At 29.1% G+C, this 115343-nt stretch carries 120 protein-coding genes, 4 tRNA genes, 10 pseudogenes and 1 CRISPR repeat array (2 of these 135 only partly in view); of the genes and pseudogenes, 15 read left to right on the forward strand and 119 right to left on the reverse strand.

All coding sequences use genetic code 11. The features are described from left to right. Together ptsP and VLK81_RS06595 are read right to left on the reverse strand one after the other, a co-directional pair. Nucleotides 1-495, reverse strand: the beginning of a protein-coding gene (gene ptsP, locus VLK81_RS06590; RefSeq protein WP_324619858.1) for a phosphoenolpyruvate--protein phosphotransferase. 1203 nt of this gene lie to the left of the window's left edge; only the first 495 of its 1698 coding nucleotides appear in the window; its start codon is at nucleotides 493-495; the stop codon falls past the left edge of the window. A 52-nt stretch (nucleotides 496-547) separates the two neighbouring features. Further along, nucleotides 548-808 (reverse strand): HPr family phosphocarrier protein, encoded by a 261-nt coding sequence (locus tag VLK81_RS06595; protein WP_324619859.1) that lies wholly within the window; start codon nucleotides 806-808, stop codon nucleotides 548-550. 139 nt (nucleotides 809-947) lie between these two features. Here VLK81_RS06595 and VLK81_RS06600 point away from each other — a divergent pair, with 139 nt between their 5' ends. Next, nucleotides 948-1850, forward strand: coding sequence for a selenium metabolism-associated LysR family transcriptional regulator (locus VLK81_RS06600; RefSeq protein ID WP_324619860.1), 903 nt, complete (start codon nucleotides 948-950; stop codon nucleotides 1848-1850). A 201-nt stretch (nucleotides 1851-2051) separates the two neighbouring features. On the opposite strand, the gene VLK81_RS06605 is transcribed toward VLK81_RS06600, so the two are convergent. The 4 genes from VLK81_RS06605 to VLK81_RS06620 form a co-directional block, all read right to left on the reverse strand. Beyond that, entirely contained in the window at nucleotides 2052-3062 is a 1011-nt protein-coding gene (locus VLK81_RS06605) for a LacI family DNA-binding transcriptional regulator (protein WP_324619861.1), read from the reverse strand. Between the two features lie 179 nt (nucleotides 3063-3241). Continuing rightward, on the reverse strand, nucleotides 3242-3691 hold the full coding sequence (locus VLK81_RS06610) for a hypothetical protein (protein ID WP_324619862.1): 450 nt from the start codon (nucleotides 3689-3691) through the stop codon (nucleotides 3242-3244). Nucleotides 3692-3699: 8 nt separating this feature from the next. Beyond that, nucleotides 3700-4218, reverse strand: a complete 519-nt coding sequence (locus tag VLK81_RS06615; RefSeq protein WP_324619863.1) for a YtxH domain-containing protein — start codon at nucleotides 4216-4218, stop codon at nucleotides 3700-3702. A 310-nt stretch (nucleotides 4219-4528) separates the two neighbouring features. Continuing rightward, complete coding sequence (locus tag VLK81_RS06620; protein WP_324619864.1) at nucleotides 4529-5395, reverse strand: RluA family pseudouridine synthase; 867 nt, start codon at nucleotides 5393-5395, stop codon at nucleotides 4529-4531. A gap of 56 nt (nucleotides 5396-5451) precedes the next feature. Here VLK81_RS06620 and VLK81_RS06625 point away from each other — a divergent pair, with 56 nt between their 5' ends. Next, a complete protein-coding gene (locus VLK81_RS06625) occupies nucleotides 5452-6249 on the forward strand; it encodes an NAD(+)/NADH kinase (RefSeq protein WP_324619865.1) in 798 nt (265 codons plus the stop codon). A gap of 2 nt (nucleotides 6250-6251) precedes the next feature. Here VLK81_RS06625 and VLK81_RS06630 read toward each other — a convergent pair whose 3' ends face one another. Genes VLK81_RS06630 through VLK81_RS06645 form a run of 4 tightly spaced genes read right to left on the reverse strand, consistent with a single transcriptional unit; the run spans nucleotide 6252 to nucleotide 9422 of the window. After that, on the reverse strand, nucleotides 6252-7649 hold the full coding sequence (locus VLK81_RS06630; protein WP_324619866.1) for a peptidoglycan D,D-transpeptidase FtsI family protein: 1398 nt from the start codon (nucleotides 7647-7649) through the stop codon (nucleotides 6252-6254). Beyond that, nucleotides 7636-8007 carry an FtsW/RodA/SpoVE family cell cycle protein gene (locus VLK81_RS06635; RefSeq protein WP_324619867.1) on the reverse strand — a complete coding sequence of 124 codons (372 nt, stop codon included), beginning with the start codon at nucleotides 8005-8007 and terminating at the stop codon, nucleotides 7636-7638. The genes VLK81_RS06630 and VLK81_RS06635 overlap by 14 nt, the downstream gene beginning before the upstream one ends. Then, complete coding sequence (locus tag VLK81_RS06640) at nucleotides 8000-8926, reverse strand: FtsW/RodA/SpoVE family cell cycle protein (RefSeq protein ID WP_324619868.1); 927 nt, start codon at nucleotides 8924-8926, stop codon at nucleotides 8000-8002. The genes VLK81_RS06635 and VLK81_RS06640 overlap by 8 nt, the downstream gene beginning before the upstream one ends. Then, nucleotides 8916-9422 carry an FHA domain-containing protein gene (locus VLK81_RS06645; protein ID WP_324619869.1) on the reverse strand — a complete coding sequence of 169 codons (507 nt, stop codon included), beginning with the start codon at nucleotides 9420-9422 and terminating at the stop codon, nucleotides 8916-8918. The genes VLK81_RS06640 and VLK81_RS06645 overlap by 11 nt, the downstream gene beginning before the upstream one ends. A 134-nt stretch (nucleotides 9423-9556) precedes the next feature. On the opposite strand from VLK81_RS06645, the gene VLK81_RS06650 reads away from it, so the two are divergent. The 4 genes from VLK81_RS06650 (at nucleotide 9557) to VLK81_RS06665 (ending at nucleotide 12046) form a co-directional block, all read left to right on the forward strand. Next, the gene (locus tag VLK81_RS06650; RefSeq protein ID WP_324619870.1) at nucleotides 9557-9871 is read left to right on the forward strand and encodes a PspC domain-containing protein; all 315 of its coding nucleotides are present in this window, start codon (nucleotides 9557-9559) and stop codon (nucleotides 9869-9871) included. 31 nt (nucleotides 9872-9902) lie between these two features. Beyond that, nucleotides 9903-10568, forward strand: coding sequence for an L-serine ammonia-lyase, iron-sulfur-dependent subunit beta (gene sdaAB, locus VLK81_RS06655; protein ID WP_324619871.1), 666 nt, complete (start codon nucleotides 9903-9905; stop codon nucleotides 10566-10568). Between the two features lie 15 nt (nucleotides 10569-10583). Then, nucleotides 10584-11468 (forward strand): L-serine ammonia-lyase, iron-sulfur-dependent, subunit alpha, encoded by an 885-nt coding sequence (gene sdaAA / locus VLK81_RS06660; protein WP_324619872.1) that lies wholly within the window; start codon nucleotides 10584-10586, stop codon nucleotides 11466-11468. An 86-nt stretch (nucleotides 11469-11554) separates the two neighbouring features. Then, complete coding sequence (locus VLK81_RS06665) at nucleotides 11555-12046, forward strand: hypothetical protein (protein WP_324619873.1); 492 nt, start codon at nucleotides 11555-11557, stop codon at nucleotides 12044-12046. Between the two features lie 332 nt (nucleotides 12047-12378). Here VLK81_RS06665 and wrbA read toward each other — a convergent pair whose 3' ends face one another. The 14 genes and pseudogenes from wrbA to VLK81_RS06735 all read right to left on the reverse strand — a co-directional run bounded on the left by wrbA (nucleotide 12379) and on the right by VLK81_RS06735 (nucleotide 19314). Continuing rightward, nucleotides 12379-12978: an NAD(P)H:quinone oxidoreductase gene (wrbA, locus tag VLK81_RS06670; RefSeq protein WP_324619874.1), complete on the reverse strand. Its 600-nt coding sequence runs from the start codon at nucleotides 12976-12978 to the stop codon at nucleotides 12379-12381. Nucleotides 12979-13083: 105 nt separating this feature from the next. Further along, the gene (locus VLK81_RS06675; protein WP_324619875.1) at nucleotides 13084-13236 is read right to left on the reverse strand and encodes a hypothetical protein; all 153 of its coding nucleotides are present in this window, start codon (nucleotides 13234-13236) and stop codon (nucleotides 13084-13086) included. A gap of 310 nt (nucleotides 13237-13546) precedes the next feature. Then, nucleotides 13547-13672: a hypothetical protein gene (locus tag VLK81_RS06680; protein WP_324619876.1), complete on the reverse strand. Its 126-nt coding sequence runs from the start codon at nucleotides 13670-13672 to the stop codon at nucleotides 13547-13549. Between the two features lie 36 nt (nucleotides 13673-13708). After that, entirely contained in the window at nucleotides 13709-14008 is a 300-nt protein-coding gene (locus VLK81_RS06685; protein WP_324619877.1) for a hypothetical protein, read from the reverse strand. Further along, a complete protein-coding gene (locus tag VLK81_RS06690) occupies nucleotides 14005-14355 on the reverse strand; it encodes a phage head-tail connector protein (RefSeq protein ID WP_324619878.1) in 351 nt (116 codons plus the stop codon). The genes VLK81_RS06685 and VLK81_RS06690 overlap by 4 nt, the downstream gene beginning before the upstream one ends. Before the next feature lie 9 nt (nucleotides 14356-14364). Further along, on the reverse strand, nucleotides 14365-14544 hold the full coding sequence (locus VLK81_RS06695) for a hypothetical protein (protein ID WP_324619879.1): 180 nt from the start codon (nucleotides 14542-14544) through the stop codon (nucleotides 14365-14367). 137 nt (nucleotides 14545-14681) lie between these two features. Further along, complete coding sequence (locus VLK81_RS06700) at nucleotides 14682-15413, reverse strand: hypothetical protein (RefSeq protein ID WP_324619880.1); 732 nt, start codon at nucleotides 15411-15413, stop codon at nucleotides 14682-14684. Between the two features lie 12 nt (nucleotides 15414-15425). Continuing rightward, nucleotides 15426-15836 (reverse strand): annotated as a pseudogene (locus VLK81_RS06705) (DUF4355 domain-containing protein); the annotation flags it as partial. A 12-nt stretch (nucleotides 15837-15848) separates the two neighbouring features. Next, nucleotides 15849-15980, reverse strand: coding sequence for a hypothetical protein (locus VLK81_RS06710; RefSeq protein ID WP_324619881.1), 132 nt, complete (start codon nucleotides 15978-15980; stop codon nucleotides 15849-15851). A 216-nt stretch (nucleotides 15981-16196) separates the two neighbouring features. Further along, nucleotides 16197-16586, reverse strand: coding sequence for a WDGH domain-containing protein (locus VLK81_RS06715; protein ID WP_324619882.1), 390 nt, complete (start codon nucleotides 16584-16586; stop codon nucleotides 16197-16199). Between the two features lie 53 nt (nucleotides 16587-16639). Then, nucleotides 16640-16834: a hypothetical protein gene (locus tag VLK81_RS06720; RefSeq protein ID WP_324619883.1), complete on the reverse strand. Its 195-nt coding sequence runs from the start codon at nucleotides 16832-16834 to the stop codon at nucleotides 16640-16642. Nucleotide 16835: 1 nt separating this feature from the next. Further along, entirely contained in the window at nucleotides 16836-17693 is an 858-nt protein-coding gene (locus tag VLK81_RS06725) for a polymorphic toxin type 50 domain-containing protein (RefSeq protein WP_324620488.1), read from the reverse strand. Nucleotides 17694-18023: 330 nt separating this feature from the next. Further along, nucleotides 18024-18317, reverse strand: coding sequence for a hypothetical protein (locus tag VLK81_RS06730; protein WP_324619884.1), 294 nt, complete (start codon nucleotides 18315-18317; stop codon nucleotides 18024-18026). Next, nucleotides 18289-19314: a hypothetical protein gene (locus tag VLK81_RS06735; protein WP_324619885.1), complete on the reverse strand. Its 1026-nt coding sequence runs from the start codon at nucleotides 19312-19314 to the stop codon at nucleotides 18289-18291. Before VLK81_RS06735 ends, VLK81_RS06730 begins: the two co-directional genes overlap by 29 nt. A gap of 140 nt (nucleotides 19315-19454) precedes the next feature. Here VLK81_RS06735 and VLK81_RS06740 point away from each other — a divergent pair, with 140 nt between their 5' ends. The 3 genes from VLK81_RS06740 (at nucleotide 19455) to VLK81_RS06750 (ending at nucleotide 21594) form a co-directional block, all read left to right on the forward strand. Beyond that, nucleotides 19455-19604, forward strand: coding sequence for a site-specific integrase (locus tag VLK81_RS06740; protein ID WP_324619886.1), 150 nt, complete (start codon nucleotides 19455-19457; stop codon nucleotides 19602-19604). A gap of 3 nt (nucleotides 19605-19607) precedes the next feature. Next, complete coding sequence (locus VLK81_RS06745) at nucleotides 19608-20015, forward strand: tyrosine-type recombinase/integrase (protein ID WP_324620490.1); 408 nt, start codon at nucleotides 19608-19610, stop codon at nucleotides 20013-20015. Between the two features lie 157 nt (nucleotides 20016-20172). Further along, nucleotides 20173-21594, forward strand: coding sequence for an IS3 family transposase (locus VLK81_RS06750; RefSeq protein WP_324618672.1), 1422 nt, complete (start codon nucleotides 20173-20175; stop codon nucleotides 21592-21594). A 205-nt stretch (nucleotides 21595-21799) separates the two neighbouring features. Here the strand turns inward: VLK81_RS06750 and tnpA are convergent, their stop codons facing one another. From tnpA to VLK81_RS06775, 5 genes are all read right to left on the reverse strand, one after another. Beyond that, nucleotides 21800-22273 (reverse strand): IS200/IS605 family transposase, encoded by a 474-nt coding sequence (tnpA, locus tag VLK81_RS06755; RefSeq protein WP_324618628.1) that lies wholly within the window; start codon nucleotides 22271-22273, stop codon nucleotides 21800-21802. Nucleotides 22274-22467: 194 nt separating this feature from the next. Beyond that, nucleotides 22468-22544 (reverse strand) — tRNA-Arg (locus VLK81_RS06760). Between the two features lie 39 nt (nucleotides 22545-22583). Next, a tRNA-Gly gene (locus VLK81_RS06765) sits at nucleotides 22584-22658 on the reverse strand. Nucleotides 22659-22669: 11 nt separating this feature from the next. Further along, nucleotides 22670-22745: transfer RNA gene (locus VLK81_RS06770), tRNA-Val, on the reverse strand. A 4-nt stretch (nucleotides 22746-22749) separates the two neighbouring features. Beyond that, nucleotides 22750-22826: transfer RNA gene (locus tag VLK81_RS06775), tRNA-Met, on the reverse strand. 164 nt (nucleotides 22827-22990) lie between these two features. Between VLK81_RS06775 and VLK81_RS06780 the strand changes: the two genes are divergently transcribed. The 3 genes from VLK81_RS06780 to VLK81_RS06790 are packed head-to-tail and all read left to right on the forward strand — an operon-like array spanning nucleotide 22991 to nucleotide 24420. Continuing rightward, nucleotides 22991-23449: an ATP-binding cassette domain-containing protein gene (locus VLK81_RS06780; RefSeq protein WP_324619887.1), complete on the forward strand. Its 459-nt coding sequence runs from the start codon at nucleotides 22991-22993 to the stop codon at nucleotides 23447-23449. Further along, on the forward strand, nucleotides 23412-23624 hold the full coding sequence (locus VLK81_RS06785; protein WP_324619888.1) for a hypothetical protein: 213 nt from the start codon (nucleotides 23412-23414) through the stop codon (nucleotides 23622-23624). Before VLK81_RS06780 ends, VLK81_RS06785 begins: the two co-directional genes overlap by 38 nt. Further along, nucleotides 23617-24420: an ABC transporter permease gene (locus VLK81_RS06790; RefSeq protein WP_324619889.1), complete on the forward strand. Its 804-nt coding sequence runs from the start codon at nucleotides 23617-23619 to the stop codon at nucleotides 24418-24420. The genes VLK81_RS06785 and VLK81_RS06790 overlap by 8 nt, the downstream gene beginning before the upstream one ends. Nucleotides 24421-24452: 32 nt before the next feature. On the opposite strand, the gene VLK81_RS06795 is transcribed toward VLK81_RS06790, so the two are convergent. The 31 genes from VLK81_RS06795 to topA all read right to left on the reverse strand — a co-directional run bounded on the left by VLK81_RS06795 (nucleotide 24453) and on the right by topA (nucleotide 57288). Continuing rightward, nucleotides 24453-25538 (reverse strand): tetratricopeptide repeat protein, encoded by a 1086-nt coding sequence (locus VLK81_RS06795; protein WP_324619890.1) that lies wholly within the window; start codon nucleotides 25536-25538, stop codon nucleotides 24453-24455. Beyond that, the gene (locus VLK81_RS06800) at nucleotides 25539-26297 is read right to left on the reverse strand and encodes a hypothetical protein (RefSeq protein ID WP_324619891.1); all 759 of its coding nucleotides are present in this window, start codon (nucleotides 26295-26297) and stop codon (nucleotides 25539-25541) included. Next, entirely contained in the window at nucleotides 26287-27942 is a 1656-nt protein-coding gene (locus tag VLK81_RS06805) for a B12-binding domain-containing radical SAM protein (protein ID WP_324619892.1), read from the reverse strand. Before VLK81_RS06805 ends, VLK81_RS06800 begins: the two co-directional genes overlap by 11 nt. Continuing rightward, nucleotides 27942-29630: an arginine--tRNA ligase gene (argS, locus tag VLK81_RS06810; RefSeq protein ID WP_324619893.1), complete on the reverse strand. Its 1689-nt coding sequence runs from the start codon at nucleotides 29628-29630 to the stop codon at nucleotides 27942-27944. The genes VLK81_RS06805 and argS overlap by 1 nt, the downstream gene beginning before the upstream one ends. Before the next feature lie 13 nt (nucleotides 29631-29643). Beyond that, on the reverse strand, nucleotides 29644-32007 hold the full coding sequence (locus VLK81_RS06815; RefSeq protein WP_324619894.1) for an endonuclease MutS2: 2364 nt from the start codon (nucleotides 32005-32007) through the stop codon (nucleotides 29644-29646). After that, nucleotides 32007-34271, reverse strand: a complete 2265-nt coding sequence (locus VLK81_RS06820; RefSeq protein WP_324619895.1) for a U32 family peptidase — start codon at nucleotides 34269-34271, stop codon at nucleotides 32007-32009. Before VLK81_RS06820 ends, VLK81_RS06815 begins: the two co-directional genes overlap by 1 nt. A gap of 3 nt (nucleotides 34272-34274) precedes the next feature. After that, nucleotides 34275-34814: a cell division protein ZapA gene (zapA, locus tag VLK81_RS06825; protein ID WP_324619896.1), complete on the reverse strand. Its 540-nt coding sequence runs from the start codon at nucleotides 34812-34814 to the stop codon at nucleotides 34275-34277. A gap of 9 nt (nucleotides 34815-34823) precedes the next feature. Then, complete coding sequence (locus VLK81_RS06830) at nucleotides 34824-35675, reverse strand: phenylalanine--tRNA ligase subunit beta-related protein (protein ID WP_324620492.1); 852 nt, start codon at nucleotides 35673-35675, stop codon at nucleotides 34824-34826. Beyond that, nucleotides 35659-37188 (reverse strand): phenylalanine--tRNA ligase subunit beta, encoded by a 1530-nt coding sequence (gene pheT, locus VLK81_RS06835; protein WP_324619897.1) that lies wholly within the window; start codon nucleotides 37186-37188, stop codon nucleotides 35659-35661. The genes VLK81_RS06830 and pheT overlap by 17 nt, the downstream gene beginning before the upstream one ends. A 13-nt stretch (nucleotides 37189-37201) precedes the next feature. After that, nucleotides 37202-38224 (reverse strand): phenylalanine--tRNA ligase subunit alpha, encoded by a 1023-nt coding sequence (gene pheS, locus VLK81_RS06840; protein WP_324619898.1) that lies wholly within the window; start codon nucleotides 38222-38224, stop codon nucleotides 37202-37204. A gap of 48 nt (nucleotides 38225-38272) precedes the next feature. Continuing rightward, nucleotides 38273-39043 carry a TrmH family RNA methyltransferase gene (locus VLK81_RS06845; RefSeq protein ID WP_324619899.1) on the reverse strand — a complete coding sequence of 257 codons (771 nt, stop codon included), beginning with the start codon at nucleotides 39041-39043 and terminating at the stop codon, nucleotides 38273-38275. Beyond that, on the reverse strand, nucleotides 39044-39694 hold the full coding sequence (locus VLK81_RS06850) for a potassium channel family protein (protein ID WP_324619900.1): 651 nt from the start codon (nucleotides 39692-39694) through the stop codon (nucleotides 39044-39046). It abuts the gene before it with no gap. A gap of 11 nt (nucleotides 39695-39705) precedes the next feature. Beyond that, a complete protein-coding gene (locus tag VLK81_RS06855; RefSeq protein WP_324619901.1) occupies nucleotides 39706-41001 on the reverse strand; it encodes a TrkH family potassium uptake protein in 1296 nt (431 codons plus the stop codon). A gap of 95 nt (nucleotides 41002-41096) precedes the next feature. Next, nucleotides 41097-41447, reverse strand: a complete 351-nt coding sequence (gene rplT, locus VLK81_RS06860) for a 50S ribosomal protein L20 (protein ID WP_324619902.1) — start codon at nucleotides 41445-41447, stop codon at nucleotides 41097-41099. 23 nt (nucleotides 41448-41470) lie between these two features. Continuing rightward, nucleotides 41471-41665: a 50S ribosomal protein L35 gene (rpmI, locus tag VLK81_RS06865; protein WP_324619903.1), complete on the reverse strand. Its 195-nt coding sequence runs from the start codon at nucleotides 41663-41665 to the stop codon at nucleotides 41471-41473. Nucleotides 41666-41675: 10 nt separating this feature from the next. Further along, complete coding sequence (gene infC / locus VLK81_RS06870) at nucleotides 41676-42215, reverse strand: translation initiation factor IF-3 (protein WP_324620493.1); 540 nt, start codon at nucleotides 42213-42215, stop codon at nucleotides 41676-41678. Nucleotides 42216-42350: 135 nt separating this feature from the next. After that, complete coding sequence (locus tag VLK81_RS06875) at nucleotides 42351-42974, reverse strand: MBL fold metallo-hydrolase (protein ID WP_324619904.1); 624 nt, start codon at nucleotides 42972-42974, stop codon at nucleotides 42351-42353. 15 nt (nucleotides 42975-42989) lie between these two features. Further along, nucleotides 42990-43439 carry a D-aminoacyl-tRNA deacylase gene (gene dtd, locus VLK81_RS06880; protein ID WP_324619905.1) on the reverse strand — a complete coding sequence of 150 codons (450 nt, stop codon included), beginning with the start codon at nucleotides 43437-43439 and terminating at the stop codon, nucleotides 42990-42992. Continuing rightward, on the reverse strand, nucleotides 43436-45601 hold the full coding sequence (locus VLK81_RS06885) for a RelA/SpoT family protein (protein ID WP_324619906.1): 2166 nt from the start codon (nucleotides 45599-45601) through the stop codon (nucleotides 43436-43438). Before VLK81_RS06885 ends, dtd begins: the two co-directional genes overlap by 4 nt. Nucleotides 45602-45670: 69 nt before the next feature. Next, nucleotides 45671-47401: a single-stranded-DNA-specific exonuclease RecJ gene (gene recJ / locus VLK81_RS06890; RefSeq protein ID WP_324619907.1), complete on the reverse strand. Its 1731-nt coding sequence runs from the start codon at nucleotides 47399-47401 to the stop codon at nucleotides 45671-45673. 12 nt (nucleotides 47402-47413) lie between these two features. Continuing rightward, the gene (scfB, locus tag VLK81_RS06895) at nucleotides 47414-48763 is read right to left on the reverse strand and encodes a thioether cross-link-forming SCIFF peptide maturase (protein ID WP_324619908.1); all 1350 of its coding nucleotides are present in this window, start codon (nucleotides 48761-48763) and stop codon (nucleotides 47414-47416) included. 54 nt (nucleotides 48764-48817) lie between these two features. Continuing rightward, nucleotides 48818-48964: a six-cysteine ranthipeptide SCIFF gene (gene scfA, locus VLK81_RS06900; protein WP_324619909.1), complete on the reverse strand. Its 147-nt coding sequence runs from the start codon at nucleotides 48962-48964 to the stop codon at nucleotides 48818-48820. Between the two features lie 85 nt (nucleotides 48965-49049). Then, nucleotides 49050-49322 carry a preprotein translocase subunit YajC gene (yajC, locus tag VLK81_RS06905; protein ID WP_324619910.1) on the reverse strand — a complete coding sequence of 91 codons (273 nt, stop codon included), beginning with the start codon at nucleotides 49320-49322 and terminating at the stop codon, nucleotides 49050-49052. A 50-nt stretch (nucleotides 49323-49372) separates the two neighbouring features. Further along, the gene (gene tgt / locus VLK81_RS06910; RefSeq protein WP_324619911.1) at nucleotides 49373-50479 is read right to left on the reverse strand and encodes a tRNA guanosine(34) transglycosylase Tgt; all 1107 of its coding nucleotides are present in this window, start codon (nucleotides 50477-50479) and stop codon (nucleotides 49373-49375) included. Nucleotides 50480-50483: 4 nt separating this feature from the next. After that, a complete protein-coding gene (gene queA / locus VLK81_RS06915; protein WP_324619912.1) occupies nucleotides 50484-51512 on the reverse strand; it encodes a tRNA preQ1(34) S-adenosylmethionine ribosyltransferase-isomerase QueA in 1029 nt (342 codons plus the stop codon). Nucleotides 51513-51518: 6 nt separating this feature from the next. Then, entirely contained in the window at nucleotides 51519-52523 is a 1005-nt protein-coding gene (gene ruvB, locus VLK81_RS06920; RefSeq protein ID WP_324619913.1) for a Holliday junction branch migration DNA helicase RuvB, read from the reverse strand. Nucleotides 52524-52529: 6 nt separating this feature from the next. Beyond that, on the reverse strand, nucleotides 52530-53114 hold the full coding sequence (ruvA, locus tag VLK81_RS06925) for a Holliday junction branch migration protein RuvA (RefSeq protein ID WP_324619914.1): 585 nt from the start codon (nucleotides 53112-53114) through the stop codon (nucleotides 52530-52532). A gap of 7 nt (nucleotides 53115-53121) precedes the next feature. After that, nucleotides 53122-53613, reverse strand: a complete 492-nt coding sequence (ruvC, locus tag VLK81_RS06930) for a crossover junction endodeoxyribonuclease RuvC (RefSeq protein ID WP_324619915.1) — start codon at nucleotides 53611-53613, stop codon at nucleotides 53122-53124. Nucleotides 53614-53653: 40 nt separating this feature from the next. Then, entirely contained in the window at nucleotides 53654-54376 is a 723-nt protein-coding gene (locus tag VLK81_RS06935; RefSeq protein WP_324619916.1) for a hypothetical protein, read from the reverse strand. A gap of 95 nt (nucleotides 54377-54471) precedes the next feature. Then, nucleotides 54472-55131 carry a zinc dependent phospholipase C family protein gene (locus VLK81_RS06940; protein WP_324619917.1) on the reverse strand — a complete coding sequence of 220 codons (660 nt, stop codon included), beginning with the start codon at nucleotides 55129-55131 and terminating at the stop codon, nucleotides 54472-54474. A 78-nt stretch (nucleotides 55132-55209) separates the two neighbouring features. Beyond that, the gene (gene topA, locus VLK81_RS06945; protein WP_324619918.1) at nucleotides 55210-57288 is read right to left on the reverse strand and encodes a type I DNA topoisomerase; all 2079 of its coding nucleotides are present in this window, start codon (nucleotides 57286-57288) and stop codon (nucleotides 55210-55212) included. A 207-nt stretch (nucleotides 57289-57495) separates the two neighbouring features. On the opposite strand from topA, the gene VLK81_RS06950 reads away from it, so the two are divergent. Continuing rightward, nucleotides 57496-58134 carry a formate/nitrite transporter family protein gene (locus VLK81_RS06950; RefSeq protein WP_324619919.1) on the forward strand — a complete coding sequence of 213 codons (639 nt, stop codon included), beginning with the start codon at nucleotides 57496-57498 and terminating at the stop codon, nucleotides 58132-58134. Nucleotides 58135-58272: 138 nt separating this feature from the next. Continuing rightward, nucleotides 58273-59613: an MATE family efflux transporter gene (locus VLK81_RS06955; RefSeq protein ID WP_324619920.1), complete on the forward strand. Its 1341-nt coding sequence runs from the start codon at nucleotides 58273-58275 to the stop codon at nucleotides 59611-59613. Between the two features lie 53 nt (nucleotides 59614-59666). Here VLK81_RS06955 and VLK81_RS06960 read toward each other — a convergent pair whose 3' ends face one another. The 26 genes and pseudogenes from VLK81_RS06960 to VLK81_RS07085 all read right to left on the reverse strand — a co-directional run bounded on the left by VLK81_RS06960 (nucleotide 59667) and on the right by VLK81_RS07085 (nucleotide 83282). Next, nucleotides 59667-60971: an ArsB/NhaD family transporter gene (locus tag VLK81_RS06960; RefSeq protein WP_324619921.1), complete on the reverse strand. Its 1305-nt coding sequence runs from the start codon at nucleotides 60969-60971 to the stop codon at nucleotides 59667-59669. Between the two features lie 87 nt (nucleotides 60972-61058). Then, entirely contained in the window at nucleotides 61059-61310 is a 252-nt protein-coding gene (locus tag VLK81_RS06965; protein ID WP_324619922.1) for a kinase to dihydroxyacetone kinase, read from the reverse strand. A gap of 296 nt (nucleotides 61311-61606) precedes the next feature. After that, nucleotides 61607-62062 carry a DIP1984 family protein gene (locus tag VLK81_RS06970; protein ID WP_324619923.1) on the reverse strand — a complete coding sequence of 152 codons (456 nt, stop codon included), beginning with the start codon at nucleotides 62060-62062 and terminating at the stop codon, nucleotides 61607-61609. A 17-nt stretch (nucleotides 62063-62079) separates the two neighbouring features. After that, nucleotides 62080-63552, reverse strand: coding sequence for a polysaccharide deacetylase family protein (locus VLK81_RS06975; protein WP_324619924.1), 1473 nt, complete (start codon nucleotides 63550-63552; stop codon nucleotides 62080-62082). 51 nt (nucleotides 63553-63603) lie between these two features. Then, nucleotides 63604-64515 (reverse strand): S24/S26 family peptidase, encoded by a 912-nt coding sequence (locus VLK81_RS06980; protein ID WP_324619925.1) that lies wholly within the window; start codon nucleotides 64513-64515, stop codon nucleotides 63604-63606. A 91-nt stretch (nucleotides 64516-64606) separates the two neighbouring features. Further along, the gene (gene ymfI / locus VLK81_RS06985) at nucleotides 64607-65335 is read right to left on the reverse strand and encodes an elongation factor P 5-aminopentanone reductase (protein WP_324619926.1); all 729 of its coding nucleotides are present in this window, start codon (nucleotides 65333-65335) and stop codon (nucleotides 64607-64609) included. Between the two features lie 375 nt (nucleotides 65336-65710). Then, a pseudogene (locus tag VLK81_RS06990) lies at nucleotides 65711-66337 on the reverse strand (hypothetical protein); the annotation flags it as partial. Nucleotides 66338-66429: 92 nt separating this feature from the next. Then, a complete protein-coding gene (locus VLK81_RS06995) occupies nucleotides 66430-68277 on the reverse strand; it encodes a MuF-C-terminal domain-containing protein (protein WP_324619927.1) in 1848 nt (615 codons plus the stop codon). 232 nt (nucleotides 68278-68509) lie between these two features. Next, nucleotides 68510-69199, reverse strand: a complete 690-nt coding sequence (locus tag VLK81_RS07000) for a Fic family protein (RefSeq protein WP_324619928.1) — start codon at nucleotides 69197-69199, stop codon at nucleotides 68510-68512. A gap of 56 nt (nucleotides 69200-69255) precedes the next feature. After that, on the reverse strand, nucleotides 69256-69381 hold the full coding sequence (locus tag VLK81_RS07005; protein ID WP_324619929.1) for a toprim domain-containing protein: 126 nt from the start codon (nucleotides 69379-69381) through the stop codon (nucleotides 69256-69258). 329 nt (nucleotides 69382-69710) lie between these two features. After that, nucleotides 69711-70199, reverse strand: coding sequence for a hypothetical protein (locus VLK81_RS07010; protein ID WP_324619930.1), 489 nt, complete (start codon nucleotides 70197-70199; stop codon nucleotides 69711-69713). Beyond that, nucleotides 70183-70731, reverse strand: coding sequence for a hypothetical protein (locus VLK81_RS07015; protein ID WP_324619931.1), 549 nt, complete (start codon nucleotides 70729-70731; stop codon nucleotides 70183-70185). The genes VLK81_RS07010 and VLK81_RS07015 overlap by 17 nt, the downstream gene beginning before the upstream one ends. A 29-nt stretch (nucleotides 70732-70760) precedes the next feature. Continuing rightward, a complete protein-coding gene (locus VLK81_RS07020) occupies nucleotides 70761-70919 on the reverse strand; it encodes a hypothetical protein (protein WP_324619932.1) in 159 nt (52 codons plus the stop codon). A 1-nt stretch (nucleotide 70920) separates the two neighbouring features. Further along, the gene (locus VLK81_RS07025; protein ID WP_324619933.1) at nucleotides 70921-71070 is read right to left on the reverse strand and encodes a hypothetical protein; all 150 of its coding nucleotides are present in this window, start codon (nucleotides 71068-71070) and stop codon (nucleotides 70921-70923) included. Nucleotides 71071-71588: 518 nt separating this feature from the next. Further along, nucleotides 71589-72119 carry an MATE family efflux transporter gene (locus VLK81_RS07030; protein ID WP_324620495.1) on the reverse strand — a complete coding sequence of 177 codons (531 nt, stop codon included), beginning with the start codon at nucleotides 72117-72119 and terminating at the stop codon, nucleotides 71589-71591. Nucleotides 72120-72178: 59 nt separating this feature from the next. Continuing rightward, nucleotides 72179-72545: direct repeats of the CRISPR family, unit length 36 nt; unit sequence GTTTTAGTCCTATATGAAATTACATAACTCTCAAAC. Nucleotides 72546-72585: 40 nt separating this feature from the next. Next, complete coding sequence (csn2, locus tag VLK81_RS07035) at nucleotides 72586-73254, reverse strand: type II-A CRISPR-associated protein Csn2 (protein ID WP_324619934.1); 669 nt, start codon at nucleotides 73252-73254, stop codon at nucleotides 72586-72588. Next, nucleotides 73251-73556: a CRISPR-associated endonuclease Cas2 gene (gene cas2 / locus VLK81_RS07040; RefSeq protein ID WP_324619935.1), complete on the reverse strand. Its 306-nt coding sequence runs from the start codon at nucleotides 73554-73556 to the stop codon at nucleotides 73251-73253. The genes csn2 and cas2 overlap by 4 nt, the downstream gene beginning before the upstream one ends. A gap of 4 nt (nucleotides 73557-73560) precedes the next feature. Next, nucleotides 73561-74439 carry a type II CRISPR-associated endonuclease Cas1 gene (gene cas1 / locus VLK81_RS07045; RefSeq protein ID WP_324619936.1) on the reverse strand — a complete coding sequence of 293 codons (879 nt, stop codon included), beginning with the start codon at nucleotides 74437-74439 and terminating at the stop codon, nucleotides 73561-73563. Continuing rightward, complete coding sequence (cas9, locus tag VLK81_RS07050) at nucleotides 74436-78569, reverse strand: type II CRISPR RNA-guided endonuclease Cas9 (RefSeq protein WP_324619937.1); 4134 nt, start codon at nucleotides 78567-78569, stop codon at nucleotides 74436-74438. Before cas9 ends, cas1 begins: the two co-directional genes overlap by 4 nt. A 514-nt stretch (nucleotides 78570-79083) precedes the next feature. Next, nucleotides 79084-79774, reverse strand: a pseudogene (locus VLK81_RS07055) (KilA-N domain-containing protein). Nucleotides 79775-80352: 578 nt separating this feature from the next. Continuing rightward, a complete protein-coding gene (locus tag VLK81_RS07060) occupies nucleotides 80353-81426 on the reverse strand; it encodes a hypothetical protein (RefSeq protein WP_324619938.1) in 1074 nt (357 codons plus the stop codon). Between the two features lie 174 nt (nucleotides 81427-81600). Beyond that, nucleotides 81601-82236 carry a hypothetical protein gene (locus VLK81_RS07065; RefSeq protein WP_324619939.1) on the reverse strand — a complete coding sequence of 212 codons (636 nt, stop codon included), beginning with the start codon at nucleotides 82234-82236 and terminating at the stop codon, nucleotides 81601-81603. A 144-nt stretch (nucleotides 82237-82380) separates the two neighbouring features. Beyond that, nucleotides 82381-82689, reverse strand: coding sequence for a hypothetical protein (locus VLK81_RS07070; protein ID WP_324619940.1), 309 nt, complete (start codon nucleotides 82687-82689; stop codon nucleotides 82381-82383). A gap of 9 nt (nucleotides 82690-82698) precedes the next feature. Next, a complete protein-coding gene (locus VLK81_RS07075; protein WP_324619941.1) occupies nucleotides 82699-82860 on the reverse strand; it encodes a hypothetical protein in 162 nt (53 codons plus the stop codon). Continuing rightward, nucleotides 82853-83008 (reverse strand): hypothetical protein, encoded by a 156-nt coding sequence (locus tag VLK81_RS07080; protein ID WP_324619942.1) that lies wholly within the window; start codon nucleotides 83006-83008, stop codon nucleotides 82853-82855. Before VLK81_RS07080 ends, VLK81_RS07075 begins: the two co-directional genes overlap by 8 nt. Before the next feature lie 64 nt (nucleotides 83009-83072). Next, a complete protein-coding gene (locus tag VLK81_RS07085) occupies nucleotides 83073-83282 on the reverse strand; it encodes a helix-turn-helix domain-containing protein (protein ID WP_324619943.1) in 210 nt (69 codons plus the stop codon). A 98-nt stretch (nucleotides 83283-83380) separates the two neighbouring features. Here VLK81_RS07085 and VLK81_RS07090 point away from each other — a divergent pair, with 98 nt between their 5' ends. After that, the gene (locus VLK81_RS07090; protein ID WP_324619944.1) at nucleotides 83381-83704 is read left to right on the forward strand and encodes a hypothetical protein; all 324 of its coding nucleotides are present in this window, start codon (nucleotides 83381-83383) and stop codon (nucleotides 83702-83704) included. Between the two features lie 507 nt (nucleotides 83705-84211). Here VLK81_RS07090 and VLK81_RS07095 read toward each other — a convergent pair. The 33 genes and pseudogenes from VLK81_RS07095 to VLK81_RS07255 all read right to left on the reverse strand — a co-directional run. After that, nucleotides 84212-84433, reverse strand: a pseudogene (locus tag VLK81_RS07095) (transposase); the annotation flags it as partial. A gap of 432 nt (nucleotides 84434-84865) precedes the next feature. Further along, nucleotides 84866-85877: pseudogene (gene argF, locus VLK81_RS07100) on the reverse strand (ornithine carbamoyltransferase). A 603-nt stretch (nucleotides 85878-86480) separates the two neighbouring features. Beyond that, nucleotides 86481-88130 (reverse strand): DUF4435 domain-containing protein, encoded by a 1650-nt coding sequence (locus VLK81_RS07105; RefSeq protein WP_324619945.1) that lies wholly within the window; start codon nucleotides 88128-88130, stop codon nucleotides 86481-86483. A gap of 23 nt (nucleotides 88131-88153) precedes the next feature. Continuing rightward, complete coding sequence (locus tag VLK81_RS07110) at nucleotides 88154-89575, reverse strand: IS3 family transposase (RefSeq protein WP_324618672.1); 1422 nt, start codon at nucleotides 89573-89575, stop codon at nucleotides 88154-88156. Nucleotides 89576-89722: 147 nt separating this feature from the next. Further along, nucleotides 89723-90805, reverse strand: coding sequence for an HpaII family restriction endonuclease (locus tag VLK81_RS07115; protein WP_156329427.1), 1083 nt, complete (start codon nucleotides 90803-90805; stop codon nucleotides 89723-89725). 3 nt (nucleotides 90806-90808) lie between these two features. Beyond that, nucleotides 90809-91852, reverse strand: a complete 1044-nt coding sequence (locus VLK81_RS07120) for a DNA cytosine methyltransferase (RefSeq protein ID WP_156329425.1) — start codon at nucleotides 91850-91852, stop codon at nucleotides 90809-90811. A 6-nt stretch (nucleotides 91853-91858) separates the two neighbouring features. Continuing rightward, on the reverse strand, nucleotides 91859-92074 hold the full coding sequence (locus VLK81_RS07125) for a helix-turn-helix domain-containing protein (RefSeq protein ID WP_156329423.1): 216 nt from the start codon (nucleotides 92072-92074) through the stop codon (nucleotides 91859-91861). A 103-nt stretch (nucleotides 92075-92177) separates the two neighbouring features. Then, nucleotides 92178-92510 carry a plasmid mobilization protein gene (locus VLK81_RS07130; RefSeq protein WP_324620497.1) on the reverse strand — a complete coding sequence of 111 codons (333 nt, stop codon included), beginning with the start codon at nucleotides 92508-92510 and terminating at the stop codon, nucleotides 92178-92180. 343 nt (nucleotides 92511-92853) lie between these two features. Further along, nucleotides 92854-93018 carry a transposon-encoded TnpW family protein gene (locus VLK81_RS07135; RefSeq protein ID WP_018659278.1) on the reverse strand — a complete coding sequence of 55 codons (165 nt, stop codon included), beginning with the start codon at nucleotides 93016-93018 and terminating at the stop codon, nucleotides 92854-92856. Between the two features lie 101 nt (nucleotides 93019-93119). Then, entirely contained in the window at nucleotides 93120-93911 is a 792-nt protein-coding gene (locus VLK81_RS07140) for a class I SAM-dependent methyltransferase (protein ID WP_324619946.1), read from the reverse strand. A gap of 140 nt (nucleotides 93912-94051) precedes the next feature. Further along, nucleotides 94052-95539, reverse strand: a pseudogene (gene mobQ, locus VLK81_RS07145) (MobQ family relaxase). Between the two features lie 241 nt (nucleotides 95540-95780). Further along, nucleotides 95781-96101, reverse strand: coding sequence for a DUF3847 domain-containing protein (locus VLK81_RS07150; RefSeq protein WP_324620499.1), 321 nt, complete (start codon nucleotides 96099-96101; stop codon nucleotides 95781-95783). A gap of 99 nt (nucleotides 96102-96200) precedes the next feature. Next, a complete protein-coding gene (locus VLK81_RS07155) occupies nucleotides 96201-97049 on the reverse strand; it encodes a MerR family transcriptional regulator (protein WP_324619947.1) in 849 nt (282 codons plus the stop codon). A gap of 99 nt (nucleotides 97050-97148) precedes the next feature. Further along, nucleotides 97149-98800 (reverse strand): annotated as a pseudogene (locus VLK81_RS07160) (DUF4368 domain-containing protein). 274 nt (nucleotides 98801-99074) lie between these two features. Then, entirely contained in the window at nucleotides 99075-99389 is a 315-nt protein-coding gene (locus VLK81_RS07165; protein WP_324619948.1) for a hypothetical protein, read from the reverse strand. Between the two features lie 176 nt (nucleotides 99390-99565). Further along, nucleotides 99566-100378: an AAA family ATPase gene (locus tag VLK81_RS07170; RefSeq protein ID WP_324620500.1), complete on the reverse strand. Its 813-nt coding sequence runs from the start codon at nucleotides 100376-100378 to the stop codon at nucleotides 99566-99568. Between the two features lie 323 nt (nucleotides 100379-100701). Further along, nucleotides 100702-101802, reverse strand: a pseudogene (locus VLK81_RS09795) (AAA family ATPase). Beyond that, nucleotides 101799-102701, reverse strand: coding sequence for a hypothetical protein (locus tag VLK81_RS07180; protein WP_324619950.1), 903 nt, complete (start codon nucleotides 102699-102701; stop codon nucleotides 101799-101801). Before VLK81_RS07180 ends, VLK81_RS09795 begins: the two are co-directional and overlap by 4 nt. After that, on the reverse strand, nucleotides 102667-103185 hold the full coding sequence (locus VLK81_RS07185) for a hypothetical protein (RefSeq protein WP_324619951.1): 519 nt from the start codon (nucleotides 103183-103185) through the stop codon (nucleotides 102667-102669). The genes VLK81_RS07180 and VLK81_RS07185 overlap by 35 nt, the downstream gene beginning before the upstream one ends. A 39-nt stretch (nucleotides 103186-103224) precedes the next feature. Then, nucleotides 103225-103440 carry a hypothetical protein gene (locus VLK81_RS07190; protein WP_324619952.1) on the reverse strand — a complete coding sequence of 72 codons (216 nt, stop codon included), beginning with the start codon at nucleotides 103438-103440 and terminating at the stop codon, nucleotides 103225-103227. Then, nucleotides 103437-104213: a DEAD/DEAH box helicase family protein gene (locus VLK81_RS07195; RefSeq protein ID WP_324619953.1), complete on the reverse strand. Its 777-nt coding sequence runs from the start codon at nucleotides 104211-104213 to the stop codon at nucleotides 103437-103439. Before VLK81_RS07195 ends, VLK81_RS07190 begins: the two co-directional genes overlap by 4 nt. Beyond that, entirely contained in the window at nucleotides 104180-104410 is a 231-nt protein-coding gene (locus tag VLK81_RS07200) for a hypothetical protein (RefSeq protein ID WP_324619954.1), read from the reverse strand. The genes VLK81_RS07195 and VLK81_RS07200 overlap by 34 nt, the downstream gene beginning before the upstream one ends. A gap of 4 nt (nucleotides 104411-104414) precedes the next feature. Then, nucleotides 104415-104645 carry a hypothetical protein gene (locus VLK81_RS07205; protein ID WP_324619955.1) on the reverse strand — a complete coding sequence of 77 codons (231 nt, stop codon included), beginning with the start codon at nucleotides 104643-104645 and terminating at the stop codon, nucleotides 104415-104417. Nucleotides 104646-104684: 39 nt separating this feature from the next. After that, nucleotides 104685-106001 carry a site-specific DNA-methyltransferase gene (locus VLK81_RS07210; protein ID WP_324619956.1) on the reverse strand — a complete coding sequence of 439 codons (1317 nt, stop codon included), beginning with the start codon at nucleotides 105999-106001 and terminating at the stop codon, nucleotides 104685-104687. A 673-nt stretch (nucleotides 106002-106674) separates the two neighbouring features. Beyond that, entirely contained in the window at nucleotides 106675-107079 is a 405-nt protein-coding gene (locus tag VLK81_RS07215; RefSeq protein ID WP_324619957.1) for a metal-dependent transcriptional regulator, read from the reverse strand. A gap of 117 nt (nucleotides 107080-107196) precedes the next feature. After that, entirely contained in the window at nucleotides 107197-108222 is a 1026-nt protein-coding gene (locus tag VLK81_RS07220) for a metal ABC transporter permease (protein WP_324619958.1), read from the reverse strand. After that, entirely contained in the window at nucleotides 108215-109084 is an 870-nt protein-coding gene (locus VLK81_RS07225) for a metal ABC transporter permease (protein WP_324619959.1), read from the reverse strand. The genes VLK81_RS07220 and VLK81_RS07225 overlap by 8 nt, the downstream gene beginning before the upstream one ends. A 4-nt stretch (nucleotides 109085-109088) precedes the next feature. Further along, nucleotides 109089-109799: a metal ABC transporter ATP-binding protein gene (locus VLK81_RS07230; protein ID WP_324619960.1), complete on the reverse strand. Its 711-nt coding sequence runs from the start codon at nucleotides 109797-109799 to the stop codon at nucleotides 109089-109091. Nucleotides 109800-109806: 7 nt separating this feature from the next. After that, nucleotides 109807-110748: a metal ABC transporter solute-binding protein, Zn/Mn family gene (locus VLK81_RS07235; RefSeq protein ID WP_324619961.1), complete on the reverse strand. Its 942-nt coding sequence runs from the start codon at nucleotides 110746-110748 to the stop codon at nucleotides 109807-109809. 750 nt (nucleotides 110749-111498) lie between these two features. Beyond that, nucleotides 111499-114033: pseudogene (mgtA, locus tag VLK81_RS07240) on the reverse strand (magnesium-translocating P-type ATPase). Between the two features lie 334 nt (nucleotides 114034-114367). After that, the gene (locus VLK81_RS07245; RefSeq protein WP_324619962.1) at nucleotides 114368-114790 is read right to left on the reverse strand and encodes a hypothetical protein; all 423 of its coding nucleotides are present in this window, start codon (nucleotides 114788-114790) and stop codon (nucleotides 114368-114370) included. A 105-nt stretch (nucleotides 114791-114895) separates the two neighbouring features. Further along, nucleotides 114896-115081 (reverse strand): annotated as a pseudogene (locus tag VLK81_RS07250) (MerR family transcriptional regulator); the annotation flags it as partial. A gap of 256 nt (nucleotides 115082-115337) precedes the next feature. Next, nucleotides 115338-115343, reverse strand: partial view of a hypothetical protein gene (locus tag VLK81_RS07255; protein ID WP_070815058.1) — the final stretch only. Its footprint extends 435 nt past the window's final position; 6 of the gene's 441 nt are visible here — the last part of the coding sequence; the start codon falls outside the window, past its right edge; the stop codon is at nucleotides 115338-115340.

Raw genomic sequence — 115343 nt, forward strand, 5'->3', positions numbered from 1 at the left:
AAGAACAGATGGAGAAATATCGTCTGAGACTAAAATTACTTCTTCATTAATATTTGAAAAATCTAAAAAATTCTCACCTTGTATTATATGAATCAATCTAGTTTTTATATCTTCATAATCAAGAGCTCTTAAAGAGATGTATTCATCATCAATTGAATTCATCGTAATTATAGCTTCATCTAAAGCCATTTTAATAGAATATTCTGCAGAATAATTATCTGTTACATATTTAATAGCATTTTTAATAATTACAGGATCATCTATCATTTGGAGATGAGCGTCTAATATTTCATTTTGCTCTTTATTATTCTTTTTAATTGATTTTAGATAAGATTTATAAGTATCGATTGATTTTTTAAGTAATTTAATTTCATTTAATATATTAGAATCCTCTATATGCTTTTTTTCTATTTTGATATCTCTATTTTCATATATAAAAGTTTTACCAATACCTATCCCCTCACAGCTGAGAACACCTCTTACAACTGTTTTCATAAAATCTCCTTATAAAAAAGAAATAGGATAAAATCCTATTTCTAATAATTAATTATTCTCCTAAATTTTCAATAAACTTAACTAAATCTTTTAAATTTTCCTCTTCATTTTCACCAGTGACTCTCACTAAAACTTCTGTCCCCTTTGAAACTCCAAGACTCATAACATTGAAAATACTTTTAGCATTGGCTACTTTCCCGTCTTTGATAAGTTCGACTGATCCAGGAAAATTCTTTACAAATTGAACTAATAATGCAGCTGGTCTAGCGTGTAAACCGGTTTCATTGTTAACAACTACTTTTTCTTCTACCATCTAAATGACCTCCTAGTCTTTATAAATCTAACTTAAATACATTTTAACATGATTTTAAAATTAAATCAATCGTTTACAATGACTATTAATTTGTATTTTATTTAATAGAGTTATATAATCTTTGTTAAGAGGTGATATTTTGGATTTCAGACAAATAGAAACATTTTTATATGTTTCTAAAACAAAGAATTTTACTAAAGCAGCGGAGGAGTTATATATTACTCAGCCAACCGTCTCTAATCATATAGCAACATTAGAAAAAGAACTTGATACCGCTCTTTTTATTAGAAGCAGAAAAAATGTTAGTTTAACAAAATCAGGTGAAATTTTTCTAAAATACGCTTTAGACTTATTTTCAATATATAAAAATATGACTAGTGATATTAAAAATTTTAATCAAAATTTCAATGGCTTAATTAATATTTATGCTTCATCAATTCCTAGAAAATATTTTTTACCGAGAATTCTATCGGAGTTTTCTTACAATTTTTCAGATGTAAAATACTCCCTCTTAGAAGATAATTCATCATCCGTTATAGAAAGTATAATTACGGGTCAAACAGATTTTGGTTTTGTAGGAAAAAAAATTGAGGATAACAGATTAGTTTATAAAAAAATTATGGAAGATGAGCTAGTAGTAGTTGATAGTAAAATTAAACCTAATATTAATATTTGTTCTGATATAATAAATCTCGATACACTTCTTAGTAATAAACTTTTATTAAGACCTGAGGGCTCTGGAACTCGGGATTTGTTTGAAAGTAGACTTAAGAATAAGAATATAGAACTAGATTTAGAAAAAGTTCTTATGGTTATTGAAGATCCTGCCTCTATTATAGAAATGGTAATAGAAGGAATCGGTACAACAGTTATTTCAATATGGGAGACAAAAAAAATTGAATCTCTTGGTTTAGTCAATATTTATAGAATTCCAGAACTTAATCTTAAAAGAGATTTTTATTTTGTATATAATAATGATTTTGATTATATTCCTTTAAATAATCTTTTTAAAAAATTTGTATTATCAAAAATTAATGTTTAAAAAAAATTCAATTATAATAACTTAACTTATAAATATTATTAATAGTATTATATAAAATAAACAGGAGCATAATTTTAAATTTATGCTCCTTTAATAATAAAAATGTTTAAGTTTTATTGTAACCAAAAAAAATTTTATTTTTATAAGTCTATATATAATAGCTAAAATAATTTCAACAATAATTCTTGAAAAAATCTCAAACTATTTATTTAAAAACCCTACCGACTCCTCCATTTTGCAATGTACAAGATGAGGGGTAACTGTATCTTTTGATAAACTTTTATTCTTTAAAATCTTTATAAGTTTACTCATAGCCCCAGCTCCAATATCATAATAATATATTTGGAAAGTTGCTAAAGTAGGTTTATATATTTCTGCAAATTTACTTCCACCAAATCCAGCTACAGAAATATCATCTGGAACCCTAATTTTTTGATCATAAAAATAATTTATTATACCGAATGCTAAATCATCTTCTGCTGCAAAAATACAACTAATTTTATCTTCCTTAACTCTTTTTAATAGCTTTGGTCCCAAATTATATCCATCTTCTATATGAACATCATCTGCATTTATATGAAAAATATTTAGACCATATTCTCTTATAGCGGATTTGTAACCTTCATATTTTAGTTTTTCTATTTTATAATCCTTGTCATCTTTAACAAATAAAATATTTTTGTGACCTCTTTTAATTATTTCTATGGTCATTTGATAGGCGGATTTTTCATAATCAATGAGATTACTAGAAAAGTCTCCATCATAAAATTTATCTATAAAAATATAAGGAATAGTATTTTCTTTTAGTTTGTAAATAACATCATTACTAATGTTTTCTCCAACTATTATAATACCTTCAGCTTGTTTACGAAACATAAAATCAACTATTTCCAATTCACTTTCAGTATTACCATAAGAAGAAGATAGAAATATATCATATTTTTTTTGTCTTCCAACTTCCTCTAATCCCCTTATTATTTCAGCCATATATGGTATTGCAATATCTTTAACTATAACTCCTATTATATTAGATCTTTTCATTACAAGACTTCTTGCTAGTTCATTTCTTTTAAAATCAAGTTTTTTGATCGCGTCTTCTACTTTTTTTCTAGAATCTTCGCTAACAGGTTTTGAATCATTCATTACCCTCGAAACAGTTGAGATTGAAACCCCAGCTAGTTTTGCAACATCTTTTATTGTTGGTTGTGACATTTAATCCTCCTATACATTTTTAATATATATAATTATATTTATAATATTAAAAACTTATTGTATAAAACGTTTACACTAGTATTAAAAAAAAATAAATTCAACTATAATTATTATACATCATATTTAAATATAATTACAAGTATAATAACTATAAAAAAAGGGGCTTATGCCCCTTAAGTTTATCTTTTAAATACTGATTTAATAACAGATATTACTTCGAAAATTAAAGCCAAATAATCTGATACTGAATTAATTCCTGTCTTTATATTGTCAGTGGTATCAACAACCTGATCAGAAATATATGAAACAGTCCCTGTAACATTTTTAGTTGTTTTTTCTGCACTGTCTACAATAGTAACAACTTTATCGGAAATGGTAGAAATATTAGGTCCTACATTTTCTAATAATGTATCTGTTTTCTTAGTTATACCACTAAGATTTTCTGTAACTGAAGAAATGTTTTCTGCAGTACTATTAAGTTTATCTTTGTTACTTTCAAGTGCTACATTTAGTTTCCTAACTGTCTCAGCTATACGCATCAATAATAGCCCTAATTGAATTAAAGCAAAAATACCAGCTATAACTAAGATAATTATAAATAGGTCACCAATATTAATCTCTGGTCCCATATTCCCTCCTATTTGTTCTTATGAGCTTCTTCTTTAACTTCCTTTGCTTTTTCTTCAACTTTTTCAGCCGCTTTTTCTGTTTTATCTAAAGCTTTATCTTTTACTTCTTCAGATTTTTTTTCTGCTTTATCTTTAACATCTTCAGCTTTTTCTTTAACTTTTTCTTCTATATCTTCAGCTTTTTCTTTAATATCAGTAATATCTATCATCTTTCTTTCAGCTAAAGATTCATATTTATCCTTTACAGTGTTTTTTAAATCAATAGATTTTGATTGGATTGTATCAACTGTATCTTCCGCAAATTTTCTTACTGTAACTCCTGCATCATTTATAGCATCTCCAGCTTTATTTAGTCCTAATTCAGCTGCATCTGCAATATCTTTTCTAGTATCTTTTCCAGATTTTGGAGCCAATAAAATACCAGCAGTAAGTCCCACTAGGGTTCCAACTATGGCACCAGCAGTATATTTTCTAGCAATTTCTCTTTCTCTTTCTTTTCTACCTAAATTAATTAATTCTCTAAACATATAATCACCTCTAATTTATTATAATAAACTCTTTAATATATATACCCATAAAATATTATATTAATCAATAAATATAAAAAAATATTCCCACATGACCTAACCCTACTGAATTAACGACCTTCTGTATGTGAAGGTGGGTTCGTTGCCTTTACTCTCTGAAGTCCACTCACAGGAGGCATTTCATCGAATATTGGACAATCACGATCCCTTATAATTAGCGTAGGTTTAATATTTCAGGTTAGGTTCTATATGAGAACAATATTATTATACATCAATTATAATATATTTGCAAGAGGGAAAACATTATATCTTAAAAATCATTCATAATAGGAATTTCTAATTTTACAATTCTCTTTTTTCGAAAGCTTCTAAAAGAAACCTTGTAATTAATTAGGTTAAATGTATTAATTTTACTTTTAGATCCATATAGTTTATCACCCAATAAAGGATATCCTAAATGGGAAAATGTTGCCCTAATTTGATGAGTCCTTCCAGTTTCAAGCTTTACTTCTACAATTGAATAATTTTCATAAGTTTCTAAAATTTTAAATTTAGTAATTGTTTTTTTATATCCGACTTTAAATTCTTCAGATATAATTTGCTTTTTCAATATATCATCATACTTGCTATATAAAGTCATGCAATTTTCTTCTTTGGCAAATATTTTATTTGAATTATTTATATTTCCCTCAATTATTGCTATATAATATTTTTCATAACAAGAATCTTCACTATCAAAATAATTTTGTATAATAGGGTTTTTAGCTACGAGAACTATTCCTCTAGTATCCATATCAAGTCTATTAATGAATCTTACCTTTCTTTTTAATCCTCTCTCTTTAAAAATATATGATATATAGTTGTCTAGATTTATGTCTATATTATATGAATGCATGCAAATACCTCTTGGTTTTATAACACATAATATGTCTTCATCTTCATAAAGAATTTCTAAATTACCATTTATTCCTCTAATATTATTTTCTTCATCATCGATTAATATTATTATTTTATCACCATTTTTTAGCTTTCTATTTTTCTTTAAAGTTTTTTCATCTAATAAAATATGCTTTTTAGCCATCAATTTATCAGTTAAATTTTTAGAAATATAATTATCCTTTAAAAAATTATATAAAGTAATTGAATCTTTAACATTTATAAGTTCTAATTTTTCCAACTTGTTTCACCTCTAAAATATAATATGTTATAATCAGCCTATAAGGAGTGATAATAATGAGTTTAGTTAATATATACGCAAATGATGATAATAGATCTCTTGAGATTAAGAATAAAGTAATAAATGAACTTCAAAAAAATAATTTTGAAATATCAGAGCATTTTTCTGATAAAGCAGTTTTAAATATATGCATAGGTGGAGATGGAACTTTTTTAAAAGCTGTTCACGAATCAAATTTGTCTCAAATACCTTTTGTTGGTGTAAATACTGGTCATCTTGGTTTCTATCAAGAAATTCTAGAGGAAAATATTGCTAGTTTTATAGAATCTTTTAAAAACGATAACTATATGGTTACAAATCTTTCACTCTTAACTTGTCAAATAGAAAATAATGAAGTTATGAATACTTATTATGCATTGAATGAATTTGTTTTAAAAACTAGAAATCACTCTATTATACACTTAGATGTAATGATAAACGGTTATAAACTAGAAAAATTTGCAGGTGATGGTGTTATTATTTCAACTCCATCAGGATCAACTGCATATAATTTTTCTGTTGGTGGTTCTATTCTTTTCCAAGAACTTGATGGGTATCAGCTTTCACCTATTGCCCCAATAAATTCTAGAGCATATAGATCTCTACCATCTTCAATAGTTCTTCCAAAAGATACTAAACTTAATATAGAACCATATTTTAGAAATATGAATCAAATTGATTTAATTATAGATGGTAATGTTCTAAATACTGGGAGCGTATCATCATATAAATTTACTTTTGGGGATAAAAAAATAAAGAAACTTGTCTTTAACTCCAATTGGTACTGGTATAATATTAAAGACAAGTTTCTATAAAATTATTTTATTACCTCATAACCTAAATCTAGCATCTTAGCACCAATTGGTGCTGCAGTAGTTCCTCCTAAAGATCCATCTTCTTCTAATATTACAGCTACAGCTAAGTAAGGGTCTTCTAATGGTGCAAAGCCCAAATACCAAGCATGAGTGAGTCCTGATCCTGTTTCTGCAGTTCCAGTTTTACCTCCAGAACTTACATTATAGGTTGTAGCTGTATCATAATTATTTACTACCTCCGCTAAATCATCTCTCAATTCTTTTGAAACTTCCTCACTGGTAGAATTTATTAGCACATTATCTTTAAATTCATTTACAAAATCTTTTTCTTTTCGATCTATTTTGTTAATCATCGTAGGAATTACCATTTTACCATTATTAGCAATAGCACCTATACTTAGTGCCATATTAAGCGGAGTAACTAGAGTTGTCCCTTGACCAAAAGCCGCTGCTGCTAAATCTAAGTTATTCATTCCCTCGACAAATGGATTTGTTGATGATTCTACTGGATAATCAAATGGTATTCCTTTTCCAAACATAAATCTAGAAAAAGTATCCTCCAAAATTTTTGGACCAAGCTGTAATGATTTATCAACAAAATATGTGTTTGAGCTATGAACTAATGCCCACATTAGATTAATTTGTCCATGTCCTTGATTCATATAGTTGTTTATTGTATAACCATCCACATTAATAGAGCCAGTATCATCATAAAGTAAATTAATACTATCTTTATTTTCTAAAATAGATGTGGCAGTTATAACTTTAATTATTGAACCAGGAGTATATAGTCCATTAACAGCTCTATTGAGCAGTGGTGATTGTTCATTTGTAATTAAGTTTTCCCAATCTTTAGATAGATTATTTGGATCAAAATCAGGTTTAGAAACCATAGCATAAATCTCTCCTGTTTTTGGATTTAGTAGAACTATGGATCCCTTATGACCTTGAAGAAGTTCATTAGCTTCTTTTTGAAGCTGCACATCTAAACTAGTGTAAATATCATTTCCTTTTTTTTCTTCAATTACTAAATCTTTAATATTGTCAATAGGCGTTTTTTTTGAAATATTAATTAGTTCATCGTTATATTCTCTTTCTAGTCCAGTTTTCCCATATTCTTTTGAAGAGTATCCAATTGCGTGAGAAAATAAACTTCCATAAGGATAGTATCTAAGTTTTTTCCCATCTTTTACTACATTATCTGCTATTATTTCACCATTTCTAGAATAAATCTTACCTCTAATATATTTGTCTTCATCAACCCAATTCCTTTGATTATATTCATTATCAACTATTTTTTTTGCCTCAACCAATTGAAAATAAGAAATATAAGCAATTAATGAAATTAATAAAATTGTTAAAAAAACCAGAACAAGTTTAATTTTTTTAATTCTTTCCATTTATTGCCTCGCTTTTACTATCTATGCTTGTATATTGTAAAACTCCAATTGAAATAAAGGAAGCTGTAATAGAAGATCCACCATAAGTTACAAATGGAGCAGTAATTCCCGTTAGTGGTATAAGTTTTGTTACCCCTCCAATAATAATAAATGTTTGAATGGCAAAGCTAACCCCTAAACAAAATGCTAAAATTGATTTAAATTTATCTTCTTGACTTAAAGAAATCTTAATTGCTCTATAAACTAAAAGAAGATATAGCATAATAAGTCCAACTCCAGCAAAGATCCCCATTTCTTCACATATTGCTGAGAAAATGAAATCCGTATAAGATCTTGGTATTAGATCAGGTCTACCCATACCGATTCCAGATCCAAAAAAGCCACCAGAACCTATAGCGAAAAAGAGATTGTGTAATTTGATATCCTGTATTATTTATGTCTTCCCATGGATTTAGCCAGATAGAAACTCTAATTTTTATATGATCAAATAAAATATAGGCTACTACCGCCCCAACTAGAGCTAAAATAAAGTTTGCAATTAACATCTTATAATCTTTGTCATATACAAATTGGGACAAAAATAATAGAGCAAAGAATATTATAGCTGTACCAAGTTCTGCTTGTAGAAATAAAAATCCTAAAAATATATAAACACTAGCCATTAGAAAATATTTTCCTATTTTTTTATTTTTAAACTCTATTTTAGAAATCTTATCATAATTACTATAGAAACTAGCTATTAAAAAGGCTAATAAAATCTTACTAAATTCAGTTGGTTGAATAGATATTGGACCAATAACAATCCAGTTTTGTGCCCCTCCATGAACACTACCAAATATTATCGTGATTAAAAAGAGGATAAAAGTTAGAGCAAAATAAAATTTTATCCTATTTTCCCAGCCAGATAGTTTTGTTAATATAATATAGGTTATAAAATAAGCAAAAGTTCCAACAATCATCCAAATAACTTGTTTAATAGCTAATGATGGTTCCAATCTATATATCATAATTGAACCAATAGAAAATAGCATATAGGAAATATATATCAAATAGACGTCCCCTTTTAAAACTCTAGGAACCAGAAAAAGAGTTAGAAAAGTTGCTATAGTTAAACCAAATAAAAATATCAATCTTGAAGTATAACTTATTTCTGGATATAGAAATATAACAATAAGTAGACCTAAAATTTGAAAAGTTAAAATAAGTTTTCTAAATGTAGCTAAATCTTTAATAGGATAAGCATTTAAAGGTTTAAAAGCTAAATTGTTATTTTTCATTATTACCACCATCTACAAATAAAAACTCTACTTGTCCTATATTTATTATATCTTTATCTTTTAACTCAATTGCATCAAAAATTTCTTTTCCATTAAGAAATGTACCATTTGCAGACTGTAGATCTTCAAGAAAAAATATTCCTTCATCTTTAATTATTTGAGCATGGGTTTTAGATATAAATCTATCTTTTAATACAATATCATTGGAATCATCTCTACCAATTCTAACAGATTTTGATAAATAATAGTTTTCTTTAACTTTAAATGGAAGCTGTTCTTTCCTATTTATAAGTTTAAGATAAGTATCTGACTCTACTTGTTTAATTTCATTAAAAGAAATGTCCAAATACATAAGTTTAATTATATTGTATATAAAATAAAAAATTATAAATACGAAAATATATTTAAATATAGTAGATAAAAGTTGATATAACTCAAATCCGCCAAAAACTTTCATCGTAAAAATATCTTCTAATGTCTTAAAAAATTTTTCCATTTACATTTCCTGCCTATATATTAGTTCAAGTCTAATCATATCATAAAAATAGATTATTTAAAATATCCAATAGAATTCTAATCTTATATATATTATAATATAAATATAATAATATAGAAAATTGAGGTGAGTTTATGAAAGAAGTTAATTATAATTACCCAAAAAAGAAACTTGCAAAATCTAGTGTTGATAAGAAAATATGCGGCGTTTGCGGTGGCATTGCTGAATATACAGGTATTGATTCATCAATTATTAGAATAATTACCCTACTGCTTATTTTTAGTGGTGTAGGATTTTTTTCATATTTTATAATTGCACTTATTCTACCAAGTGATTATGAGGTTTATAATGAATATCAAAATAGAAGCGAATCTTTTACTTCAAATGAAAACGCTCAAGAAAACATAAATGATAACAGTACAAATAACGATGATGATTGGATAGATTAAATAATTTTATAATTTATAAGGAGGCAATTTTTTGAAAAAGTATGATATTTTTGAAATTATGGGTCCAACAATGATTGGCCCATCTAGTTCACATACAGCTGGTGCAGCCAGAATTGGAATGATGGCTAGAAATATTTATGGAAAAGAATTCAATAATGTTACTTTTTACCTACATGGATCTTTTCAAACAACCTACCAAGGTCATGGAAGTGATAGAGCTTTAGTTGGCGGCGTTATGGGAATGATGCCTGATGATGAAAGATTAGTAGATTCTTTAAATATCGCTAAAGAAATAGGCCTTGATGTTAAATTCAAAATGATTGATTTAGGTTTTGTTCACCCAAATACCATTAAAGTAGTTTTTAATGATGATGATGTACTTAATAGATTCTATATAACAGCTTCTTCCATTGGCGGTGGAAAAATTGAAGTTCTTGATGTAAATGGAATTCAAATTAAATTTACTGGTGAATATCCAACAATAGTTGCTGAATATATGGATAGGTTTGGTATGATTGCTGATATATCTCAAATTTTAACTAGAAATAACATCTCGATAGCTAGTTTAAAAGTTTCAAGAAATGAAGATATTGCTCAGATGGTTATGGAGCTTGATCAACCTTTTAATGATGATGTAATAACATCAATAAGCTCTTTCAGTGAAATTATCAGACTTGTTGGCATAAAGCCTATGTAGAGAAAGGATTAAATTATGTATAGAAATGCAGAAGATTTACTTAGAGTTTGTAATGATAATAATATTACTATATCTGAAGCAACTCTTAGACATGAAATAGAAGAATCTGGAAAGCCAAAAAAGTATTTTATTGATAGATTTAAGGAAATTTATGAAGTTATGAAGTCTTCATCCTCTAAAGGACTTAGTGAATCTATTCATACTATGAGTGGTATAACCGGAGGAAATGCCAAAAGAATAGAGGACTATAGAAAAGAAGGCAAATCTCTTTGTGATGACTTTTTAATGGAGGCTATGGCAAGAGCTTTCTCTACCCTAGAAATTAATGGAGCTATGGGTAAAATAGTAGCTGCTCCTACAGCTGGAGCTTCAGGAATAATTCCAGCAGCGTTTACAAGCGTTCAAAACAAATTAAATCTAGATGATGATACTATGATTAAGGGTCTACTTACGGCTTCTCAAATAGGTGGAATAATAGCTATGAATGCTACAATATCTGGTGCTGAAGGTGGTTGTCAAGCAGAAACCGGTGCTGCTAGTGCAATGGCAGCTGCTGCACTTGTGGAAATAATGGGTGGAAGTGTGGAGCAGTCTTTACATGCTGCATCTTTTGCTATTATGAATGTTCTGGGTTTAGTTTGTGATCCAATAGCAGGACTTGTTGAATTTCCATGTGCTTTAAGAAATGCATCTGGAGTTACTAATTCTATAATTTCTTGTGATTTAGCTATGGCTGGTGTTAAATCAATTATTCCTTTTGATGAGGTTGTAATGTCAATGTTCGAAGTTGGAAATTCATTACCAGCCTCTTTAAGAGAAACTGCTCTTGGAGGACTAGCCAACACTCCAACAGGAAGAACATTTTGTGCTTCTTGTAATGGAGCATGCACAGGAATCTAAAATTATTTGAATTTTAATTAATTTATAGTATAATTAAATAGTAGGAAGATTTTTCTTCAATAAAAATAAATTTAGGAGGTAATTTTATGCACCCAATGTTACAAAAAAATGTAGATTCTAATTTCATTACAGAAGAACAAGCAAACTACATTGAAAAAGCAATCGAAAATAAAGAAAGTATTATTATTTCAGGACACAGATCAGCTGGAGTTAGAGTATTTATGGCTACTATTATGGCTATAGTAAAATCTAAATATAATACAAAACAAGTTAAAAATGAAGAATCAATCGAAGGTGGAGTTGATTATTATTTAATTCCTGGTATTGATGGAGACTTTGAAGCTATTGTACAAAAAGCTTTTAACGATGCAAACATTGTTACTTTAAAAGAACCTGAACATCCATATTCAATTCTTAAGATTATGAAAAAAGCTGCTAAAGAAGGCGGAGATACTAATAGAGTTGTAACACTTCTTGAATGTAGAAAAATTGATGGCGTTCCATTCCTAATCAATTTAAATAGACATATGTATGATAATGGAAAAGTTGTTAAAGAAGAAACTCCAAGAGAGTTTTAATTAATCTTTTTAAATTCATAATACCCTCTATACTAAATTTAGTATAGAGGGTATTTATTTTATTGAAAATTAGGTTAAATTGTTTTTGAAATTTAAACTTAAAATAAGAATTATATTTACTAGATTTCTTTTATATTTTAAATAATATTTTTTATAATATAATTTTATTTTGAGTATCTTATTTTATATAAATATAGATGAAATAATTATAACTGGATTAAATCTTTTACAGAAAAAAAGCTGTCAAGAAATTATTTTCTTTCTTGGCAGCTCTTTTAAGCAAATATATTTTTTATTTAAATATTTGTCTATTAATATAAAATGAATTATTTTTAATTTAATAATTTTTCTGTAATTTGAATTACTCTTTTTGCTTGATCTCTAACAGCATCTTCTAAATCGTTAGCAAAGCCATCATTTGTCGCAGTTCCACTAGTTCCATAAGGATTGCCGCCTGCTTTATAAATAGCATCACTAGTAAATCCTGGTGAAACTATTATTGCTCCCCAATGCATAGCAGTAGTATATATTGTCCTTATTGTTTCTTCTTGACCACCATTATTATTTTGTGCAGAAGTCATGGCTGAAACTACTTTATTAGCTAACTTTCCTTCTGCCCAAACTCCTCCCTGCAAATCTATATAATGCTTCATCTGGCTAGAAATATTACCAAATCTAGTAGGAGATGAGAATATTATGGCATCAGCCCATACTAAATCATCTGAATCAGCTTCTTTTATGTCTTTAGAATCCTCAAGATATTTTTCCCATGCTGGATTTTCTTTGGCCTCACTTATATCCCTAAGTTCTCTAACTTTTCTCAATCTTACTTCAGCACCTGATTTTTCTCCTGCTTCTTTTGCCCAATTAGCCATTTGAAAATTATGACCAGTCATTGAATAATAAACAATTAATAATTTTACTTTTTTCAATAATTTCCTCCTATATAATAATTTTCATGATAGTTAAATTAAATTTTTTAAATATTCCCATGATATATATCTTATACCCAAAATATTATTAACTATTTAAAATTATTATTTATTTTTATTTTTCTTTTTTATTTTTAAATTTTCCTCTTCAATATTTCTTTCTCTTTCTTCTCTTATTCTTCTATTATGTTTAATCTTTAAATAAATAACAGCTACAAAAATTAAAATTGCTAAAAGTAATCTTATAAAATCGTCCATATTCTCTCCTTTATTTTTGTGTCTTATTTATATTATACTAAAAATAATTATAAAAAAAAGACCTAAGAAAAGTCTTAAATCTATTGACAGATCAGTAAAAGAAAATATGTTACATTTTTACAAAGTTCTAATTTATAACATTATTCATGGCTTTTTTTCTTAGTTGGTAAAAAGTTGGCACGGGTTTTTTTACTAACAATAATATAACTTGTTTCATTTTTCTACAGCATTTTTGTTCCAGAATAAAGACCACAAGCCGATAAACCATAGCCGATACCTACTAGAATTTTATCTGAAGAAAATCCATTTTTTAGAAAAAAACCACTCCAATTAAGATACTTGCAAGTGGTATAAACTTCTTATCTATATCAAATTTTTTCACTACTTCTAAAATCCGAACAATAAGTGGAACGATTAAGGTATCAAAATTACTCATTATCTTCCCCTTTAATCTCATCAGTAAATTCTGCCACTATTTCTCACTTCCATATATCACATATTCGTCTCTGTGTGTAGATATAGACTTTACACGATAATCTTTTCCCCTATACCTAACATAGTCAAAGTCATCTTCAATAATCCCCTTAATCCTAAAAACCAAATTATCATTTCCTACAGTACCAAATATTAGCTTTTCATTCTCAAGGCCAACTCCATTTACATTTGCCATAAACTTACCAACTTCCACCAGTTTATCTACAGAATTACCAGTTTCATAATCAAATTGATTACTTTCAGTCTTCAGCAAAGTTATATTTTTGTCATATCTCATAGAAATCTAATCATCCTATCTTTTTCAAGCTCTTCAGCATTTTCCTTATCCAAAAACCTTTGAATATCGTCTAGGTATTCATCAAAATCATTTTTGTTATAAATAGCAGACCTACCTTCAACGGATTCCGATTGCATTCCCTCTGAGCCAATTCGATTAAATCTCTTAACCGATACTTCAACAACAATATAGTTTAGTTTTTTAGGCACTTCTTCATAACTACTTGGTAAATATCCCATCATTCTGTCATTGGTTATTTCAACAATCTTAGCAATTAGATCCCTTTGATTATCCGATTCATTTTTATCCGGGAAAACCAAAGCCAGTACATCATCAAGAATTGGCATATCTCACCCCTATTTCTTAGGTGTTTCTTCAACCTTTTTAACTTCTTCAATTACAGGAATAACCGCAACTCCTGCAGAAACAAGCTCTTTAGCCCTATCTTCATCTTCATAATCTAAAAGGGAGCCTGCATATACAAGCTTCCCTTTTCTTTCTTTGTCTTTAAAACCTATAATAACTTTTATAATCATTATACTGTTGGCACCTCAGCTTCAATAGTTACCTTAAAGACACCGTCAAGCCTTTCAGCATAAAGAGCAATAGCAGATAACGTAACAGTCTCTGCATTTAATCTTTGCTTATCCACATCCTTAGTAACTCCAATAATTCAAGTAGAATCAGTTACAAAATCAAAAGCCTTACCAAGTTCACCACCATTTACAACAGCATAAGATATACATAAATTATCAGAAGCAGTCGCATATAAAGTGCCTTTGTCTACAGATGAAGTAATTACTGCAATGTCAGCACCTAAGAAATTTTGAACATAATTAAGACCGAACTCCTTTTGAACCGTAATATTAGCCTTAGCTAAATAATCAGCTGCATCCATTGGGTTAATAAACACAATAGTATTTACACCATCATCTTCGAAAACCTTTTGAACAGATCCCCAGCCTTGAGCCATAGCCCCCTGAAGACCCTTACCCTTGGCAGTTCCAGTAGCAGTAGCAAGTTGAGCAAAAAGCTTAGTTCTAATATCTTTTTGTAGCTCCTTGATAAGTTCACCATCAGTTAAAGTAACGGCCCTATCAAAGCCATATTTTTGAATATCTTCAGCTGCAACAGCCTTTCTATGCTTTGAGAACTTAAGCTCAATAGGATCCCCATCTTCAAGTTCAACTTGAGATAGAGGAATTAAATCTCCCTTATCAACTTCACCACTTTTTAAAACAACCTTAGACTTATAAGTCTTAATCACAGAACCAACAGGCATAGGTAACTTTCTTTCAATCCCCAGCATTTGTTGTAAAGTGGTCATTTTCTTTCCAAACATTTCAGCAAAATCAATCGATTGAGCCTTATTTAATTTTTCAGTTAATCCTTCTAATTTAGCCATTATTATCACTCCTTAATCAAATAATTCAATATTATCAGCTATCATTCTTCTTCTTTCAATAGGATCCTTAATCTCTAAAATTTCAGCCTTAGATAAACCCTTAGACCCAGCCATCTTTTTTGGAGTAGTCCCCTTTAGCTTTTCCTTTACAGCCTTTTCAAGTTCAGTCTTAAAGTACATTATAAAGTTTGAAGAGTTTTTCTTAGTGTCTTCTGCGTTATTAGTTACAAGCATATCTACAAGCTCATCAGAAACAGAAATTCCCTCTTCCTTAAAAGAGTTTCTAACTTCTTTTGCAAGCTTGTTTCTTAAGTTTTCAGATTTGAGAGAATTTAATTCATCCTCAATCTTTTCTTTTTCATACTTAAGCTTTTCATTGGCATTCATATTTGCCAGCTTTTCTGCTTCAGAAATCTCTTCTTCCTTTTTCTTTTGCTACTTTGCAAACTTCTCCGAGATAATCCTATCCAAATCTTCATCAGAATATTTCTTTTCAGAAACCTCTTTTTCTTCCGTCTTTACTTCTTCAGTTTTCACTTCGTCTTTTGTTTCTAAATTTTCGTCCATATCTTCCTCCATAATTTATACTTACAATGCTTAAGTTTCCATATAGTTTTGAGTCGTAAATGCTTGGACATATAAAAATAGACAGTTTATAGACTTATCCAGGTCTTGTCTTCTTCCTAAAGACGCGAAATTCCTTATATCTTCACACGATTAACTCACGATTAATTCGTGTAGATATCAACTTTTGTTTTAGATTTTAACACGATTATTTCATGATTATTGTTTCAATATACTATTTAGTCTTGTAATATCTTCAGGCTTATGCCCATCATATTCTGGAGCATATTCCAATTCTTTTACCTTGAAATTATCCCAATAATCTAAATGATAATGATAAGTATATTGCCCTTCAGGAGTTTTTATTCCACATATAAAATAATTGTCATACATTGTTCCGTCACTATGATACTTTGATTTCCATGATATATCTTGATTTTGGTTAAGTATTATCGAAAAAAGTACCATTCTATGAAAATAGAGTTCGTCAAATGTATGGTACCCATCTGATATACCGCCTGTATCTTCTCCGTCATCTTTCATTTGCTTAAGGACCGAGTTTATAAATCCTTTCATAATATGGGCTGTTGGTTTTTTTACGTGTTTCATGATTTCCTCCAATAAAAAAGCACCTCTAACATTTATTTGTCAGTGTGCTTTATTTAATCTAATATTTCTATTTTTTTAATCTCAGATTGATTGATTAAAACATTCTCAAATTCAAGCATGTTTTCTTCATCGCCATCATCTTTTAAATAAAAATTAGTACATCTTATATTTTTCCAATTATCTCCATCTGTAAAATAAATATTAACAAACCTGTTCTTTGACTTTTTCATAACTTCTACATTAACCATCTTATCTTTCCTCCCTTGGAACTAAATGTACCCATTTATTATCTTTGTAGTGAATACTAAAGTATTTACTCTTGATACCATTAATGATTCCTACAAAATCACGATAATTTATAAACTCTTTCTTTGTCCAAATTCCACGCTTATCCCTTTTTAATTCTCCAGTTCCTGCTGTTTCATTAATAATATTTTGAATTTCTTTTTCAGAAGGAATAATAACACTTTTTCCTTTATCATATCTCTTACTATTAATATTATGTTCCTCATATTTTTCATGATTTAATATTTTCTCATGATGCTTAATCCAGTTTCTTATAGCTTCATCATCTTGTACCTCAATTGGCTTATCTATATTATACCCCAAATCTTCATCTTTATCCATATCATAATACGCAGCAACACTACATCTACAAAAGGGATGCATAGGTGGAAGAGTATTACCCATGCTGGCATCTTTCATATCGAAAACTTGATTATTAAAAGGTGCACATATATGACAAGCTCCAGGTTCAGCTATCCAAATATATTTATCATATCCGCCCTCTTTCATTAGCTTTAGTCCTGCCCAAACTTGTACCCTTGCAGTTTCAGTAACAGCTAGCCTAAAAGCATTAAAAAGAGCATTTTCTTTACCAGTATCTGACATATTCCTTTTCAAATGCTCATGCATTATTCCAGACCACTGCCTAGGATTTTCTCCAAGTATAAGAGACCTGTGAAGTCCATTTTCAAGGCTATTTTGTAATTCCTGGCCATTTACCCAGATCCTATTACTAAACGAAGTACCTTTGAAATCTCCATTTATTATAGCCTCTTGGTCTTTTAATACTTTCTTTAATGTCTCATCACCAAGACCAAGAATACCTGCTTGTCTTTTAGCTTCTTCTAAGTGCCATCTTTATTCATTGGTGGGAGTTTGATTTCCATATTTTTTCAATATTCCAAACTCCTTTGTATAATATTGCTATTTTACATTTGTCAAATTTTATTTCTCTTAATCATGTCTTTAATATCCTTTTCTATTTTATACTGCTCAAAAATTTCTTTCAAAGAAAAAAATCAATGCTATTATAAAAACACAAACCTTAACAGTTAAGATGAAGCCGATTAAAAATATCACATATCCTATTAAAGCTTTTATCATTTTTACCTCCAATAAAAAAGCACATCTAAAATATAATTGTTAGTGTGCTTATTCAAAAACAATATTCAATTTTTCATTAATAATATTTGGGATTACCCAAGCACAGTAATCATTCCATTTTGAAAGATTAATTTTATTAATGAACTCTTTATTAAATGTCTCAACTTCTTCTTTTGGTATCAACCAACCATATAAAGAATCGACTTCCATTCCATTAAATTGTACATCCTCACATTGACCAAAATCTAAGAAAAAAACTTTATTTAATTTATTAGCTTCAGCTTGAACTAATTCGAAAAATTTAATAAATTCATTATTTTCCTGTGTTCTTAATCCTAGCATTATTGACACCTCCTCTTAGAATTGTCACAAATTCATTGTTTTTATTAGCCAATACAACATCATCACCCTTAACATAAGCAATCAAAGGGTCTGTCTGTCCTCTCCAGTTTATATTTCTAATAATTCTATCATTGTTCTCAACTATATCATAGATTATAGCGATAAATTTTTTCCTGTCAGCTTCTAAACTTGCGTCTAATTTAAAGTCTCTCATATGTTTTCTAGATTTTTTACCAAACTGTTTATTATTTATCTTAAACTTATGTTTATTGGAAAAATCATTTCTTTCTTCTATTTTATCACTTTTATCAATATCAGTCCATTTTTTAGTCCAAACATCTTGTTTCTTGTTATTTCCAGGTAAATAATCAACTGTGCATCTACATCTTTGGTGCCTTCTATATACATCTTTTGGAACGTCCGGATATTCATATACTCCAACTGCATCCTTACACCACTTACAGCAATTACCAGCTTCTTTTCTAATTATTTTTGGTCTTAGTCCAGATTTGTACTGAAATTCAGCATTTGTTTTTATTGTGTCATCTACTATAGCTTGTGTGAAGTTTATTATCGGTTCTTCTAAGAGCCATTTTCCATCTTCAAATGTATTATACCCAGATATTTTATTTACTATTCCATCTATCCTATCTTGATTTAGGTCTGCTTTTATTGCTTTTAATGAAATATTGGATTTCTTATTTAATACTTCTTGAACATTCCTGGAATAATCTCCCACTATATCATAATTCCGCTTCAGATTTGGTTCTATTATTCTTTTTGCTATGTTGTAATAGATTCTATTGTCTGGTAGCAAATCTACTCTTATTTCGCCTGTAAATGCTTCTGAAAGTATTTTACCAATTTCAATGGCGAATTCGTTGGAGTCTATGTGGTTGGCATTTTTATTTTTTAGTTTTTGGATTTTTTCTTTGATTATTTTACTTTTTTTCAGTTTTATTTTTAAATAAGTCCTACTGCAACTACCTCTATACAAACGACTATATAGTAAAAAACTATTGTGCAAACATTGTCTTCCCTAGAGAAGAACTAGAACCAGTAGAAATAAAATACTTTACCAAAGAAAAACAGATAAAGCTACAAGAAAACCTAGACCTAGAAAAAGACACCGACCTAATGATACTTCTAGTGCTAAGCTCAGGTCTTAGATCAGGAGAAGCAAGAGGCTTAAAATGGGAAAACCTAAAAAATAACACCCTAACCATAGGCCATAAAATTCAGTTTGTAACGAGAGTAGAAAAAGATGGGACCAGAAACTCAAAATAAGAAATATCAGAACTAAAAACAGCATCATCATATAGAAAAATTCCACTCCCAGAATCCGTATCCAAAGTGCTAAAAAAGCACAAAATAAAAGAGGCAGAAATAAAACTACTACTAGGAAAAGAGTATCATGACGAGGGTTTCATATTCGCAAGAGGAGATGGAAAACTACTAGGCAGAAGAAGATTAGGAAGAAGATTAGAAAAACTAGAAGATAAGCTTAAACTTACAAAAGTTAATCCCCACGGCCTAATGCGCACCTACTGCACAAGACTTATAGAAGAAAACATACCAGTAAAACAATTCAGAGCCTACTGGGACACTCCGATAAAAACAACCCTAAACATCTACGCCCATTTTACAGGAGATGGTAAAGACGAAGCAGTAAAAATATTGAATATTTATTCGCCTTAAATTCATAGCATAGTTGGCAAAAAGTTGGCACACAGAATGAAAAGTTATAAAAACTTATGCTAAATTATATAAAAATAAAAATCATAACCACCGGCTAATGAACTGACCCCAAAAAGTTGGACCTAAAAAAACCAACTTTGAGGAGGTCAGTTTTTTCATGACAAAATATAGTACAGAATTTAAGATGAAAATAGTACAAGAATACTTAAATAAAGAAGGAGGATATAAATATTTAACTGATAAATATGGACTCAGTGATCATTCAGTAGTCAGAAGATGGGTAAATTCATACAAAACACAAGGATATGAAGGCTTAAAAATTTCTAGAAAAAATAATAGTTACTCTTTCGAATTTAAGAAGAATATAGTAAACTTGTACTTAACAGGAGAAATGTCCTATCAAGAACTTTCTAATCAATTTAAGATTAATAATCCAGCGATCATTGCTAGATGGGTAATTGATTTTAGAAATCAAGGACTTGATGGACTTAGACCTAAAAAGAGAGGAAGACCTTCAAGTATGACTAAAGATAAAAATAATGAAAAAGAAAAAGAACAAGTAAAGAAAGAATATTCTAAGGAAGGGATAGACGAAATTGCTGAACTTAAAGATAAGCTTTACTGGGCACAAATGGAAATAGATTTTCTAAAAAAAAAAGATGGAATTAGAGGACGAGGAAGATCAGAAAATGAGAGAATGGCTAGAATAATTCACTCATTAAGAGAAAAATATCCACTAAAAGATTTACTTAAACAATTTAATTTTCCAAAATCAACATACATGTATTGGCAAAAAAGATTTGATAGAAAAAATAAAGATGAAGCCTTTGAGAATCAAATCAAGAAAATGAGAAAAGATAATCCAAACTATGGATACAGAAGAATACATGCGATGCTTAGAAGACTTGGAATTTTAATAAACAAGAAAAAAGTTCAAAGGTTGGTACAGAAGCTGAAACTTCAGGTAACAAACTTTGCACGTAAATCAAGAAAATATTACTCATACAAGGGAACAGTAGGTAAAGTAGCACCAAATAGGATAAAAAGAAGATTTAAAACATCTGTAGTACATCAAAAAATCACAACAGATACAAGTGAATTCAAATACTATGAAACAGATAAGTATGGGAATATGCAAGTAAAAAAACTTTACTTAAATCCTTTCTTGGATATGTTTAATGGAGAAATCATTAGCTATTCAATAACAACTTCACCTACATTAGATGCAATAATAACATCACTTGAAGAAGCAATTTCAAAGACTTCAGATTGCAAGTTTAAAAGAATATTCCATTCAGATCAAGGATGGGCATATCAATTAAAACAATATACTGAAAAATTAGAATCTAATGGAATTTTACAGAGTATGTCAAGAAAAGGAAATTGCTTAGATAATTCTCCTATGGAGAATTTCTTCGGGATATTAAAACAAGAAATTTACTATGGTAGAACGTTTAAATCATTTAACGAACTAAAAAAGACAATAGAAGAATATATAAAATATTACAATGAAGATAGAATAAAAGAAAAACTTGGATATTTAAGTCCAGTTGAATATAGGAAATTGAATGCAGCTTAGCTGCGATTTCCCCTAGGGGAAATATGAGGACAAAAAAACCAGAGACAAATATTTCTAAATGTCTCTGGTATAAAGTCCAACTTTTTGGGGTCACCTTATAAGCCGGTGGTTTGTTTTGCCCCTATAAGGGGCTGTTACCGGCAGCATTTCATGCTTCGAACTTTCTTTCTCGTGCACCAATTTTCACAGCTGGTGCTAAAGCACCTTACTTTTTGCTTTTGTTTACTTGCTCTCCCGTAAACGGGTCTACAAATTCTTTAATGCTTATTTGGTCTGCCATGTAATCTTCTTTTAATTGATTTTTTATATATTCTTGTATTTTTTTCGCATTTTTTCCTGCTGTATCTACATAATATCCTCTGCACCAAAAATGTCTATTTCCGTATTTGTATTTTAAGTTTGCATGTCTATCAAATATTATCAAACTACTTTTTCCTTTTAAATAGCCCATTGTTTGAGATATGCTGTATTTCGGTGGAATTTCTAACAACATATGAATATGGTCTGGACAACATTCTGCTTCTATTATGCTTATTCCTTTTCTATCACATAAGTCCCTTAATATTTTTCCTATATCTTGTTTTAACCTTCCATATATTACTTGTCTTCTATATTTTGGAGCAAATACTATATGATACTTACAATTCCATGATGTATGTGATAAACTATTATTATCCATTTAGGATACCTCCCTTTTCTGTCTATGCTACTGCCAGTAACATAAATAGTTTATCATGGGAGGTTTTTTGCTTGAAGCTAAAGCTTATTTTTTCTACCACCAGCATAGCTGGTGGTTTATTCATGCTAAAGCGCACAAAAATAAGATTCCTAAAAATACACATTTTAGGAATCTATAAAAGAATATAAAACCAATGGCGCGTCATAAGAGATTCGAACTCCTGGTCTTTCGGTTCGTAGCCGAATGCTTTATCCAGCTAAGCTAATGACGCTTAGATATATAAAAAACTCAGAAAAAATCTGAGTTTTCATGGAGCGGAAGACGAGATTCGAACTCGCGACCCTCGCCTTGGCAAGGCGATGCTCTACCACTGAGCCACTTCCGCAAAAATATGAATGGTGGGCGCAATAGGGCTCGAACCTATGACCCCCTGCTTGTAAGGCAGATGCTCTCCCAACTGAGCTATGCGCCCAAAATGGTAGCGGAGAAGGGATTTGAACCCCTGACACCGCGGGTATGAACCGCGTGCTCTAGCCAACTGAGCTACTCCGCCATCAAATGCAACATGTATATTATATATAAGTTTTAGTATTATTTATATAAATATATTATGGTCTTTTTTAAAATTTTTACTTTAATTTTTCTTAGTCTTTACAAATTATATATTTTATACTGAAAAAATGATTTTATTTATGATAAAATATTTGTGGTGATATTATGTTTAGATTTAATAATGTTTATTTTAAAGATATTTTAAAAAATATTAATTTATCCATTGAAAATAATGAGATGATAGGTATTACTGGAGAATCTGGGTCTGGTAAATCAACTTTTCTTAAACTTTTTAATAAATTTAATATTCCCTCTAAAGGAAATATTTATTATGATGATAAAAATATTTTAAATATAAAGTCAAATATTTTAAGAAAAGAAGTTATTATGATGCCAGAGGCTCCCTATATTTATGGAAAAACTATTAATGACTTTTTATATACATCTCTATCATATAATTCAAAGGAAAATGTAAGTAAAGATAAAAAATATGAGCTTCTTAATCTTACTAATTTAAATAAAAATTTAAATGATAGCACATCTACATTATCTTCTGGAGAAGCAAAAAAGATTGGTTTTAGCCTCAATGATGCTTTTAAAACCAAAGTTTCTACTTTTAGATGAGCCAGTAAATTCATTAGACAAAGATCTTTCAGATAAAATTATGAAAAACTTGTACGAATATTTCAAGATTAATGACATAAGTATTATTTATATTTCACATAATAGGAGTCAATTAGAAAAATATTCAACTTCAATAATTGAAGTTTCTAATAAAGAGGTGAAAAAAATTGAGTAATGGAACTATTGATATACCTATAATTTATCTTTCAACTTTATATATTATTATTGGTGTTTTGTCTCTATATTTAAAAAGAAATAATATTTCATCTTATAAAGAACTTCTAGTGGCTGCTCTAAGAATGACGATTCAGCTTATTATAGCTGGTTTTGTACTAGACTATATCTTCAAAGATGCAAGTATAATTAAAAGTCTTGCTGGAATTATTATTATGCTAGCATTTACTATTTATACAATTTTTTCTAGATCTAGTTTTAATCTATCAAATGAGTTAAAATTCCTAATAGCTATTTCTATTATTTTTTCAAGTTTAATGGCTCTTAGTATTTTTATCATTTTAGTATTAAGAATAAAGCCTATTTATGATCCAAAATATGTACTCCCTCTTCTTGGAATGATTCTTGGCAATTCAATGACATCCATTATAATCTGTATTAATTCTATTTTTAATAAAATTGAAGATAGGAAAAATTTTATCCTTTCAGCAATGATGATCGGTTTAGATTCTAAAAATGTTTTAAAAAATATTTTAAATGAATCTTTTAAAGATGCTATTCTACCACAAATCAATTCTATGTTAGGGATGGGAATAGTATTTTTACCAGGTATGATGACAGGACAAATCCTTTCTGGCACTTCTCCTATTATAGCTATTAAATATCAGATTGGAATAATGTTATCTATATTTGTATCAGTTTGTATAGCAAATATTATAATAACTCAGTTCACTAGAAATATATTTTTTGATGAAAATGAAAATTTAAAACTAGAAATTAAGATGATAAAAAAATAAAGACTCAGCTGTATATTTCAGCTGGTCTTTATTTATTTAAAATTATCTTTTAAGGCTAACAAATTATCTAGAATTACTGGATTGATATCTATAAACTCTAAAAGTCTATCATAATCATCCTTTGCTTTTTCCTTATCATTATTTGCAAGATTTAATATCATCCTATTATATAATAACTGCTCATCATCTATATTCTTATCCAAGCCTTTATTTATAACGCTTAAAGCAGCGCTTATCTGTTTATTTTTAAAATAAAGGTTAGCAAGGTCAATATAGATTTCAGGATTAGTTAAACCATCTTCCAGAGCCTTTTCATAGAGTGGTTTTGCTTTATCTTCTTCTCCAGTTCTGTCTAAAATATAAGCTAAATAATAATTTACTATACCTTTTGGATTTAATGCCTTGCTTTTTTGAAACTCTATATATGCCCTATCTGTATTTGCCCTTTGTAAATACTCTACTCCCTTTTCAATTAGGGCTTTTGGCTCATTTTGATGTAGAATTTCCCTTATTTCATTTTTTGATGATTCATCACTAGTCTTATTTAAAGCCTTTTCTAAATATATCTTTGCCTTCAAATGCCTAGATTCATTAATATTTATTAGACCTAAAAGGTAATATGATAAAGGAAAATCTTCGTACTCGCTTGTAAGATTTTCCAAAATTTTATAAGCTTCAATATAAAGATTGTAATCATTATGTTTTTGGAACATACTATATAGACCCCTAGCATAATTATACTTGGCGTACTCTCCTAGTAAATTTCTATCAGAAAGGTATTTAAAATATAATATATTTAGATCGTCGTTATTTTTAAGAAGTTTAATAGCTTTATTAAAAATATATTTTTCAGAAATTCCACCGAGTTTTTTTAGAAATTTTTCATATTCTTTATTATATTTAAAACCTTCATCCAGATTTAAGATTAATATTGTCCCATCAATTATTTTATATAGGTCCAACTCATTCTTAAAATCTCCACTATTTATACCCTCTAATAAATCATCTGTAATAATAGGATAGAAAATATCTTTATTTAAATCACCTTCATAGGAATCCTTAAGTTCTATAAAACCGATCTTCTCTTTAAAATCTTTGAAATAATTTATAAGTTCCATTTATTTGTTATAACTCCTCTTCCTTCTATTTGAAAAAGCTAGTATTTTATAAAGCTCTCCCTTATAAACTAATAGAAAAGATAAGATAAATAAAATTATAACTGGCATTATCTTGTAATTAGCAAGTAAATTAAATATTTTAAAATTATATACTATTCCCAAATTTACTAATAAATAAGGAAAAATTAGAATTTGATTAAATAAGAAAAATAAAAATAAAAAAATTAAAGTATTTGGAAAAACCCAATTAATAAAATTATTTACTATGAAATTTATACCTTCATTTATTGAATCATAAGAGAACTTTTCTGAGATATATATACTTTCTAGGACAGCCGAAAATGTAATATATAATAAAAAAGTAATTATTAAATTTCCAATTAATCCAGAATTTGGAGATGTAACTAAAGAAATTAGTAACTCTATTATATAGTAGGTAAAAAACGCAGTAAATAATGGGCTTAAATATTTTTTCCCATTATCTAAAAAATCTTTTATTTCAAGAAGTTTTAGATTGTTACTCAAAACAATTCTCGCTAATACATATAAACTTGCTGAAGTAATAAAAACTTTTACTATATAAGCTAAAAATGACCCAACAAAATAACTAGCCCCTAAAATTCTAGAAATTAATATAGTCGCTAAATAGTACAAAATATTATAAGCAAGTAAATGCAAAGTAAGTATTGGAATATATTTAATTTTTTTAAAAGTATTTATAAATGCTTTCTTTTGTACAAAAATAAAATCACTTATCATTATCTTCCTCCTTTTCTAAAATTAAAAAATTTCCTTTTATAAACATATAAATTTTACCATCAATTTCCTCAAATTGAGAATATTTTAAAATATACTTTGAATCTATTCCACTAAATTCTTCAATTAATTCTTTATTTCTTTCAACAGTTTTTAAAACTTCATTTTTTTCTAAAATATTAAAATATTTACTAATGAGAGATTTTTGAGATCTATTATTATTCCTTAAATAGTCAATTCTTAGGCAGTCTAAAACATCTCTCTTATCAAGTTCCTTTTTTATTAAAAACTCAAGAAAAGCATCATAAAGTCCACTTTTAGAAATATTTTTTAGATAATATTTATCCTCCCAAAAACTAGCAAAATCTTCAAAAAAATCAAATGGACTATTATAAAATTCTTCCAATTGATTAATTGTATATTCAAAATTTTTTTCGTTATAAAATTTTTCTACCACATCCTCAATAACTTTCATTTTAAAAACATCATCTATACTAACCCACATATTTGATATAACTTCATAAGGGGGATCTTGTAAAAATCTATAATTATAAATCTTATAATCCTCTCTAAGTCTTGATCCTTTAAGAAGCTTTAAAAATCCTAGTTGTATTTTATCTATTTTAAGCGAGTAAAGATCATTAAATGATTTTTTAAAAATTTCATATGTTTCATATGGAAGTCCAAATATTAAATCCATGTGAATGTGTATTCCAGTTTCTTTAAGCTTCAAAACGCCTTCTTTTATATCATCAAAAGAGCCAACTCTATTTATTTCTTTTTCAGTTTGAAGATTGGTAGTTTGTAGACCAATTTCAAATTGAAACTGAGAGCTTCTAGCTTTTTTAAATAAACCTATAAATTCATCGCTTATTAAACTTGGATGAATTTCTAAATGAAATTTAGTTATATTATTGTCGTTGTCAATTAAAAATTTGATAAGATCATAGTGATAGGGTATAAAATTAAATGATCTATCAACAAATTTTACAATAGATACTTTACTATCAAGAATATTTTTTAATTCTTTAAAAACTATATCTTTATCCCTAACTCTAACTCCTTTATTTGTTGATGAAAGGCAAAATTTACAATTATAGGGACAGCCTCTTGAAACTTCATAATATAGATATTTGTTCTTATTAATATTTTCTTTCCTAAGATAAATACATGGAATATTATTTGTATTTTGAACAATATTATATCTACTATTTCCTTGTACTTCTCCATCTTTTTTATATAAAACACCATGTAAATTTATAATAGAATTGCTCTGAATCTTATCTAATAGACTTTCAATAACTTCTTCTCCCTCACCTATTATAAGAAAATCTATATCAGATTTTTTAAAAATTTCTTCATAATCAAATGAAACCTCTGGCCCACCAGCTACAATTTTTACATTTGAAATTTCTTTTAGGTAGGAGATTAAGTCTAGTGACATATTTATATTCCATATATATATTGAAAAAAGTACAAGATCATACCCACCTCTATAAATCTTATAAGCAATATTTTCAATTCTATCATTAATGGTATATTCTTCTAAACTTACATCGTATTTTTCTTTTAGAATATTATAAAAATAGTGAATTGCTAGGTTTTGGTGGGTATATCTTGAGTTTAAGCTCGTTAAAAGAAGCTTCATTACATTTTATCAGGAGAAGATATTCCCAAAAGTCCAAGTCCTGTTCTTAAAACTTTAACAGTAGCTTCTACAAGAAGTAGTCTTGGATATTTAATTTCATCTATCTCGCTTAGAATATGGCAAGTATTGTAGAATTTATTAAAACTTTTTGCAATCTTAACAAGATGTCTAGCAATAACACTTGGTTCTCTTTTTTCAAGTGCTAGCTTAACTTTTTCAGGAAAATCATATAAATCTTGAGCTAAGAATTTTTCTTCTTCATTACTTAGTTTAGAAAAATCTACGTCTTTTTTTATTTCTCCAGCTTTTTCTAATATAGACACTCCTCTTGCCTGAGAATATTGAACATAAGGACCTGTTTCACCTTCAAAGTTAAGAGTCTCTTCCCAATCAAATGTATAATCTTTTATTCTATTTGAGTATAAATCTTGGAAAATAACAGCTCCAATTCCAACCTGCCTACTTATTTCTTCCTTGTTTTCTAGATTTGGATCTCTTTGATTTATTATTTCCATTGTCTTATTAATAGCTTCATTTAGTACATCTTCTAGAAACACAACTTGACCTTTTCTTGTTGATAACCTCATATCTTTTAATAGTATAAGTCCAAAAGATATATGCTCGCAGTCTTTACTAAAGTCATAACCCATTTTTTGAAGTATAGCAAATAGCTGAGTGAAGTGAAGTTTTTGTTCTCCACCTACTACATAAATATTTTTAAAGAAATCATAATTTCTTTTTCTATAAAGTGCTGTAGCTATATCTCTAACAATATAAGTTGAGGTTCCATTTGATTTAACTATAATTACATTCGGAATATTATCGTCATCAAATTCTATAATTTCAGCACCATCACTTTTAACTAGAATATCCTTTTCTCTCAACTCTTTAATAACATCATCAACAAATTTTGAGCTAAAAGCTTCGCCATCAAAAGAATCAAACTCAATTCCAAGTAATTTATATACTCTATTAAATTCTTTTAGAGAAATTTCCTTAAACCAAGTCCATAATTCTACTGCTTCTTTATCTCCATCTTCTAGTTTTTTAAACCATGCTCTAGCATCATCTTTTTTTGATTCATCTTCTTCTTGAAGCTTAGTGTACTCAACATAAAGGTTTAGAAGTTCCTTGATTGGATTTTGAGATATTTTTTCCTTATCTCCAAATAGCTTATAAGCAGCAAGCATAACGCCAAATTGAGTACCATAATCTCCTAAATAATTGATAGCGACAGTATTATAGCCATTAAATTTGAAAATATTTCTTAAAGAATTACCTATTACAGTAGATCTTAAATGTCCAATATGAAATGGTTTAGCTATATTTGTAGAAGAAAAATCAAATGTAACAGTTTTCCCTTGGCCAATATTACTTGAACCATAATTTTCATTAGATAAAATTTCACTTACTACATTTTCTATTAAATCTTCAGACTTTACAAAAAAATTAAGATAAGGTCCCTTATTTTCTATTTTTGAAAATTCATTTGATTCTATTTTATTTTTAAGATCTTCAGCTATCATTACAGGAGATTTTTTTAAAGCTTTAGCTAGAAAAAAACAAGGTAGAGCATAGTCACCCATCGATTTTTCTGGAGGTATCTCAATAAGCTCATTAATTTCTTCGGCTGCTACGCCAGACTCCTTATTTAGAAGACTAGCGATTATTTGTTTATAATCTTTCATATTATTTTCTCCTTTACTTAAGTTTAATCTCTGTGACACCATCGCCACCTGCATTAAAATCAGCAAATTTTTTGCTCTTAATTAATTTATGTTTTTTAAGATAATCATTAACACCTTTTCTAAGTTGTCCTGTTCCCTTGCCATGAATAATTCTAGCATCTGTTACTCCTTGAATATACAAATTATCTAAAAACTTATCTATTTCTATCATTGCTTCTTCTATATTTAGACCTCTTATATCTAATTCAGTAGATGAAAAGTCTGATTTTTTTGCTTTAATAATATTTTTTATATTTACTCTTGATTCAATCTCTTCCCTACTTTTTGTTTTGACAACTGCATTTATATTAGAAGATATTTTTAAAATGCCAACCTCAACTAAAATACTTCCTTTGTTGTCAGGCCCTTCTACTACTGTACCTTCTTGATCTAAAGATAAAATTTTAACAGTATCTCCAAGCTCAATTGGGGAATTATCTTCTGCCATGATATTTAGAAAATCATAATTATCAGTTGAAGTTTCCCTATCTTTATTTGATAACCTATCCTTTAATTCATTGGCTCTTCTTACCTCATCTTTAGAAAAAGTATCCTTAGTTTTAATTTGGTTTATTTCATTTAATGCTTCTCTTGCTTCTTCTAGAGCTTCCTTAATAATTGAATTAGCTTCTTTCTTAGCCTTATCTATTATTTCTTTCTCTTTCTTTTCCTGCTTTTCAATTTCAATTTTTAGTCTTCTCTTTAAGGTTTCTATTTCTCTATTTGATTTTTCAGCTTCTAACTTAAATTCTCTTGTTTGAATTTTATTCTTTTCAATTTCTTCAAGAACATTTTCAAAGTCTATATTTTCTTTTGAAATAAGATCCCTAGCATATTCTATAACCTCTACATCTAAACCTAGTCTTTTTGATATTTCAAAAGCATTGGATTTACCTGGAACTCCTATTGAAAGTTTATAAGTTGGAGATAGGGTATTTAAATCAAACTCAACTGAAGCATTTTTTACACCTTTTGTTGTCAATCCATATACTTTAAGCTGAGAATAGTGGGTAGTTGCAAAGGTTATAACTCTTCTGTCTCTTAATTTATCTAAAATTGCCATTGCTAAAGCTGCGCCTTCAGTAGGATCAGTTCCTGCTCCCAACTCGTCAAATAAAGTAAGACTTTTATAATCAGCTTTTTCTAAGATTTTCACTATATTCGTCATGTGTGAAGAAAATGTAGAAAGTGATTGTTCAATACTTTGTTCGTCTCCAATATCAGCATAAACTTCTTCAAAAATAGCTACTTTCGATCCTTCATCACAAGGAATAAATAAACCTAATTGAGCCATCATTGTAATTAAACCAACAGTTTTTAAACTAACTGTTTTTCCTCCAGTATTAGGACCAGTTATTACAAGTGTTGTAAAGTTCTCACCATTATATATAGTAATTGGCACTACATTTTTGATATCCAGAAGAGGATGTTTAGCATTTTTTAAATGAATTATATTCTCATCATTTAATATTGGCTTAGTATATGAATAAAATTTAGCCATTTTTGCCCTGGCAAATATAATATCAAGATTTATTAGTGTAGTTTCGTTATATATTATTTCCCTAGAATATGCAGCTATTTCACTACTTAGAGCTTTTAAAATTCTATTAATTTCTTTAGTTTCCTCTATTTTTAACAGTGTAATTTCATTATTTAAATTTACAATTACTTCTGGCTCTATGAAAAAAGTAGATCCACTTGAAGATCTATCATGAATAATACCCTTGAATTTTGCTTTATACTCAGATTTTACAGGTAAAACATACCTACCATCTCTCATAGTTACTAGACTATCTTGAAGACTTGAATCTTTTTCTTTGTTAATAATTGAGTTTATTTTTTGCTTTATACTATCATTTTTATTTTTTAAGTCTAGTCTAATCTTATATAGCTCTCTAGAAGCATTATCAGCAATTTCATCATCCGAAATAATAATTCTATTAATTTCATCTTCAATATTTCTGAAAGTAAATAATGAGTTAAAGCTATTTACTATCATATCGTCAGCTTCTACACCGCGAACAAGATTTTTAAGTTCTCTTGAACATCTAAGTAATGAATCTATTTCTAATATTGAATGGGGAGTTAAAACTCCACCTTTTTTTGCAAAACTTAAACTCTCAGATACTTCATAAACTCCATAAAATCTAATATCATTTATCTTTTCAAGTAAATTTAAAGCAGTTGAAGTTTCTTCTTGTAATATAGATACTTCTTCTAAGGATGTCTTTATTTCGTAATCTCTAATTTTTTCTTTTGCTAAATTTGAGTCTGCAAAGCTTTCTAAATTGTCTATTATTTTATTTAATTCAAGTATTTTTTCTGATCTTTTATTCATTACATAATTTCCTTATCTAATTTACCTATAATAGAATTAATTTCTATTTTTTCTCCATCAATTAATCTTTTTATTTGGTAAGTAGAATCTACACTATCCAATTCAACTATATAGTAATCAATTCCAATTTTATCCAATTCTTTTTTAAAGTTAAAGTTGTTATATGGTTTGTCTCTATTTATAATAGTCATATTACCTTTCCTATAAAATGAATAGCTATCCATATCACCTTTTAAAGTTAAATCTTTACTAAATTTACAGTTTAAGCAGTTTTTATCACAGGAAGTAATTGACATAGGACAGTGCTTCATAACCATTTCTATATCTTTATATAAAAGATTTAAAGCTAATTTTTTATCAGTATTTTTTCTTATGTCAAATATTTCATCTATTGATAGTTCTGTAGATAAAGTTACAATATCATCTTTTACTAAATCACAAATAGCTGAATTAAATACATTTAAGCCCGCTAGATAAATTATAGGAAGATTGAACTTTTCTTTAATTAAATCTGCTTCCCAAATATTATAAACTGCAACTCCCTTTATTTTGTCTAGATTTTTTTCTATATACTTAATATCTCTATTTAAATCGTTAGTAGAATTTATAGGGGCTAATGAGTAAAAAATTCTATTATTTTTTATTTCAAATGAGCTATCAATTTCATCAGTTATAATAATATTATTTTTAAATACATCCAAAATGCTCCTATTTAATGACTTAGTTTTAATAATAAATTGAGTATCCTTTTCTAAATTTCTTTTAAATTCTTTTTCCCCAATCTCGATATTTTTATATTCTCTAATATACCTATTTGAAATTTCATTATATAAATTATTTAATGCTAATCTTCTTAGTTCATTCAAATCTTTTTTTGAAATAAAAGCCTTACTATCAAAATCAGCCTCAATATTTTCTAAGTAAAATTTACTATCACCAAGCTTTGATAAGCTGCTTTTAATAAATTCAAAATTTAGAGGTTTATTTAATGCTTCATCTATATTAAAATCTAATTTTACTTCAGTTTTAAATTCTCCAGACTTAGCTTCAATATATGGAGCTTGACCTAGTTTTATTTTAACAAAAAAGCGTACAGGCTTTTTGTAACTATTTTCTATTTTTTCATAATCTAGATTAATATGCCTACCACTACTTACCCTACTTACAGATTCCCCATGAATAGCATCTGAAAATTTATCTAAAAAAATAAGCTCTCCTTTTTTATAGTCTTTAGGAACTGTAATAGTATAATCTTTTGATTTCAATCTAATTCTTAAACCATCATTTTTGTATATATCTTTTGAAAGCTCAATAGTTTTTTTGTTTTTATAAGTTATAACTTTACCAACTATATTTCCAATCTTTTCATTGTCGATAAAAATATAGTCCCTACCTCTTTCGTTTAATAAATGTCCATTTGTAAAAGGTCTTTTCGATAGTTCACTTAATAGACTCTCATCTATTTTTTTACCTTCTAGTAAATTTTTGTAATATTCAACACTTCCATAAACATATTCGCTTTTTTTCATCCTACCTTCAATTTTAAATGAGTCTATTTTTAAATCTACTAGGCTTTTTACATTATTCATTAAAGCTGTATCTTTAGGAGATAAGATTGGAATATTCTCAAATAATAGCTCGTTATTTTTATTAAATACACTGTAAGTTTTTCTACAAGGCTGAGCACACCTTCCCCTGTTTCCACTTCTTTCTCCAATATTAGAACTCATTAAGCATTTTCCAGAGTAGCAAATACAATTAGAACCATGTATAAATACTTCAAGTTCGATATTAGTGCTTTTCCTAATTTCCTCAAGTTCACTTAAAGAAAGTTCTCTAGCCAATGTAACTCTTTTAAATCCAATTTTTTCTAAATATTTAGTAGCATATACATTATTAGCGGAAAGCTGAGTTGAAGCATGAAAATCAAGATCTTTAAATATTTTTGAAGCAAGATTAAAAAGTCCTAAATCTTGGATTATTACCCCATCAACTCCAATTTTATAAATAAAATTTATAAAATCTAGTGCACTTTTTAATTCCTTTTCTTTTATAACTGTATTTACTGTTATATATACATTCATATTATGAAAGTGAATTTCTTTTACAATTTTTTCAAGATCTTCTTTTGTAAAGTTTTCTGCATAGGCCCTTGCTCCAAAATTTGGACCAGCCAAATAAACAGCATTAGCTCCTGCCGAAATTGCTGCATAAAGCATATCAAAATTACCAACAGGAGCTAAAATCTCATATTTAAAACTCATTAATTAGAGTCCTTTTATTCTCTTAAGATTTTCCTCTAATTCCTTCTGGATTTCTACATTCTCATTTTGAAGATTCTTAAGACTTATATTTAATTCAGTTATTTGTTGAGACTTGCTTTCTAGTGAAATATTTTTCTTCTTGTTTTCTTCTTCTAAACTGCTAATTTTTGCGTTCATTTCGCCTATTTTATTAAGAGATTCAATTAAATCACTTTTTAACTTACTTAAACTATTCTCAAGCTCAGTTTTTTCTTTAGTAATCTTATCAACTTCTTTAGAAATAGTTTGAAACCTTTGAATTGGTTCCTTAGATTCTTCAACTAAAGTATTATATTTAGATTCTTTTTCAAATAATTCTCCAGTTACATTCATTAGAACTAAAGTGTACAGATTAACAGGATTTAGTTTATTATTTCCTTTCCTAATCTCACTAATTTTTGAGTCAACATATTCTGCTATTCTTATAGTTTTATCATTGTTTTCATCAGATGAAAATGTAAATTTCATTCCATCAATAGTTACAGTTGTTCCTGTCGCACTCATTTAATCCTCCTATTTTCTTAAACTGATATTTAATTTTTCCTCTAAACTTTTTAGTATTTTTTCCATTTCTTTATTTATCTCTTCCTCTGTTAGAGTTTTTAAAGCATTTTGGAAAACTATAGAGTAAGAAAGTGATTTTTTATCATCATCTATTTGGCTTCCCCTATATTCATCAATTAGACTTAATCCAACAATTTCTTTAGATGAGTCTAATATTATTTTTTCTATATTTACTGATTCTAGAGTATCTGAAACAACTAGAGAAATATCTCTCTTCATAATTGGTAATCTATTAATCACCTTATATTTTCTATCAGTTTTAGTAAGATCCATAATAGAAGTTAGATTAATTTCAGTTAAATACACTCTTGATCTAAAACCATATTTTTCCTTAAGTTTTGGATTTAACTCGCCAAATGTAGATATAAATTTATCTCCACAATATAAATCTGCACACCTAGTTTTATGGAACAACTTATTTTCTTCATTAGAAATAGCTTCTAAATCACTAAGTCCAATACTAGCTAATACTTCTAATATTTCAGCTTTAAATTTATAAAAATCAGTATCTCCATAACTAATTAATGATAAAGCTCTTGCTTGAATATAGTCATTTTCCTTCTTGAAGAAAATATTACCAAGCTCGTAAAGTTTAAATTTTTCAGCCCCATTTTTTTCATTATTTATAGCAATATCTAAAAGATTTGTAAGAATTGTTGTTCTCATCACAGAATATTCTTCTCCAAGAGGATTTATAATCTTTACTTCTTCTAGTCCATTTTCTATATTAGCAAACTCTCTCTTCTTAGGACTAATAAAAGAATAACTTAAACCCTCAAGATATCTATTTGCGAAAAAGATTTTGCTTTAAAATCCTCTCTATACTTCTTTCTTTACTCTCTTCAGATTTTATTACTGGTCCAACAAGTTTTTTAAGCTTAATCTTGCTAAAACTATATATTCTACCAACTTCTTCAGCTAGATCGCATTTTAAACTTACATCTTCTCTAAAAACAGGATTAATTGATTCAAATGTATCACCTAAATCTTTAGTTCTGAAATTTAAAGATTCCAATATGGAAAGAATCTTTTCTTTTGGTATATCAGTCCCTAAAAGATCATTAATAAACTTATAGCTTGTAACAATTTTAATTTCTTCTTCTTTTTTATCTTGCTTTATAGTCTTTTTAGATGAAACTTCCCCAATAGATAATTTATCTATTAAATGAAGTATTCTATCACTAACATTTTCAAGGTTACCCATAGGTACGCCCTTTTCAAATCTAGTTGAAGCTTCACTCCTTAAATTAAGTCTCCTAGCAGTAGATAAAATATTAGATTTATTAAAACTACAAACTTCAAAAAGAATATTCTTGCTATTTTCCGTAACTTCACTATCAAGTCCGCCCATAATTCCAGCAAGAGATATTATTTCATCTCCAGATCTAATAACAATATCTCCTTCTTTTAATGTACGCTCGTTTTTATCTAGAGTTATAAATTTTTCATTTTCTTTTGCCGAATCAATTTTTATTGATTTAGATTTTAATTTATCATAATCATAGGCATGAATAGGAGATGAATATTCAAGCATTACAAAATTTGTAATATCAACTATATTATTAATTGGTCTAATACCTGATTTCATAAGATAATTTTGTAACCATTGTGGTGATCTTTCAATTTTAACATTTTTAGCTAAGCTAAAAACAGCTTTGTTACATAGCTCTGGGTCTATTTCTAAACTTTCCAAAGGCTCATTAGATAATTTAGACTCAAAGTCTAGAGCTGGATAAATCATCTTAGAATTAAAAGTAGCTTGGGCTTCTCTTGCCATTCCCAAAACTGAAAGGCAGTCAGGTCTATTTGGTGTAATTTCAAAGTCTATTACTTTATCTGAAAAATCTAATACTTCTCCTATATCTATTCCAACTTTAGTATTTTTATCTAAAATCAAAACACCATCTAAAAATTCCTTTGGAATAACATTTTTATTAAATCCAAGTTCTTCATAAGAACAAAACATTCCATAACTAGTAATACCTCTAAAGTCGGTAGGAGAAATATTAAATCCACCACTAAGACTTGCGCCTACTTTTGCAACTGGTAGTACCGCTCCTTCAAATACATTTTTAGCAGCAGTTACAATTGTAAGTTTCTCACTATCTACATCCACTTGACACACTACAAGCTTATCAGCATTTGGATGCTTTTCTATATTTAAAATTTTACCAACAACGACGCCCTTAATACCTTGACCAAAAGAATTAATTGAGTCAACGTGTGAACCGGAATCAGTTAGTCCATCTGCAATATCTCTAATATCTTTATCTAAATTAATATAATTTTTTAATAAATTTACTGAAATTAACATATTATTACCTCAACTAAAACTGTTCTAAAAATCTTTTATCATTTTCGTACAATAGTCTAATATTATCAATTCCATATTTAACCATTGTTATTCTATCTATTCCCATTCCAAATGCAAATCCAGTATAAACCTCTGGATCAATTCCACAGTTCTTTAGTACATTTGGATGAACCATACCACATCCAAGAAGTTCCATACTCCATCCTGTGTAATTGCACTTTTCACATCCCTTACCTAAGCAGTTAAAGCAAGTAACATCTACTTCTGCACTAGGTTCAGTAAATGGAAAATGATGAGGTCTAAATCTAGTTTCAAAATTTTCACCCAATAAATATTTTACAAATGTATTCATTGTTTCAAGTAGATTTGCTAAGGAAACTCCCTTATCAACAACAAGCCCTTCTATTTGATGAAACATTGGTGAATGGGTATCGTCAACATCATCAAACCTAAATGTTCTACCTGCAGAAACCATTCTTATAGATGGCTTATGGGACTTCATATATCTTATTTGAACAGGAGAAGTGTGAGTTCTAAGTAAGTGCTTATCATCTAAGAAAAATGTATCTGATTTTGAAATTGAAGGGTGATCCATAGGAAAATTTAAATAAGTAAAGTTATTATCAAATTCTTCGATTTCAGGTCCATCTACGACAGTGTAACCCATTGTTCTAAATAAATCTTCTAGTTCATCGATTGTTTTATTGATAGGATTATAAGCTCCCTTTGATAAAATGATTTTATTTGCAGTTACATCTAATCTTTCTTTTTCTATTTTTTGTTCAATAGCAAGATCTTTAAGGTGATTAAATTTTTCTTCTAGCTTTTTTTCTATGCTTTCTCTAACTTCATTTGAAAGCTTTCCAATAACTGGTCTTTCTTCCTTTGATAGTTTTCCCATCTCTCTTAATATTAAAGTTAATTCTCCTTTTTTTCCAAGAATCTTAACTCTAATATCTTCAAGAATATTAATGCTATCAGCATTATCTATCTTATCTATAACTTTAGATTTTAGTTCCTTTAATTTTTCTTCCATAATATTCCTCCTTGTACAATTAATAATATTATATATTAAAAGTAACTTTTAAACAATTAAATTATTTTCATAAATATCATGCATTAAAATAGATGCCGCAACACCAGCATTTAATGAGTCTATACTTCCACACATTTTTATTTTTAAGAAAAAATCTGTAATATCATAAACTTCATCCGATACGCCATGAGATTCTGAGCCAATAGTAAGTATAATTTTTTTATCGAGTACAGGTTTTTGGCCCTTTTTATCTAAAGACGAAGAATAAAGACTATAACCTTTATCTTTAAGTTCTTTTATAAAATTAATATCGGCTTCTTTAATATTAACTCTAAAAATAGAACCCATGCTAGAACGAATAACTTTTGAATTATATGGATCACAACAATCGTTAATTAGAACAATATCCCTAAAATCAAATGCATCACATGATCTTATTATTGTACCAAGATTTCCAGGATCTTTAAGTCCATCAAGTAATAGTACTCTATCATTATTAACTTCTTTTTCATCATCTATTGAAACAAGTCCAAGCATGCCTTCTGGTGATTTCATCTCAGTTAAATTAAAAAACAAATCATCCTCAAAAACAAAATATTTATATTTAGATATTTTTTCAGTAATAAAAGAAGGATTCTTCTCTAAAAAAGAAGAATTAAAAGCAATAAGCTCTATATTCTTTTTATTTTTTATAGCCTCATCTATTAATTTTATCCCTTCTATTATAAAGAGTCCTTCTTGCTTCCTATATTTTTTTATCGAAAGTTTTTTTATTAAAGAAAAATACTTATTTGATTTCGATTTTATTATATTATTCATTTATAATTTTGATACCTTTTGAAGTTCTATATCTGTTCCTATAACAACCATGCTAGAATTTTTTTCAAGAATTTCTTCTGGTCTTGGATTAATATTAATTTGCTCATTATTATTTTTTATTGCTACAATATTTACTCCAAACTTTTCCCTTATTCTTAAATCTAAAATGGATAGTCCAATCCACTTATCAGGCGTCTTTATTTCAACAATAGAATAGTCTCTTGAAAGTTCTATAAAATCAACTATTCCATTATTACAAAGTAAGCTAGCTAGTCTTGTTCCCATCTCTTTTTCAGGAATAAAAACCTGATCAACCCCAGCTTTAGTAAGAACTCTGCCATGCATTTCATCTTTTGCTTTTGCTATTACTTGTTTTACACCAAGTTCCTTACAAGTCATGGCTGCAAGTACCAAGGCTTCAAAATTGTTACCAATACATACAATGCAGCAGTCAAAGTTAGATAATCCTAGTTCCATTAAGGCTCCTTCACTAGTTACATCACATACAACTGCATGAGACACATTTTCAGCAATTTTGTCTACTATCTCTTCATTTTTATCTATCGCTAATACTTCATTTCCAAGCCTTGAAAGCTCTATTGCTACAGAATATCCAAAAAGTCCTAAGCCAATTACAGCGTATTGTTTCATAAATTATTCTCCTATCCTACCATTATATTACCATTAGCTTCTTTATATGATCTAATCTTTTTATTTTTTGAAATTGCATACGCAAGTTCCATTGGGCCAAGTCTACCAATAAACATTGTAATGATTATCAGTGACTTCCCAATTGTAGAGAGTCTAGGTGTTATTCCCCTAGTTAATCCAACAGTTGCAAATGCAGATGTTGTTTCAAATAGCAAATCCACAATTCTTTTATTTTCTATTACAGATAAAATAAAAGTAACAAACAATATCCAAATTATAGAAATTGTAAAAATTGTTAAAGCTTTTCTTACAACGTTTGATTCAATCCTTCTATTAAAAATTTCAACATCTTTAAATCCTTTAATTTCACTTATGGAAAGCATAATTACAAGTGCAAAAGTTGTAGTTTTAATACCTCCAGCAGTACCAGATGGAGAACCACCTATAAACATTATTAAAATGCAAAATAATGATGTTGATTCTCTTAAAAGACTTTGATCAATTGAGAAAAAACCTGCTGTTCTAAGAGTGATTGATTGAAAAAAAGATGATAAACTTTTATATGATAAGCTCTTTCCCATGAATGTAGATGGATTATTAAATTCCAATAAAAATATTACAATCGCAGGAAAAACAATCAAAATTAAAGTCATTGTTAAAACTAACTTACTATGAAGCCTAAGTTTTTTATAATTTTTCTTTTTAAGTATATCAATAAATACATTAAAGCCTATTCCTCCAAGAATAATTAGGCTCGCTATCGGAAGAAGAACTAATATTGAATTTGAATACTTAGAAAGAGACTCTTCTCCGAGTATATCAAATCCAGCATTACAATATGCTGAAACTGAATGGAATATACTATAAAAAATTCCCTTCTTCAGTCCAAATTCAGGTATAAAAGTAAATGATAATAAAACTGCACCTATAGATTCTATTAAAAAAGTAGATTTTAAAACAAAAATAATAAGCCTAACCATTCCAGAAAATGATTCTTCATTCATCTGCTCATGAATTAGTATCCTATCATAAAAAGAGATCCTCTTTTTCATTAAAAGCTGCACTAAAACAGCCCAGGTCATAAAACCCAAACCACCAAATTGGATAAGTGACATAATAACTATATATCCAAAATTTGAAAAATTAGCTTTTGTTGTAACTGTAGTTAAGCCTGTAACGCAAACAGCAGATGTTGATGTAAATAAGCTATCAATAAATGGAGTATGATTTCCAGTTCTACTTGAAATAGGTAGGGAAAGAATAATTCCGCCCAATAAAATAACAGTTAAAAATCCTAGTGCCAACATTCTCGGAGGGGATTTTCTAAAAGATTCCCAAAAGCACTTTATTTTGCTAATCATATAAACCTCATATAAAAAAAGCATAAAGCTTCAATGAAACTTTATGCACCTTTAACAATATTTACTAATTGTTCAAATCCCTTTGGATCACTAATAGCCATTTCAGATAATACTTTTCTATTTACTTCAATGCCATTAGACTTTAAGCCATGCATAAATTTGCTGTAGCTAAGTCCATTAAGTCTAGCAGCGGCATTAATTCTTGAAATCCATAATTTTCTGAAATCTCTTTTTCTATGTTTACGACCAACAAAAGAATAAGTTAAAGATTTAGTAAGTGCTTGCTTACCTGTCTTAAATAACTTAGACTTTGATCCGTAATAACCCTTTACTTGTTTTAAAACTTTCTTATGTTTTCTATTTGTAGAAATACCTCTTTTAACTCTAGCCATCTATATTCACCTCTTCTTTCTAATTATCTAGGAATCATTCCATCAATTCTCTTTTGATCTGATGGACTAACTAAAGCTGATTTTCTTAAATTTCTGATTCTTTTTGGTGATTTTTTACCAGTAATATGGCTCTTATAAGCCTTAAATCTTTTTAATTTTCCGCTAGCTGTTCTTTTAAATCTTTTAGCAGAAGCTCTATGTGTTTTCATTTTTGGCATAATAATTCTCCTATTCTTCTATATTAGAGTTAACATACATTGTCATAAAACGTCCCTCTAATTTTGGTTTTTTATCTATTTCTCCATAGTCTTTTACAAGCTCATAGAAATCATCTAAAACTTCTTTTCCAGAATCTGTACGATCCATTTCTCTTCCTCTAAATCTAACGCTAATTTTTAATCTATCACCATTTTGCAAAAATTTTATGGCACTATTAGCTTTAGTTTGCAAATCATGTCTCTCAATATTTGGCGTCATTCTTATCTCTTTGATATTGATAATATTTTGTTTCTTCTTAGATTCTTTTTCTTTTTTTAGCATTTCATATTTATGCTTACCATAGTCAATGATTTTGCAAACTGGTGGTTTAGCATTAGGTGCTACCTCAACTAAATCTAATCCAGCATCTGCAGCTAGATCTAATGCTTTATTTATTGGAACAATTCCAACTTGTTCCCCATCTTTTCCAATTAATCTGACTTCGTTTGATCTAATTTCTTCATTGATTTGAAGTTCCTTAATTTTATTTACACCTCCAAAATAAAAAATAGCAGGTAAAAATACCCGCTACATTAACTTCAGAAAATTAATTTATAACCTTTCAGTAAATACCGATAAGGTGAGAGCGGATACCTCTACTTAAAACTTACTAATTAATTATATCATATAAATACATAATGTCAACTATAATTTAAGTAAAAATGGATTTGTTTTAAATTCATATGAAAGAGTAGTTTCTCTTCCATGTCCAGGATATACTTTAGTCTTTGGATCTAATGGCATTATTTTTTCTTTTAAAGAAAGCATTAGATCATCTGTACTTGAAGTTGGCAAATCACTTCTTCCAATACTTCCCATAAATAGTGTATCTCCAGTAAATAGATTATCTTCTGCTTTATAACATACAGAACCAGCAGTATGCCCAGGTGTCGCAAAAACTTCAATACTAAATCCAGAATTTTCTATAACATCTCCATCATTAACTTCTATATAATCAGTTATAGATATTTCTGCTGATGGCATCCTCTTTGTAAGATTTATTTCTGGATTTGCTAAAAGTTCTTTTTCTAAAGCTGATGCATATATAGGAATTTTATATTTTTCAATAAAAGGCTTAACGGCACCAATATGATCTCCATGCCCATGAGTTAATAAAATAAACTTAAGATGAACTCCTAAATCATTTAAACTAGCATCTATATCTGAAAAATCTCCACCAGGATCTACAATAAATCCATTCTTATTTTCATCATATACAATATAGCAATTCGCAGCATAAACACCAGCCATCATTCTATAAACTTCCATTTTATCCTCCAATTTTTAATAAATCTTTTCACTATCAATAATTATAGTTACAGGTCCGTCGTTAACTAATGAGACCTTCATGTCAGCTCCAAATGAACCTTCAGAAACTTTAATCCCAAGATCTCTCAATCTCTTTATAAATTCCATATAAGTATTATATGCATTTTCTCTTTTTTCGCTTCTTACATAACTAGGTCTATTACCCTTTCTAGTATCTGCATAAAGAGTAAATTGAGAGACTACTAAAATTTCTAAATCTAAATCCAAAATAGACAAATTCATTACAGAATTCTCATCATCAAAAATTCTTAATCCACTTATTTTTTTTACTAAATAGTCTAAATCTTCTTTCTTATCTCCAACTTTTACACCCAGGAATATTAATGCACCTTTAGATATTTCTGAAATTATTTCTCCATCTACACTCACGCTTGCTGATAATACTCTTTGAATTAATGCTCTCATGATGATTTTACCCTATATACTTTAATAGACCCATCAATTTCCATAATTTTTTTAAATAATATATCTAACTGACCCTTTTCCTTAACCTCAAGTAAAAGATCTATTAAAAAAGTATGATCCTTATTTATTTTTGCTGAAAGTGTTGAAATATTCATACCCATATCACCAATTATCTTTGAAATATTTGCTAGGTAACCCATCTTATCATAAGCTAGTATATGAAGATGAACATTATATTTAATGTCCTTAGTATCATCCCAAGCAACTTCTAAAAACCTTCCAGGATTTACACCCTTCATATTAGGACAATCTGCTCTATGAACACTAACTCCTCTGCCTCTAGTTACATATCCTACTATCTCATCACCAGGGACAGGGTTACAGCATTTAGCAAGTTTAACTTCAATATTATCAATTCCATCAAAAATAAGACCCATAGTAGATTTTTTATTTGATGTAGATTCTATAGCTTCTAAATCTTTTAAAGAAATATCATCAGGCTTGTAATATTCTTTATATTTTTCCTTTAGCTTTGGCATAATTTGACTTATAAGAGTTGTACCATATCCTACAGATGCATACATATCTTCTAAGGAATTAAAAGAAAGTTTCTTAGAAATATCTTCAAGCCACTCTTTTTTTAGAATTTGATTGTAATCATAGCCCCTTTTTTCAGCTTCTTTCTCAAGCATATCACGCCCTTTTATTAAATCCTCGTCCCTTTGAGATTTTCTAAACCATTGTTTAATTTTATTTTTTGCTTGAGGAGATTTTACAAATTTTAGCCAATCTTTTGAAGGGCCAGTTGAATTTGGAGATGTAAGTATTTCTACAATATTACCATTTTTAAGCTTAGTTGATAGAGGAACAATTCTTCCATCAACTTTCGCTCCAACACATTTATTACCAACAGCTGTATGAACTCTGTAGGCAAAATCAACAGGAGTAGACCCTTGAGGAAGTCCTATAACATCACCTTTTGGGGAGAAAATATATACTTCATCAGAGAAGAAATCACCCTTTAATGTTTCCATAAATTCAGTTGAATCGCTTAAATCTTTTTGCCAATCCATAAGTAGTCTTAACCATTGTAATTTTTCATCAAAATTAGATGATTTTGACTTGTTTTCTTTATATTTCCAGTGAGCAGCAATACCATATTCTGCAGTTTTATGCATTTCAAAGGTTCTTATTTGAACTTCAAATATTTCACCTTCAAGTGCGACTACAGTTGTATGAAGCGATTGATACATATTTGCCTTAGGCATAGCTATATAATCTTTGAATCTTCCTTGAATAGGTTTCCAAAGTGAATGTACAACACCCAAAACATTATAACAATCTCTTACTGTTTCAACAATAACTCTTACAGCTGTTAGGTCATAAATTTGCTCAAAAGTTTTCCCACCATTTTTAATTTTGTTATAGATGCTGTATATGCTCTTTGGCCTACCAGAAATCTCACATTTAATATTCATCTGATCAAGGTTTTCATGTAAGATATTTATGATTTTATTAATGTCCTCTTCCCTATCTTCTCTTTTCTTTTGAATTTTTTTTGCTAAATCATAATAAGTTTCAGGTTCTAAATACCTTAATGATAAATCTTCAAGTTCCCACTTAATAGTTGAAATCCCAAGTCTATGTGCTAGAGGAGCGTAGATTTCGATAGTCTCAGTTGCTATTCTAAACTGCTTAGCCTTAGTCATATATTCAAGAGTTCTCATATTATGAAGTCTATCGCAAAGCTTAATAATAATAACCCTTATATCATTGGCCATAGCCATAACCATTTTCCTAATATTTTCAGCTTGAGATTCTTGTTTTGTCTTATAATTAAGATTCTTTAGTTTAGTTACTCCATCTACAAGATTTGCAACCTCTTCAGAAAAAAGTTCTTTAATATCGTCATAAGTATACTCTGTATCTTCTATAACATCGTGCATCATGCCCGCCATTATAGTTGTATCATCCATATTAAGATCTATTAGAAGTAAGGCAACGTGTACAGGATGAATGAAATACTCTTCACCTGAATTTCTTTTTTGTCCTTCATGAGCTTTTTTAGTGAAAAGATAACACTTTTCTATTTGTTTAGGATCGTATGCAATTTTATTTTCATCCATTTTTTCATACATGTATTCTAATGAAATGTTATCCATATTCTCACCTCTTTTAATTAAATATAAATTTGTATAATATATTAATTATATCAGATTTTAAAAATTATTTCATCTAATATCTTTAATATTTAACTGAACTCTCCTATTTCCGTTAAATTCGTTTATTGTAGGGTAGTAAATAATATCAATTGGTAAATTATATTGATTTGAATAATTATTATATATCTTATTGCCAAATTTGTTTTCTAAATAAGACAAAATTTCATCACTTTTTGTGAAATTTATAGCTTCTAATACTCTATTATTTTTTAGTAAAGTGAGTTTAATGACATTTTTATTTTTACCAATAATTTTAACTGATAATAAATTTATATTCTTATCAGCAAGTACTGGTCTACTATTGCCCTCGCCAAAAGGTTCTAAATCACTAAGTTCATTAATAAAGTTCTCATCTATACTAGAAATATCTTTCTTAATATCTATATAATGTACCTCTACAAAATCTTTCTCAGATAGTCCACTATCTTCATTTAAAGCTTTGTTTAAATCATAAAATCTACTTCTTTCAATTGAAAATCCTGCAGCCATTTTATGTCCGCCAAACTTTAAAAAAAGATCTTTCTGATCTTCGAGTTTGCTTATCATATTATAAGGCTTTATACTTCTTCCAGATCCTTTTAAAGTATTCTCTTCGAGTCCATTTGTAAAAACTAAGGTTGGTTTATTAAATTTTTCTTTTATTCTTCCTGCTATTATCCCAACGATGCTTTCATGACAAGGCTCAATATTAACCATGATGACATTATTTAAATGGATAGATTGCTCTTTAATTATTTTTAATGCTCTAGTTAAGCCTTCGTTAGTTAGATTTTTTCTCTCGTTATTTAGTCTTACTAATTCATAAGCATAAGATTCACAATTATTTATATTATCTTCTAAAAATAGTTCTACTCCGAGTCTAGCAGTTGAAAGTCTACCTGAAGCATTTATAGAAGGGCCAATAACAAATCCAAGAGTAAATATATCAATATCTTTATTCCAATTATTTGCTTGAACTAAAGCTTTAAACCCTGGATTTTTAAGTTTATTTAGTTCTTTTAAACCCTCCTTCACAATTATTCTATTTTCATCCTTAAGTTCAACTACGTCGCACACAGTTCCCATTGCTGCGTAGGATATGAGAGGAATGAGTTTTTCATCCTCAATCCCTATCGAATTATATATAGCTTGGATAAGTTTAAAACTAACTCCAGCACCGCAAAGATTTTCGAAAGGATAAGTTTCATCTTCTCTATGAGGGTTTATAACAGCATTTGCATTTGGTAAAAAATCTTTCTCTCCATCTCTTTTTATAGTATGATGGTCAGTTACTATTATATCTATTCCAAGTTCTCTGGCACGATTTACTGCATCAAATTGAACTATACCATTGTCACATGTGATAATTAAATCTACATTTTCTTTTTTCATTTCTTCAACCATAGATGTATTTATTCCATAGCCGTCAACAGTCCTATCTGGAATTGAATATGTTACTTTTTTATGAATTTCTCCGAGGCCCTTCATCAAAATAACTGTAGAAGCTATTCCATCTTGGTCATAATCCCCACAAATATGAATATGAGAGTCTTTAGATATATGGTCTAAAATTAAATCAACAGCTATATCCATATCCTTCATTAAAAAAGGATCGTGCATATTTTCAAAATTTGCATTTAAATAATAATCTATTTTTTCTTTTGTATCTATTCCTCTATTTACTAAAATATAAAGAAACTCATCACTAAGCTTACCCTTAAGTGATGAGATGTCTCTATTATAAATTCTCCAAATACTCAAATTAACTCCTCTTTATATTTCCCCTTTATTAGCTAAGATTGAAATTGCACATTCCAATCTCTTTCTTTGCATTTCACAGCCAATTTTGTAAGGCTTATTTAATGAGTGATTGTTAAAATAAGCGTTAGCATGACAGCCTCCAGAGCAATAAAATTTCGCCCAACACTCTTTACAATCTTCCTTATTAAACACATTGGCCTTTTTAAATTTTTCAGTTATTTCTCTTTTATCTATACCAGTAAAAATATTGCCAAGTTTAAAGCTTGGATCAGATGCAAATTGATGGCAAGGATAAATATCACCATTTGGAGTTACAGATATATATTCACATCCAGCTCCGCACCCTATGGACCTTTTAGCTAAACAAGGGCCATTTGATAAATCTACCATAAAGTGAAAGAATAAAAGCTTATCTTCATCTTTATTAATATCTAAATATATTTTAGAAAATTTTTCATACTCTTCTAGTATTTGTTCAAGGTGTTCTTCCCTTATTGCATACTCTTCTTTTTCATCAGTTACCACAGGCTCTAAAGAAATCTTGTCAAATCCTTCTTTATAAAATTCTAGAGCATCCTTAGAAAAATCTAAATTGTGAGAAGTGAAAGTCCCTCTTATATAGTAGTCCTTATCTCCTCTTCCCTCTATCAATTTTTTGAATTTAGGAACTATAATATCGTAAGATCCCTTACCATTAATGGTTGGTCTCATATAATCATTGATTTCTTTTCTTCCATCTAATGATAGAACAACATTGTACATGTGCTTATTTATAAAATCAATTTTATCATCATCTAGGCCAACACCGTTTGTTGTAATAGTAAATCTTATATTTTTCCCAGTTTTTTTATTTAGTTCATCTCCATAAAGGGTAAGTTTTTTTACAACGTCAAAATTTAATAAAGGTTCTCCACCAAAGAAATCAACCTCTAGATTTTTTCTATTTCCAGAGTTTTCAATAAGAAAATCCAAGGCTCTTTTTCCTGTTTCAAAGTCCATCAAGGACCTTTCGCCGCAAAAATCTCCCTGAGATGCAAAACAGTACCTACATCTTAAATCACAGTCGTGTGATACATGAAGACACATTGCCTTTATTATATTATCTCTATTATATTCAATGTCTTCACTCTTTATTTCTTCAGAAAAAAGATATCCCTCTTCCTTTAAGTTTCTAAGTTCACTTAAACACTCATCAATTTCTTCTTTAGAATACTCACTAAAAAGCGAATAAACCTCATCATTAGTTTTATCAATTTCATCTACTATGTCATAAGTCATTTTATCTACTACAAATATACTTGATGAATAAACGTCTAAAATAATATATTTATTATTTAAATAAAATTTATGTATTTTCCCCATAATACCTCCAAAAAATATAGACAAATAAAAAAAAGGTGACCAGCACCAATTTTTTTATTTGTTTTCATTTTCGCACTTTTGATTTCCAACAGTGCAAGATGTTTTACAAGCTGATTGGCAAGATGTTTGACATTCGCCGCATCCTTTATGAGAGCAAGTATCTCTCAAACTTGATTTTTTAAGTACAGTTATATGTTTCATATTAAACCCCTCCTTGTACCTAAATATTATATCATAAAATAATTATTATGAAAAGAAAGCTAAAAAACTACTTAGAATAAACTAATTATTTTTCAATTACTTTATAGATGGCAGTTCTAGTAACTTCCATTTGGGCATCTTGAGACTTAATTGTTATATAATCTTCTCCAGTTTTAGTAACCTTTCCTTTAATTCCACCAACTGTAATTATATTATCTCCAACTTTTACTCCATCTCTTATAGCTTGAATTTCTTTTTCTCTCTTTTTTTGTGGTTTAATCATTAAAAAATAAATAATTACAAAAGCAATTATAAGTGAAAGAAATGTCGGCATTATTGAAGTAATTCCTTCAGGCATATTATCCCTCCTTTTTTAATACTATATTTTTATTATATCAATTATTATACCTAATATCCATAAGAATCGTAAAATTCTTTTTTATATTCTAAAAATCTATCTTCTTCTATAGAACTTCTTATATTTTTCATTAAATCTAGTAAAAAATAAAGATTATGAATTGTGAGTAGTCTTGCTGCTAAAATCTCATTTACAGAAATCAAATGTCTTATATATGCTCTTGAGTGATTCTTGCAAGCGTAGCATGAACAATTCTCGTCAATTGGTCTAAAATCTTTTCTATACTTAGCATTTTTAAGAACAAGTTTACCATTATAAGATATAGCAGTTCCATTTCTAGCAATTCTAGTTGGTAATACGCAATCAGCCATATCAACTCCAGCTTCAACTGCCTCAAATAGATAGTCTGGACTGCCAACCCCCATCAAATATCTAGGTTTATTAATTGGCATAAATTGTGTTGTATAATGTAAAAGCTCAACCATCATATCTTTAGGCTCTCCAACACTTAATCCTCCAATTGAAAAACCAGATAAATCAAATGCAGTAGTTTTTTCAGCACTATATTTTCTAAGATCCTTATACATTCCACCTTGAATAATTCCAAATAAGGCTTGATTGTCATTTTTGTTGTGCTTAATACACCTTTCAAGCCATCTCAAAGTTCTAAGCATAGAGTCCTTAGTATAGTCATAACTAGCTGGATATGGAACACATTCATCAAAAGCCATCATAATATCGGATCCAAGAAAATTTTGGATATCTATAGATTTTTCTGGAGAAATAAAGTGTTTAGAACCATCAATATGAGATCTAAAGTGAACTCCCTCTTCAGTTATCTTTCTTTGTCTAGAAAGACTAAAAACTTGAAATCCACCTGAGTCAGTTAATATTGGCTTATCCCAATTCATAAATTTATTTAAGCCGCCAGCTTCACGCATAATTTCTTCGCCAGGTCTTAAATAAAGGTGGTAGGTATTTCCAAGTATAATTTGTGAGCCTATTTCTTTTAATTCATCACATGTCATAGCTCTAACACTTGCCCTAGTCCCAACCGGCATAAAAATTGGAGTTTTTACTTCTCCATGATTTAATTTTAATGTACCAGTTCTTGCCTTGCATTCACTGGACGTTTTTTCAACTTTAAACTCTAACAATCAATTACTCCTTTATAAACATAGCATCTCCAAAACTGAAGAATCTGTATTTTTCCTTTATAGCTTCACTATAAGCATTTAAAATATTTTCTCTAGTAGACATGGCTGATACAAGCATCATAAGTGTAGATTTAGGAAGATGGAAATTTGTTATTAAACTTGTAACAACTTTAAATTCAAATCCTGGATAAATAAAAATATCTGTTGATTCAGATTTTGGAGTTAACTCATCTTCTCCTCTAATAGCAGATTCTAAAGTTCTAACAACAGTAGTTCCTACTGCTACAATTTTTTTGCCAAGTTTTTTTTGCCTATTAATAACATCTGCCGTTTCCCTAGATAAACTATAAACTTCCTTATGCATTATATGTTTTTCAATATCATTTACCTTGACAGGTCTAAAAGTTCCTAGTCCTACATGAAGTGTGACAAATTCTACATATACTCCCATATTCCTAATTTTATCTAAAAGTTCTTCAGTAAAATGTAGTCCTGCTGTTGGTGCAGCAGCTGATCCGTCATACTTTGCATATACAGTTTGATAATCATCTTTATTTTCAAGTTTTTCAGTAATATATGGAGGTAGTGGCATTTCTCCTAATTCATCTAGTCTTTCTTCAAAAATACCATCATAGAAAAATTCTATTATCCTAACCCCATCTTCTATAACATCCAAAACTTCACAGCTAAGTCTTCCATCTCCAAAAATTAGCTTGGAACCAACCCTCATTTTCTTACCAGGCTTTACCAAACATTCCCAAATATCGTCTTTAGTATTTTTTAGCATCAAGACCTCTACTTTTTCTTCCTTACCATCTCTATGGCCGTAGAGTCTTGCAGGGATTACCTTTGTATCATTTAATACAAGTACATCTCCATCTTCTAAATAATCCACGATATCATAAAACATCTTGTGGCAAACTTCACCTGTAGTTTTATCCATGACAAGAAGTCTTGCATGGTCCCTGTCTTTTAATGGATGCTGAGCAATTAAACTCTCATCTAATTCAAAATCAAAATCATCTGTTTTCAAAACTTATTATTCTCCAAACTTATATCCTAAATGATCATAGGCTTTTTTAGTTAAAATCCTACCCTTAGGTGTTCTATTTAAAAAACCAATTTGTAAAAGATATGGCTCATAGACATCTTCAATAGTAACCGATTCTTCTCCAGTACTAGCTGCAATTGTATCAATTCCAACCGGCCCGCCTGAAAAATTTTCAATAATAGCTTTTATTAACCTTCTATCTGTTGAATCTAATCCAAGCTCATCAATCTCTAAGAGTTCTAGCCCTCTTTTACTTACCTCATCTGTAATCTCTCCATCAGCTCTAACTTCAGCATAGTCCCTAACTCTCTTTAATAGTCTATTTGCAATTCTTGGTGTTCCCCTACTTCTTTTAGCTATTTCAATAGCTCCTTTTTCAGTAATATTTACTCCTAGAATATCAGCACTCCTAGTTACTATAGTTTTTAAAGATTCAGTATCATACATCTCAAGATTCAATATAACACCAAATCTATCTCTTAAAGGAGAAGAAATTTGCCCTGCTCTAGTAGTTGCGCCGATTAAAGTAAAATTTTCCAAATCAATTCTTAGACTTCTAGCACTGGGACCTTTTCCAACCATAATATCCAGTGCGTGGTCTTCCATTGCTGGATAGAGAACTTCTTCAACTGACCTACTAATTCTATGAATTTCATCAATAAACAAAATATCTCCATTTTGAAGATTTGTTAAAATACTAGCTAAATCAGATGGCCTTTCAATAGCAGGCCCTGATGTTATCTTAATATTAACTCCCATTTCATTGGCTATAATGCCAGCTAAGGTTGTCTTTCCAAGACCAGGAGGTCCATGCAATAAAACATGGTCCATAGCTTCTTTTCTATTTCTAGCAGCTTCAATAAAAATATTTAATTTTTCTTTAGCCTTTTTTTGACCAATATAATCTTTCATCCATCTAGGTCTAAGAGAAATTTCTAAACTTTCTTCCTCAAAATTCCTATTTGAACCGATTATTCTTCCTTCATTTTCCATAAAAACCTACCTTGAAAGTTTTATCATACTCTTCTTAATAATATCTTCTAAGTCTAAATCTTCTTTAGCAACTTCATTTATAACTTTAACGACGCTATCCCTAGGATAACCTAAAGAAGTTAGTGCAAAAATTGCATCTTCCAAATCTTCGTCTTTAATTATAAAGTCGTTTTCTTTAAAGTCATAATCAAACCCACTAATTTTATCTGATAATTCCAAAATAATCCTAGATGCAGTTTTCTTCCCTACTCCAGGAGCCTTTGTAAGTAAATTAATATCATTTGTCTTTATAGCTGAAATTATTTGGGAAGGCATTAGACTAGATAAAATAGCTAGTCCAACCTTTGGTCCAACAGATGAAACAGTAGTTAATTTTTTAAATAAATCTAACTCATCCTCGCTATAAAAACCGTAAAGGCTAAGAGAGTCTTCTCTAACAACCATTTCAATATGAATTGCAAAAGTTTCATCTATTACAAAATTTTTCATAGAGTTTAAAGATGTATAGACCTTATATCCTATTAAGTTATTTTCAATAACTACATAATCATTTTCTATTTTTTTTATTTCTCCAATAATATAATCAATCATTTAAAACCTACTTTATTAAAAACATTTCCTTGTTTCTTCCCTGAAAATAATGAGTCATAGCAACAGCAAGTGCATCGGAAGCATCATCAGGTTTTGGAATATCCTTTAAGGAAAGAATATTTTTAACTTGATTTTGCACCTGCAATTTTTCAGCTCTACCATATCCTGCAATAGATGATTTAATCTGTAGAGGTGTATATTCATAGATTGGAACTGAGTTTAGTTTTAAGCTAACCAGTATAACACCTCTTGCTTCTCCAACTGTAATAGCCGTCTTAACATTTTTATTAAAAAATAGTTCTTCTATAGCTACCTCATCTGGATTAAAATCTTTAATTAATAAATCTATGTTTTTAAAAATAATCTCCAATCTTTCAGGTAGAGTTGATGTTGGAAGAGTTTGAATAATTCCATATTCAACTAAACTTATACGGCTTTTAGCTTCAATAACTCCATATCCAATAGTTGCAAGACCAGGATCTATACCTAATATTATCATACTTTCTCCTATAAAAAAAACCCCTCCGACAAGGAGAGGCTTAGTATCTACTTAAAACCCTATCATTTACGCCATACCAGTAACTTGTAATATAAGTCTTAGTAAGACTTCTTAAATAAGAATAAATAATTTTTTGGTAGATATTTGTTAGCTCTGGAATAGTAAGAAACTCAGAACCCCTATCAATTCTACCATTATCTAAATTGATTTTAATTTGCTTATCTAAAAAATTATTTATTGTAAATATCTTAGTTTTGATAAATTTATTTACATAAGTAATAGTTACTGACCTAATTTTTTCTGTCAATTCTAAATCTTCTTGAATAGATTTTTCAATTAATTCATAAACTTCTAACTCTTTTTCAGAATTAATCTGATGAAATAAAATATCCCCTTTATAAAAACATTCTCTTCCGAAAATAGTTAGAGCAAGTTCTTCAATCATGTTTGCATAATAATCATCTTTATATCCACTTGAATATCCATCTAAATATGTGGAAAGCTCTAATCTATTTATATCATCATTAATAAGTTTATCAATAGTTCTTATTATATAATTTTTGTCATCCCTATAATAAAGACTCCTTGAAACTGACCTATTTATAGATTTCATACAATAGTATTTTGGCTTAAATTTTTTAAGCTTGACTTCATTTTCAAGCATCTGAAGTAGCAGATGCATAGAGTTTAAATCTTTATTATATAAAAAATTATACTCAAGAGACTGGTGTAATTTTTTTATATCCGTAATTGGTAATGCCATCTGCTCCTCCCCCTTGTTTATTTATTATACTCCAAAAAAAATTAAATTTCTTTTAAAAATCTAGGATGTTTTATAAAAAAATTCGCTAGAAAAATCTAGCGAGCTAAAAGACCTAATTTTGCTGTGCTTAAATTATTAGAGTAAACATTTATTATATCTATTACAAAATAAATAATATTTAAATTTATATTGTAAGCAAAGGTTAAATCTCTTTCTAGAGACTTCTCTTTTCTATAAAGTTTTAAAACTTCATCAATATTATTCCTTATATTTTTTCTTAAACTAAATATATCATCTAAATCAATCCTAAGATTAATAACTTCATTTCTCGTAAAGTCAAAATTTTCAGCAATGTGATTTAACTTTCTTTCATAACTCACGTGCTTAACCATAGAATCTTTAAAGCTCCAATTTTCATAATGAGCTAGTGTTACATAGTCGGTTAAATAATGAGAAATAATTCCGAGTTTTTTAGAAAATATCTTTTTAGTAACTCCAATATATGATGATTCTTCAAGATTTGTAAATCTGGCTAATACAATTAAAGAAATAATCTCACCAACAATATAGTCGATAGACTTATCATAGTAATGAGGAATCATTTTATGTTTCGGACTATAATCTGGAAGCTGAGAGCCCCAAATTAAAGATTTTTTATCTAGTTTTATATTATAAACCCTATATATTTCATTATAGAGTTCATTTGCAATAATTCTGTGGGTATTTGGAAATATAAAAATCACTTCCCTTTTCAAAAATTTAATATATCCAACTATTATATATATTCCCTACACATATATTTTATAAAATATTATACGCTTTGTAAATAGTATTTAATTTGATTTTTTTAAATTCTTTTCAAATTCACAATTTTCATTGGAACATTTAATAAATTCGCCATATCTATTTTTTACATGGGTAAGTAAACTTTGGCATTTTGGACATTTTTCATTGATTGGTTTATTCCAAAGTGCAAAATCACAGGAAGGGTAATTTGAACAACCATAAAATACTTTTCCCTTTTTAGAAACTTTTTCTATAATATCATGTCCGCACTTAGGACAGCTAACACCTGTTGATTTTACTAAAGGTTTTACAAACCTGCAATTTGGAAAATTAGAGCAGCCTATAAATTTTCCATGTCTTCCATTCTTTTCAACTAAAAGGTGACCGCATTCTGGGCACTTTTCATCTAAGACCTTGTCCTTAACCTTATAATCAGAGGAATCTTTCTTACAGTCCTCTAATAATTTCTCAAAAGGCCCATAAAATTCATTTAAAAGATTTATATAATTAACACCTTCATTTGCAACCCCATCAAGTCTATCTTCCATATTGGCTGTAAACTTTTCATTGACAATATCTTCAAAATGTTTTAAAAGTAAATCAATAACTTTAAAACCGATATCAGTTGGTACAAGCTGTTTATTGTCAATTACAACATAATTTCTGGAAATTAGAGAGGAAATTATACTCGCATAAGTTGAAGGCCTTCCTATTCCATTTTCCTCTAAAGCCTTAACAAGTGACGCTTCATTATATCTTGCTTTAGGTTTAGTGAAGTGTTTAATTTTTTCTAAAGAAGTTGTATTTAATATTTCTCCCTCTTTTAATAAAGGAAGTTCATTATCCTTTTCATTACTTGTCCAAACCTTCATAAAACCATCAAATATAATTATGTTACCGCTGGCTTTATATAAGTTTTTATTTGATGAAATGGTAACAGTTGTTATATCATAACAAGCTTTAGCCATTTGAGAAGCAAGTGTCCTTTGCCATATTAAATTATATAACTTATATTCATCATCTCTTAAATACTTGCTAATTGAATAGGGAGTTCTATATATTGATGATGGTCTAACAGCCTCGTGAGCATCCTGAGAGCCCTTTTTTACCTTAGAATAAGTGCTTCCACCGTTAGAATATTCCTTTCCAAAATTTTTCACTATATATGATTTTGCTTCAGCAACAATATTTGATGAGAGTCTTGTAGAATCTGTTCTCATATATGAAATAAGACCAACTGTTCCTTCCTCGCCAATATTTATTCCTTCATATAAACTTTGTGCTATTTTCATAGTTCTTGAAGTGGAATAACCTAGTCTCTTTGAAGCTTCCTGTTGCAAAGTAGAAGTTGTAAATGGCATAAATGGATGCTTGTTTCTTTTCTTTTTTTCTATTTTTTCTATTTTAAAATTTTTCTTATCTGAGCTTTTTAAGATTTCATCCGCTAAATTTTCATCTATATAATCATTTATCTTTTTTTCTTTTCCATTTTCGCTAAAAGCATAAAATTTACTTATAAAATCTTTTTCTTTTCTATGAGTAGCTTCAATAGTCCAATATTCAGTCTCAATAAAGCTTTGAATTTCTTTTTCTCTATCTATAATTAATTTAAGAGCAACTGACTGAACTCTACCAGCAGAAAGTCCATTTTTAATTTTTTTCCATAGTATAGGCGATAATTTATAACCTACAATCCTATCTAAAATTCTTCTAGCTTGCTGAGAGTCAACTAAGCCCATATCAATTTTTCTTGGATTTTTTATTGCTTCTTTTACATAATCTTTAGTTATCTCTGAAAATTCAACCCTGTTTTTTTCTTCTAAATCAAGGTCAAGCAAATTTGCTAAATGCCAAGATATAGCTTCTCCCTCTCTATCAGGGTCAGTTGCTAGATATATTTTTTCAGCTTCTTTAGCTAATTTTTTTAGCTCATTTATCTTATCGGCTTTTCCTCTAACATTTATATATTTTGGCTTAAAATCATTTTCAATATCAACACCAATTTGACTTTTAGGTAGATCTCTTAAATGTCCAATCGTTGCTACTACTTTATAATTTCTTCCTAGCATCTTACCAATTGTCTTAGCTTTAGTCGGGGATTCGACTATTACTAAATTTTTTACCATAATATAACCTCCCTTAAGATACAAAAAATAATATATATTATAGGCTGGTATTTGTCAAATTAAAAATCTATCAAGCGTTTTAATTATAAAAGATAATTATATCTTTTTAGATCAATAAATTTAAAAAATAAGCCAATCTATATTTTATGTTTTTAAATAATTTTGTGATATAATTCATATATAATATTATTTTTAGGAGGAAATTATTTGAAAAAATTTACAAATTTTTTATTGGCAATTATGGCAGGAGCTTTTATTGCAATTGGTGGAATTATATATTTATTATTAGAAAATAAAATTATTGGATCTTTACTATTTTCCACAGGTCTATATGCAGTTTTAACCCTCGGTTTAAATTTATTTACTGGTAAAGTTGGATATCTTTTTCAAAACAAAGCTAAAACTTATATTCCATTTTTAGTTATAGTTTATTTAGGAAATCTAGTTGGTTCTGTTTTAGTTGCAGAGCTTATTAAACTAACTAGAGCTAGCCAAGCTATAGTTGAAGCAGCTACAAAAACATCGCAGCTCAAAATTGGAGATAATTATTTAAGTTTATTTGTTTTAGGTATTTTTTGTAATCTTCTTGTTGTTCATGCGGTTTACCAATATAATAGTAATAAGCATGAAATAGGTAAATATATAGGAATAGTTTTATCTATTATGGTATTTATTCTTTGTGGATTTGAACATAGTATTGCAGATATGTTTTATTTCCATGCAGCTGGTATGCTCTTTACAGCTAAGGGTTTAACTTCACTACTAGTAATAACTTTAGGTAATATTGTTGGTGGTGTTATTATTCCATGCTTAATGGCTTTTAAAGAAAAGAATTTATCTAGGTAATAATTTTTTCGCTTTCTAAAGAATCTATCTTTGGAAAGCTTTTTTTTGAATATATCTATATATAGATTTATTAATTTTGTTATTATTTTATTCTTTGATATAATAAAAAAGAATATTAAATTAGAAGAAGTGATAAGAATGAAAAATAAAGAATATTGGCTAAAAGCTATAAAAATAGCTTGGCCATCAGTACTCGAAAGTTTTTTCCTAGCACTAGCTGTTATTATAGATACCATAATGGTTTCAAGGCTTGGTCCAAGTGCTGTAGCAGCCGTTGGTTTAACTAACCAGCCTAAGTTCATTGGTCTAACAGCTTTTTTCTCAATCAATGTTGCAATATCAGCAATTGTTGCAAGAAGAAAAGGACAAGGAAAAAGAAAAGAAGCACATGAAACTCTACTAACTGGATTTATTCTTTCAGTAATTTTATGTATTATAATTACCTCAATATTTTTATTTAAAAGCGATAAAATTTTAGAGCTTGCTGGAAGTAATCCCGATACTCATGTTAAAAGTAAAGAGTATTTAGATATAATAATGGGCTTTTCAATTTTTTCAGTTATTTCTATGTGCATCAATGCCGCTCAAAGAGGCTGTGGAAATACTAAAATAGCCTTCTATACAAATTTAATATCTTCACTTGTAAATGTTGTATTTAACTATCTACTTATAGAGGGTAATCTAGGAGCACCAAGACTTGAAATAAAAGGTGCTGCAATAGCAACGATACTCGGAACAGTTGTCGCATCAATAATTAGTTTTAGTTCTCTCTTTAGCAAAAAAAGTTACTTGAGTGCACATTTTATAATAGAAAAAAAGATAAAGGCTAAAGCTAGATCCTTAATAACTATTACGAAAATTGGGTTAAATATGTTTGTAGAAAATATATTCATGAGGGTTGGCTTTTTAGCTACAGCTCTTTTAGCTGCTGGACTTGGCACAGATGAATTTGCAGCCTATAATGTTGGACTTAATTATCTTTCTTTAGGTTTTGCCTTCGCTGATGGGATGCAAGTTGCATCAGTTGCTTTGACAGGAGAATCCTTAGGAGAAGGAAATAAAGAAAAAGCACTGCTCTACAGCTCAATTTGTCAAAGAATTGGACTTATAATATCTATAGTTCTTTCCACATTTTTATTTATATTTGGAAAAGACTTATTTAAATTATATTTTAAAGAAGAGCATATTATAGAATATGGTGTAATAATATGTAGATTTATCATGATTATAGTTCTTCTTCAAATCTCTCAAATCATCTATGGCGGAACACTTAGAGCTGCGGGAGATATAAAATATACTCTATTTTCAACAATTTTAGCAGTAACATTTATTAGAACCATCGTAACTTATATTTTAGTTAAAATAATGGGACTTGGGATAGTTGGAATTTGGTTAGGAATATTATCAGACCAATTCTCTAGATTTGTATTTCTATCATTAAGATATAGGTCTAAAAAATGGCTAGATATGAAAATATAAAATTACCTGTATGTAAAATTACATACAGGTTTTTTTGTAAAATTTATTAATTTCTACATTCCAAAAATTAACCAAATTAAAATATATCCAGTAAATACAGCAGATAAGGTATATGGAACGGAAATTTTCATAAAAGTTTTATTTAAATCCTCATATCCTTCCCTATAGAGAATTCCCATAGAAGTTATATTTGCACTTGCACCAATTGGAGTTAGATTACCACCTAAAGTTGCGCCAGATAAAAGTCCAAAGTAAAGAACAGTAGGATCAACTTGAAGTTTACTAGCGATTAGAGTAACAACAGGTAGCATGGTAGCAACATAAGGAATATTATCAATAAAAGCAGAAAATATTACAGATATAAAAGTGATGAAGGTGTACATAGCAAAAACAGAACTGCTTCCAACCTTTAAGAAAAGATTTGAAATAATATCTATTACCCCTTGCGCCTTAATTCCTCCAATAACTACAAAAAGTCCAGTAAGTAAGGCTAACGTGTTAAAATCTATGTCCTTCCAAATAACTCTAGCAGCATTTGGAAAACCAAATCTAAAACCTTGAACAATAAATCCTAAAAGTAACATTCCCATACATATATAACCAGATATATTTCTTTCAGTATCTGGAAGAAATTTAATTTCTGGAATATTTACCAGAGAAGCAATAATAAGTAGAACAATTACGCCAACAAGTAAAAATGTAGGAAAATAATCTCTAACTACTGTTTTTTCCTGACTAGTAACTTTTTCATTATCTTTCCTAAATATATAATAAAGGACTCCAGTTGCAACAATCATACTTATTTGAACTATAAAGAAAAGTCCCATTTTCCCATTGTAGAAAATAAAGTCCATAAAATTCATATCTGCATAACCGCCAAGTAAGATAGAAGTTGTATCACCAACTAAAGTTGCCGCTCCTTGTAGATTTGATGCTACAGAAATTGCAATTACCATCTTAACAGGAGATACATTTAATTTTTTAGATACCTCTATTGCAACTGGTACTATCATCAAAACAGTAGCCACATTGTCTACAAAAGCAGAAATAAATCCAGCAAATAAAGAAAGTGCCAATATAACCCATTTTAAGTTTGGCATCTTGTCAATAATAATATCAGATAATAGCTCTGGCATTTTAGACTGAATAAATAAGGCAACAATCCCCATAGTCCCAGCTATCATCATTATTACATTAAAATCTATTTCTTCTAAAACATTCTTAACAGGTAGAAGCCCTAAGATAACCATAAGAATAGCAGTTGTCATGACAACATAGACTCTCTTTTTTGGAATGGCTATCATCAAAACATAATTTATAATAAATAAAACTAGTGCTATTAGTGTCGTTTTTTCCAAATTATCTTCTCCTTAAACATTATTAATAAAGGCAAAAATTAAATATTTGATAAAAAGTAATATATAAATAATTAAAAAGGTTTAAAATTAACCTTTTAAACCTCTTGCCTGTCTATCCATATCTTCAACTACAATATCAAAAATTTCTCCAAGGCTACTGCAATATTCTAAAACCTCCCAAGGCTTATTGGTATGAAAATGAATTTTAATAAGATTTTCATCACCAACAGCTAAGAGACAATCTCCCTCAAGATTTTCTATAAAATATTTATTTATAGCTTCCTCGCTTAAATTTTCTCCCTCAATCAAAAGTTGAGTATCATATCTAAAATCTATCATTTATTTTCCTCCTTAACGATAATTCAACATTTATTATATATTAAACAAATATATTATACAATATAAAATTTTTAAAATTCAACATTTATAAAACTTAAAAAGCACTTAAATCAAAATGAAATAAGTGCTTTTAACCCACCCAACCAGATATAAAATCAATTCGTGGTAATTAATTGTATTATATAAATTGTGCTCATGTAAATTGTCAGCTTGTGAATTGTAGAAAGGATTCGAACCTTATATGCCAACTATAAAAAATTTTTTTGAATTCGCCTTTTATATCTTCCCACAAGTTTTTACTTTAACTCAGTTAACCAATTTATTTCTTGAATTTTAATATCCATAAGTCTTGCCTTTTCAGAGGTGCTATTTAGTCTATTCATACACTCATCATAATCTAGTGCAAGAAGCTGTCTTATCTCAGATGAAGAATACCTATCTGTCCTACTATTAGCCGCATCTAAATAACTCTTATAATAAGATGCAAGTTTAATTAGACTATTTCTTTTAACAATAGCATTAGCCAGAGAAATCTCATCATCAAATAAAGTTTCATGGTTAGTTTTATTGATCCTAAAAATTAGATCTTCTCTTTTATTAAATGCTTCCTCAAGATCATTTAAAAGTTTGTTAGGGTCTTCATTTAACTTTGTTCCCTCTTGGTAAAAAATATTTCCATTAATTCTTTGAGAAATATTATAAATATCTTCATCTAACTTACTTTTAATTAATAATGCTTCTGCAAGTTTCATAACTAGCCTCCTAACTTTTACTTTATAAATTTATTATCCCAAACCATCTCTAAAATACTTTCAGCTGTAGTATTATAAGGACTACCTATACCTAACCTTTGTATTTCCATTGGATCAAACTCTGGATCAAATGGAGATAAAGCTAACTTTTGTTTAACATATACTATAGCTCTATTTTTATAGCTATGGCCATCATAAGAGCCTTCTTCTAAAAGATGTAAAAATTCCTTTTTAGGTGGATCACCATAAGGAAGGGCTAAAACATCAGTAAAATATTCCTCTTTAGAGAACGACTTAATAACCTTATCTTCACTTGCTATAGCTTTTTGAACATCTTCAGCATTATCCATTTCTCCAAAATGTAAATGATTAAAAGTGTGATTTCCAACTTCCATTCCATTTTCATATAAAATATCTATCTTTTCTTCTGCAGAATTCTTATCATAAAAAGGAACATCTCTTATAACATAAAAAGAAGCCCTAGGTTTAAAAAGATCAAAATCTTTTGCAAATTGCAAAATAACTCCAACTCCGCATTTTTTGTCTATACTTCCATCTTTTTTTAAATCAAAATTATTTTTTTCTCCATCATCAAAAGTAATTATATATGGTGAAAACCCCTTAGGAATATTTATTTTTTTATTAATATAATCTTCCATAGATATAGGTAAAAATCCGCGTTTATAAAAATCTAAAAGATCCATATAAAGTTTTTCAGGTCTTACTATATACCTATCATCTTTTTCATAAATATTATGGTACATAAGAATCGGGATATTACCAAGGTGATTTTCTTCCCCCCTATCCCAATAAATCATATCAGAAGACCTTATAAAATTTGAGATAGTATCACTTGCAGCTTTCAAATAATTATTTAAAGAAAATCTTCTGTAAAGCTTTCTTAGCTCACTATAAAGCTCAATTTTGTCAAAATTCTCTAAGTCAAAATTTATAGAAACAACGTTTTTTCTAGCAAAATTACTTGTAGATGAAAGAGATAATATTGGTTTTTCAAAATTTAATTTATCTTCATTCTTACCAATATAAATAATGCCAGATATGTCAAAGTTTGAATCAATCTCGCCACTAAGCTCCCCAATTTTACTAGAAGAAGTTAAAATATAAGTTCTATGAAAATTAAATTCTGGATGAGCATTTTGAAAATCCTTATTAGAAAAGAGTCCAATCAATTCTTTTATATCATCATTATTTAAATCTTCTTCACTATTTTTTAAAGAAACATAAGCATAATTTTTATAGATAATTTGTTTCTTTAAAAAATCACTATCCTCTTTTTTAAAACCATCACCAGCATAAATAATAATAGGAAATTTCCCAACAATCTCTTCTTCTGGAATATCCTTTTTTTCATAATAAATGCAGTATCTATTTGAAATATCTATACTACTTTTAGCTTCAGATTTTGAAATAAGTATCAAAAAGCAAAAAAACAAAAGTAGCAAAATCTTAATATTTATTTTTTTTAACATGAAGTCCACCTTAATATTGAAATATATAAAAATAAGGGAAAAAATCAAAAACTAATATCTATTTCTATTTGCAGCATAACTAGCTATAAAATATATAACAAATCCAATAACTAGAACAAGTAAAATCCCAATTGGATGAGAGATAAAATCTACAATTGGACCAACATTTCTAACTCTTATATCAGAAACCCCAATAATAGCAGAGCTATCAATTTTAATAGGCTCTTTGTCATCAAGTTTTTTAGAAACCTCAACTTCATTTCCGTCTTTTTTAATAACCCAAGAAGTTATAGCATCCTTGCCATTCTTTGCCCTATAGAAAATAAGATCTCCCTCTTTAATATCTGTAATAGAACTATCTTTTACAAGAACAGCATCATTGATATCAAGATTTGGACTCATAGAACTTTCTCCAACGACAAACATCCTATGGCCAAAAATAGAAGGTTCTACCCCCTTGATAAAAGAGAAAGTATTTAAAAATATAACAAAAATCATACTAACAACAAATATAATAAAAATAAGATTACCTATAAAAGAAAATATTTTAAATAAAATTCCTCTTTTAGGCTCCTCATCTATATCTTCTTCATTTTCATCAATAGGTTTATCATCTTTAGAATAATCATAAGAGTGATTGTTCTCTTTCTCGCTTATAAAATCACTATCAGTATCCTTACTTAATTGAGCATTTTTTTCTTCAAAATCATTAAAATTTTTATCTAGCTTTATAGTCATATCCTCTTCAATTTCTTCAGAAGATTTATAATCGCTTATAATATTTTCACTCTCACTTGCTTCAGAGCTTAATGAATCGGCTTTTTCCAATTCCTTAGCTTTATCATCATTATCTATAGATAAATTTTTATTAGAATCATAAGAGGCAGTATCTCTTTCATAAACTTTTTCAACATTTGCATTGGAAAGTTCTTCTAAAATATTATCGTCTTGTTTTTTACTCATAAAATCACTTCCTCAACCTATATAATACACAATAAAAGGAGATTAGTAAAGTAAAATATCAAACTAAAGCAAAGAAAATAGAAAACAAAATCTAAAATAGACCACCATCCAAAGTTATAATCTGTCCAGTTAAATATTCTGGAGACTGGGAGATAAGTTTAACCATTTTGCCGCACTCACTAGGTAGTCCAAACCTACTTGCAGGTATTTCCTCGGTCAAAACTTTTTTTTCATCATCATTTAAAAAATTATTCATTTTACTATCGATAACCCCAAAAGAAATAGCATTAACCTGTATATTAGATGGGGCAAGCTCTTTGGCAAGAGCCTTAGAAAAAGAATTTATAGCACCCTTAGAAGCCGAATAGCAAACCTCACAAGACGCACCATAACTTCCCCAAATAGAAGAAATATTAATAATTTTTCCACTTTTATTTGCCACCATAGAAGGAATAACCTTTCTAGACATTAAAAAAATAGATCTTAAATTGGTATCTATTACCCTATCCCAATCTGAAATTTTCATATCCTGTAAAAGTCCAATATAAGAGATGCCAGCATTATTTACTAGAATATCAATACCCTTACTTATCTTGAAAATTTCTTCAAAAAGAGAATCAACCTCATCTTCTTTCGAAAGATCACATGAAAAAGTATAAACAGACGAATTACAACAAGACTCAATTTTCTCCTTCAAATCCCTTAAAAAATCCATAGATTTATGCCCAATTAAAAATAACCTAGATCCGTCTTCAGCTAAAGCCCTACTAATTTCAGAACCAATACAGCCCGATGCCCCAGTAACAATAATATTTTTCAAAACACCCTCCAAAAAAATAAATAAAAATAATTTCCTAAATACAAATATATTTTACTTTATAAATAAAAAGAATACAAAAAAGAGTATTTAGAAACATTATGATGAAATTTAGGATTTAAAAAATAAAAAAACTCATACTAACTTAAATTTAAAATTAAAAAAAATTAGTATAAGTTTTATATTTATAAATATAAAATTCATGTAAAACAAACGTTACAATTCTAGTCTTATCTTAGTTAAGAGATAAATTTGAAGAAAAATATTTTGAGATGATAATATAAATTATATTATATTTATTGTATATAAAAATAATCAACTCTATTACTCATATGTTGTGTACCCTCTTTACTGGATATCCAGTAAGAATGGTGCATATCATTTTGATTTTGAGTCTCTTACTTCCTTTTCTTTCTGCTCCGACAAAAATAGCTTAATCTGCCCTAAGATAGAAGTCTTCTCTTTCCTTGCGTGAAAGTTATCCTCTACGTCATAAGTTGATTCAAAGTAATCACTATCTTTAAAATCATTGTCATATCTATCTGGTATTCCGTCATTATCAAGATCTTTTGCATGTGGATCATAAAAGTTTCCATCATCATCTATTTCTAGTCCTAGAGCTTGTTTTAAATCTTATTCATCTACTGATACCAGATCATCAAAACTTGACATCTTTATGGCTTCAATCATATCTTTAAGAGCTTGTGAATTAGATATATCTTCTTCTACAAAAGTTTCTTATCTAATAGCAACATTATCTACATACTGAGTCCATGTTTTTTCTTCCAAATTTACCTCATATTGAATAGAGTGCTTACCATCAGGTGTTTCTGTATAGGCAGGTCCTATATGGCTTAAATCAGGGTATAGTTTGTCAAAGTCTTCATAGCTATTAGATTCTGAAAACTCATAGTTGGAATAATCAAATATAGCTCTTTTTAAATCTTCTAATAATGGCGACTCATTTTCTAATTCTTCAACTTCTCCCATATCATATAAACAGTTATACATGCTATCTATAACTGATTTAGGAGTATAAAAAGCAGTTAAGGTTGATTCTCTGGCACTTAAACACTCTTTTTCAGATAAATTCTCTTTTAAAAATGTTCTTGCTTAAAGCCATTATCCTCCTTTTCTTCATCAAAGACATCGGCAAGACCTCCCCAGCCAACATATTTTTCCAAGACTTGCTGAGCTGCTAAGTTAGATTTTATCTCTCCATTTTCAATTTTATTTAGCATTGATATAGCTTGAATATTGTTATTTAATCTTTCACTAGGTGTGAGTGATTGAGACATTAAATCTTCAGAAATAGCAAAATTTTTAATAGAATCAATTTCAGGATTTACCTTTATTTTTTCTTTATCGCCTGTATTATTAGAACTTTTTTCTTGCTGTATATTATCTTTAGAAGAGTTTTCAAATAAATCTGAATTTTGAATTGCTTTTTTATCGGTATTGACAATATTTCTACTTTGATGTATAATTTGTTTAGATTCAAAGTTAGAAAAGTTCCCAGACAATTGGAGTCTGGCAAAACGTTCTAAACTTTGAATTTTTTCTTTATCAAAATACAAAATTTTATTTTCTTTAATATTTCTATCTATAAATTTTTCAAAGTTATCTTTACCATAAATGGAAGTAATATAATTTGATTCTAATGTTTCTGCTTCATATATTCCTTTTCCATTAGGTTTTATCGTAATCATAATTGGTAGATTATCATTATCTAGCTGAGTAGTCACTAAAACAACACTATCATCTTTAGATAGGCTGTCCATAATAATAGATGGATCATTTAAAAAATTATTAATATTCACTAAAAAATCTTTTTTAATTTCATGCCAATGCGGATTTTTACCCTTTTCATGCATTGTAGATAAAATATGTTTTTGAGATATAAATATAGGTAAATCTTCAAGTCCTACCTTTTTTAGAATATCCAGAGTGCTAGAGCTTATTAAAATAGAATCATATCTATTAGTATTTTTATTAATTGTATCTTCTATGCTTTTATTTAATCTTAACTCATTTGAATTAGTAAGAATTTCATAATTATTAGTTTTAATACTGTCTGTATTTGAGTATTTAAAGTTAATTAAATCTTTATCCCAATAAGCTTCAAATCCATAAAGTACTTCACTCTCAGAAAAAATATCGCTATATAATTTAATTCTTTTTATCAACCAATACTCATGTTCATTTATTTTTACTACATCACCAACTTTTATAGGTTGTTTTTCTGAAGTTTTTGTTAGATTTTCAATGTTTTCGTCATTAAAAAAAGAAGCTTCATCAGCTTCCTTTTCTTGTTCTTTATCATTTTCTATGATTCTATTATTTCTTTTATCATTATCTCTGTTAATGCTGAAATCATTGTTTGATACTCTGGATCTTCCTCCGATTGTATTTTCCAGCTTTTCATCATTAATGGTTTCTCTTTTTTCATAAAGTCCATCGCTTGAATTTGTATTTTTTTCAAGTGTGGAATCAATGTTCTGTCCCAGTACATTTTTCTGACTTTGTCTAGATTCTCCTCTGTTGAATCCAGTAGATAGTCCAGTCTCATTTTTATCCAGTAAGTTGTCTGATATTTTTCCAGAAACTCTTGTTCCCTCTCCTCTATCCTGAGCATTGTTAGCTCTTCCATCAGATCCTTCTCCTCGTCTACTAGTGCTAGGTCGAATACTGTCTCCTCCAAGGTATGATAATATAGAAAGTTGTCTAGGATAGGATTGTCTGGAAGTGGGCCTTCCAGCTTCTCTGGAAATGGCCATTCCAGAATTGGATCTGCTTCCAGTTCGTCTAGCGAAACTAGGTCTCTCCAATTCTCTGTATCTATTTCTCTCAGTAGTCTTAACATTTTCTCTTCTTTTAACTTCATTTTCATTCCTCCTAGCTTTATCTTTAATGTTATAATACATTAAATCATTACTTTTTGTCAAGCTTATTTTCTTTTCAATTGTTTGTAGAAATGAAGCTGATATATCTCTTAGTAATTCCCCGAAATCTACTAAATTGCCAATATCAATTCCCTTTAAGTTTTTTTATAATTCTGAAATAGAAGCATTATTTAAATCAGATTCCAAATCTAGTCTTGAACAAATAGATAATCAATAAATTCTTTTAGTTCTTTAACAATTTCTTCATCTGGATTATTCTTAATATAATCTAATATTAATTTTCTAAGCCACTATCTTTTTTTATAATCCTTGAATCAATTCCAGTAATTGCTTTATCATATAACATATTCTTTAATTCAAAATCTTTATCATAAGAATAATAATCACTTAATAGATTGTTAAATTCTAATAGGTCTTTATCTTTAATAGATAATATTCCTTTTCCATTTGCAATTAAATCTTTATTAGCTATTATGAGTGCTGTTCTTTTATTGCCATCCCAAAAAAGTTGAGATTTCATCATCCAAAGCATTCTATCTAAGGATCTTTCTGTTACATTTATATTTTCATTAAATGAGATTAGTTTTTGCTGAACTTCTATCTTGTCTGGTATATGTGGAATGTAATCAGTGCCACTAATTCCTACATGACCACTTCTTAAAACTCCCCAAGCTAAAGCTTCATCTTTGGCAACCTCATAATGTACTTTTGAAATAAACTCTAAATCAATTTCCTTATCAATATTATTTAGAATATACCAACAAGCATGCTTAAGATTTAAAATTGTGCTTACTGTAGATATATCAGCATTTTGTAAATAACCCTTTTTTAAAATAACATCAGTTTCAGAAAATGTAATATTTAAATTATCAATTCTTGCTGCACTATAAATAGTGTCTACAATATTTCTTTTTGCTAATCTTATATTATCTAAGACATTCATTTTATACTTATCCTCAAACATATAATAACCACCTTATATATAATTATATCATTAGATAAATTTTATTAGCTAATTGACTACCTATCAAAAAAATCTATTTTAAAGTTACCCACTTCTACATAAGCATGGTGTTTTGAACATTTGCCAATAGGTCCTGCAACATTTCTTGCCAGATCAGGCTTTTCAGCAATGATTAATTTCAAAAATTGTACCTCCTTTTAAAGAAAATAAAAAAGAGTAGATAAAAATCTACTCTTTCTTGAGAAAAATATGCAAAATAAGCTTTTATATATACATGCATCTTAAATACTATTTTCACATTATTATAATAACATTTGTTTTTTAATATTTCGCCCTTATTTAGTTGGTACTTAGTTTGTTTTTAGTTTGGTTTTAGTACTTAATTAAAAATTTTCATCTAATATTAATTTTCTTTTGAAATTAATCTATATAGTTTTCCTGGAATCTTAAATAAAAATTTTATAAGTTTTGAAAATAAGTATGTTTCGTATGAATCTCACTTTAGTCTTCTTTAAAAATTATAGTAAATGTTATCCAAATCAAAGCCTTTTTCTATAGCAGGCTCTAAGGCAAATTTAAGTGTTTCGTATGGCATATTCCATTTTTTAGCATATATGACAAACTCATTCAATTTATTTTCATAAAACATTTTTTCTACTGCTTCATCTGTTCTAGAGGTATCTATTCCAGAATATATAGAATCAAATAAGGCATGGTTTAAAGTAACTAAATAAAAGCCATCTTTCTTTATATATTCTTCATCCATGCAGTTTGACCAGGTACATATAAACCAATCTCCATTAGACTTTAAATTTAATCTAACTTCTAATACTCCTAGATCATAGTCAGCACAATAGCCATACCTTGAAAGAGCAGAAAATCCAGTTAGAACATAATTATAATTATAATTTTTAATACATTCTCTAATTGAATAATTGTCAATTAATCTACATTGCTCATCTCTATTTAAAGATTTAATATTCTTATCTATTGTAATCATTATTAATAATCCTCTCTCTTTCTAATATAGACTCTCTTTCAAGTTTTAAGCTCTTTTCTAAGATTGTTGTAAGAATATAATCAGCTGAGTATTCTTTAATAGGATTAGGCTTATATTTTTCTAATGCTAGCTTTACCTTTTCTATCCTATCATTATTTTTAAACCAGTAAAAATTTCCTAATTTTCTACCTATTAATTTCATTTCCTTAAGGATTTCAGAATATGAGATTTTTTCTTCTATGTATTTATCTATTATAAATACATCAAAAATATCTTTTGTACGCCTAATAAGTTTATCTGAAGATATTGAAGCAAATTTATTGCATAGTATGTACTTTATAATAGCTTGTCTTTCATTTACACTCCTAATAATGCAATCATTTTTAGCTTTAGATTCATCTATTATCTTATATATTTCATCAATATAACTAATATTCATCATTATCACCTTATTTGAAAGTATATCATATTCTTCAAGGTATTTATATCTTTTATATTTAGTAATATCATTATCGATTTTTAAACTTGGCACAGATTTCCCTGCTTCTATTTTATTTATACTTATTCTTGATATTCTAATTTTTTACCTAATCTATATTGAAACAACCCCAAAGTTTTCCTATATTCTTCAATCTTGTTTCTCATAATCTTGCCCTTCCATTTGATTAATGCTAGTTTATCGTACTTCTCTATATAAATCAAAATTTTTGTGTTATTCATGCTAATTTTTCTTGTTTTCGTTTAATCTAATAACACCTATAAAGTTAAAGTACACTCCGACTTGTTGTTTTTTATCTTTTCCTTCATTCGTAGATATTCCTTCAATTGCATTTGATGATTTTGTTGATTGAATTTTCGAAACTTCTACCATTTTTTCAAGTATATCTTAAAAATTAGCTACATATAGTTCTTGTTTTCCCTTATACTCATATATTTTTGATATTAAATCATACATATTTGCTGGTATATTTAAACAAAGTAATTTTGAATAATTAAATTCTCTCATAAGCTTTCACTACCTTTCTCGCCATTATGCCATAATTGGCGTATATAAATCAATATTGGCGAGATTATTCTCGCCATTTATAAATATTTGGATATGATAAATCAAAAATGGCAAAAAAAATAACTAATCCTCTATAATATAAAAGCTCACTCTTGACTTTAATGTATTTTATTATCTTATAAATAACTTAAATTACAAATTGAATATATTTCAATTCTTAATATATATTTTTAAAAAATTATATTTAAAAAATTTTTTCAGCCTATTATCAATAAAAAATCTGTGTAATATGAATGAGATTACTTCTCTAATTCAACCTACACAGATTAAAAAAACTTTATATTTTTCTTAAATGAAAATAGTAATTCTACACTACATTTCATCTAATTTTTTATATTGTCTAAATATTTATTTGCAAAAAAAATTAATGTTAAAGTTTCAGTTATAAATATAGCAATTATTAACCCGATAAAAGATAATTTTAAAACAATTATTGTAATAAACATAATCAAAACTGCGAGTGCATCTATAAATATTGAAGTATATAAAACGAATTTTGATTGATTAATTGCTTGCAAGGCCAATTTATATGAATATGATATACAAGATATTGAATTCACGGCAATAAAAACTAAGATATATGTTTTCACAATTAATATAACATCTCTATTATCACTAAATAAAGCAACAATATTTTTATTAAATATAAGTATAAAAACTGCACCAATAAAATATAATGTTAATGCAAGTCCTGAAGAATACTTAGGATATTTTACCATATTTTCTTTATTTGAAGCTCCACTTTTAATGCTAATCATACTTAAAACTGCTGAACCATATACATATTTAAATAAAAATAACAATCCAATAATTGTATTTATTATTACATATCCAGCATAATCTATCGTCCCTATGCAGGGTTCATAATCCGTCCAGAATTATGAATAAACTGATTGAATATACAAATCAAGTTAGTTTAGTCCTATATGAAATTACATAACTCTCAAACCAGTTTACATCAGCTAACAACATTATTTTGGTTTTAGTCCTATATGAAATTACATAACTCTCAAACACTCCTCGTTGTATGTTTTTATTAATTTTTGGTTTTAGTCCTATATGAAATTACATAACTCTCAAACGGTAACAACATAAGTTGAAAATAAACCATGGTTTTAGTCCTATATGAAATTACATAACTCTCAAACCAAGCTTTCTTATAATCCTTTTCTCCAATTGTTTTAGTCCTATATGAAATTACATAACTCTCAAACAATGTAGTATCTCCAATCTTTGTTATTTAGGTTTTAGTCCTATATGAAATTACATAACTCTCAAACCTCAAATTCAAATTTGAGAGTTATATAGCCTTGACGATGGCTAAATTTCACATAGGTCTTGATCAATTATTCTTAAATGTTCACAAGTTCTGACTTGTCTTGTGATTTTATTTTGTAGGGCTAAAACTCTAATTTCATTGTAGCATAAGAATTTACTTAGTTCAACTATGTCTTCTTCAGTCAAAAAGCTATCTAGGTTTACTATTATAAATAATTTTTTATTCAATAGTTCTGAACTTACCTTTATATACTCGATTAGTCTGTCTAATATTGATGTTTTTTCATAATCAAATTCTACTGAGAGTGCTTTAAAGAAATTTTGGTAGTTTATTTCATCTGATTTTAGGGAAAATCTAGACCTATACGTTAATTCATCTACAATATTTGCGACAGCGCTTTCCATTTCTAGCTTTTTTATATACATGTCCTCTGAACATAAGTCTTCTTCAAGCTCTGTATAGAGTTTTTTCAATATAGGAGCTGCATTGGCTTCTATGTTAAATAGATCGAATATTATATCAGTTGTTTTAGATATATCTATCTTCTTGTAGTCGTCTATAAGTTCAATTTCTTCACTCTCTTTATTGCTAACTTCTATTAATGTCCTAAGAAAGTTAGCAAAGTGTTCTGTGTTTTCTATAACTAGGGTGTTTAAAGTTTTTGCCTTTATTTCATAGGAGTTTTCAAAGTATTGGCTCACAAGGTTCATAATATTATAAGTCTCCTATCATCCGTAATATATTCATCTGAAACTTCGCCTACTAATATTTCCATCCTTGAAAATTGTTTTTCAGTTATAATAAACATTTGAACAAGCCCTTTGGGCGGTTTGTTGTCCTTGACTTTGTTTGCTATCAATTGCGCCATGCTTTGGTTAAATGCAATCTTTGTGTAGACTGATTCTTGCATCATCATAAAACCATTTTTAATTAAAAATTTTCTAAAGTCTCTGTAGTTTCTCATGTCTGTTGCATTTAAAGTTGGGAGATCAAACATTACTATTAGTCTCATATATCTATAGCTCATACTTCGGGAACCTTAATAGTGATAGGTCTCTATTGTTTAGTGCATCAAAAATTGACCTAACATAAATATCTATTGCTTGATTTACTCGTGTTCTTTTATTATCTATTGTTATCTCCTTATTTAATAAATTAATTAACTCAAACTTTTGCTCTTGATCAAAGATCTTTTTAACGCTGTTGTACACATAGTCATCAACTATTGCCCTCCACGGCTCTATGAGATCGCTTGAGAGATTGAATTGGTTAAACATGTTGTCATGAAATATTCCAATTTGCGTTATATATCCATTAGATACAACCTGTCTATTTATTGATGAGAGTAGAATTGAGTATCCATAATTTAAGGCAGCGTTTAAATTAGAATCGTCACTTCTTGAAAAGTCCTTGCCAAATAGGGCGTTAAAATATACTTTTGCTGCGTGTCCTTCACGATTTGTGCTGTCATAAAATTCAACTTCATCTATATATTTTTCTAACAACTTGTATTCGTTTTTCCCACAGGATTTAAGTAGGATCATCTGATTTTTTATTTTTTGCCTGACTATTAGCTGCCAGACATCCCCTTTTATATAATCGTCCCACTTAATCTGTGATCGGATTTTCTCACTGGTATTGTAGGATGAATAAAATGGGGATACCTCTGCTGTGGGATTCCGCTTTTCATCGCAGAATATTAATTTGATTTTGTTTTTGACTATCTCATTTAATAGTGCAAATGTAATAGAGGCCTCGGTCGTATTTACAATAATATGAGATATGTCTTTTAAGTAAATTTTGTGAACTTTGTTGCCATCTTGCCTGACGACAAGATGGCTTAATTTTAATTCAAGTTTCGCCCTATTTTCTATTACAACAACTCTCCATGTCATAGCTTTATCAAATCCAATTCATTTTCAAATAGTCCAGTTATTGATTGATTAATCAATTTAAACTCATTATAATTAATCTTTTTTGATAGAAGTGTTTTCCCTGAAGCTTTTATTGGTTTTTTAGTTTTTTTGTTCACGTTCCCTATTAAACTTAAATCAACACCATTATTTATATTTTGGAAAAGTAACAACATTTCTTTTAAAACCAAAATTTGATCTTCTTTTTTTAAATTTATAAACAAGTCTCTTCCTGATGCTATTACTTCAGATAAATTCTTAATTCTATATTTAAAAATAGAGTTATTTAATTTATCAGATAAATTATCGTACAAGCTCAATAAATCTTTTGATTCAATACCATCTGATTTTAGTACTTTGGTATTTTTGTCTTTTAATTTTCTACTTAAGAACTTTTCTAGTTTTCTTATTGTTCTTTCATCTTTTTTATCAAGAATAAGCTGCACTGCAGAAGCTATTAAATAATAATCATTTGTTTTTCCTGTTATATTATAGAAAAATCCATCTAATTTTATTAATGAATTAATTTTAATCTTATCTACTAATAATTCTGGATTTTTCAATCCAAGATTTTTTGTTAAATAATTATAAATCGCATCTTTTTCCCCATTTTTAACTTTATTGTTCACTATTATAGGAATAGTCTCTAAAGTTTTTTCCCTTTCTTTTTTACCGTCTGACTCAACTAGCGCAAAATATGCTGATCCTGCTTTGTTATAACCACCATATTTATTTATATCGGATTTTTTCGAATTTTCTTTTTGTGGAAACTGACCATTTCCTTTTCTCTTCAAATTTTGATTGTAAAGTTCCCCTTTACCTATATAACTCATGCGAGTAAATCTATAGTTGGTCCCCTCAAGCTCTTTTCTGATTCTCTTGATGGTAGCATTTTTAACTGCGCCTTTTTCATCGTCTGCTATCCAAGCTGTATAGCCTCCACGCTTTACGTCATACTTAAACATATTCTCTAGGTTGTAACTTCTGGCTTTTTCTTGTTTTTTGACGAAGTTCATAGGGTCTTTGGTAAATTTTGTATTATAAACACTACCAACGACAATATTTATATAGGCGTCGTGCATGTGGTGGAGGTCATTTACTGTACGGCATTTTACAATATCAAATTCCTGTCTAAACCTGCTAGCATTTTCTGCCTTTGAGTAAACTATTTCTGAATTTTTGCAAATAGTTTTCAATAGATTTGCAGTTTCTTTAGTAGCCTGCCTGGTCTCAACAATTTGCCTAGATATAAACTGAACGAGTTCTTCATCAGTAAATGGCGTGCGGCGAGTCAGTCTGATGTATTTCTTTTGACCTATTAATCCCTTATCATAAAGTATTTTCCAATAAGCATAGCAATTTTTAGTCAAAACCTGGTCAGGGATCGGGTATAAATTACCTTTTTTGCTATTTAAATCTTTTTTTACCAAAACTCTGTTTTCAATTGAGTCATCATAAATTTTTGACTTGGGATAAATATGGTCTTGGTCATAGATGTTTTTAGATGAAAGTTCTGAAATATCAATTGGCTCTAAGCTGTACATACACCTGCCAAGTTGGGTGTAATAAAGATACAAGTTATCCCACCTGAATTTTGATTCTTCCTCTCTTTCAATTTCACTTAACAGATAATTGTACCTATCTTCTCCAAGTTCTGCTATAAAGGCTTTTTTGCCATCCTTATAAAATTTTAATAGCTGATTTTTTCTAGATTCTTTTCTAGCCTTGACTTCTTCTTTCCCCCTGGCCATTTCAATAAAGATTTTTTTGGGGTCATTGCCAATAATATTTTTAATTTCATCAACTATCCTTAGACTTTGCCATAACATTCTCTTAACTGAAGGTGATAAATAAAGCTCATCTACCATCTCATAAGAAAGTTTTCTATCGTCAGCTGGATTGAGCTTTTGAATTTCTTCTGTAAAGGTAAAGCTGGCACTCATTAATTCCATTAAATTTAAATTATACTCACGCATAAAATGGATTATAGATCCGCTTTCGCCTGTAATTTTATTGGCACCTTCTAGACCTACGAGTAGTTTTTTACTTAACCTGCCCCAGTCTTTATAATTTAGGCCCGCCATCTTTTTGATTTCTAAATCTGTAAAATACTTACCATATCTAGCCTTTATTTTCTTTTGCAAGTAAGATTTGTCATCTCCATAGAGTACGACTAGCTTGATAATTTCTTCGATTTTATCCCTATAGTCGTCGCTGTTAACCTTGTCCCCAACTATTGCTTTAAAATCATTATAAGAATTTAGCCCTTGTTTGAAATCTCCATCTGTGCCGGACAATAGGATCTCTCCGTTTATATTAAATTCTTTTTTTAGAAGATTAGCTATAGCCTTTAGAGTTACTTTTTTCCTAGTCTTAAAAAGTTGGCCATAGATTTTCTTCTTCATTTCTTCACTAATGGTTAGGTCATTTAATTTTAAATTGTTGAGTTCGTTTAAAACCATATACTCATTGTAGATAAGAGAGGCCTTTGGTAGAACTTTTTCATCTTTTAAATATGTGCATCTGCCAATTAGGCTGTCTATAAACTCTTCCCTTGAAGCATCCAAATCAACTACATCTTTAAAATTCCACGGAGTGATTTTGCTCTCCTTTTGCTTTTTAATCCAAGCATATTTTGACTCAGGATTTAATGGGCCAACATAATATGGAATCCTAAACTCCATAATTGAAGCAATCTTGTCACAGACGCTTCCATATTCATCGCTTGCATTTAAAAACTCATGATGTTTGGATTGATTTTCAAGGATCTTATTAAGTTCCATAAGTTTCAGTTGATAAGGAATAACTCCGTTATCAGATGATTTTATTTTTGGCATGAAATTTTTCAATTCTATGTCTCTTAACATTTCATCTATTAGTTCAAGGTCAGCTTTGCTTCCATTAGCTTCTATAATTTTATCCTTTATAGTTTTTTCTAGATGTTTTTTAGCAAAAATATAAAAAGTCTTCTGGTCAGCAAATTCACCTGCTTTTACCCTCTTATTATTAGAAATGCTTGACTTTGTATAAGCCACGTAGTTTTCTGTTGATTTTTCACTTCTAAATATATCTGTATAAGCAGCTTTATTATATTCCCTAACTAGTCGTTTAAACTCCTTGAGATCGGCTCCATGCTTGTTGTATCTTTTTACAAAGGCATTAGAAATATATTTATTGCCATCCTTTGATCTATCAGCTTCTTTTAATAAATTTTCAAGTATAGATGAGTCATAAATTTCCTTTAAAATATCTATAAGGGCAATTTTATCACCTAATGCCAATTCAAGCTTGCTATAGTTTTTATCGTAATCTGCCTTAGAAAACTCCACTGATTCTATTATAGAATCATCAAAGTCTTCTGGATTTTCAAATAAATCTGCCAAATTTTGTTTACTACCAATAATAATAGCAGATACAGCATTTAGAAATTTTGTATCCCCAATAATACTTTTTAACTCTTCCTTTTTTGTTTTCTTTCCGAGAGTTTTATCAGATAGAACTGTAATTAGCTTCTCCATATCTTCATTATTAATTTCAATATCAATATCATAATAATCATGCAAATGTATTAATAGTTTATTAATTGAATAATTGATTGAACCATTATTTTCAAATTTTTGCCCCTCAAAAATAAAATGACCACGATTTTTAAGTAAATAATGACAGGCTAAATAAACCAGTCTAATATCCTTTTTGCTATCATCTTCAATCAAATCCATAAGGAGATGGTGTATGGTTGGATATTTTTTGTGGAAGTCCTTATCTTTAAAATCCTTATCGTTGAATAAAGTGTACTTGGACTTTAACTTTTGATCTTTGTCTTCCATATAAAGGTCACTGTTATCTAGGCGCAAAAAGAAATTCGGATCTACTTTAGCAATTTCTTCAGCAAAAAAATCCTGCAATAAATTTATGCGTTCTTTTTTACGGTCGAGCCTACGCCTTGCACCTCTAAAAGTTCGCCTTTCTTCAGCGACTTTTGCCTCATCAAAAAGACGCACTCCCCACATCTTCTTGGAGTTAAATTTCAAAACATTGTAAGACTCATCTGTTACTGCCCAACCAACAGATGAAGTACCAATATCAAGCCCAACATAATAATCCTTAAACAATTTTATAAAACCTCCTTGAAAAATTTGACAAGCAAGTAATCTAATGTTACAATGTATATGAAATTACATGACGAGTTCAAATAAAAATTTATTCAAACCGCCTATTTAATTATAGGCCGCAGATGTTCTGCATTATGCTTGCTAGCTTGCAAGCTTTTTTATTGCCCAAAATTAATGCAGTAATTTCCTTCTTGTATTAAAAGCTTAAATCTGAAAAACTTCTATAACACATTTTTATTTTTATACTGATTAATCGCTTTACTCTATTATATCATACTTATGCTTTTCTTTCATAAATAGAAAGTGTTTTAATTTAATTTTTATAAGTAAAAATAAAAATTTTTTTGTCCATTGTGTTAATCGGTTTGCTGGTAATTCTCCTTAGGATTGTTGCAGACAAAAAGACAAAGTTTTGATCGGTTTTGTCCGCAATGAAGTCGCATTTGCAAGAGCGTCTCAAGTGCACAAAAAAGCAAGCACTTTTCATGCTTACTATAAAAATTTATTTCTTTCCCTATAATTTTTTAATATCACTATCACCAAGTTTTTTAAGTGACATCAATTGTGTCCTAGCAAGATTTCTTAGATCTACATTCTTTTTTTTAACCTATACCTTTACCAATAAGAATTACATTATAGCTTTCCATATTTGCAAGCACCAATAACTCATTTAAACTTGCATAGTCTCTCATATTACCTTTTAAATCCTGATTTTTTTCATACCACTCTTTAGCAGTTTTATTAAATATTATTACATTTAGAATATCCGCTTCCCTTGCATACTTGAATGATAATTGGTCATTGGTCAAATCTTTAAGAAGGTGTTCTTTTATTGAATCTGTATGAATTTTATAATTAATCTTTGATATTTCTCTATGAAGATTCCAAGTTAATGATAATTTTGAGTTTTCATCTACTTTTAGTCTTTTGTAATCTTGAATAATATATAGCTTAAATTTCGGAGAAAGCCAAGATGCAAATTTAAAAGCTATATCTTTATGAGCATATGTGCCACCATATCTGCCTGCTTTTGAAACTATACCTATAGCATCTGTAGATTCTATCCATTTTCCTGGGGTCATTGTGAATCTATTTAGTCCCACTTCACTTCTAAACGTACTAAATTGCACACGGTTAAAAATTGGATTATTTAAAATTTCCCATAATCCCATAAATTCAAGCGTGTTTCTATTTAAATTTAAAATATCATATTTTAAAAACTGATTACAGGTCTTAGATTTATTAAATTTGCTATCTAAACTAAAATTACAAATAATTAAAACTCACAAAAAAAACCGCAGCTTTAAACTACGGTCTGATTTTTTATCCTCATGTTAACCACTTAGAACTATTATTTAGTTTATTCTTTTTTACAAATGCACCCTATTCGGTGTTATCTTTTTGTTTTCCTTATTGAGATTCAAAATAATTTTTGAGGAAAAATGGATGAAATAGACGAAGTACAGGAAGTGCCGTAATGAGGCATACAACAAGTACGCCGCAATGAGGTGCTTTCGAAACGAGCCTAGTTCGCCATTTTTACCAAAAATTTATTCCCATTCTTCTTTTCCAAACGTACGATATATCCTAAGCACTCAAAATACTTGTTTTTATTTTTTCTAATACAACTAAATACATCTAATTATAGGACGTTTTCAGAATTTTAGTCCCGTCCCAGTACCAGTACCGGATAAATTTATAAATTATCATCGTTTGTCAAATCATCTTTTAAGCAAAACTCTTCATTAATTTTGATAACCATTAAAGCAAAAATCTTTAATAATTAATAATAATCACTTTCATGTTCTTCTATGCGTTGATTGTTATTACCATGTAAATACTTATTTCTAATAGCAGGTCCATTATCAAATTGCCTGTCATTAAGAATATAGTTTAAATAATCCTGCTCTGGTTTGGAAAAAAGTGTAGATTCAAATATAACTTTTTTATTAGTGATTAGCTCGTCTAATAAATCACTATTTTTATAATAGGATAAGCTTATCACATCATTATTATAAAAATCCTCTAAAATTCTCACTATTTCCATTCTAAAACGTATATATCCATATTTATCTTCATGAATAATATTTTTATCTTTTAGCCAGTTTAGGCTTAAAACCTGATACTCAAAGAAATCTGAAAATAACATATCCTCATTCTTTATTAAATCTGCAAAATTATTATAATCTTTCTTGCTTTCAACATAAGCTAGTTCGAATTGATCCGAAAACAATAAGTACGAAATATTTAATAATTCTGTATCGACTATGTATCCATATTTTTTTACAAAAAAACTTGGAATATCTTCTATTAATGGTGAGTTTCTTGATATTTCTAATAATTCCATATCTATCTCCCCATTATTAACAAAAAGCATAAATTGTCTTAAAATTGAATCCAACTCGGAACACATTGTTCTCATTTTTTCCAAAAAAGATGATTTCGAACTTGGTATTAATAGAGAAAAACCTTCTGCTTTGAACTCTTTATTAAGGTATTCTTCAAAAAACCACTTGAAAATATTTTCCAATCTTTTGTCTAATTTATGAAGTTCATAATAATATGATCTAATTTGCATACTAGATATCATTTCTTTAAGCATAAAGGATGCTCCAATCGCGTACTCTCTATTTCCTTTTACGCCAACTAATCTTTCAAGACTTCCAATGTGATTTTTATTTGATGGAAAAGTTGATCTGAAAAAACGATCTACATATCCAAAAAGATATATGAAATTATTTAGTAGTGTTGGATTATCTAAATTTTCTTCTAACCATAAACGACTATATATAATTTTGGGATTCAATTCATCTTCATAAGAAACATCAATCTCTTCTTTGTTATTAGAAAAGCCCACAATAGCTCCAAATGAAAATCCTGTGCCAGATTCAAAGCTTTTTTCAATAATTCTTTCATGTTGTCTTTTTGACTTTAATCGAATTTTATCACTAATAGGAAACTCTTTTGTCCCTCGAGATTTAGAAAGTAGAAATAAATAATTCGGGTTAGCATCTTCTCTATCAATATACTTTTATATTATTTCGATTCTCCGATTTGTTTGTAATGCACTTGGAATATAATATATCTTATGGTTTCTTTCTTTACTTGCTAGATGATGCGAAATCAAAATATCAGCACTAGACTTAGATTGCTTCATATAATCACTAATTTCATTATTATAATATTGAACTATGTCCTTATGCTCTAAGATTATATAAAGTGGAACATTAAATATTTCTAACAAACTTATAAATTCTTCAGGAGATATATTTTTATAAATTTTATATGTCTCAAACACATCCCAAAAAGAATCCCTATAGTGAATGCTAATTTCAGGATAAAAAGTTTTAATACATAAGTAATCAATGTCAGAAAAAAATCTTCCTATTATGGGTCTGAAACTATTTGCCACTGAGGTTAATTTCCTATAGTACTCTTCACTCCATGACTGCAACATAACCTTAGAATCAAATAATAAACAAATATTATACATTTCCAAAATATTGTTTGTTGTATATCCCGTATTGGTTTCATCAAAAACATTAATTATTTTTTCAGCTTTTTCCAAGTTCCATCCAATGCTCAAATCCGATTTGCTATAAAACTTCGCTCCAATATACTGTGAATCCATTGATTCAACCTCTTTTCTAACATTATTTGACCTCAACTACACTCATCTTTGATCTTAATTTTCTCTTATCATATCCTATTATTTTGCTTATCTCAAAACAAGTCGTATCATATCATTAAAATTACCAGAACAATTATATTTCTTTTTTGAAAAATTTTTATTATATAAATTTGCCATACTCTACCTCACTTTATTTACCAAACTATTAACTAAATCTTCATCTTCTATCTTTGTAATTCCAAAGCTCTTTTTACCAGCATCTTTGATAAAAGCTCCAATATGATAAACTTCTACTTTATCTATGATTAAAAATCTATCGTGAAAATCTGTTGTAGTTTTAACTGATAGCTTTGGATATTGAGCATTAAATTTCGTTATATCTTTTGTTGATAGATTTCCTTTTCCTGCTGTCATAATTACAACATCTACACTCTTATTCTTCTTGCAAAGAATATTTAAGGTGTTGACATCGACATAGTTGTCAATCAAAATTATTTCTTAATTAGCCTTTTTAACAAGTCCTACAATAAAGCTAAACGCATCATAAATTTGCCCATCGAAAAAGATATTTTGCTTAACCTCAGTATTGGTAGCTAAATAATTAAATACTTCTTCCAGATTCTTATCTGTTTCCAATTGCTTTAACTCAATCCTATCCAATCTTGAAAACAGCTCTTGATTGGAAATCAAAAATCTTCTCATCTCCACAAAAGCTATTCATAATTTTAATACTGACTTCGACTGCTACATCACTTTTAAGAACAGCAGAAAGCATGGCGATACCTTGTTCTGTAAATCCATATGGCATATATCTTCTGCCACCATAATTATTATTGGAACTTGAGCTTCCATTTTGTCACCTCAAGTTTTGTTTATTTCTTTTGCTCTATAATTGAAACCGTATCTCCAAAATCAACACCTAATTTGGTTCCGATACGATATAAAACATCCATGCTAACAAACTCTCCTCTGCCCATTTTGGATATAGTTGCAGGAGATAGTTCACAAGCATTTGCCAAAGCTTTTTTATTCATATTTTTGTCTATTAAAACTTTCCACAATCCATTATAACTGACTTTCATATTTTCACTCGTAAATTATAGGTTTATGAAGTTATTTTATATATTATAGCATTTTTTACTATATTTTTTAAGAGCTAAATTTTGAAAGAAGTTTATTTTTGTATCCAACAAATTACTTCTTCCGCTTCAGCAATAATGAAGTACATAAAGAATATCCAATATTAAACTCGATATCATCATTTGGAGCAAATTTGTTTTCTTTGATATTAGGAATTATTGCTTGTAGTTTAATAGATAAAAAATTAATTCAAAATAGAGTTAAAATATATGCAATAGCAATAGCAGTTTTAATACTTGTTTTCATTGTAATCGTAATAATAAAAATATATATTTACTTTAATATAAAAGATAAATATGCAAATCAAAATCGAAAATTAATTATAGAGTTGAAGCGAATAAAATTATTAAATAGAATCATATAAGTACAAAAGTAGGTATAAGTATGTTTCTAATGAATGCAAACTTAAAATAAAGTATTATTAATAATTCAATTTAACGGATAAGCAATAAATTCAATCGTTCTATGCTCAAAATTTGAAATAATAGTTGGGAATGAATGAAAAACATTGCTAAAAAACTATAAATGAACAATCACAATAGCAGTCTAAGTAATTGATATAACACTATTTCTTGATAAGACACTTGAATATATTATTCTGATAATAATGACCGTGTTTTGTACATCTAACCTAGTTTTAAAAAAGGGATTATGATAGTTGAAAATGTAGTATTGGTGTTAGGTACGATTATTCATTTTAATTTACAGACAATTTCAAGTTTATGGGTTATAGAATCATAACCACTGGCGTAGCTGGTGGTTTGCTCTATCCCTGCAAGGGGCTTTTACCTGCTGTGCACCTTGTGCACGTTGAAAGTCTACCTTTTGCACTACTTTCTCAACTGACGCTAAAGCGCCTCTTTACTTCTTTTTACTTATTTGTCTTTTCTCCAGTGAATGGATCTATATATTCTTTTAGATTTATTTGATCTTTTGTAAAATCTTCTTTAAGTTGATTGCATATATATTCTTGTATCTTTTTAGCATTTTTCCCTGCTGTATCTACGTAGTAGCCTCTGCACCAAAAATGTCTGTTGCCATATTTATACTTCAGACTCGCATGTCTATCAAATATCATCAAGCTACTTTTTCCTGTCTCGCTAGCCTTATTGATACAAGATGCTAGTAGGGTCATAGTCAACATTAATCCTAAAATTTTCTTAATTTTCATTATATCCTCCATAATTTCTGATAGACTTTTATCTAACAAAAAAACTCGCCCTGTATAGGACGAGTGTATTCGTGGTACCACCTAATTTCATAATCTAAAGATTACCTTGACAAGAGTCTATCAACTCCTTGCTTCTGATAACGGTAGTTTCCGTAATAGCTTACTAGATTCGGCTATTCTGCATACAGAGGGAATAAGTAGATAATCCTTACAAGACTTGCACCAACCGTCTTTTCTCTTAAGTAATTCATATAAACTATCTTTCTGTAATCACTTTTTCTCTTTAACTAGATAATACAGCCTTTCAAAATATTTGTCAAATATTTTTGATAAATTATTTGTTTAAGTATATAATTACTCGTTTTTCAAAGTAGAATACAAGATTGCCTTAACTGCTGGTATCCTATTTTCTGTCTGATCGAAAACCATGGACTTCTCTGATCTAAAGACTTCGTCGGTAACTTCCATCCCATCGAAGTCCATATCCTCAGGAAGTTTGGCTAAAACCTTTTGGGCAAGCTTTGATTTTGTGTCGTGTAAGGCCGGTAGGCAGTGCATAAATATCGTAGTATCCTTTGTCCTATCCATTACCTTCCTATCGACCCTGTAAGGGTAAAGCTTAATAATCCTATCGATAGGCACATCATCTGCCTCTGTTAGGTCAATCCACATATCGGTATAGATTATATCAGCTTTTCCTATAGCTTCATTCAAATCTTCTGTATAAATAATCTGAGATCCATGCTTTTTGGCAAAGTCCTTGGATAGCTTTATAAAATCTTCTTTTGGGAAATATTTCCTAGGACCTGCTGCAGTGAAGTTTATTCCAAGCTTGGCACAAGTTATAGATAGGGAGTTAGGCATAATATCTCCAGGATAGCCTAGATATAATAAATTAAGACCCTTAAGATATCCAAACTTTTCCTTTATGGTAAGCATATCGGAAATCATCTGGCTTGGATGAGTCTTTTCTGTCATGGCGTTATAGATTGGAACCTCTGTCATCTTTACTAGTTTTTCTAGCATATCTTGTTTGTTGCCACGATAAACTATTCCGTCATAATAGCGGTTGAATACATTTATGCTGTCTTCTATAGATTCCTTATCTCCGAGCTTTTTTGTCTCTGAATCTATCAGGCTAACTCCCATGCCCAAATCAAAGGCTGCTACTTCAAAGGATGTTCTGGTCCTTGTGGATGCTTCCTCGAAAAAGAAGGATCAAATTTTGTCCTTCTAAAAATTTATGAGGCTTCTTTTCTTTTTTCAACTTTTTAAAGTCACTTGCCAAATCTATTAAATAAAGAATCTCCTCCTCTGTAAAATCTTGCATAGCGAGCAGATTTCTATTTCTTAAGTCAATTTCCATCTCTTTCTCCTTTGTACTAATTTATATATTATATTATAGAAAAAGGGGTTAATGAATAAATCGTACCATTATCGTTAGAAGAACCTCCACGTCGATTTTGCCTCCTTCAGCTGGCAGGCACCACTGAAAATTTCCTTAGAGAACCTTCTAACGATGGTACGATGATTATTCATAGTTTTGCAACAACCCCCTCATTTTTTATCCAAATGTAAACCACTTGGAACTATTATTTAGTTTATTATTCCTTACAAATGCACCCTATTCGAAGTTATCTTTTTGTTTTCCTTATTGAGATTCAAAATAATTTTTGAGGAAAAATGGATGAAATAGACGAAGTACAGGAAGTGCCGTAATGCGGCGTACAACAAGTACGCCGCAATGATGTACTTTCGAAACGAGCCTAGTTCGCCATTTTTACCAAAAATTTATTCCCATTCTTCTTTTCCAAACGTCCAATATATCCCAAACCATTCAAAATACAAGATTCTATTTTTTCTAATATCACCAAATCCACCTAATTATAGGACATTTTCAAATTTTTAGTCCCGTCCCAGTCCCAGTACCAGATAATATTATTGTTTTGAGCTAAATTCATATTGTATTTTAATTTTGTAGTTCTGGTATATAATTTTTGAATATCTCTAATACTTCTGTTTGTTCCTTATTTCGCAAGATAGAAATAACTGTATTTAAGTAATCATTGTTTTGAAAACCAAGATAATGACCTATTGATTTAGCTAATCCCTTTTCATTAAACATTTCTAACACTTTTTTATAATCATTACTTAACAATGCTTGTTTATATGAATTTAATGTATCTTCATAAATATTATCAGTATTAATATTTCCAACAGCATTAGTTAAACTTTCTTTTGTATTAATCTCAGAGATTTCAGCCATTGATAATTCATATTTTATCTGAGATACTACATTTTTCCTAACCTGACTATGGATTTGATTACCAAATCTTTGCTTAATTATATAATTATTAATATCACTAAAAACATCACTAAAATTCTTACCTAAATGATTTGCTAAAAAACTGATCAGTTCTTCTATAACAAATAAATTTTCCACTTCTGAGACCTTTAATGTATAAATATTATCTTTTTCTAATTTATTTATTTCTTCTTCTGTTCGAAAGTCACGATCAATTATTCCATACACGTTATAATTATGAATCTTTTGGGTTGAATTAAAAGATTTTGTTCTCATAATAACCTGCATACAACTTCCACAAGGAATAATAAAAAAGTCAGGGTATAAAATTGAGTATAATTGAGTGTCAAAACTACTCTCTTCTCCTTCTACAAATAAAATATTTTTACGTGAACCTAAAATATCAAATAGCAACTTTTCTGGTAATTCATTAGAAATTATTTTTTCTAAATCCCAATTTTCCCCATCATAACTCTTTATCCATATCTTTTCTGAATTCTTATGAGAAGCAGCAAAATTTGTATCATGTGTTATATAAATAAACAAACAATCAGAGCGATATTCTTCTAGGGTTTCCCATAGTTTATTCATTATTGTTCCATGAAGATGTATTTCAGGCTCGTCGATTATAAGTGTTTTATTTTCAGGAATAGCTAAAACTTGTGAAGCCAAGTATAATACAGATCTTTCTCCATCACTCATTTGGTTTGCAGAATACTTTTCAGAACTTTTGTTTCTTTCTTGGGCATAAAACTTAGAATCTTCAAACAGAATATTTCTTTGTGGAAATATACTATTCCATATTTCCATTAGTATATCTATAACAGTCAAATTAGTATTCGGCTTAACAGAATTATTTTTTTCCGCATTTTGACAATTTTTAAAGTATGTTGATGTCTCATTGTTATATAACGCTATTAAAGCTGCTAAAACGTCATCAAAATCATCTATCAGCTTAGTTGTTTTTGATTTTCCCCAATCCCATCTATAGCATTTATCACGTCTTTTAACCGTGTCTTCATCATCTGTACCGTAAATTATTTTATTTTTGGCATCATTATAATTACTAAGTTGTAAATTAGGCTTAAAATTAAGATTTCTTTGGGCTCCAATCCTATGAACAATATCTGAATCTTGATCTTCTATCCACGCTCCTAATTTACTTTTTCCACTACCATTTGCCCCTATAATAATTATTGAATTATTATTTGTTGTATATTCTTTAAAACCACCATTAATTAAGGTGACCCCAAAAAGTTGGACTTTATACCAGAGACATTTAGAAATATTTGTCTCTGGTTTTTTTGTCCTCATATTTCCCCTAGGGGAAATCGCAGCTAAGCTGCATTCAATTTCCTATATTCAACTGGACTTAAATATCCAAGTTTTTCTTTTATTCTATCTTCATTGTAATATTTTATATATTCTTCTATTGTCTTTTTTAGTTCGTTAAATGATTTAAACGTTCTACCATAGTAAATTTCTTGTTTTAATATCCCGAAGAAATTCTCCATAGGAGAATTATCTAAGCAATTTCCTTTTCTTGACATACTCTGTAAAATTCCATTAGATTCTAATTTTTCAGTATATTGTTTTAATTGATATGCCCATCCTTGATCTGAATGGAATATTCTTTTAAACTTGCAATCTGAAGTCTTTGAAATTGCTTCTTCAAGTGATGTTATTATTGCATCTAATGTAGGTGAAGTTGTTATTGAATAGCTAATGATTTCTCCATTAAACATATCCAAGAAAGGATTTAAGTAAAGTTTTTTTACTTGCATATTCCCATACTTATCTGTTTCATAGTATTTGAATTCACTTGTATCTGTTGTGATTTTTTGATGTACTACAGATGTTTTAAATCTTCTTTTTATCCTATTTGGTGCTACTTTACCTACTGTTCCCTTGTATGAGTAATATTTTCTTGATTTACGTGCAAAGTTTGTTACCTGAAGTTTCAGCTTCTGTACCAACCTTTGAACTTTTTTCTTGTTTATTAAAATTCCAAGTCTTCTAAGCATCGCATGTATTCTTCTGTATCCATAGTTTGGATTATCTTTTCTCATTTTCTTGATTTGATTCTCAAAGGCTTCATCTTTATTTTTTCTATCAAATCTTTTTTGCCAATACATGTATGTTGATTTTGGAAAATTAAATTGTTTAAGTAAATCTTTTAGTGGATATTTTTCTCTTAATGAGTGAATTATTCTAGCCATTCTCTCATTTTCTGATCTTCCTCGTCCTCTAATTCCATCTTTTTTTTTTAGAAAATCTATTTCCATTTGTGCCCAGTAAAGCTTATCTTTAAGTTCAGCAATTTCGTCTATCCCTTCCTTAGAATATTCTTTCTTTACTTGTTCTTTTTCTTTTTCATTATTTTTATCTTTAGTCATACTTGAAGGTCTTCCTCTCTTTTTAGGTCTAAGTCCATCAAGTCCTTGATTTCTAAAATCAATTACCCATCTAGCAATGATCGCTGGATTATTAATCTTAAATTGATTAGAAAGTTCTTGATAGGACATTTCTCCTGTTAAGTACAAGTTTACTATATTCTTCTTAAATTCGAAAGAGTAACTATTATTTTTTCTAGAAATTTTTAAGCCTTCATATCCTTGTGTTTTGTATGAATTTACCCATCTTCTGACTACTGAATGATCACTGAGTCCATATTTATCAGTTAAATATTTATATCCTCCTTCTTTATTTAAGTATTCTTGTACTATTTTCATCTTAAATTCTGTACTATATTTTGTCATGAAAAAACTGACCTCCTCAAAGTTGGTTTTTTTAGGTCCAACTTTTTGGGGTCAGTTCAAATTGTAGGTAGTTTATAATTATAATTTTCCGCATTCTTCAATATATTACCTATCCTTTAAATTTATCTTCAAATTCATACAATCATTTTATCTAAACCTAATTTGAAGATTTAACTTAATAAAATCTTCTCCATCCTCACTATAAACTTCTCCAAAATCATGTCTTGATGTGGATGCTGTTTCATATTTTGTATTATTAAGTAAATACTCTTCAAAATAATTGCGATTATAAATATGATATACTAATACATCCCCTTGTTTGGTTACAATTATATATCCTCCATTAGCTTCATCAATGCCATCCCAAATTGTTGCTGGTTTCATACCTAGCGCTACTGCTGTTAAAAACTTTTTGAATTTATACCTATAGGCATTAACATTTCCATAGTTCATTGGATTTTCAAGTTCCAGTTTTTTTACCATATCTATACAATTATTAATCCCATCCCTGTAAAAATATAAAATAGTTTCTGAAATAATATTATCCATTGAACTGTCGATCAGCACTAAATTATCAGAAAAAGTTTGATTTTGAATCTCGATATATTCGAGTTGTCCATTGCCTTCAATTATGCTTTTAATTCTTCCCCTAACATCAGTGTGTCTTTTACCTTTTGAAACTTTGTATATTTCATTAATTTCTTTTACCAATAAGGGATTATTATGAATGATTTTATAAATAAAATTTGTTGTTTTTCCAGCATTCAATAAAGTAGGCGAAGAACCTAATTCTGATTTTATTGAAAATCCAACTATTGGAGAATATCCTGTATTTATATCAACTATTTTCATGGTAATATCACTTTTATCTCTTGCAGGTGCAGATAATTTATAACAAGATATTCCTTTCATAAAATTCTCAGTTTTTTCTATTTGAAATGCAGAACCTTTTGCATTACAAATTTCATCAAAAAGCTGCTCCGATTCTTTTTCAAACTCATTTCTATCAACTGATTTTATTTTTTTATCGTTAATATAAATATCTATTAATTTTCCTGTTATATATTCTTTTAATTCTCCAGATATTTCCTCTCTAATAATCTTTATGATAGGAAAATAAATATCATGTAGTTTATTTAGCTCACTATCAGCAGCGTATATTTTCCCGTCAGCTAGGAGTTTAAATAATACATATATTTCAGACCATTCTCCTTTATTTCCACTTATCACTTTTTACCTCCATGCAAACTCTAATTGTTCATAATATTCTTTATCTTGAACAGCATCTTCAATTACAACACCTTCTAATTGCTTTTTAATATTTTTCGCAATTGCTTTTATTACAGGAACGGTTACTGAATTTCCAAATTGTTTATAAAGATGAGTATCAGCAACAACTAGTTTAAAATCATCTGGGAAACCTTGTAGTCGTGCCCACTCTCTAGGTGTCATTTTCCTAATATATTCTCTATTTATTTTTCCTTTTATATGAGTTACAGGAGTAAAATCAGTTAATCTCTTGTCTATTATTAAATTTCTTTCTCTTCCCATTCCTCCACATACAATAGCTCCAGCAATAGAATTTAAATCTCTGATTTCATATCCAAAACCATTTCCCTTTGCTTTGTGTCTTTGCTTATGTTTCCTTAAAGATTCAAGATAAACATCAGACAGATAATATTTAGGAGAAGTCTCTTTTTCTTCCATAATATCAGTTATAACTTTAGTATCGTCAGTTTTTTCTGGAAATATAAATTTATTAGGGGATATATCTTCTCTAAATGCAACTATATATATTCTTTCTCTATTTTGTGGAACTCCAAAATCTTTACTGTTGATAACTTTGTAAAAAACTCTATAACCCAAATTATTTAATGTTTTTTTAATAATTTTAAATGTTTTACCCCTGTCATGATTTATCAAGTTTTTTACATTTTCACAAAAAACAACTTTAGGTTTATGAAACTCCACTATTCTTGCTACATCGAAAAATAAAGTACCTCTTGTATCTTCAAAACCTTTTTTTTGACCAGCTAACGAAAATGCTTGGCAAGGAAATCCAGCTAATAAAATATCATGGATAGGTATATCAATTTCATCGATTTTTGTTATATCCCCAAAAATTTTAGGTTTTTCTCCAAAATTAGCTATATATGTTTCTTGAGCTTTCTTATCCCATTCGGATACAAAAACTGTTTCTATATCATTACCAAATGCTTGATCAAAACCAAGCCTAATTCCGCCTATTCCTGCAAATAGGTCTATTGATTTATACATTGTTAATCACCTACAATACTCCACTATATCTTCAACCTTACACTCAAGAACACAACAAATTTTTGCTATAGTTTCTAAATCAATTCTTTTAACCTTGTTATTACAATAAGAATTAAGTTGCGTCCTTTGAAGATTTGCTTCTTTTTCTAATTTGTTTTTGCTTATATTTTTTTCTTCTAAAACCTGGTCTATTTTAAAAATAATTTTCCCAAAGTTTTGCATAAATTTCTCTCCCTTGTCATTTTAAAAATCGGCATTTCATTTGAATATATTATATCATATTTTAAATACTTCTTACAGGTCTAAGATTTGTTTTGGATAAATTTTATTTTGTTTTTCTTAATAACAGGGAATGTATATCCCATATTTCTTTTGACAATTTTTCTATTTTTTCTCTCATATAATCAATGTCTTTCTTGTAAATAACACCAGTTACATTAGTTGCTTTTGCAATCTGGTTTATATTATTTGTTGCATTTGAAAGTAGCCATTGAAGATCTCTAAATGGTTCTAAATCTACAACATAAATCTCTTTTTCCAACACACATTTTCTAATAAAGTGGGACATTGTTTTGCAATTTGCAAGTTTCATTTTCTTTTCAAAAATTTCTTTTTCTTCGTCTGTTAAATATATTTTAAGTTGATTTTTTAAATTTATTTTATACTAGATGTCGCTTTTAAGTGTACAACCTATAAAATAAAAAAGACCATAACACTTAAGTTATGATCTAATTTTTTGTCCAAATGTAAACCACTTGGAACTATTATTAAGTTTATTCTTTTTAACAAATGTTCCCATTTTAATCCCAGTTACAGTTTTTAATCTTCTGTAACCGTTGATTTTTGACGTCGTAATTTTATAGAAGTCATTGACTATAATATCCTCTCGAGGCCTTCAGCCTCTCGCTTAGTTTTTCGGACTCAGCTACGCTTCGTCTCGAAAATGACCGATGCTTTTGCGAAGATTTGTCAAGGACATAAACAAAATTTCTTTGATAAATTTATATCTTCTCTGTTTCTCTCTTGATTAACTTCAGTATTTTATCTTTGTATGTTTCGCCTGTGCCTTGCTTGAAATGTAGGTTTACAGTATATTTTGTCTTTCCAATATCCATTATTAGCTGTTTATGTTGTAGTTTTTTTATATCTCTTTTTTCTTCTTCCATGTGTCCTCCTTTCCATTTTTAGACAAAGAAAAAACAGTAAACCTTTTATGATTTACTGTTTCGTAAGTTGATATGTTATAGATTGCATTTAGTTGCTTGAGTTAAACAAACTCAATTTTATTTATAGCCATCTTCATCATATCATCGCCTATCTTTGCAAGTAAGCGATGAGAGAAACGAATCTTGGGGCTTTTCATGTCATAGTAGCCTAACATATAGCCTTTTGATGTAATTTTTATTTTGTCCGACCAGTTAAGCTCTTGCATTGGATTATTTGTATAGAATAATCCTTCTACATCGCTGATGCCCATATTCTTTAGTGTCTTTGACATCATTAGCTTTAAACCAAGCTTGCCTACACTATCAAAAATCAAGCAGCCTCCTACATATCTTTTAGAAAGCTCTAAAACCAAATCCTTTACTTCGTTTCTCTTAAAATAATGAAATACCCCTGCCGCAAAGAAAACAACTCCATTTGAACCGTCTACTTCGTTCATCCATGAATAATCTTTTAAATCACAGGCAACATTTTTTTCTCTTTCATAATTTGAAATAAGCTGATTACGAACTTCTATAACATCGGGGAAATCTACATTGACTATCTTACAACTTCCATTATCACAAGCTTTTCCTGTTTCGTCTAAGCCACAGCCAAGATTTACAACAGTTGCCTTCGGATAAGTCTTTAGATATTCTTTGACTTCCCACATAATATCTAACTGACGCATTGCTGCTTCAAGTGATCCAAACTCATATAAAAACGAATTATTTTTTCTATCTAATTCTGAAAAATCATAATCCAAACTATTGCATAAATTCTTTGCGAAAATGTCTGTATAAAGTTCAGGAAATTTTTCAGAACACATTTTTCTACCATATAGTGGTACAAGCAATGTTTCCTGAACGGTATTCTTTTCTATCTTTACTTTTTGTATTTCAACACACCTCCTTGAGTTAATTGAAATTTTATTTCACTCTATGTTTATATCATTATATCAATATTTTCAATTAGTTTCAATATTTTCAATTAGTTTTACAGCCTTAACTCCTGCTTCTTGACCTGTGTTAATTCTCTGTTTCCTTGTAGTAATTTCTCTATGCAGCTCCTAACACTCTCGGCTTGTTCAACCTCTTTTTCGCATATCTAAGATTTGAGAATATAGGCTATTTTTCTCTTTCTTCAAAGTGGTAACTTCTGATTTCCATTTTGATATAGCTAAGGTCTTGCTTTCTCCTAAATGTTCTTTTAGATATTTTCTTGCACTCTCAAATAAAATAATCTCTGCCGTATGTTCGTTATAAAAATCTTCTTGTTTGCTTTTCTTTAACCTGGTATAGGCTTTGTAGGTGTCTTTATGTTTCAAATATTTTTCTGCTTGGTCGATAAGCTCTACTTTGTCATTGGTTTTCTTTTTGGTATCTTTGATAGCTCTTGTAGTCTTGTAGTTCTTATCTCTTAATACTGATATACATTCTTTCAATTCGGGTATTGATGTAATATTTTTCTCTTTAAGAAATTGATAGCTTTCAATGTATTGTTCTAAATCTGTATTATGGTTATCTGCATTTTCTTTTATGAAATGAGAAAGTATATCTATTAGGTTATTTTGTTTTGGCAAGGTAGTGGATTGTACAGATATATCCTCTTGGTTCTCTGTTAGATTATCTTTGCTTTTGTCTATCGTCAAACTTCTTATCCATCTCATTAAGGCTTTTATTCTTCTTGCAATTTCTTTTAGTATTTTGTTTTGATGTTTTATTTCTCGGTTGATATTTCCTCTATCGGTGGCTATGCCTTTCTTCTCCATTTGACTTGCTGATACACCTAAGTGAATTGTCGGTATTTGTTCTATGCCCTGTCTTTGATAAGAGCGGTGGTCTACTTTTTCTTGTATGCTATTTTCTTCAAGATATTTGTTTGTAATGTCTGCCCACGACTTTCTCCACTCTTCTGCTTTGTCTTGTTCGTTCCAATCTACTGTATCTATTTTTCTTGTTTTGTAATTTCCGTTTTTGAGTTTTACTTTCTCGCCATTTTTATCAAGGATATATTCCTTTTTTGATTTTGCTCCCCATGTTGTATCTTCATTTAACGGTCGCATGGTAAGTAGGATATGTGCGTGTGGGTTTCCATCTCCTTTATCGTGCAAAGCAATATCGGCACACATACCGACTTTTACAAAATTTTCTTTTACATACTCTCTTACAAGCTCAATCTGTTTTTCCCTGTCTAATTCTTTGGGCAATGCAATTTCTATTTCTCTTGCAAGCTGTGAGTTTTTACTTTTTTCGATTTTCTCGACACTGTTCCATAAAATAGAACGATTTACAAATTCTTCAGGTGCATTTTGAGGTAATAGAATTTCGGTATAGGCTATTCCTCCTTTTCTTGTAAAGTCATGGACTATTCCGTCATATTCGTTTTTTATCTTTTTTCGCCACTACGATAAGCTGAAGCTGCTACTGCACTTTTATTTTTTCCTCTTGAGATAATCTTTATACTAAGATGATATATTGCCATAGTCAAAAACCTCCTTTCCATTTTCGATATTGATATGGTGGCGATGATAAAGACTTACTAAAAAAATCGGATTGCTTTTTATCCGATTTCTTTTGGTAAGTACACAAGGGGTAGGAAATTTATTTCCATAGGGGGGTGTAGCTCCCCTGTATCAGCGTTAGCTGATATGCCCTCTGCTAAGAGCCTTCGGAGAACGCACACACCCTTTAGGGTGTATAAGTGCGCCCTTGTAAACAAGGGACTATTCCTCTATTTCCATTACTCCCTCTTGTGTTTCTGTAATTTTATTTTCGCTTTGTCCTCGTTCTTCTACTATTTTTAAGATTTTTTGATTGACTATTTCTTTTATATTCGGAAATGTGATTAGCTGATAAAATTCGTCTTTGGTAAAATCCCTACTCTCGTTAAAGATACTTTCAAAAACTGCTCCTTTTTCATATATCCTTTTATCTCTCTTTTTTCTTTCTTCCTGTTTCTGCTGACTGATGGGCTTTTTTCTTTTGTTTTGTAACTGCTTAATCTCTTCTTCTGCCATTAAAATTTTTTCATCTATGTTTTTCATTTTCTGTTTTCCTTTCTTTCTAATTTTGAGCAAAGAAAAAAACAGTAAACCTTTTTGATTTACTGTTTTCATTCTTGATAATATTTTTAAGCAACTTTATTATTTTTTCATATCAAGATATATTTCATTTGCCTTAAGCAATTTCTCATAGTATTCGTCATAACTCGTACTGAATTTTCTAATTAGAGGAATTGCTATTTCATAATACTTGTTGTCTTTCATAAAGTTTTTCAACTTATCTTGAATTTGCTTCATTAAGCTGTTTTGATATTCTTCGCTATTTTTATATTGTTCATATTGAGAAATAGCATTATTATTTTCTTTTAGCCATTCTTCAACATTTTCAATAGCGTTAATTTTATCTTTATTGACTTTTTTTAATGTCTGCATATCAAAAGTAGAACTTATCTTTTCAATGTAATCTTGCTCATCCTTACTTAACTGAGGTGATGGTAAATTGTCTAAGTAATTTACATATTTTTCAAATGCTTCTTTCTCATCTTTTCCTAATGGTTCATTTAAGAATGGTTGATATGCTGCAAATAACATCTGTCCAAAATATCCGGGAAATAATCTCTCTAATCTTTCATAGATTGATTCTTCTGCTTCAATCAATTTAATTTTTTCATTTATAAGTTCCTGACTTTCACCTTTTACTACAAGTTCAAGGACTTCTTTTCTTTTCTCTTCAACTTCTAATTGATGTTGCTTTCTTCTTAAAACAGAAGATAATGAACTAATACCATTAGATAGATAATTTTTTATTTCAGTTACACTAATTCCAAGTTTTCTAAATAAAGATACTTTAATTAAAACCTCTAAATCATTCTCGCTATAATCTCTATAACCGTTTTCAGTTTTTTGAGGATTTATAAGTCCTTTCTCCTCATAATATTCAATTGCTTTTCTTGTTAAACCTGTTTTGTTTTGAATTTCATTTCTTAACATGGTTTGCCACCTCCTTTAATTAAAAGATAGCACTGCCCCCAACGGACAGGTCAATACATTTTAAAATTTTATTTTTGAAATTTCTAAAATAATACTGTCTTAATTATACAATTTTTGTGGTACTTGGCAGTTCCCTATAAAGTTAAAGCAAACATCAATTTGTTGTTTTCTGTTTTTTCCTTGTCTTCCTCCTGTTGCTTCATGGACTACAACTTTTTCTATATACTCGTTTATCATCGGCACTGTGAGTTCCTCAATATCTGTATATTTCTCTATCATTTTTAAGAATTTATCGGTGTCAACTTTTCTTTGATGATAGCTTTCAATTTCTTGTTCAAAATACTGTATTTGTTTTTCTAAGTCTTGTTGCTCTGTATCATAGGTATTAAATAATCTATCAAAGTGTTTTACAGGAATTTTTCCAAGTGTATGGTCTTCATATAGCTTTGTAATAAGGGTTGTCAGTTCTTCATTTCTTGAAGATAATTTTTCTAATTTCGTTTTATCATCTTGATACTTTTCTTCCCTTTTTTCATCGGATAATTTGTTCATCACTTTTAGAAATTCTTGCTTTTCTTCTTTGGCAAAGTCTGTGATTTCTTTGATTGATTTTAATAGAATTTCATTTACTGTTTTTACATTGATGTAGTGCATACTGCAAGTGCCTTTTCTGTGTCGGTAATGTTGACATACAAAAGAGTAATCACTATCATATTTCTTTTCCTTATGTTCTGCCGGCTCTCTGTAACTTAATTTTCCTCCACAATCTGCACAGATTAAAAGTCCTGTAAACGGGTGTGAGGTTGTACCATACTTTGGACTTCTTCTCACTGTTTTTCTTAATCGTTGAGCATTGTTCCATGTTTCTTCATCAATGATGGCTTCATGGGTGTTTTTGAATATAATGAGTTCATCTTCTTTCGCCTTTCTTCGCTTTTTGGTTTTATAATCAAGACATATTGTTTTACCAAGTACGGTGTGCCCCATATATTCTCTTTTTTCTAAGATATAACCTACTGTGGTCGGTGTCCAAAAATACGGGTCTTCAATTCCTCTTTTCTTTGAGCTATGATTATTTTCAGGGTAATGTATTTCTGCATAGGCTGACGGTATAAGGACTTTATCTTTGGTTAATATATCTGCTATCTGTGTTACTCCATATCCCTCTATAACAAGATGGTAAATGCGTTTTACGACCTTTGCACTCTCTTTATCGACAAGTAGCTCCTGTTTGTTCTTAGGGTTTCTAAAATAGCCGTATGGCACACTTGGGGATACTCTTTTACCCTCTTCCATTCTTGCTCTGAAGATAGATTGTATTTTTCTTGAGGTATCTCTCGCATACCATTCGTTCATAATATTTAGAAATGGGTTAAGTCGCTTTCTGCTTGTTTTTCACTATCTATTCCGTTATTGATGGCTATAAATCTTACTCCCTTTTCTTTGAAAAGTATTTCGGTGTAAAAGCCTACTTTGAGATAATCTCTGCCAAACCTACTCATATCTTTTACTATCACAGTAGATACTTTGTTTTCTTCTACTGCTTTTATCATCTTTTGAAATCCCTCTCTATCAAAGGTTGTTCCACTTACTCCATCATCGGTATAGTTATAGATATTTACAAAACCGTTTCTTTTGGCATAGCTCTCAAGTAGCTGTTTTTGATTGGTGATGGAATTGCTTTCTCCTTGCATTTCATCATCACGACTTAAACGCTCATAAAGGGCTGTTTGTCCTGTTCTTTTTCGTATTTGACATGAGAATTACCTCCTTTCCAAGTTTTTATTATTTTCTCTGTCCCTAAAAGATTAATCCTTTTGCATCGGTCACCCTTAGACGTTAGGACTATTCCCATTCTTCTTTTCCAAACGTCCGATATATCCCAAACCATTCAAAATACTATATTCTATTTTTTCTAGTATCACTAAATTCATCTAATTATAGGACATTTTAAAATTTTTAGTACTGTCCCAGTCCCAGTACCGGTTTATTTTTTAATCTGTGTATTTATAATTCTAATATTTCTCACTTAAAATGAACCTTATATTTACCTAAGTTGTCTCGAGCATCTGAATCATAGTCTATATAGTCATATCTCACATCATCTATAGATTTTATACCTAATTCAACATCTTCGGAATATGTCATTTTAGGCATAGGTGTGAAAATTGAAGTTTGTGAAATAATAAATTCCATCATTACAAAGTCAAATATAATAGCTTGGTCAATATTATAAATTTCATTTTTATCTTCATTATTATAATCAATAATAGTATATCTGACTATATTTATACCTACAAATTGCTTATTGATTTCTTCTATATAGAGCTCTTGTTCCATAAAAGAGGAATCAAGCTTATTATTTTTTTAACAATTAAGCATCACAGTCTGCCAATTCTTCTTCCGCACCATAATATGGTACTAAACAATAAATATTTTTTTATATTATCCCAATTAAATTAAATGTCCTAAAAATGACAACATTTAGGATAAAGTATTATATTTTTTAAATTAACCTATTCTGATATACCCATCATCATATTATAGTGTTCAATATGACCAGTTTTATCAAAAATATCCCTAAAAATCCTTTTAAATATATCGCTTATATCGGAGTTCATATCTATATTCAAATCATCATATATAGTATGAGAACCATCATTTATCCAATACAAAAGTGATTCACAAACATTTTTTTCTTCTTTAGTTTTAAACTTTGATAGTATGTAGTCATCTCGCTTTTTACCAATTATTTTAAAATAATTTTCAATAATTCTTCTCATAGTGTTTTGCATGGAAACAGCTGAAATGTTTTTGTCCTCTCTAAGCTCTTTCCATAATAATTCATATGTAGATGAAATCGGATTAACCATTTCATAACTTTGAATTTTTGATATACCATTATTTTTTCTTACAATCCAAAAATTAACATCTCTATCTTCCATTGTTCTTCCGTTTATAAATGATGCTTCTTTATGAAAATAAACATTATGAGTGAATATAAATAATTGTTCTACATCAGAATCACCATTTTTTATTTCAATTATTAATTCTTTGATCATAGCACTAACCAAATATAGTATATTACTATCTAAACTACTTATAGGATCGTCCATAATAATTATTTTCTTTTTATTAACAAATTCTTTATTCGTAGACTCTTTAGTCAATTGCATAAAATACAAAAAAGTAATAAAAGTCGATTCTCCTTCACTCAAAGTGTGATTAGCATCTGTCCCATCATTTCTAATTATACGATACTTATTTAATTGTTCTCCTTTAACTTCAGAGTATGGTTCAATTTTAAAATTCGTAAATCCATAGCTAATAAAGTTTTATTTATTTGATCTACTGCAGGTTGTACACTTGTTAAATTATTTGACTTATCACTTATTTCTTTTTTAATTTTCTCAATTTCATCAAAATTATTCACTTGTTTTTTTTCATACCTTTTAAAGCTTTATTGATTGAATTCATATTTTTCTCATATAGTTTTATCAAATTTGCTGAATCATAGATGCAATAACACCAAACATCATCCACTAGTTTTTTATATTCATTATTATATTCATTAACTAAATTATTATTCTTCTTAATCTTATCATTATAACTAAATAATAAATCATTAATCTCATTAAATGATTCTACTAGTTCAAAAAAAAATTTTATTTTCTGGAGCCTTAATCTTCTTTTCTATTTTATTATTAACACTTTCTAATTGTGCTTCTATTTTACCTATTAGTGCATTATATGTACTAATATTTAATTCAGCAATATTGCAAGATTCCTGCATTTCCAAATTATTACGGAGTCCATCTAATATTGAATATACTTCATTAAATAACTCTTTCTTCTTCAATTTCATATAGTCTAATTTTTCTATATACTCATTGTTAAAGAAATCATTTAATTTGTTTCTAAAAATCTCATCTATCGTATTATGTTGGCAAAAAGGACACACAGAGCTGTTTTCTTCAATGTATTCCATACCTTTGTGAACCCAAGATGAATTATCCATTTTTTAATCAGCTTAGCTATCTCTACATCATCACTACCAAAAATAACTTGATTCCAAATTGAATCTTCACTTATTTTTTTGACATTTTTTAATAAATACTCTGGTATTTCATACAAATTTTCAACACTAACTGGCTTTCTTTTGAATAGCACAGAAGATCTATCTATCAGATTTTTCCTTTCATTTAATTCTCCTTTATGATTTTTGATACGCCTTTGTAATTCTTCGATAAATTTATTTTTATTTCCTCTAAAGCCTTCAAAAGCATTACTGAAATCATTTTCATTACGTTTAAGAATTTGTTTCCATGCGTCTTCCTTATATTTTTTTTCTAATTCTTCTTTTTCATAATTTTTCTTTTCAATGGATTCTTTAGTCTTATTATATTTTTCTTCTTTTTTTCTTAAATCCTCTTTAAGTTTTTTAATAGCTTCTATATCTTCGATTGAGTCTTCTCCTAATGTAAATACACCGAATTCCTACTTCATTTTTAAAATTATTTTGTCGAAATTGACGATTGTAGACATATATCGGGGTTTTATTACTAGATTCCCACTTTATCTGACAAAATTTATATCTATCTGAATATATTTCATAGGTCCTTAAATACTCAATAATGGTAGTCTTTCCACTACCATTAGCTCCATAAATAAAGTTTACTTTTTTACAATTACTTATACTAGCTCCCAATTCATTATAAGGAGTAAAAGACTTTATACAAATTTCGTTAATCATTTTTCACTTCCCGTCTCAAACTTCAAATTTATATCAAATTCTTCCATCTTATATTCCCTATTAAAGAATGGAAGCCCTATAATCCTATACTTATTATCATCTACATAAGTTTTTGTTGGTATCCCTTGCTCTTCAATTTTTAGTAGGAAATTTTCTTTCCATTTATCTTTTCCTAATAAATGGCTCCCTTTAGGCTCAATGTAAATTTGTTCTTGCAAATATCCATCTGTGCCTTTCTTTTGTAAGAACAATAAGAAGTCTGGCTCAAATCTTTCACCTGTATCAAATTCATAAATAGCCAAGGCCGGAATCCTCTCATTTCTTACAAAATATATTTCATCATATTTACTTCTTAAATCCTTAAATATCCCTTTAAAATATTTTACAAAAGCTTTTTCTTCACCTGTTCCATAGTTATCATTATAGACATACCATGGTTCAAAGGCTAAATCCATGCTATCTTCACTAACTATCATAGCTTGAGACACTCCTACTCCATCTCCATGTGTATTATCTATATATGTTTTTTTATCTTTTAATACCTCGTGGATTCTCTTAGCATAGAACTCTTTAGTTCCTTCATACTCAGTCTCTATCTTTTGTATATATGATGCTATTTCTTTTAATATTTTCATAGTTCCATTATATAGACCTTTAGCTTGAAGTTTTTCATAAGGGCTTTCTATTTGTAGAGTTATATTTCCTAAACAATTATCTGAATGTAAAAACTCTCTTTTGGATTTTAAGTTAGGAAAATATGATTTTAGTGTATTAAATTTAAGTATTTCAAAGTTTGCCATCGCTGCTTCTGTGATATTTAGTGGTATTTTCTTAAATTTATATCGGGAAGTATTTATAAAACTATTAGTATTGATTTTTTTCTTCATCAAATAATCCATATATAAATGAACTACCACTTGATACCTTATATTGGTAAAATCCATTTCGCATTTTTTTGTCTATTCCCATAACTGACTTTTTTGACTTCTCAACTTTTCTATTTGAAAATACATAGGCTTCTCTAAAAAAATCACTTTGTTTAAATTCATCTTTTAAAATATAGTTTATTTCCATTGGAGCATCGGCCAATAAACCTGTTTGTTTTAATTCATATCTTAATTCACTAATATATCTTGAATCTTGCATTGAATGATATAAAAGAGTTTCTAATATTCTATTTTCATTTGTTACATCATAATCATATTTACGCTTATTTCTTGGCTGATCATCTTCAATTTTAAATGGACAATACCTAGCTCCACGTCCTATTAGTTGAGCTTCACTGATAGTTGTTTTCCCAGGCTTCCCATTTTTTCCATCTCTTGTTTCATACAACCTTACAATATCAAAAAGATTTAATACATCCCAACCCTCATTTAGCATATCAACTGTGAAGATTATTCTATATGGATTATCTTTTACTTAAAGAGAGTTTACGGCAACCTGTTTTTCCTTTTTTTCAGATTCACTCTTAGAATTTAATATTATAGAGTTTTCAGTTGCAAATCCTAATTTTATATCAGATACAAGAGCATTTAGACTTGGGTCTTTATTTAGAAAATAATCTATAGAATTTCTAAGGTATTCATTATCAGAATCCTTATATTTTAGAATTTCATCAGCCTTGAGATTATTCAATTTTTGGTAAAACCATCATAAAATGCTTTTGACTCTTTAATAGTTTTTGACTTTAATAAAACAACAGGTTTTATATTTTGGCCATTGTCTCCAAACAAATGTCTCCTATATTCACTTATTACAAGCGATAGCAGCGTTCTTGTCCACCTGTCATAATCACCTTGCATATTATTAAAATCTTTAGTATATCCACTTTCTCTAAATTTAGATAAGGTGTAATCATATACAATTTTATCCAAATATTTCTTCTCAACATTAGGGTCTTTCAAGTCAGCAGTTGCTGTAAATTCTAACAAGGCATTATCTCTATTTGCTCTAAATATTTTTTCAATTGTGTATTCCCAGCTTTTGGCATTTTCTTCTAGGTTTGTTTTTTCAGTTTTTGTTAGACCCTTGGTCACAGTATTTATATGGTGGGATTCATCAGATATTAAGACAATTTTATCATCCTCAAAATCCTCAATGGTAGGAGAATTCTCCTTAATAATATTAATGTCCATGTGAAGTTTTTGCGTGGAAGTAAAACAAATGTTTATAGCATTTTTATCATAAAAGGCAAAATTGTTTACTTCTTTTACTTGAACTTGTTCTCCCATAAGTTCAATACTATCAGCAAAAAGATATTTAATAGAAGATTGATTGAGAAAATTTTCTTTAGTTTTTTCTATAATATTATTCTGATTTACAAAAAATAAGAATTTTCTATAACCCTTGGTATATAAATATAGAATAAGTCCTGTCATGATAACAGTCTTACCAGACCCAGTTGCCATATGAAAAAGGTATGGATTTGTTTATTTTTAATCAAATCACTTTCAACATAGCTTATAAAATATCTAAAAGCATCTTCTTGGTAATCACGCAAAATTATATTGGGATTTAAGTTTGACTCTATATAGGAAGGCAATTCTTTTAAAGCTCCTATTTTTTTAATAACATCTAACTCTTGGTACAAATATTGGTCAGCCATAATATCACTCCTTGCCATAGAAGCTTCTTGTAAATACCTTATCAGCCTCACTCACCTTATATTCTTCATCACCTATATCTGATAAATTTACATAAAGCTGATTTTTATTTAAAAGCTCCATCACTAGGTTTTTTTGCTCATCAAGACTTAGCTTATCAAAATCATCTTCATTTTCTTTTAAATCCCTAGGAAGTACAGAAGGAATTAATTTTCCATTATCAATGGCCTTATTCAAAACAATTTTAACTTGCTCAGTATTTTCCGCTTTCTCTAGTTAATTGACTAGACTTTCATTATCATCTAAAAGTTCACAATAAACAAAAGATCCCCCACCTTGCCAGTTTACTGATTTAGAAATTCCACCTTGTTCACCTTCAATTACTTTTTCAAGTCTAGGAACTGAAACCGTATTTATATAATCCATTTGCTCAACACCAATATAACGTCGTTTTATTTTTTGAGCTACAGAACACGAAGACCCCGAGCCAAGACAATAATCCAATACAATGTCGCCCTCGTTAGTTACCATAGATAGGATACGCTTAATTAAAGCTTCAGGTTTTTGTCCAGCACCAAATTCTATACGTTCTGATGACATAGGATTAATCGCAAAAATATCTGACCATAGAGAATTTACAGGCTGGCCTTTATATTCATCTAAAAATATTTTTCGGTTAATATTTTTATCCTTTGAATTTGGAAATGCTAATCTTCCTTCTTTATCCCATTGTTGCATCACTTCTTTTGATACAGAATATCCTTTCTTAGGTGTTTTGTATCCTTTGTAATCATAAATTAAATTTTCTCGGTAGTTTGGACTCTGAATAGGAGACTTCATATATTTTCTTCCATATTCATCTACAAAAGTAAATCTTTCTTTAATATATTTTTGTGTATTTTCATCATCTAAGGTAAACACAGGACTATATTCCATTTCATAAACATCTTTTGAGTACCATAAAATCCATTCGGTCACATTATTTAATTGATTAGATGGATTAGCACTACCACCCTTTCGCTTCCAAGTAATCGCATTTCTAAAGTTCTCTCTCCCAAAAATCTCATCCATAATAATTTTTAAATATGCTTGTTCAAATGAATCTATTTGTATAAATATTGATCCACTATTACTTAATAATTTTTTAGATATTTCTAATCTATTTTTCATAAAAGTAAGCCAGGATGAGTGATTAAAAGAGTCATTATAACAAAAACTATCACTACCTGTATTATAAGGTGGATCTATATAAATACATTTAACTTGACCCTCATATCTTTCTAATAAAGAAGTCAAAGCAATCAAATTATTTCCTTTTATAATTAAATTATCATCTTCTCTAAATTTTATATTTTCTTCTAGTCCGTCTTTAGTATATCTCTTAGCATTTCCTAAAACTTTTGGAGCTAGAAGTCTATTTACCTGGTCTGGGGCTAAGGTTTCATTATAAAAAATTTCATCTCTTTTTTGGTCTTCTTTGGTTTGTCCACCTTCAAGGACGCAGTCTTTATAAGGCCATACCAAGGAAACATCTTGTTTTTGACTAATTAGATTATTGTTAGAGTCTACAAGTCCTATCTTGTTTTTATACATAGTATATGAATCCGGAAGAAATTCTTTTGATTCTAGGATCCAAACAAATTTATTTTTATCAAAAACATATATATCATCAACTTTTGTAAAGAAAACATCTTTCTACAATTTGTTACCGAGAAGTGCTTTCAATAAATTTTCGTCATTACTTCTTGCAGCATCTCCTACTTTTGTTTTATTATCTGATTCTTTTCTCCAACAAATCTTTCATCTGCGCTCAAAACATTTTTTAATTCATCTAAAAATTTCATATACTAGCTTACAGCCTCCATACCATCTTAATTTACGCATCCAAGAACTGAACAAATCTTTAAATAATTTCTAAAATTATACTTTTTACTTTGTTATTCCCCCAGGAATCAACATATATACCTTAAAGAATAGCTTTTTATGTTTGTTCTAAACTAATCAACTTATCATATTTATCCCAAACAATTTAATACGGGATTATCATATTTATATTATATCATATAGTAAAATCTATCGACTTTTCTAGGTAGCTTTTACTTGATTATTTCATCAAGGCAAAAAAGACCACAAGTCATAGCTTGTGGTCTTTTTTGCTTCTTCTTGTTTCTGTTTTTTTACTTGGCATAAAAATTCCTCCTGATTAGTCTCTCTTTACCTAATCAGGAGGTTTATATACATAAATTTTAACTTGCCTCTAACATTTTTATTTATTCTCGTTTGTGTAGATTCTTTTTCCCTTGGGAGATTTTTTAGGGTAGTCTAGAAACTTATTTAAAGCAAGAAACATTTCATCACTTGTGACATGCTCTAATAAATCTGATTGGTCATGGACAACTTCCCCATCAAGACCTAAGACATTAACAAGGAAAAATTCCCATATTCTGTGTTTTGATAAAACTTCCTTAGCATCCCTATCTCCTAGGTCACTTAGATATATCTTGTTTTTATCTTGGATTACTAAGCCATCTTTTACTAGTTTTTTAATCATTTCACTAACAGATGGCCTGCTTATTGAAAAATAATCAGATATGCTTATATTATTTGTATATCCCTTATCTTTTGAAAGCCTGTATATGGCTTGGATGTAATCTTGCCTGATAGAATTCATAGTTTACCTCATAGTGCGTAATCTTTTAACAAATTTATATATAATATTCTACCCTTTTCAGTTAGTTTATAAATGTCTCCTTCAACTTTTATCTTTTTTTCTGATATCAAAATTTTACTATATTTTTCTATATCTTCTTTTTCGCCATGATAGATGCTTAGCGATTGTTGTAAGTCCTAACTCATCACTTGCATTTGCTCTTTCTTGGTGGTTGCCAACGTGAATCACAAATGTATCCTTTTTAAATTCCACATGATTTTTCTTACGCCTTAATATTTTCATCAAAAATCCATTTTTGTTAAATAAAAATGTAAGAAGAAAAGTAATCCCTGCCATGGTTGCTGACATTCCAGACATGGATAGGTTGAAATACATGGCTAATAAAAATCCTAAAACAGAATTTATTATTGAGTAAAGGACTGATATTAGGATCATGACCCTTAGATTTTTGCTTATCAAGTATGCACTTGCGGCAGGTGCTATTAGAAATGATATTACTAAAATAGCTCCCACAGCCTCAAAGGCGACCACCGTTGTAAATGAAGTAAGGGTCATTAGGGCGTAGAATAAAAGTACTTCTGAAAATCCTGCAATTTTTGCAAATTCTGTATCAAAGGTTGTTAGTTTTAGCTCTTTAAAGAAAACTATAATAAAGGCTAAATTTAATATCCCTATCACAGACATTTCAAAAAGGGATTTTGGAATTTCATAACCAAAGAAATTCATAGTATTTAGAGGTGCCATTATAACCTCTCCCATGAGGACGACGTCCACATCAAGGTGGACATTTCTCGCATACTTTGTTATAAGTATAACTGCCAAGGCGAAAAACATTGGAAAAACAATACCCACAGCATCATCATTTTTTACAAGTTTTGTCTTCGATAAAGATTCTATAGAAAATACTGTTATTATTCCAAAAAGTGCCGCCCCAAAAACTAGGTAAACTGAGCTAATATCCTTTACGATAAAATAAGCAATTACAATACCAAGAAGTATTGAGTGGCTTATAGCATCAGCTAACATTGATAGACTCCTTAGTACCAAGAAAACTCCAATAAGACTGCAAGCTATAGCTGTGACTAAGAGCACTAATAAGGTTTGGTAATTCGATATAAATGAGTATCTTAGAAAATCAATCATATTTTTTCCTCACAATCATTTTTCTCATCCCCCTTGGACCAACTAGCATTGATAATAAAGATATAAAGCTCATTATCAGAATAATTGTAGATCCAGTACTCATACCGTCATAGGCTGTGGAAATATAGGTACCTATACATGCAGAAATTCCACCAGATACTCCTGCAATTATTAACATAATATGAAACCTATCTGTCCACTGTAGGGCCGTAATTGCAGGAACTATAAGCATAGATGAAATCAATATTGCTCCAACAAGTTTAAGTCCTGTTATAATCAAAAGCATAGTCGCAATTAAAATCACAGTATTCATCAACCCTGGATTTATTCCAATTGTTTTTGCATAAACTTCATCAAATACATAGACTTTTATTTCCTTATAAAAGGCTATAAGCATTAAGATTGAAAAAATTGATACTATAAATATTATCTTTACATCGTTTTTCATAATGTAAGAAGCCTGGCCAAAAATATAGTTTTTAAGACCAGATTGGGAAACTCCAGCATAGTCAGGATTGCCTTGGATAAAACTTTTTAAAACCATGCCTAGTCCAAAAAAGCTTGATAATACGATGGCTAAAGTAGCATCAAGGTCTATTTTTGAGTTGTTTGAAATAATATCAATTAAGAAAAATGATATAGCACCTGCAAAGGCAGCCCCAAACAAAAGTATGATTGGGGATTTTTCCATTGATAGCATAAAGGCAATGACAATGCCAGGATAGGTACTATGACCTATAGCATCACCTATTAAAGACTTCCCCTTTAAAACGCTTATTGAACCAATTATACCAGTAGCCATGGCTAGAATTATTGTGCCTAAAGCTACTATTATAAATGAATAATTTCTTAAAATATCCATATCCTTACCTCACAAAGGCCTTGTCAACATTTTCTTTTGTAAAAACTTCAGAGACTTTACCTTGAGCTATTACTTTTTTATTTAAAATTATGATATGATCGAAGTATTTTTCTATAGTGTTTAAATCGTGATGAACAACTATGGATGTCTTTCCCTTCATTTGAGAATCCTTCATAAAGTCAAATATAACTTTTTCTGTCACCTTATCAACACCAGCCAGTGGCTCATCCATGAAATATATATCAGCATCTTGGGCAATAGCTCTTGCTATAAACACTCTTTGCCTTTGGCCGCCTGATAATTCTGAAATTTGTCTGTCTTCAAAATCGTGCATACCAATTTTTTTAAGGGCGGATCTTGCAAGATCATAATCATTCTTACTCGGTCTTTTGAGCCAACCAAGATGGACATACCTACCCATAAGCACAACATCTAAAACTGTTGTTGGAAAATCCCAATTTACAGATGCTGTTTGGGGTATATAGGCAATTTTTTTCTTGACCTCTCCAAAGGACTTTCCCATGATAACCACTGACCCTGATAATTTTTTTTGTAAATTTAAAATTCCCTTTATCAAGGTTGACTTTCCAGCTCCATTAGGGCCAATTATTGCTGTAATTGAATTATTGACTATTTCAATATCATTATCCCAAAGAACAGGCTTATATGCATATGCAATTGTCATGTCCTCTACTTTAATAATTACATCTTTCATAAGCCACCTATTTCAAGTTTTCCACAATTAAATCGACGTTGTGTTTGTACATATCTATATAAGAGTCGCCTGCTTGACCTTCTGGTGCTAGAGAATCAGAAAATAATTCCTTGCCTTGGCCTGATACAACTTCAACATCAATTCCTTTAGCATTAACAGCTTCCTTTAACTTTTCCATCCTCATTGGATCAGTAGTTGATTCTGCAAAAATAGCTTTAATTTTATTTTTTACAATAAAGTTTACAGTATCTTCTATATCTTTGTTCGCAACTTCACTATCAGTTGAAACTCCTTGGGGTGCCTTAACTGGTATGTTATAGGCCCTAGAAAAATAATTAAAAGCATCATGTGGGGTAATTAGGTACCTACTAGATTCTGGAATTGAATTTATTTTTTCTTTATTTTCTTTATCTAGGTCATCAAGCTTAGCTAGATAGTCTTTTAAGTTTTTTTCAATGTTCTCTTTTTCCTCAGGAAGAAGTTTTTCTAAATCTTCTGCAGCATTTCTTGTTGCTTCCTTATAAAGATTTATATTAAACCAAAAATGTGGATCAACTACAACTTCTCCATCTTGCTCCATCTCCCCAACATCTTCCTTTTTAAAGCTTCTAGCTACTGCAGAGCCTCTCTTTTCTAAAACATCAACCATCTTTCCCTCAAAATGTAAACCATGATATAAAAGAAGGTCAGCCTTCTTAATCTTTTCCAAATCTTGTGGCTTTGCAGTATAAAGGTGTGGGTCCTCGCCAGCAGGAATTATAAGTTCCCTATCAACCTTATCCCCAACTAGGTTATATACCATATCATATAAAAATGAAGTTGTAACGGTAACAACTTTCTTCTCCTTTGATTGATTTCTAATATCTAAAGCATCTTTATTATCATTTTTTGAACAGGAACTAGCAAAAATAAGTACCGCTAGCATAATAAGTATCTTTTTAAATTTCATATTTCCTCCAATGAATTAATATTTCTATAAAAGTTAGGCGTACCTAACTATTTATATTGTAGCTCCTTCATTTATTTTTGTCAATTATTTTTTGATAATAATTATCATTTGTGCATGGATAAGAAGATCAATCTATATTTTAAGGGGATTAATTTATTAAAGCAATAAAAAAGTGATATGCAGAACAGACTTACCTATTCGCCAACACCAGTAAAGTAATTCTCCCGAATATTGTATTATTTCCGGGAGAATTTGATTTCTTATTAACTTTATTTGTTTACTTTCCAATATCCATCTTTAACGCTGCCATTATAGTCGATTGTTTTTTCAATTTTAAGAACTTTTGAATCTCTTTCAATCGTACTTACAGATACCAATAATATATGAGGTAATTCAATAGTTCTTATGTCGTCTGTCTGTTGTCTTTAACTTTTTACCGTCATTTTTACCGTCATTTTTACCCTCATTTTACCCCTCATTTTGCTTGTCATAATTTAGATTTTTTAGAATTGTAGTTAAAGAAGATTCTGTGGATTAAGCTCTGTCCTTAATCCTTCTTTATAATTTTCTTCCACATTCCTTTTGAACTGTCAATTTTAAGTTTACAGTTGAATTTTCTAACTAATAGTTATTAAGTATTGATTTTGCCTTAGTCGCTATTGTAAATAATTATTTCCTCAAGCCAAAAAAGACCGCAAGTCTTAGCTTACGGTCTGATTTTATCTTTCTCTTGTATTTACTTTTATTAGCCTAGTTAGTAGTCTTTCTGGAGAAGGAGTTATGTTTATAGAATCTCATTATTTCTACGACTGAAGCGTAGATTAGGGATATAGAAAGCATAGCGATTAGTACCTTGATAGGTAATGCAATTAAGCCTAAGTAGCTGTTGATAGGGCTGTAAATTATTGCAATTAAGCATATACTTACGGCTATTATGGATACTATAAGCTTCTTACTCGCCTTGCTTTTAAATACTGGTCTTGCAGTTCTTACTATTAGCATTACAACCATTGCAGAGATTACGGATTCTAACATCCAGGCGGTTTGAAAGAGTTTTTCATCGGCCTTAAAGAAAATCATCATTATAAAAAATGTTAGATAGTCAAAAAGGGAAGATATTATTCCAAATACAATCATAAATTTTTTGATGAATTTCATATCCCATTTTACAGGACTTTTTAACCAATCATCGTCTACTGAGTCTGATGCAATTTGCAAGGATGGAAAGTCTGTAAATAAATTTGTTAGTAGAATTTGTTTTGGCAAAAGTGGCAAAAATTTTAGGAATAGACTTGCCCCAGCCATTGAAAACATATTTCCAAAGTTGGCACTCGTTGCAACGAATATATATTTCAAAGTGTTAATAAAGGACCTTCTGCCTTCTTTTATTCCATATAATAAAACTTCTAAACTATTTTGTAAAAGAACAATGGATGCTGCATCTTTCGCCGTATCAGCCGCTGTGTCGACTGATATTTCAACATCAGCTTGTTTTATGGCTGGCGCATCATTTATACCATCACCCATATAGCCCACTATCTTGTCTGCTTCTTTGTAGGCTCTGATTATTTTTTCCTTTTGATTTGGACTTATTTCAGCAAAAATATCAATGTCTAGAACTTTTATGTTTAGTTGACTTATAGAATATGAGCTTAAATCTTCGCCAAGGAGAATTTTGTCTGGATTAAGGCCAATTTGTCCTCCAATATTTTTGGCAATTTCTTTATTGTCCCCCGTTATCATTTTTAAAGATACCCCTAGGGTATTCATTTGCTCAATTACATCTTTTATATCTTCTTTTAATGGATCGATAAATAGCAAGAATCCCTTAAAAATCATGCCTTCCGCCTTTTGTTTTTGTAAGTTACAATCATCACTTAATTCTTTATAAGAAAGGCCCAAGACTCTGTAGCCCTTGCTTGAAAACTCATCAAATAAATCAAATATATGACTTTTAATTTCATTAATGTTTCCAATAGAGCCATCGGATTTTTGATAAGAATTATTTATTTTTACAATGTTTTCGAAGGGCCCTTTTGTTACCATCAAATTTTTATTTGAAAAATCAGATCCTGCCTTTACTATTATACTTAAAAGTTTATTTTCAAAGGAGTAGGGAATTTCAAAAAGCTTTTTATAAGATGAAAAATCGACCTTATTTGAACTTAAAATCTCTTCATCAATTGGATTTTTATAGCCTTCTTGAAAATATGAATTAATAGCCGCAAATTTTTCTAAAGAATCAGATTCTTCTCCATTAAAATCTAATGCCTTATCTAGCTTGACCTTTCCTTTTGTTATCGTTCCAGTTTTATCAGAACACATAATCGTCATGGAGCCGAAATTTTCTATAGCATTTAATTTTTTTACAATTACCCCTTCTTCAGACATTCTTTTAGCCCCTTGTGACAAATTCACACTTATTATAGCAGGCAACATCTGTGGGGTTAAGCCAACAGATAAAGCCAAGGCAAACATAAATGAGTCTAAGAAAGATTTATTTAAAATAATATTAAAAATAAATATTAAACCGATTAAAATAGTTGTAACACGTAAAATTAAGTTTCCAAAATTCTTAATGCCTTTTTCAAAATCTGTATCAGCATCCTTTTGGCTAAGAGATGAAGTGATTTTGCCAAACTCAGAATCCTTCGCTAAATTAACAACAATAGCCCTTCCTGATCCGCTAATAATATGGGTTCCCAATTAAAGGCAATTTTTCCTTTCAGAAAGAGAAGTCTTGGCAGGAACTTTCCCAACTAGCTTTTCAACAGGGAAGGTCTCGCCCGTTAGGCTTGACTCATCGCTCGTAAGTGAATTACCTTCAAGAAGCAAACAATCAGCAGGTATCATGTCGCCTGTTTTTACGCTAATGATATCACCAATGGTCAAATTTGCATTATCCAATTCTTTGAAAGAGCCATCTCTTAAAACAGCAGATGTTACACTTACTGATGAAAGGAGCTTTTTTACAGCATCCTTTGCCTTACTTTCATGAAGATAGCTTAAAAATGAAGAAATAAAAATTATAATCAAAATGATAACACCATCAGAATAATCCTTCAAAAATATAGATAGAACTGCGGCAAATATAAGGATCATAGTTATTGGACTTTTAAATTGCGATAAAAAAATCATAAAATTAGAGCTAGATTTCTTTTCCGCAAAAACGTTTTTACCATAATTTCCAATCCTATCACAAGCTTCTTTACTTGATAATCCAGCTTCACTTGTATTTAACTCTTTTAAAATATCATCTTTATCATATGCCCAAAAATCTTTCATTCCTGCCTCCTATTCGTTTCAATATATATCAAAAAAATTTAAAAAGCAAAAAAGAAAGACAAAATAATAAGATAAAAAACCAGACTTAGCTTTATAGCTAGTCTGCTAATCGCCCTAGTTTACATGCTTAAAATCTTTACAAGATCTCTTGCTATATAATCTCAGAAACTTTCAGTTACTTACCTTAGTTTTCGAACTCATATGCACTTCGTTTTAGTTGGACTTTGGAATCCTTGAAAATCACCCCGTAATATTAAGATTTTTAGTCCCGTCCCAGTACCAGTACCGGACAAAACACGATAATAATTTTACTTAGAAAGTTTTTAAGCTTTTCCTAGATCTGTTTCATTATGCTATTTTGATACTCTTCACTATTTTTATAGCTTTCATATTGAGAAATTACATCCTCATTATCTTTCATCCACTTTTCAAAACTCTCTATAGCATCGAGTTTAGCCTGATTTATATCCTTTAAGGTTTTCATATCAAAGGGTGAACTAATCTTCTCAATGTATTTTTTCTCTTCTTCAGTTAATTCAAACAAAGGAAGCCTATCAAGATAAGCTATATATTTGTAAAATGAATTCTTACCATCATTTTCTAATGGTGTATCCAAAAATGGTTGATAGGCAGCAAATAACAATTGTCCAAAATATCCTGGAAAGGCAATTTCTAGTTTTTCGTAGATATTTTCTTTGATCTCAAGTAGTGAAACTTTCTCATTGATTAGTTCATCGCTTTCACCTTTAACACTCATTTCTAGTATTACTTTCCTTTTTTCATAAAGGTCCAATTGATGTTGTTTTTCCCTTAAAACAGAAGACAGAGTATCACCACCTGACGATATACACTGATAAATATCTGAGATACTCATTCCCAACTTTCTAAATATAGATACCTTTTTAAGAATTTCTAAATCCTTTATACTATAGTCTCTATAACCATTCTCAGATTTCTGAGGATGGATAAGTCCTTTATCCTCATAATACTCTATTGCCTTCCTAGTTAGACCAGTTTCTTTTTGAATTTCACTTCTTAATATGGTTATCTACCCCCTTTGATTAAAGGATAACACGGTCCCCAACGGACAGGTCAAGCCACATACACTATATAAAATTCCCACTTATCTATAAACTTAAACAGTGCCTTATCATTTTTGCAAAATGCTTATTTTCTTTTTGATAAATCTTATTCAAACCGACGCTCAAACCGACATTTTATTGTCGCTTTATTTATTTGTTTGCTAAGTTATATAAAATATGTATGCAAAAAAGACCGCAGCTTGAAACTACGGTCTAATTTTTTTACAT

It is taken from the genome of Citroniella saccharovorans (genome assembly GCF_035481615.1).
GTDB lineage: Bacteria > Bacillota > Clostridia > Tissierellales > Peptoniphilaceae > Citroniella > Citroniella saccharovorans.

Bases quoted from the DNA above. Each gene is read 5' to 3' on its own strand.
- VLK81_RS06750 (WP_324618672.1), top strand. From the start codon at position 20,173: ATGACAAAATATAGTACAGAATTTAAGATGAAAATAGTACAAGAATAC.
- VLK81_RS06935 (WP_324619916.1), bottom strand. From the start codon at position 54,376: ATGGCATTACCAATTACGGATATAAAAAAATTACACCAGTCTCTTGAG.
- VLK81_RS07110 (WP_324618672.1), bottom strand. From the start codon at position 89,575: ATGACAAAATATAGTACAGAATTTAAGATGAAAATAGTACAAGAATAC.
- VLK81_RS07215 (WP_324619957.1), bottom strand. From the start codon at position 107,079: ATGAATTCTATCAGGCAAGATTACATCCAAGCCATATACAGGCTTTCA.
- VLK81_RS07180 (WP_324619950.1), bottom strand. From the start codon at position 102,701: ATGGATTATTTGATGAAGAAAAAAATCAATACTAATAGTTTTATAAAT.
- VLK81_RS06625 (WP_324619865.1), top strand. From the start codon at position 5,452: ATGAGTTTAGTTAATATATACGCAAATGATGATAATAGATCTCTTGAG.
- VLK81_RS06630 (WP_324619866.1), bottom strand. From the start codon at position 7,649: ATGGAAAGAATTAAAAAAATTAAACTTGTTCTGGTTTTTTTAACAATT.
- pheS (WP_324619898.1), bottom strand. From the start codon at position 38,224: ATGGAAGAAAAATTAAAGGAACTAAAATCTAAAGTTATAGATAAGATA.
- VLK81_RS07080 (WP_324619942.1), bottom strand. From the start codon at position 83,008: ATGCCATATGGATTTACAGAACAAGGTATCGCCATGCTTTCTGCTGTT.
- VLK81_RS07185 (WP_324619951.1), bottom strand. From the start codon at position 103,185: ATGCTAAATGAGGGTTGGGATGTATTAAATCTTTTTGATATTGTAAGG.
- VLK81_RS07210 (WP_324619956.1), bottom strand. From the start codon at position 106,001: ATGTATAAAAACAAGATAGGACTTGTAGACTCTAACAATAATCTAATT.
- VLK81_RS06615 (WP_324619863.1), bottom strand. From the start codon at position 4,218: ATGTTTAGAGAATTAATTAATTTAGGTAGAAAAGAAAGAGAAAGAGAA.
- VLK81_RS07150 (WP_324620499.1), bottom strand. From the start codon at position 96,101: ATGAAAAACATAGATGAAAAAATTTTAATGGCAGAAGAAGAGATTAAG.
- VLK81_RS06845 (WP_324619899.1), bottom strand. From the start codon at position 39,043: ATGAATAATATAATAAAATCGAAATCAAATAAGTATTTTTCTTTAATA.
- ruvA (WP_324619914.1), bottom strand. From the start codon at position 53,114: ATGATTGATTATATTATTGGAGAAATAAAAAAAATAGAAAATGATTAT.
- VLK81_RS06815 (WP_324619894.1), bottom strand. From the start codon at position 32,007: ATGAATAAAAGATCAGAAAAAATACTTGAATTAAATAAAATAATAGAC.
- VLK81_RS07025 (WP_324619933.1), bottom strand. From the start codon at position 71,070: ATGGTAGAAGTTTCGAAAATTCAATCAACAAAATCATCAAATGCAATT.
- VLK81_RS06855 (WP_324619901.1), bottom strand. From the start codon at position 41,001: ATGTTGGCACTAGGATTTTTAACTGTTATTTTATTGGGCGGAATTATT.
- VLK81_RS06780 (WP_324619887.1), top strand. From the start codon at position 22,991: ATGTTTAGATTTAATAATGTTTATTTTAAAGATATTTTAAAAAATATT.
- VLK81_RS07120 (WP_156329425.1), bottom strand. From the start codon at position 91,852: ATGTATAAATCAATAGACCTATTTGCAGGAATAGGCGGAATTAGGCTT.
- scfA (WP_324619909.1), bottom strand. From the start codon at position 48,964: ATGAAACATATAACTGTACTTAAAAAATCAAGTTTGAGAGATACTTGC.
- VLK81_RS07105 (WP_324619945.1), bottom strand. From the start codon at position 88,130: ATGAGGACAAAAAAACCAGAGACAAATATTTCTAAATGTCTCTGGTAT.
- VLK81_RS07200 (WP_324619954.1), bottom strand. From the start codon at position 104,410: ATGGCTGACCAATATTTGTACCAAGAGTTAGATGTTATTAAAAAAATA.
- VLK81_RS06970 (WP_324619923.1), bottom strand. From the start codon at position 62,062: ATGAAACTTGCAGAAGCATTATTAATTAAAAGTAAGTTAGATGAAGAT.
- VLK81_RS07155 (WP_324619947.1), bottom strand. From the start codon at position 97,049: ATGTTAAGAAATGAAATTCAAAACAAAACAGGTTTAACAAGAAAAGCA.
- VLK81_RS06720 (WP_324619883.1), bottom strand. From the start codon at position 16,834: ATGGTTAATGTAGAAGTTATGAAAAAGTCAAAGAACAGGTTTGTTAAT.
- VLK81_RS06650 (WP_324619870.1), top strand. From the start codon at position 9,557: ATGAAAGAAGTTAATTATAATTACCCAAAAAAGAAACTTGCAAAATCT.
- VLK81_RS07135 (WP_018659278.1), bottom strand. From the start codon at position 93,018: ATGGAAGAAGAAAAAAGAGATATAAAAAAACTACAACATAAACAGCTA.
- VLK81_RS07225 (WP_324619959.1), bottom strand. From the start codon at position 109,084: ATGGATATTTTAAGAAATTATTCATTTATAATAGTAGCTTTAGGCACA.
- csn2 (WP_324619934.1), bottom strand. From the start codon at position 73,254: ATGAACCTTGTGAGCCAATACTTTGAAAACTCCTATGAAATAAAGGCA.
- dtd (WP_324619905.1), bottom strand. From the start codon at position 43,439: ATGAGAGCATTAATTCAAAGAGTATTATCAGCAAGCGTGAGTGTAGAT.
- VLK81_RS06980 (WP_324619925.1), bottom strand. From the start codon at position 64,515: ATGAGTAAAAAACAAGACGATAATATTTTAGAAGAACTTTCCAATGCA.
- VLK81_RS07230 (WP_324619960.1), bottom strand. From the start codon at position 109,799: ATGAAAGATGTAATTATTAAAGTAGAGGACATGACAATTGCATATGCA.
- VLK81_RS06885 (WP_324619906.1), bottom strand. From the start codon at position 45,601: ATGGATAACATTTCATTAGAATACATGTATGAAAAAATGGATGAAAAT.
- zapA (WP_324619896.1), bottom strand. From the start codon at position 34,814: ATGAGTGCGACAGGAACAACTGTAACTATTGATGGAATGAAATTTACA.
- VLK81_RS06695 (WP_324619879.1), bottom strand. From the start codon at position 14,544: ATGATTATAAAAGTTATTATAGGTTTTAAAGACAAAGAAAGAAAAGGG.
- VLK81_RS07245 (WP_324619962.1), bottom strand. From the start codon at position 114,790: ATGAGTGTTAAAGGTGAAAGCGATGAACTAATCAATGAGAAAGTTTCA.
- VLK81_RS06820 (WP_324619895.1), bottom strand. From the start codon at position 34,271: ATGAGTTTTAAATATGAGATTTTAGCTCCTGTTGGTAATTTTGATATG.
- VLK81_RS06740 (WP_324619886.1), top strand. From the start codon at position 19,455: ATGATACTTCTAGTGCTAAGCTCAGGTCTTAGATCAGGAGAAGCAAGA.
- VLK81_RS06640 (WP_324619868.1), bottom strand. From the start codon at position 8,926: ATGAAAAATAACAATTTAGCTTTTAAACCTTTAAATGCTTATCCTATT.
- VLK81_RS06710 (WP_324619881.1), bottom strand. From the start codon at position 15,980: ATGGACGAAAATTTAGAAACAAAAGACGAAGTGAAAACTGAAGAAGTA.
- VLK81_RS06690 (WP_324619878.1), bottom strand. From the start codon at position 14,355: ATGCCAATTCTTGATGATGTACTGGCTTTGGTTTTCCCGGATAAAAAT.
- VLK81_RS06730 (WP_324619884.1), bottom strand. From the start codon at position 18,317: ATGCTAGGATTAAGAACACAGGAAAATAATGAATTTATTAAATTTTTC.
- VLK81_RS06875 (WP_324619904.1), bottom strand. From the start codon at position 42,974: ATGGAAGTTTATAGAATGATGGCTGGTGTTTATGCTGCGAATTGCTAT.
- ruvB (WP_324619913.1), bottom strand. From the start codon at position 52,523: ATGGAAAATGAAGGAAGAATAATCGGTTCAAATAGGAATTTTGAGGAA.
- yajC (WP_324619910.1), bottom strand. From the start codon at position 49,322: ATGCCTGAAGGAATTACTTCAATAATGCCGACATTTCTTTCACTTATA.
- VLK81_RS06805 (WP_324619892.1), bottom strand. From the start codon at position 27,942: ATGAAGCTTCTTTTAACGAGCTTAAACTCAAGATATACCCACCAAAAC.
- VLK81_RS07165 (WP_324619948.1), bottom strand. From the start codon at position 99,389: ATGGAACAAGAGCTCTATATAGAAGAAATCAATAAGCAATTTGTAGGT.
- VLK81_RS06850 (WP_324619900.1), bottom strand. From the start codon at position 39,694: ATGAAACAATACGCTGTAATTGGCTTAGGACTTTTTGGATATTCTGTA.
- VLK81_RS06605 (WP_324619861.1), bottom strand. From the start codon at position 3,062: ATGTCACAACCAACAATAAAAGATGTTGCAAAACTAGCTGGGGTTTCA.
- VLK81_RS06795 (WP_324619890.1), bottom strand. From the start codon at position 25,538: ATGGAACTTATAAATTATTTCAAAGATTTTAAAGAGAAGATCGGTTTT.
- VLK81_RS06785 (WP_324619888.1), top strand. From the start codon at position 23,412: ATGATGCTTTTAAAACCAAAGTTTCTACTTTTAGATGAGCCAGTAAAT.
- VLK81_RS06955 (WP_324619920.1), top strand. From the start codon at position 58,273: ATGAAAAATAAAGAATATTGGCTAAAAGCTATAAAAATAGCTTGGCCA.
- VLK81_RS06975 (WP_324619924.1), bottom strand. From the start codon at position 63,552: ATGTTAAAAAAAATAAATATTAAGATTTTGCTACTTTTGTTTTTTTGC.
- VLK81_RS07195 (WP_324619953.1), bottom strand. From the start codon at position 104,213: ATGGCAACTGGGTCTGGTAAGACTGTTATCATGACAGGACTTATTCTA.
- sdaAA (WP_324619872.1), top strand. From the start codon at position 10,584: ATGTATAGAAATGCAGAAGATTTACTTAGAGTTTGTAATGATAATAAT.
- cas1 (WP_324619936.1), bottom strand. From the start codon at position 74,439: ATGACATGGAGAGTTGTTGTAATAGAAAATAGGGCGAAACTTGAATTA.
- VLK81_RS06685 (WP_324619877.1), bottom strand. From the start codon at position 14,008: ATGAGATATGACAAAAATATAACTTTGCTGAAGACTGAAAGTAATCAA.
- VLK81_RS06610 (WP_324619862.1), bottom strand. From the start codon at position 3,691: ATGGGACCAGAGATTAATATTGGTGACCTATTTATAATTATCTTAGTT.
- VLK81_RS06675 (WP_324619875.1), bottom strand. From the start codon at position 13,236: ATGGACGATTTTATAAGATTACTTTTAGCAATTTTAATTTTTGTAGCT.
- scfB (WP_324619908.1), bottom strand. From the start codon at position 48,763: ATGGGGAAAATACATAAATTTTATTTAAATAATAAATATATTATTTTA.
- VLK81_RS06800 (WP_324619891.1), bottom strand. From the start codon at position 26,297: ATGATAAGTGATTTTATTTTTGTACAAAAGAAAGCATTTATAAATACT.
- VLK81_RS06965 (WP_324619922.1), bottom strand. From the start codon at position 61,310: ATGATAGATTTTAGATATGATACTCAACTTTTGATTGAGGGAGAAAAT.
- rpmI (WP_324619903.1), bottom strand. From the start codon at position 41,665: ATGCCAAAAATGAAAACACATAGAGCTTCTGCTAAAAGATTTAAAAGA.
- VLK81_RS06595 (WP_324619859.1), bottom strand. From the start codon at position 808: ATGGTAGAAGAAAAAGTAGTTGTTAACAATGAAACCGGTTTACACGCT.
- VLK81_RS07235 (WP_324619961.1), bottom strand. From the start codon at position 110,748: ATGAAATTTAAAAAGATACTTATTATGCTAGCGGTACTTATTTTTGCT.
- ruvC (WP_324619915.1), bottom strand. From the start codon at position 53,613: ATGATAATATTAGGTATAGATCCTGGTCTTGCAACTATTGGATATGGA.
- VLK81_RS06680 (WP_324619876.1), bottom strand. From the start codon at position 13,672: ATGAGTAATTTTGATACCTTAATCGTTCCACTTATTGTTCGGATTTTA.
- VLK81_RS06645 (WP_324619869.1), bottom strand. From the start codon at position 9,422: ATGGAAAAATTTTTTAAGACATTAGAAGATATTTTTACGATGAAAGTT.
- pheT (WP_324619897.1), bottom strand. From the start codon at position 37,188: ATGTTAATTTCAGTAAATTTATTAAAAAATTATATTAATTTAGATAAA.
- VLK81_RS07220 (WP_324619958.1), bottom strand. From the start codon at position 108,222: ATGATTGATTTTCTAAGATACTCATTTATATCGAATTACCAAACCTTA.
- VLK81_RS06715 (WP_324619882.1), bottom strand. From the start codon at position 16,586: ATGAAACACGTAAAAAAACCAACAGCCCATATTATGAAAGGATTTATA.
- cas2 (WP_324619935.1), bottom strand. From the start codon at position 73,556: ATGAGACTAATAGTAATGTTTGATCTCCCAACTTTAAATGCAACAGAC.
- rplT (WP_324619902.1), bottom strand. From the start codon at position 41,447: ATGGCTAGAGTTAAAAGAGGTATTTCTACAAATAGAAAACATAAGAAA.
- VLK81_RS06665 (WP_324619873.1), top strand. From the start codon at position 11,555: ATGCACCCAATGTTACAAAAAAATGTAGATTCTAATTTCATTACAGAA.
- VLK81_RS07085 (WP_324619943.1), bottom strand. From the start codon at position 83,282: ATGAAAGTCAGTTATAATGGATTGTGGAAAGTTTTAATAGACAAAAAT.
- topA (WP_324619918.1), bottom strand. From the start codon at position 57,288: ATGGTAAAAAATTTAGTAATAGTCGAATCCCCGACTAAAGCTAAGACA.
- VLK81_RS06700 (WP_324619880.1), bottom strand. From the start codon at position 15,413: ATGGCTAAATTAGAAGGATTAACTGAAAAATTAAATAAGGCTCAATCG.
- VLK81_RS06635 (WP_324619867.1), bottom strand. From the start codon at position 8,007: ATGGGTAGACCTGATCTAATACCAAGATCTTATACGGATTTCATTTTC.
- VLK81_RS07010 (WP_324619930.1), bottom strand. From the start codon at position 70,199: ATGATTACAATAGATAAGAATATTAAATCTTTAAATAGAGATGAGCAA.
- VLK81_RS07000 (WP_324619928.1), bottom strand. From the start codon at position 69,199: ATGTTTGAGGATAAGTATAAAATGAATGTCTTAGATAATATAAGATTA.
- VLK81_RS07020 (WP_324619932.1), bottom strand. From the start codon at position 70,919: ATGAATAACACAAAAATTTTGATTTATATAGAGAAGTACGATAAACTA.
- tnpA (WP_324618628.1), bottom strand. From the start codon at position 22,273: ATGGATAATAATAGTTTATCACATACATCATGGAATTGTAAGTATCAT.
- VLK81_RS07125 (WP_156329423.1), bottom strand. From the start codon at position 92,074: ATGCAAAACTTTGGGAAAATTATTTTTAAAATAGACCAGGTTTTAGAA.
- argS (WP_324619893.1), bottom strand. From the start codon at position 29,630: ATGAAAGATTATAAACAAATAATCGCTAGTCTTCTAAATAAGGAGTCT.